We start from the raw sequence: 113213 nt of genomic DNA, 5'->3' as shown, positions 1-113213 counted from the left end.
ATGGGTGTCTCGATCGAACCGGGGCACACGCAGTTGGCGCGAATGCCCTCGGCCGCATGCACGACGGCCAGGCTGCGCGTCAACATCACCACCGCGCCCTTCGACGCTGAATAGGGGCCCAGCGCCGTGCTGCCCGCGAGGCCGGCGGTGGAACCGAAGGTCACGATGCAGCCCTTCTTTCGGCGCAAGCGTGGCAGTGCATGCTTGACGGCGAGGAAGGTGCCGCGGACATTCACGTCGAAGATCCGGTCCCATTCCTCCACGTCGCAGTCCTCGATGGAGCTGCCGTTGCCGATGATGCCGGCCGCCGTCATGAGCACGTCCAGTTCTTCCGGCACGTCGCTGCTGCCCCAGGCCTCGGCGGTCTGTGCGGGCGAGGACGTATCGCACACGACGATGCGCGCCGCCGGTCCGATGCGATCGGCGGTATCCCGGAGCCCGCGTTCGCTCACGTCGATGAGGACCACGCGATGCGCGCCCTCCTGTGCCAGCCGGATCGCTGCATCGCGGCCGAGGCCGGAGGCGGCGCCCGTCACGACGGCTGACATCCCTTCGAAGCGTTCTTTCATGATGAAGACCAGGAGTTGAGAGGGTAGTGGGTACAGGCGGTGCCGCTGTTCGGGCGTTCAGCTCAGACTGCCGGCGTGGTCCTGCCAGATGCTGTCCTCGAGTTGCAGCGTGGTCGCCGCCGGATAGCTGCGGAGCCAGTAGTCCGCGCAGGCCTGGCTGGTGGGGTTCCACACGTCCCCGACGGTCCGCACGTGCGCGAGGAATCGATCCAGCATGCGCAGGCGGTGCAGCCAGCCCGAGTTCTTCGGATGGATGGTCATCTCGAAATATCGTCCTCGCTCATGCTGTGCGGCGAATTCGTGGTGCCAGTTGCGTGCCAGGAAGTCCGGGTTCTCCAGCCCCGAGCCTCGGCTCGGGTACATCATGAAGAACTGGTCGTCGAAGTGGTAGTAGTAGGGCAGTGCCAGGATGTTCTTGCGGCGCTCGAAGTCGACGACCCAGTAGTGCGGGATGTCGTCGGCCGGGCTGTTGCCCATGTAGGTGTAGCCCTCGTCGATCAGCAGCTCCATCGTCGAATCGCTGATCGTGCCCACCGCGAAAGCGTCGCCCGGTCGCGGCAGCGCGAACCATCCGGCCGGACGCACACCGGTCACGTCGGCCAATATGTGCGTCGCCTGTTGCAGGCGTGCCTGTTCCTCGGGCCTTGCGAGGGTGCTCACGTCCTCGTGCGCGAGACCTTGCGCGGCGATCTCGTGGCCGGCCGACAGGATCTTGCGAATCTTCTCAGGGTAAGCCTGCGCGACCACGGCGGGGACCGCGAAGGTGGCTGCGAAGCTGTGTTGAGCGAGACAGGCGAGCAGCGACTCGAGCCCCTCGGCCAGCGTGAAGTACGCGTCGCTGCTGTCCAGGTCCGCAGGGCGGATGCCGGCCGGTCCAGTCGCCACGCTGAGGTTGACCACGATCTTCACGCAGCATCGCGCGCCGCCGGGCCAGCGGATCGATGCGTCCGGCAGGCTCTTCTCGTCGGAGATGGTGTAGCCCTCTTTCCACGGCATGGCTTCGTGTCTCCGGGTTCAGAATTTCAGGGACCTGGGCGGAAAGTTCGCCAGCACGTACTGCGCCAAGGCCGCGCAGGTCGGAAACCAGACCCCTTCCTTGCCCTTCATGCGCTCGATCAGCTGCCCCAGCAGGCGAGTTCGCAACGCCCGGCCGGATACGAACGGATGCAGGCAGATGTTCAGGTAGCCGTTGCCCAACTCGTATTGCTGTTCGAACGCGTCCCACCACATGTCCATGATCCGTTCCGGGTCCGTCAGTCGCTGTGCCTGGGGCTCGCTCGTGAACCAGCCGAAGTTGTAGAACTGCGCGTCGTCGATCGAGAAGTGGAAGGGCAGGATCAACAGGCAGTTCTCCAACCTGTCGTCGGCCGCGTAGTAGGGAAGGCGGCTTGTCGTCTCCGCGCTGTTGTAGAGATAGCCTTCGTCCTTCAGGAATCCTTGCTCGTAATAGCTCCGGGTCCCGATGGGGCGCACGCCGCCGATGCGGGTGAGCGCGTCGGCGGTCCTGCGGATGTGGTCACGCTGGAGTTCCTCTTCCTTCGGCGTCAGGTGCTCCCACATGTGATCCGCCAGCTCGTGCCCGCTCGCAGCCGCGGCGCGCAGCGCCTGCGGGTAGAGCTCGCAGATCCTGCCCGGCGTGAAGAAGGTCGCCTTGACCCCGTGCGTGTCGAAGAGCTCGATCAAGCGCCAGATGCCCACGCGGCCGCCAAATTCGCCCTTGGCCTTCTGCATGGGCGGCTCGTCCAGCGCGCGGCGGTAGAGCATCGCGTCGAAGTCGGCAGTGAAGTTCACCGCGATCCGGATCCCGTCGGGATAGCGGAAGTTCTCGATGATCTCGTGGCGTGCCTCGAAGGCGCGGGCAGCGTCGCTCCAATCTTCAGCGCCGGAGCGGGACGAAGGGCCCGGGCCTGGCGTCATGTCGCGCTCGCGCCTGGAGGACGGCGGGCTACTTGAAGTAGATGTCATCGTATGGCGACAGGGCGCCCCAGATCGAGGTCGGCGGGTTGGCCATCCGGTTGGTCACCACCGTGCGGTAGCCCTGGGTGGTGAGAAAGGCCACGGGCAGCTCGTCGGTCACGATCTTCTGGAACTCTGCGTAGTCGGCCTTCCGCTTGGCCACGTCCACCTCCTTGCCGGCCTTCTCCAGCAACTCGTCGACCTTCGGATTCTTGTAGGACTGCGTGTTGGACCAGACGATCGGCTTGATGTTGCTCGACAGGTAGGTCCGATGCACGCCGATCACGGGATCGCCCCAGTTGAAGGTGCCGTCGATCGAGACATCGAAGTCGTGGTCCGCCATCCGCTTGGCCCAGGTCGGGAAGTCCGGCTGCGGCCGGATCTCGACCGTGATGCCGATCTTCTTCAGTTGCGAGCGCAGGTACTCCGCGCCGTTCTTCGACCATTCGTCGGCACCAGGAAAGTAGTCCATGGTGAGCTTGAAGCGTTCGCCGCCCGGGCCCGCCTTGTAACCGGCGTCGTCGAGCATCTGCCCCGCCTTCTTCAGGTCCAGCGGGTAGCGCACCAGGTCCTTGGTCGCGAAGGGGCTGGAGGGATGCAGTGGCCCCTCGAGCGGCTCGGCGTAGCCGCCCTGCAGCGCCTTGGCGATGAACTTGCGGTCGATGGCCGTGGCAATCGCCTTGCGCACCGCGACGTCCGAAAACGGCTTGCGCGTCAGATTGAAGGCGAGCCAGGTGACGCCGCCGAATCCTTCGTAGCCCTTCGACAGGACGGCCACCTTGTTGTTGTCCGCGAGCCGGTTCAGGTTGGCCGGCTTGGAGGCGAAGGGCATCATCTGCGCGTCGCCGCGCTCGAGCCCCAGCGTGGCGGTGGTCGCATCGCTCGACATTGCCACGATCACCTTGTCGAGATAGGGCTTGCCCTCGAGAAAGAACTTGTCGAACTTCTCCAGCACGATCCGGTCGTTCGGCTTCCATTCGACCAGCTTGAACGGACCCGACCCGACCACGTCGGCGCTGTTGCGGGGGTGCGTCTTCAAGTCCCGCCCATCGCCGTAGATGTGCTTGGGCATGATCGGGCAGAGCGCAGGCGACATCGCCAGCAGGATTGCGGGATGCGGTGAGCGCAGCCGGACGATCGCGGTGTGCGGATCGGGCGTATCGACCTTCTCCACCGGCGCCAGCATGGTGTTGAAGGGGTGATTCGCCTTGATGGCCATGATCGAGAAGGCGACGTCGGCCGATGTGACCGGCTGGCCATCGTGGAACACCGCGTTCTTGCGCAGGTTCAGCGTGAGCGAGAGGCCGTCGGCCGACAGGGACCATTTTTCGGCCAGGTACGGCTGCGGGTTCCACTTGTCGTCGAAGCGCAGCGGGCTGGCGAATAGCTGGGTCGACGGAATGCCGGTGGCCCACCCCGACTGCACCGCCCCATTCAGGTGGCGCGGCGAATCGATGGTTGCAACCACCAGCGTCCCGCCCTTCTTGATGTCCTGGGCAGCGGCGGGAAGGACGCACGCGGCCGAGGCGATGGCCAGCGTGGACAGGACGAGCGACGCGCGGCGCGTCAGGGAACGGTTCAGCATGTACATCCTCATGTCGTGAAAGTGCTTTCTGCCTCCGGCCATCGGCCGTCAGCCCTCAGGCCGACAGCGCAGCCGGTGCCTCGTAGCTCAGGGATCGATCGAGCGTTGCATCTTCGTCCAGTGGGTAGATGGGGCGTCGCAAGTGGGTGAAAGGAAATTGGGTGTAGTCGGAACTGCAGACCCCGGGCCCCGCGACCATCAGGATGTGCTTCGCCCCCTGCTCGAAGCCGGCGCGGAAATGCTGGCGCGACTTGATCAGCACGTAATGCGCCGCCATCGGGTCGAGCCCCGCATGCGTGAACACGCCGGTGTCGAAGGGCTCCTGGGGCTTCTCGCACACCATGACCGACACGCCGCGCACGTCGATGACCGCGGTGCGTCCGAGGCTCAGCTGCATGCCCGTGAACATCGGGCCGGTGACGCGGTAGCGGCCGTCCGTGATGCAGCGGACGCGGCCGCTGAGCCTCAGGGGCTCGCCCTCGAGGTTCAAGGCCGGCGTGTCGGTCTTTCCACCCACATCCACGGTCACCTCCCGGCCCTCGCCGGCTTCAATGATCTTCGCCACGGCTTGCGGGTCCCAGAAGGGACCTGCGATGACCTGCTCCAGGCCTTGATGCAGCACCTCGCGCAGCACACGCATGTTGTCCGTCGGGCCCCCGGCACCGCAGTTGTCGCCGTGGTCGACCAGCAGCACCGGCCCCTCTTGCAACGTCCTTGCATGGGCGATGGTGTGTTCCAGCGGCTCGCTGGTATAGACGAACTCCTGGCGCCGGGACCAGGCCTGAGCGGCCAGTTCGTCCATCAGGCGTCGTGCCGCGTCCATGCGTCCGGCATCTGCCACGATCACGATGCCGAGGCCCACGTGCGGGATGTCCGCCAGCGGAAAGCCTCCGAAGACCGACGCATTCAGGACTTCACCTTCAAGCTCTGCGGCCATCGCGCGATCCATGATGTCCTTCATCGGCTGCCGGCTCGGCGCCTGGCAGAGCATGTGGGTGAGCATCGGCAGCGTGCGCCACAGGATGCGAGGCGCCGCTTCCCCGCGCAAGCTCGCCATCAGCGTGCGCGCCGCGCGAACGCCGGTCTCGTACATGTCCGTATGCGGATAGGTGCAGTAGCCCGCGATCACTGTCGCATGGCCCACCAGCTCGGCGCTGAGATTGGCGTGGAAGTCCAGGGCCACTGCGATCGGCACCCTCGGGGCTGCCATGCGAATCCTGCGCAGGAGTTCGCCTTCGGCGTCGGGAAACCCATCGGCCACCATGGCGCCGTGCAGGTCCAGCATCACGGCGTCGCAGCCTTGCTCCACCGCCGCCAGGATAGTCCGGGCCATCGACTCGAATGCCTGCGCGGTCACAGTCCCGCTGGGGACTGCGTTGGCCAGCAGCGGCATCACCACCTCGCCGCCCTGAGCGCGTGCGATATCGATGAACGCGGCGGCGGCACAGGCCGTTTCCCTGCAAGCCTGAATCGCTGCCTCCCCATAGGCCGGGCCGTCGGCGCCAGTGCCTCGGGAGAACGCGCTCAGCGGCGTCGGGATCGGCGAGAAGGTATTGGTTTCATGCCGCATGACGGCAACGACAAATCTCATGGGGCCTGACTTCAGCGAGGAATGAGCCGCAGTCTAGGATGAGTCCAACGCAACCAAAAGTGAGATATTCTGCAGGAGAGTTGAGTGTTTGGTTAACATTCGAAAGCCTCTCGCCCATCGACTCCCATGCCCTCCGATGTCTCGGTTCACGCGCTCATCGCGCGCCTCAAGCTGCGCCACCTGCGGGTGATGGTTGCGCTCAGCGAACTCGGCAGCCTCGCGCGCGTTGCGGAGCAGTTCCACATCAGCCCGGCCGCCATCTCGAAAACACTGGCCGAGGTCGAGGACATCGCCGGCGCCGAGCTTTTCGAACGCGGCCGTCGCGGCATGCATCCGACCGAGGTGGGACAGGAGGTCATCCGTTGCGCCACCTTCGTCAATGCCCAGCTGATGCAGATGGCGGAGTTCTTGCAGTCGACCCGCGAAGGCACGCGGGGCCGGCTGAGCATCGCGTTTCGCACGCTCTCGGTGCAGCCGCTGCTCGCGCAAGCCGTGTGCGAATTCCACGAGGCGAATCCGCTCGTCAGCGTCAACGTGACCGAAGGCGCGGTCGGTGACCTGATCGACCAGATCACCGAAGGCGAACTCGACCTTCTGTTCGCTTACGAAGATCCGCGCTTCGAACGGAGCGACTTGCTGAGCACGCCCGTCGTCGACGGGCAGCGGCTGGTCATCGTCGCGGGCGTCCATCACCCCTTGCTCCAGCGCCCGAATGTCAGCGCCGGGCAGTTGACGCAGCAGCAATGGCTCCTTCCTGCATGGGGTTCGCGGCTGCAGCATCACCTGGAGGCCTCCTTCCATGCCCACAACCTGACGCCGCCGACCCGCGGCATCCGCACCAGCGACGTACCCATGACGCTTTACGTGCTGCGCAATGCGAACTTCCTCGCGGTGCTGCCGGTCCGTATCGCGGCGCAACTGGTTTCGGCGGGCGTGGCGAAGACGCTGCGCTTCAACCTCGCCAGCCGCGTCGAGCCCGTGGTCGTCGTCCGCAACGCAGTGCTGAAGCCGCGCAGATCGGCCGCGGTCTTCCTCGACTTCATCATGCGTCGGGCGATCGATACCGGGGTGCTCACGGCAGATTCGCGCACCGAGACGAGCTCTGGCGAAAACGGCAGCGTCGACGGGCATGAACGCTGACGGGCGGTGGCTGCCGTACCGGGAAAACCCTGCCGATTGACCGCAGCCGCCGAACAATGCGGCCCGCCTTTGGTACCTACCGTCGGCGACCCTTGCTTCCTACAGTTCGTTCCATCGCAGCAGCGCTGCAACGACGACCCCAGGAGACAAGCCCATGACAGCCACCGCCTACCAGACCCGCTTCGGTTCGCTCAAGCAATACGACAGGGGTCACGTCGAGCCCATCGCCGATGACGTCAAGCACTACGCGATGTCCAATTGCTTCGACATCGCGAGCAAGAGCCAGCCCTACGAGAAGGTCGTGTTCGGTCAGAACCAGATCTACGTCCTCGAGACGTTGCGCGCCGAAGGCAGCTCGCCCTGGTACACCTGCGCGCACGACGAGTTCGCGCTCGTGATGGACGGCGAGGTCGAGGTGCACCTGGTCAAGCTCGACGCGGCCCAGGCCGTCGCCGATGAAGAGAAGAACGGCGCGGTGCTCGTCAAGGGTGAACCCCGGGGCCAGAAGATGGGGTGGATGAAGCTCACACGCGGCCATCAGGGCCTCCTGCCGAAGAACACCGCCTACCAGTTCCGCAGCGTCGGCGACCCCGGCGTGATCGTGCTGCAAACCTGCAAGGGCGATCTCTCCGTCGAGAAGTGGGCCGACATCTGCCAGACCCACTGAACCGAACTTCGAGGAGTCCCACCATGAACGCACCCGCAGAGCTCGCCAACGTCTTCGCGTCGCAACCGGACGCCACGCTCGGCTACAAGACATTCACGCTCGGCAGCTTCGGCTTCCGCCGCGACGAGTACTTCGCGCATATCACCTGGAAAACCCGCGACGGCCGCCCGATGAGCCACACCATGGACGCCGGCAACTACCTGCGCGCCCTGATGCGCGACGTGGCCTGGGGCTTCTTCTATGGATGGGTCAACTTCGACGACGTGGTCGGCACCGTCAACCACTACCAGTCGGTCGACCTCTACGCCGGCAGCTACAACGGCACCATGAAGGAAGCCGGTATCGACCTGCTGGAGAACTTCCCCACCGCCCAGATCCGCGCCACCTTCGAAGCCATGCTCGACGACTGGACCAACGAGAGCTTCGACCCCTTCTCCGCGCCGCAGGAAACCGGCTCCCCCTATGGCCGCAAGAACGGCAACAACACCGCCAAGATCACCCGTGCCCGCGAGCTCGCCAAGCGCTGCGTGGGCCTGAAGGACGACCTGCGGCTGCGCAGCGACGATACCGGCGCACCCGTGAACCGCGCATTTGCCGATGTGCCGCAGGGCCAGCCCGAGCTGCACCCCGAGCCGGGCTTCGAGAACGAAGTCCATGCCTTCAACCTCTTCGGCTTCCTGAGCCGTTCGCAGGTCACGTGGAACCCGAGCTTCACTTCGGTCGTCAAGCACAGCTTCATGTGCCCGACCACGGAGGAGCACATCCTGCCGATCATCCACGGCAACGATCGCGTCGAATGGTTCTTCCAGATGACCGACGAGATCCACTGGGACTGCGGCGACAAGAACACCGGCCGCCCCATGGCCCGCGTGATCATGAAGGCCGGCGACATGGCCGCCATGCCCGCCTACTGCCGCCACCAGGGCTTCAGCCCGAAGCGCTCGATGCTGCTGGTGTGGGAGAACGGCTCGCCGAGCCTGGTCTACGAGATCCAGAAGGGCGAGAGCCCGGAGATCCCCGTGAGCTTCTAAGGCGATAACGCGCCGCACTTGCGGCGCGTCCTTCTGAGCTTCGCTTCCTTCAGCTTCGCTTCCTTCTTGAGGAGACAACAAATGGCAGACCGAATCCGGTCCGATGCCGGGGCGAAATCGCGCCGGCGATTCATGCAGCAAGCCGGCGCGGGCTCGGCAGCCGTGGCGGCAGCGACCCTGGGGCTCGCATCGCAAGAGGCCGACGCGGCAACGGCTCCCGCATTCGACGCCACCTACGACATCGTCGTCGCCGGCAGTGGCGCCGGCGGGCTGGCCTCGGCGTTGTTCGCGCGCTGGCAGGGCAACAGCGCGGTGATCCTGGAGAAGGCCGGCAGCATCGGCGGCACCACCGCCAAGGCCGCCTTCTGGTACTGGGTGCCGAACAACGAGGCCATGAAGAAGGCGGGCATCGCCGACCCCAAGCCCGACTTCCTGAAGTACGTCGCGCGGCTGTCGAACCCGCAGGGCTACGACCCGGACCATCCGCGTTACGGCTTCACGCAGTGGGAGTACGACATGTGCTCCGCCTTCTACGACAGCGCCTCGCCCGCGGCAGAACTGCTTGCGGCCAAGGGCGCGCTGCCCTACCGCCACGTGGCCGACGTGCCCGACTACTTCGCCGAGCTGCCCGAGAACAAGGCGCCCAAGGGCCGCGTGCTGGTGCCCAGCGAGGCGATCCCCAGCATGGCCGACGGCGGCCTGGTGGCAGTGCGCACGATGTCGACCAAGGCGCGGCAGGACGGCATCCCGATCCGCACCGGCATGCGTGTCACGAAGATCCTGCAGGACAAGAGCGGCCGCGTGATCGGCGTCGAGGCCAGGGACGAGCTCGACGCGACCGTGCGCCTTCGTGCCCGCAAGGCGGTGATCTTTGCCACCGGCGGCTTCACCCACAACGTCGAGCTGCGCAGGAACTTTCTCAACGGCCCGATCTTCGGCGGCTGCGCGGCACCGAGCAACGAAGGCGACTTCGTCCCGATCGCCGGCGCCCTGGGCGCGCAGCTGCGCAACATGAACTACGCCTGGACCTGCCCCATCCCGCTGGAGAAGGCCGTTGCAAGGGACGGCTCCATCTCCGGCATGTTCTCGGTGGCCGGCGACTCCATGCTCTTCGTCAACAAGTACGGCCGGCGCAACGTCAACGAGAAGCTGCAGTACAACGAGCTGGCCCAGACCTTCTTCGAATGGGATGGCGCCAAGGCCGAGTACCCCAACCTCGTGCGCATCGCGGTCTGGGACGAGCGCTCACAGCAGAATTCGGCCAGCGCGGAGTACGGCCGGTTGATCGTGCCGCCCGGCACCGACGACCGCCACGTGATCAAGGGCGCAACGCTGGCCGAGCTGGCGCGCGGCATCGACGAGCGCTTCGTCAAGTACGCGAGCGTGGTCGGGGGCGCGCGGCTCGCGCCCGAGTTCCTGCCCAACCTGCAGGCCGCCATCGCGCGCTTCAACCAGTTCGCGAAGACCGGCAAGGACCTGGACTTCCACCGCGGCGAGCGCGTCGTGGAGCAGCTCTTCAACGGCGACGTGAAGGCGGAGCCCGGCCGCAGCAATCCGACGATGTGGCCGCTGGCCGATGCCGGCCCGTACTACGCGGCGCTCGTGGTGGCCGGCACGCTGGACACCAAGGGCGGTCCCAAGACCGACACGAACGGCCGTGTGCTCGACGCCCGCGAGCAGCCGATTCCCGGGCTCTACGGCGTGGGCAACTGCGTCGCCTCGGCATCGGGCCGCGCCTACTGGGCGGGCGGCGCAACCCTGGGTCCGATCATCGCCTTTGCCTATCGCGCGGCGAACGCGGCCCATGCCGAGGGCAGGGGGGCTGCATGAAGACCTCGCTGCTGCTGCCGCTCGCTGCGTTTCTCTTGCTCGCCGCGAGCCTTGCACAAGCACAGTCACCCGGCCAGCGCCTCGCGCAGTCGGCCTGCACGCAATGCCATAGCTTCGGCAAGGGCGAGCCGAACGGCGTCGGTCCCAATCTCTACGGCCTGCTCGGCAAGCCTGCCGCGGCGAGCCCCGGCTTCACCTATTCGAAGCAGTACCTCGATGCGATGAAGGGCAAGACCTGGGACCGGACGCTGCTCGACAAGTGGCTCGCCGACACCCAGGCCCTCGCGCCCGGCAGCACGATGGCCTATTTCCAGGACGACCCGAAGAAGCGCGCCGCGCTCATCGAGTACATGCAGTCACTCAAGTGAAAAAAGGAGATCCACCATGGCCCTCACCCGTCAAACCATGACCGACGAGCAACGCAAGTCGGTGGCGCTCGAATACCTCAAGGCCTACGACAACGGCGGCGTCACCTCCACCGGCGGTTCCATCCTCGACCTGTTCGCGAGCGATGCGCAGGTCTACTTTCCCAAATGGGGGCTGGCCAATGGCAAGGACGAGATCGGCAAGCTCTTCGGCGAGGTCGGCAGCCGCGGCAAGGCCATCCGCCACGACTACGCCGGCTTCAACTGGATCTTCACCGGCACCGACCTGTTCGCCTGCGAAGGCACGAGCTCCGGCGAGCACGCGGATGGTCCCTGGCGTGCCGGCGTTCCCGAGTGGGGCGCGGGCCGCTGGTGCGATGTGTTCGAGGTGCGCGACTTCCTCATCCAGCGCTGCTTCATCTATCTCGACCCCGACTATGCCGGCAAGGACACCACGCGCTATCCCTGGCTGGCCGGCAACCCTGCCAACAGCTGAAGTTGGCGATAGGGAGCGCTTCTCATCATGAATCTTGCAGACATCCAGCGAGCCGCCGGCCTCGAGACGCCGATCCGCCACCAGCTCTTCATCGACGGCCGCTTCGTCGATGCCGAGTCCGGCGAAACGCTCGCCACCCTCAACCCGCACGACAACTCGACGATTGCCCAGGTGGCGCTGGCCGGCAAGGCCGACGTCGACAAGGCCGTGGCCGCAGCAAAGCGCGCGTTCCCGGCATGGAGCCGCATGGCCGCGGCCGATCGCGGCCGCATCCTGTTGAAGCTTGCCGACCTGATCGAAGCCAACACCGAGGAGCTGGCCCGGCTCGAGTCGCTGGACACCGGCCATCCCGTGCGCGACTCGCGCCGCCTCGACGTGCCGCGCACCGCGGCGTGCTTCCGCTACTTCGGCGGCATGGCAGACAAGTTCCAGGGCGAGACCATTCCGGTGGAAGCGGGCTTCCTCAACTACACCTTGCGCGAGCCGGTCGGCATCGTCGGCCAGGTGGTGCCGTGGAATTTCCCGCTGATGTTCACCAGCTGGAAGATGGCGCCCGCCCTCGCGGCCGGCAACTGCGTCGTGATGAAGCCGGCCGAGATCACGCCGCTCTCGTCGCTGAAGATCGTCGAGCTGATGGCCGAGGCCGGCATGCCCGAAGGCGTGGTCAACATGCTGCCGGGCCTGGGCAGCGTTGCGGGTCAGTACATCGCCGAGCATCCGGAGATCGCCAAGATCGCCTTCACCGGCAGCACTGCCACCGGAAGGCGCATCGTCCAGGCCAGTGCCGGCAACCTCAAGAAGGTGCAGCTGGAGCTGGGTGGCAAGGGCCCCAACATCGTGTTCGACGACGCCCACCTGCAGGCCGCCATCAACGGCAGCGCGTGGGCCATCTTCCACAACCAGGGGCAGGCCTGCATCGCGGGCTCGCGCCTGATGCTGCACGAGAGGATTGCCGACGCCTTTCTCGACAAGTTCATTCCGCTGGCGCAGTCGATTCGCCTGGGCAACCCGCTGGACGACGCCACCGAGATGGGGCCGCTCACCAGTGCCCAGCATCGCGAGCGCGTGCTGAGCTACGTCGAAGTCGCGAAAGGCGAGGGCGGCGAGGTGCTCGCCGGCGGCAAGTCGCCGGGCGGCGACCTGGCCGGCGGCTGCTATGTCGAACCGACGGTGGTGCGTGCCAGGTCCTTCCAGGACCGCGTGGCGCAGGAAGAGGTCTTCGGCCCCTTCGTCACCGTGCTCACCTTCAAGGACGACGAGGAGGCGCTGCGCATCGCCAACGGCACCGACTACGGCCTCGGCAGCGGCCTGTGGACCACCGATCTCCAGCGGGCCCACAAGGTTGCACGCGACCTGCACGCAGGCATGGTGTGGATCAACAGCTACAAGCGCGTGAACCCGGGCTCGCCCTTCGGTGGCGTGGGCCAGAGCGGCTACGGTCGGGAGATGGGCTTCGACGCGATGCGCGAGTACACGCAGGTCAAGAGCGTGTGGGTCAATGTCGATGCGCAGATTCCGCCGCACTTCGTGCGATGAGCCCGTCGTGGACCGAAGAGAATTCGACGGCCGCGCGGTCCATCCGCCGGCCTGAGTTCGAACATCCACCAAGGAGAAAGGCGACGATGCGCGACTTCATCTACACCAGCCAGCCGCAACGCGTGGTCTTCGGCGCCGGCAGCCTCGCACACCTGGGCCGCGAGATCGAGGCATTGGGGGCGCGTCGTGCGCTGGTGCTGTCCACGCCCGAACAGCGCGGGCAGGCCGAGCGCGTGGCGGATCTCCTCGGCGCGCAGGCCGCGGGCATCTTCGACCGCGCCGTCATGCATGTGCCGATCGAAACCGCGCGCGAGGCCCGCGAGGTCGCGCGCCAGCTCGGCGCCGATTGTGCGGTGGCGATCGGCGGCGGCTCCACCACCGGCCTCGGCAAGGCCATTGCGCTCGACTCGGGCCTGCCGATCCTGGCGATTCCCACGACCTACGCGGGCAGCGAGATGACACCCATCTACGGCCTGACCGAGGCGGGCCTCAAGAAGACCGGCAAGGACCCGCGGGTGCTGCCGCGCACCGTCATCTATGACCCCGAACTCTCGCGCAGCCTGCCCGTGAGCCTGAGCGTCACCAGCGGCATCAACGCCATTGCGCACGCGGCCGAGGGCCTGTATGCGCAGGACAGCAACCCGGTGATGGACCTGATGGCCGAGGAGGGCATCGCGGCCATTGCGCGAGCGCTGCCGGCGATCCGGCGCAGCCCGGAGGACATCGAAGCGAGGTCCGATGCGCTGTACGGCGCCTGGCTGTGCGGCACCGTGCTGGGCAATGTCGGCATGGCGCTGCACCACAAGCTGTGCCACACGCTGGGCGGCAGCTTCAACCTGCCGCATGCGGAGGTGCATACGGTGGTCCTGCCGCATGCGATTGCCTTCAACGCCGAAGCGGCGCCGCGCGCGATGCAGCGCATCGCCCGCGCGCTCGGCACCGCGAACGCAGCCGATGGCCTGCAGGCACTCGCACGCGACAACGGCGCACCTGTCGCGCTGAAGGACATCGGCATGAAGGAAGCCGACCTGGACCGCGCCGCCGAGCTCGCGGTGAGCAATCCCTACTGGAACCCGCGCCCCTTCGGCCCGGCCGAGCGCGATGCGATCCGCGCGCTGCTGCAGCGTGCCTACGTGGGCGCGCCGCCCGGCTGAAGACATCCACCTGGTTTTGTGCAGGCAGACAACGAAGAAGGAGACAACCATGACCCTCAATCGCAGGCAGTTCACCCAGGCCGCTGCAGCGCTGGCCGCCGGCGGCGCCGCGCCGCTGGTGTTCGCCGCCGACACGCTCAAGATCGGCTACGTTTCGCCGCAGACCGGCCCGCTCGCGCCCTTCGGCGAGGCCGACAAGTGGGTCATCGACCAGATGAAAATGGCCTTCAAGGACGGCATCGCCATCGGCGGCAGGAAGTACGCGGTGCAGATCGTGCTCAAGGACAGCCAGTCCAACCCCAATCGTGCCGGCGAGGTCGCCAACGACCTGATCCTCAAGGACAAGGTGGCGCTGGTGCTGACCGCCGGCACGCCCGAGACGGCCAACCCGGTGAGCGATGCCTGCGAACTCAACGAGGTGCCCTGCGTGTCCAGCGTGGTGCCCTGGCAGCCCTGGTTCTTCGGGCGCAAGGGCGATCCGGCCAAGGGCTTCGCCTGGACCTACCACCTGTTCTGGGGGCTGGAGGACGTCATCGCCAACTTCACGAACGGCTGGAAGACGGTCAGTACCAACAAGAAGGTGGGCGGGCTCTTCCCCAATGATGGCGACGGCAACGCCTGGGGCGACAAGGAGCTCGGCTTCCCCAAGCCCTTGTCGCAGATGGGCTTCACGCTCACCGACCCGGGCCGCTTCCAGAACGGCACGCAGGACTTCAGCGCGCAGATCGCGGCCTTCAAGCGCGACAACGTCGAGATCGTGACCGGCGTGGTGATCCCGCCCGATGCCAAGACCTTCCTGACGCAGGCACGGCAACAGGGCTTCAGGCCGAAGGTCATCACGCTGGGCAAGGCGCTCCTCTTCCCGGGCGCGATCGAGGCGCTGGGCGAGCTCGGCAACGGCCTTTCGACCGAAGTGTGGTGGAGCCCTTCGCATCCGTTCACGTCCAGCCTGACGAAGCAGAGCGCCAAGTCGCTGGCCGAAGCCTACGAGGCCGGCGCGAAGAAGCAGTGGACGCAACCCATCGGCTTTGCGCATGCGCTGTTCGAGGTGGCGGCGAATGCGCTCTCGCGGGCCAGGTCGACCCAGGCCAGCGACGTGCGCGACGCAGTCGCGGCCACCTCGCTCGACACGGTGGTCGGGCCGGTGAAGTGGGGCGGCCAGGGCCCGTTCAAGAACGTCAGCAGGACGCCGCTGGTGCTGGGCCAGTGGAACAAGGGCCAGAAGTACAAGGTCGAGCTGAGCATCGTCAACAACGAGGCCGCGAAGAACATTCCTGCCGTCGGTACATTGCAGCTCCTGTCATGACGCTTCTCGCCCTGCATGGCGTGCGCAAGTCCTATGGCGCGCTCAAGGTCACAGACGACATCACGCTTGCAGTGGCCGAGGGCGAAACGCTGGGCATCCTCGGGCCGAACGGCGCGGGGAAGACCACGCTGTTCAACCTGATCTCGGGCGACGTTCGCGTCGATGCCGGGCGCGTGGAATACGAAGGGCGCGACGTGACCAGGCTCAAGCCGCACCAGCGCTGCCATGCCGGCATCGGCCGCAGCTACCAGGTGCCGCAGCCCTTCGGGAACATGAGCGTGTTCGAGAACCTGGTCACTGCCGCCTGCTTCGGCGGTGGGCAGCCCGAGCGCGAAGCGTGGGAGACCGCGCACGAGGTACTGGCGGAGACGGGGCTGATGGCGCATGCGAACAAGCCCGCCGGCGGGCTGACGCTGCTGGACCGCAAGCGCCTCGAACTGGCGCGGGCGCTTGCGACGCGGCCGAAGCTGCTGCTGCTGGACGAGATCGCCGGCGGGCTGACCGAGCCCGAGGCGAGGCAACTCGTGGAAGAGCTGAAGCGGATCAAGGCGCGCGGCGTGACGATGATCTGGATCGAGCACGTGGTGCATGCGCTGCTGTCGCTGGCCGATCGGCTGTTCGTCATCAACTTCGGGCAGAAGCTGGCGGAGGGGGAGCCGCGCGCAGTCATGAGCGATGCCGAGGTGCGGCGGGTCTACATGGGGATGGAAGCATGAGCGCGTTGCTCGAAGCCCGAGCCCTCCAGGCCTTCTACGGCGACGCCCAGGCCTTGTTCGGTGTCGATGTCTCGCTCGCCCAGGGCGAACTGGTCGCGATCATCGGCGCCAACGGCGCGGGCAAGTCCACGCTGCTCAAGTGCCTGACGGGCCTGGTGCGCGCCCCGCGCGAGGCGGTGCGCTTCAAGGGCGAGTCGATCGGCAGCCTGCCGCCCGGCGAGATCGTCAAGCGCGGGCTGGCGATGGTGCCTGAGGGGCGCCGCCTTTTCCCCAGCCTCAGCGTCGAGGAGAACCTGCTGATCGGCGGCCTCGCCGGCCGCAAGGGCCCTTGGAACCTGCAGCGCCTCTACGGCTTGTTTCCGATCCTGGCCGAGAGGCGCCACGACCCCGGCACCGCGCTGTCGGGCGGACAGCAGCAGATGGTCGCGCTCGGCCGCGCGCTGATGAGCAACCCCGAACTGCTGTTGTGCGACGAACTCTCGCTCGGCCTGGCGCCCATCGTGATACGCGAGATCTACGCCGCCATGCCCGCGATCACCGGCGAGGGCATGACGGTGGCGATCGTCGAACAGGACGTCACCATGGCCCAGCGCGTGTCGCAGCGCATCTACTGCCTGCAGGAGGGTCGCGTCTCGCTCACCGGCCGTTCCGACGCGCTGTCGCGCGAGCAGATCTCGCAGGCCTACTTCGGCGTCTAGGAGCGGACCATGATCGAAACCACCCTCCAGGGAATTCTCCTCGGCGGCTTGTACACGCTGTTCGCACTTGGTCAATCGCTGATGTTCGGCGTCATGCGCCTGACCAACACCGCGCAGGGCGACTTCATCATTCTTGGCGCGTTTGCTGTCGTTGCCGGCACCACGCTGGTGGGCGGCGCGCCCCTCATGGTCGCGTTGGGCGTGCTCCCGTTGGCCTTCGGCTTCGGCTACGCACTGCAGCGCTACGTGCTCAACGGCACGCTGGGCAAGGACCCGCTGCCGTCGCTGGTCGTGACCTTCGGGCTTTCGATCGTGATCCAGAACCTCCTGCTGGAACTGTTCTCTGCCGACCCGCGATCGATCGAGACCGGAGGCCTCAACGCGCAGGGCCTCGCGCTCGGCAGTTCGCTCTCGGTGGGCGTGCTGCCGCTGGTGATCCTCGCCGTGGCGGTCGCCGCCACCGCCGCGTTGCAGTGGCTCTTCGCGCGCACCGCGCTGGGCCGCTCCTTTCGCGCCGTGTCGGACGACCGCGAGATCGCCGAGCTGATGGGACTGGACGCCCGGAAGGTCTATGCCTTCGCGACGGCCATCGCCTTCGTGCTGATCGCCGTCGCCGGTGCGCTGCAGGGCATGCGCACCACCGTCTCGCCTTCGGACGGTCCGCTGCTGCTGCTCTTTGCCTTCGAGGCGGTGATCATCGGCGGCATGGGCTCGTTCTGGGGCACGCTGGCCGGCGCGATGATCCTGGGGATCACGCAGCAGATCGGCTTCAGGCTCGATCCGGGCTGGGGCATCTGGGTCGGGCACATCGTGTTCCTGATCGTGCTCGTCCTTCGGCCGCAGGGCCTGTTTCCCAAGACACGAGGCTGATGTCATGACCCGGAACCCGCCCCTCGCTGCAAGCTCCAGCACCACGCTGTCGGCATTCGATGTGGTGCGCAGCACCGCTGCGAGCCGCGCTGCGCTGGGTGCGGGTATCGTGCTCGTCCTGATCGCCGCCACCCTGCCTTTCTGGGGCGAATCCAGCTGGATGCGCGAGTTCGTCGAGATCGCGTGCTACCTCATCTTCGCGATCATGTGGAACCTGCTCGCAGGCTACGGCGGCATGGTCAGCATCGGACAGCAGGCCTTCTTCGGCTTCGGTGGCTACGTGATGCTCATGCTGGGCAACTTCGCGGGGGTGAATCCCTTCATCGCCATTCCCCTCGGCGCGCTGGCCGCGGCGCTGGTGGCGGTGCCGGTGTCGTTCGTCGCGTTCCGGCTCTCCGGCGGCTACTTCGCGATCGGCACCTGGGTCATTGCCGAGGTGTTCCGGCTCAGCTTCGCCAACGTCTCGGCCGTGGGCGGCGGATCGGGAACCACCCTCACCGCGCTGCGCGGCATCGGGAAGTCAGCGCGCGAGAGCGTCACCTACTGGATGGCGCTGGCCTGCGTGGTGGCGGCTGTCGCGCTGGTGTACCTGTTTCTTCGCAGCAAGCGCGGCCTGGCCTTGCTCGCGATTCGCGACAACGAGGTGGCCGCCGAATCGCAAGGCATTCCGGTGGCGCGGATGAAGCTCGCGGTCTACGTGGTCGCGGCCTTCGGCGCCGGTCTCGCCGGCGCGCTCTACTTCGTGGGCAACCTGCGCATCAGCCCCGACGCAGCCTTCAGCGTGAACTGGACCGCCTTCGCGATCTTCATGGTGGTGATCGGCGGCATCGGGCGCATCGAGGGGCCGCTGGTGGGTGCGTTGCTTTTCTGGGGGCTCAACAAGTTCCTGAGTGACTACGGGACGTGGTACCTGCTGGGCCTGGGGCTGCTGGCGATCGTGGTGACGATCTTCTTCAAGCAGGGGCTTTGGGGCTTCGCGCAACGGCGCTGGGGGTGGTCGCTGTTTCCGACGCAGCGGGTGCTGAGGGGCAACTGAGTAGCCACCTGCCGCCGCAACGCCCAGGTGCGCCCTCGCGGATCTGTGGCACGCATGCCACTGAGGATCGTGTTGTTTTGCACGCTTTGGCCGCATGCCTGCGTCCGGCAGGCAGGACGTGACTTTCGCCACTTCCGCGCGCCGCCTCTGAGGCGTTCAATGTCCTGACCGCCCTCACCGAGGCCCGTCATGATCACCACCCTGTTGAGCTCCTGCTTCCGCCTCTGGCGCCGCCCCGCAACGCGGCGGCAGCGCCTCGACGTCTTCGCCCATGCGCACGGCCAGACCATGCTGCTCGATTGCGAGCGGCACCAGCGAGGCTGGTCGGGCGTGGTGAAGATCCGCGAGGCCTCGCAGGAGCGCATCGTTCACGTCTGCGCCGAGCTGCGCAGCACGGCCGACGATGCACTGGGCGATGCGGAGCACGCCGCGCAGCGGCTCGCCCTGATGTTCGTGCAATGAGGCGCCGCCTGCAGCCCTGATGCGGGGCGCCTTTGCGCATCAGCCCAGCAGACCCAGCATCGCCGCCCGCACCGTGGCGGCTGTCTTGTTGGCCGACCTGAGCTTGGAGATCGCGTTCTTCACGTGATAGTTCACGGTGTCGATCGAGATCCGGAGGATGTCCGAGGTTTCCTGGGTGGTCTTTCCGTCGGCCGTCCATCTGAGAATCTCGATCTCGCGCTCCGTCAGCGGTTTCTCGGGCGACGGGTTCATTTGCGGGACGAGCACACGGGAGAACGCCACGTGGGAAGCATGGGCCAGCCATCGCATGCGCAGCTCCTTCGCGTGCAGTTCATTCGCGGTGAGTGGCGGCGTCGATCTCGACAGCGTGAGCATGCCGCCGACGCCGTGGCTGTCCAGGCTCGACTGGGCCCACCCATGGCACAGGCCGAATGAGCGCGCTTCCGCCCACATGGCAGGGACGTCGGCGAAGAGCGCATCGCTCCAGATGATCGGCGTGCGGCTGTGTCGCGCGTGCCGCACTACCGGGTCGAGGCCCAGGTAGCCCGCTTCCTCGTAGCGGCGGCGCCATGCCGGCGGATGGTTGTCGAGCATGACGACCTTCGGATTGGTGAGGGGCAGCGGCGCGCGCAGGCCATAGGCGCAATGCTCGAATCCCAACTGGTTCGCCTCGGCGAGCACCCGCGCGAATATCCGTTGTTCGTCGCGAGAGCAATCGAAGGCCTCCATGAGGTCATCAGCCCATGTCTGCAAAGCGGACCTCATGCATCTGCAGCTCAATGGAGGAAGCGCGGCGGCTGCCCGGCCGATAGTGAGCGTCCAGGGCGATGCGCCACGTCTTCGTGGCCTTTACGTCCAAGCGATTTCGCATGACAAGGAACGACCGCGGGCCGGAGCCAGCGGTCGTTCAGGTTCTCCCTGTTTTTGGTGGCGCGAAGATACCGAGGCGGGAGCGTCCGTGCAATTCAGCCGGAAGTTTTATCGGTATCGACGATGGGTTTGGGACTTGGTCTGCGGGTGATCGCGCATGAAGAATGCGCGACAAAAAGCGAGTTTTGCTTGCTGTCGGCTCGACTACAGTCCGCGACACCAAAAAAACGGGAGCCCCCATGAAGAACAAGATCGCTGCATTGCCAGCGCATGCATCGAGCTCGCACGCACCGATGCCATCCGATCGCCATGTGCCGACACGGATGTTGAGCCGCACAGTTCTTGCCGCTTGCCTGTGCGCCGCCGCGCTCGCAGGCCATCCTGCCAACGCGGGTTCCGTGAGCTACAGCTACGACGCCCTGGGCCGACTGGCCAGTGCCGTCTACAGCGACGGCGCCTCCACCACCACGATCACCTACAGCTACGACGCAGCAGGCAATCGCAGCTCGGTCGCGGCCACCTCGTCGTAGTCGGCCGGCTCCCGCTGCACGCCAAGCGCGTGCAGCCCGTTCTCGAATAAAAACCCCAGGGAGTTCCCATGTCCAAGCTCGCGCGCGCGTGCGCCGTTGCCGTGGTCGTTGCCACATCGCTTGCAGGCGGCATTGCGGCTGCACAGATCCAGGGAGGCGTTGCACGCAAGGCTGCACCGCCTGCAATCGCCCTCGGCGTTCCGGTTGCCAAGTCCGGTGTCAGCCTGCGCTCCTCCTCCACCAGCACATCAGGCTCGGGCAGTTCGTTGAGCTTCGCAAGCGGCCAGCCCGCCCTGCGCTACCAGGCTGTGGACCTTCCCACCGCCAAGGACCCCGTGCGGCGCGAGGCGGTCAAGGACGGTGCCAAGGAGGCCAATGTCTCTGGGCGAGGTGCAGCCGCTACCAGCAGCACCAGCAGCACCCCCGGCGAATTCGCACCCGCCCCCGGCGTCCTTCGCGCCAACATGCCCCCGGTCACCTTCTCCGATGCTCAAAGCGTCCTGAAGTCGAGAGTCCTTCCGGCCAACGTCAATCAAGGCGTCACTGCGGCATCCACGGCGACCAAGACCAGCAAGACTTCGAGATCCACCTCCGCCGCAAAGATCGCCGGCGACGCCGCTGCCTCCGGCCCCGCCTCCATCGCCGAGCTCGCCCGGTCGCTGCGCAACCATCCCGACCTCATCTACCAGTACGTGCGCAACAACGTCGAGTACTACCCCACCTTCGGCATCCAGAAGGGTGCTCTTGGTGCCGTCCTCGACAACCAGGCCACCGCGCACGACCAGGCCACTTTGATGGTCGAACTGCTGCGCGCCTCCGGCCTGGAGGCCAACTACGTGCGCGGCATCGCCAAGCTCAGCGCCGCCCAACTCGCCGAGTGGTGGGGTGTGAGCACCGCCAATGCCTGCGGTGTCCTCTCGCTCCTGGGCCAGGCCCAGATCCCCGTCTACGAGATCAACGCCACCACCGCCGGCAGCTGCCCCGGCACCGTGGCCGCATTGACCGATGTCTCCATCGAGCACGTCTGGGTCAAGACCAAGATCAACGGCAGCTGGTATGTCTTCGACCCCAGCTACAAGCCTCACACCTTCAAGAGCGGCATCGACCTCGCCAGCTCCGCCACCACCGGCTACGACGCCGCCACCTACCAGTCCTCCGCCCAGAGTGGCGCCACTATCACTGCCGACTACGTCCAGAACCTCAACAGGGCGAACATCCGCAACAACCTGAACAGCTACGCAACCAAGCTGGCGACTTACCTGCGCGCGAACAAGCCCGCTGGCACCCTGGACGATGTCCTCGGCGGCAAGACCATCACTCCCTTCTACGGTGCCCTGCGCCAGACCTCGCTGCCCTACCAGAACACCGCCTGGGGCAGTGAGGAACTCGCCGAACTCCCGGCCTACATGAAGCCCACGCTGCGCGTGCAGTACCAGGGCATCGACCAGACCTACACGTCCGATGCGATCTACGGGCGTCGCCTGACCCTCACCTACAACGGTGCCAACCAGCCCATCCTCAAGCTCGATGGCGTTGCCGCCGGTGCACCGGGCACGGCAGTCACTCCCGGTACCTCCACCTCGATCACCTTCACCGTCACCCACAACGCCTACGTCTCGACCTGGGCCAACCACAGCTTCACGCAGAGGATCAAGGGCGGCGGCACCAACACCTTCCTGATCGCCAACGGCTGGGGTCCGGCAGGCCGAGGCCCCGCCGAGAACTACCGCAGGACGCTGAGCGACCTCAAGGCTTCCGGCGCCGCCGACGCTTCCGAACCGCTGCTGGGCAGCACCCTGGGCGTCATCGGCGCCCAGTGGATCGCCCAGAACACCCACGCCGGCACCATCACCGAGCGCATCGCCGACACCACCCTCTTGCACCAGCACCAGGTGGGCATCGTGGGCTACACCGGCAGCGCCTACGTCGACCTGCCCAGCAACGTGCTGGCCGTGGCCAACCTCGCGGGCAACACCGACAAGGAGAGCGCCGCGTTTGCCAACTGGGCCATGCACCTGAGCATCCTGGAGTCCACGGCGGTGCAGCAGACCACTGGAGTTCCGGCCGTGTCAACGGTGAAGCTCATCGATCTCGCCTCGGCTGCTGGCCAGCGCATCTACAACGCCACCTCTGCCAACTACGCCAGTGCCGTGCAGCCCAACCTCGTGAACTGCGGGGCGCGTCTCGGCAACTTCAGCAGCTATCTCGCCTCCGGCCTGCGCCTGATCCTGCCGGCGCGCTGTGACATCGCCGAGAACAGCTGGAGCGGTGCGGGCTACTTCACCGTGGGCTCCGGCCTCTACCTGGGCTCCGTCATCAGCGATGGGCTGTCCGGTGGTTATGGAACCCAGCCTCAGGCCGCCGTCTTCGCCAACACCGTCGTCGGTGCCGCCATGCCTTCGCCTCCGATGGTCGAGAACTACTCGGGCTCTGCCTACGGCGACCCTATCGACATGGTGCAAGGCCACTTCCTCTACAACCACGAGGACATCAATGTCGGCGTGGGCGCCTTCCCGCAGAGCCTGTCCTTCAGGCGGCTGTACAGCTCCGGCATGCGCAACCAGAACGGCCCTCTCGGCAAGGGCTGGACCCACAACTTCAACGCCACTGCCGCCGTCAACTCCGATGGGTTCCAGGCGATGGGCGAAGACTCCGCATTGGATGCCGTGGGCACCATCGTCGAGCACAAGGCCTCCTTCGACCTCCTGATGGACCCGGCGCGCCCGCTGGCCAAGCTCGTGACGGCCACGCTCGGCCAGCGCTGGTTCGGCGACCAGCTCATCGACAACACCGTCGTTGTCACCCAAGGCCTCAACGGCGAGGTCTTCGTCAAGCTGCCCGACGGCAGCTACAACCCGCCCCCGGGCAAGCCCGTCAAGCTCAGCCGGAACGCGGATAACACCTATAGCTATGAGACGCTCAATCGCGCGGTCCTCAAATTCAACGCCGCGGGCAAGGCGGAAACCTCCACCGAGCCCAGCGGCGTCCAGGCCAAGTTCAGCTACTCCGGCAACGACCTCACCCAGGTGCAGAACAGCCTCGGCCGCACGCTGAGCTTCACCAACGCCAGCGGACGCATCACCCAGGTGAACGACGGAACGCGTTCCGTGAGCTATGGCTATGACGGCAATTCGAACCTCAAGACCTTCACCAACACGCTGAGCCAGGTCACCACCTTCTCCTATGGCCTCTCCGGCCAGATGACGAGCCTGTACTACCCGAGCTTCCCCACGGTGGCTGCCGCCACCAACGTCTACGACAGCCTGGGCCGCGTCAAGGCCCAGACCAATGCGCGCGGCAAGACCTACGATTACTACTTCGCCGGCTTCCGCACCGAGGAGATCGGCCCGGGCGGCACCGCGCGCACCAACTACATCGACGCCCAGGGCAACACCGTCCAGTCCAGCACGCCCGCGGGCAACTGGACCACCAACACCTACGATGGCCAGTCGCGCCTCATCCGAAAGCAGCTGCCTGAAGGCAATGCCACCGAGTACATCTACGACGACACCCCCTGCGCCGGCGCAGACAAGCGCTGCACGCACAACGTCAAGACCCTCACCAGCATCCCCAAGCCGGGCAGTGGCCTGGCCAACCGCGTGCAGAGCTTTACCTACGAGAGCGCCTTCAACAAGGTGGCCACCGCCACCGATGCCCGGGGCAAGGTCACCAGCTATAGCTACACCGCGCAGGGCCTGCCGCTGACCATCACCGCGCCCGCCGATGCTGCCGGTGCGCTGCCGCAGACCACCTACGCCTACACCGCCTTCACGCCCAGCGGCTTCCCCAGCGTCTACCTGCCGAGCTTGAAGACCATCAAAGCCACCTCCACCAGTACGGTGGTGACCGCCACCACCTACAACGCCGCCAACAAGTACGTGCCGCAGACGAGCACCGTCGACAGCGGCACCGGCAAGCTGAACCTGGCGACCAGCTTCACGTATGACGTGACCGGCAACCTCACCGGGGTCGATGGGCCGCGCACCGATGTGACCGACACCATCGCCACCTTCTACGACACCGAGCGCCGGCCCACGCAGCTCACCGATGCCATGGGCAAGCAGACCGGGATGTTCTATGACGCGGATGGTCGCCTGGTGCGCAGCGTCGAGCAGCATGGCACCGAATGGCGCGTGAACTGCAAGCGCTACAGCCCCACCGGCTAGGTCGTGCGCGAATGGGGCCCGGCGCAGATGTCCTCATTCGCCTACTGCCCGAATGACGTCGCTCCGCTCCCTATCACCGACACGGCCTACGACGACCTGGACCGGCCCTTCCAGACGACCCAGCAACTGGCTGCCAGCGATGGCGGAAACCGCGTCACCGAGACCGTCTACAACCTCGACGACAGCGTGCAGGCCGTCAACAAGGCCGTGGGCACCAGCCTCGCCCAGGCCTACGCCAGCTACACCTACACGCCCAACGGCAATGTCGACTCCGTCAAGGACGCGAAGAACAATCTCACCGTCCATACCTACGACGGCTTCGACCGGCTGGCGCGCACCTACTTCCCGCTGCCGAGCACACCCCTGTACGGCAACGCGAACGACTACGAGGAGAACGCGTACGACGCCAACGGCAACGTCACCTCGATGCGCAGGCGCAACGGCCAGACCATCACCCAGGCATGGGACAACCTCAACCGCCTGAGCACGCGCAGCTATCCCAACACCGCCGACAACGTCCAGTTCGGCTACGACCTGCGGGGGCTCAGGACCTCGGCCCAGTTCGCCAACGGCACGCACGCCATCAGCTACGCCTGGGACAACGCCGGGCGGCTCGCGAGCACCACGGCCGGCGGCAAGACCCTGAGCCACCAATACGACGCTGCTGGCAACCGCATCCGCACCACCTGGCCGGATGCGTTCTACACGACCACCAGCTACGACGCCGCGAACCGGCCGAGCGCCATCGCGGAGAACGGCAGCGTCAACCTGGCCAGCTACGCCTATGACGACCTGAGCCGGCGCACCACCGTGACGCTGGGCAACGGCACAACCGTGCAGCGTGCCTATGACAGGCAGGGGGCGCTGGCCACACTGAAGAACTTCCTGGCCTCACCTTCGCAGGAAGTGCAGTACACGTACACGCGCAACCAGATCCGCGAACTCGAGAGCGTCGCCTGGACCAACAACCTGTACCAGTGGAACGGGGCGAGCCCGGGCACCAAGAGCTACACCAGCAACGGGCTGAACCAGTACACCGCGGCGGGCGGTGCAGCGCACGGCTATGACGCCAACGGCAACCTCACGGGGGATGGCACCTGGAGCTACGGCTATGACCTGGACAACCGGCTGAAGACGGCGAGCAAGGTCGGCACGGCAGCGAGCTTCGCCTATGACGCCGAGGGAAGACTCAGGCAGACGGTGATCGGAGCCACCACGACGAACCTGCTGTACGACGCCGCGAACCTGATTGCCGAGTACGACGCGGCGGGGACCACGCTGCAACGGCGCTATGTGCATGGACCGGGCACCGACGAGCCGATCGTGTGGTACGAAGGATCAGGCACCACCGCCAAGAACTGGTTTTATGCGGACCACCTGGGCAGCATCGTGGCCACGGCCAATGCGACAGGCGCCTCCACGGGCATCTACAGCTATGGGCCCTATGGCGAGCCGAATACGACGACAGGGCCGAGGTTCCGATACACGGGCCAGCAGCTCATCGGTGAACTCGGGCTGTACTACTACAAGGCACGGCTCTACTCGCCGAACCTTGGCAAGTTCCTGCAGACCGATCCGATCGGGTACAAGGATGACGTCAACCTGTATGCCTATGTCTCAAACAACCCAGCCGATAGGAGTGATCCGACCGGATTGGCCGGAGTATTAAGGGGAGCCCTGGCAGGAGCACGCGCGACAGACATGCGAAATATTGCTGCAATAGTGTCCTTTGTGGGGCCGCGCATTGATGAGATGCAAGATGTCTGCGCCCCCTGTTCTACTAGGACATTCAATCAAATGGATTTTGTTGTCCCGCTGGTCAATACGCAGGCGCTTGGAAGTGGAATTTCTGCTACCTACCACGCTGATAACAACACGGCAAATATTCATCCGGATTTTTTTGCCAGCAATAGAATAGATCAAATCAATGTCGTTGCTCATGAATATTTGCATAGCCTTCCAGAGAACAGAGCATTGGTGTCAGCAGCAACTGCTGAGCAAGCGGCAATGTCGTACGAAACTCGACCATGGGAAGCGCCGGCTCTTCGTTTTGGCTCCGCATTTTCAGATAGATTTGCTCCAACGGTCCAAGAACGTTTCATCACTCTGCAAGGAGGACGAAGATGAGAGTGTTTGTTCAGGTTTTATCAACCATCGCGTTTATTGCTGTACTAACACCGTTGGTAAGGGCTGATTCGATAAAAAGTCAAAAAACTATCGTGGTCAGCGTCTCGACAAATCCACTATCCGATGAGGTCAAGGCAAAATTGACGGAGATGCTTCGATTCTCTGATGAGCAATGCTCGGCTGCCCGGCCTGCTAGATTGTATATTCAAGGAATTTCAGAAATGCCGAGAGGAACGCTAAATGAAAAAAATGCCTTAACGAGAGCTCAGCGTGTTCAGCGCTATTTTCTCGACAATGATGACCTATCGCATCTTCGCACATACATTGCAGTTGGCTCGGCCACTGTCGATTTTCTCAAAAAATTGGGTCTTTCTCACACTGTTGCTGCTACCGAAGGCGCAGTGGTTATTCAGGGCGTCTGCTAAAGTGAGCTCGCAATGGCTTGTTATTGGATTGAAAAAAGAAAATGCTGTCGGTGGAGTGGCTTCAATTTTTATTGATAAAGAAAGCGGAAAAGTAACTCGTGTCACTCGCAGCCGGTAGGGTCGTGATGTACAGGGGAGGAACGATTCGCCTGAAAGCGCTAATTCGAACAATGGCCGAAAAACGTTATTGTTGAGTAAGAGCGAGTTGCAAACCGAAGTGGCTCCAAACCCATGCAGATGTCGGAGCCTTGGCTTCGACCGTTCGAGCTCTCGGTTCAAAAGCAAGGCGCGAAAGGCTGTCAAATGAATATTTCCAAGGCTTTAATGAAAATGACCTCCGTCCTTGCTTTGATGGCAAGCTTTCTGGGTCACGCCAACGCAGGTGCGAGCTGTTCGAAATTCATTGACGGCGAAGATTATCTTTTTTTCTATGACGGTTGCGTGCTGGAAGTAGAAAAATTCGATGGCCTCGATTTTTATCTATATGGCGTAAAGCGCAAAGGCGACCCAAGTCGAACTTTGATTACGATGTATCTGGGTGGCGCACCGGATGTTCTCGATTTTTATAGCGATAAGGAAAAAATAGCTAAAAAAATTGTTGAAAAGTTAACAATAGAAATGCGCGAACGTCAAAGTGTCGACGGTGATTTCTATGAGGCACTAATTGCACTTCCGGTTAACTCGGAGGGAAGGGCTGGATATTTTCATATTCGCTCGGGAAGGTTGACGCCTGAGGATTTGGATTTGGTGAAAAAGATAGTATTTTCTATCCGAGCCAAGTAGTTCTCCGGAATTGAGCTCATTGCGGGGAATCAGGCAGCACAACCGATAACCGGCTTTATGAAAGGGAGCAAATGAGAGTTTCAACTAAATCAAGAACACTAAGCACCGGCTTCACCCTGCTCGAACTCCTCGTCGTCCTCGTCATCGTCGGCCTCCTCGCCGGCATCGTCGGCCCGCGCCTCTTCGGCAACGTCAGTAAATCCGAGATCACAACCGCCAAGGCCCAGATCGATGTCTTGGGCAAGGCGCTCGACCAATACCGGCTCGACGTGGGCCGCTATCCCTCCAGCCAGGAAGGTCTCGCCGCACTGATGCGCGCAGCCCCCCGCGACGCACGCTGGCAAGGACCCTACCTGCGCAAGGAGGTGCCGATGGACCCCTGGGGCATGCCGTACCAGTACAAGTTCCCCAGCACCCGGCAGGCCGACGATTTCGATCTTTATTCGTTCGGTCCCGACAAGTCGCCCGGCGGCAGCGGCGACAACGCCGACATCGCGCACTGACCGCACCCGCCCAATGACGATTTTCAAAGTCCGCGGCCTGAGCGCCGAGGGTGAGCTGCAGCTGCATCGCGTGAGCGCGAGCACCTCCGCCGAGGCCGAACGAATCGCGCGCCAGGCCGGGCTGCAGCACGTGACCGGCGTGGCGGGCGGCGGCTTCGTCGGGCGGCAGCCTCGATCGCTGTCGCGCAGCGGCTTCGATTTCTCGCTCTTCGCCCATGAGCTGGTGGCGCTGCTCGGCGCGGGCCTGTCGCTGATCGAAACGCTGGAAACCCTGGCTGAGCGGCAGCCGCAGGACGGCCAGGGTGGCGGCGTGCTCGGCGACCTGGTGCGCAGCATGCAGGAAGGGCAGGCCTTCTCCGCCGCACTGCGGCGCTTCCCCGCGCACTTCCCGGAGCTCTTCATCGCCTCGATCGCAGCCAGCGAGCACACCGGCGAGATGGTGCCGGCCCTGGAGCGCTATCTGCGCTATCACGCGCAGCTGGGCGCGGTTCGCCAGAAGATCGTCAGCGCCTCGCTGTACCCGGCCATGCTTTGCATCGTGGGCATCGGGGTTGCAACGTTCCTGCTGTGCTTCCTGGTGCCGCGCTTCAGCCGCGTGTACGAAGGCATGGAAGACAAGCTGCCGCTGGCGTCGCGCTGGCTCATGCATTGGGGCGCGTTCGCGAGCGCGAACGGACTGGGCCTGCTCGTCGCGGCGGTTGCGGGTCTTGCCGCGATCGCCACGCTGGCGAGCCGCCCCGCCGTGCGCACCCGGCTCGGGGCCGCGCTGCAGGGCAACCGCTGGATCGGCGCCAAGGTCCGCCTGATGCAGCTCTCGCGTTTCTATCGTTCGCTGGGCCTGTTGCTCGGCGGCGGCATTCCCCTGACCAAGGCCTTGCGCATGGCGCAGGGGCTGCTGCCCCTGACTTTGCAGGCCGCCGCGGGCTCGGCCGCACTCGAAGTGTCGCAAGGCCGCAGCCTCAGCGACAGCCTCCAGGCATGCGCGCTGACCACGCCGGTGGCCTTGCGCCTGTTGCGCGCCGGTGAGCGCAACGGGCAGACCGCCGAGATGCTGGAGAAGGCCGCCGCCTTCCACGACACCGAGATGAACCACTGGATCGACCGCTTCACGCGCCTCTTCGAGCCCATGCTGATGCTGGTCATCGGCCTGGCGATCGGCGGCATCGTGATCCTGCTGTACTTGCCGATCTTCGAACTGGCGGGAGCGCTGCAGTGAGCGAGGACGCGCGGCCCAGAGTGGATGTTGCGGCGCCACGGATGATGAGCTTCGCGGAACTCGCGCCGCTCGCCCCCGATTTCGCATCGCTGAGCTTCGGCGAATGCCTGGAGCGCGAATGCGTGCTGCTCGCGGACGATGACGGCACCCGCTACTTCGTGGCCGGCGAGCCGCTGGACGGATTTCTCTGCACCTGGGCCAGCCACCGGATTCCCGGCGCCTTCGTGATCGTGCGCACCCATCCGGCCGACCTGAAGGCGCTGCTGTCGCGGCTCGAAGCGCACCAGCAGGCGCTCCACCACCTGGTTCGGCTGGAGCAGGCCGGCGCGGCGGCGCTGCAGGCCGGCAGCGAAGAGATCTCCCCACGCTCCATCGCCCGGGACGAAAGCCAGGTGGTCCGCCTGGTCAACTCCACGCTCTACGACGCGCACAAGAGCGCCGCCAGCGACATCCATTTCGAGAACACGCCGCAGGGCCTGGTCATCAAGTACCGCATCGATGGCGTGCTGTCGCTCGCGCGGCAGCTGCCCGACCTCGCGCTGACGGAACAGGCGATCTCGCGCCTGAAGGTGATGGCGGAGCTGGACATCGGCGAGAAGCGCGTCCCGCAGGACGGGCGCTTCGCGGTCCATATCGGCGGGCGCGAGATCGACTTTCGCGTGTCTGTCATGCCGGGGCTCTTCGGCGAGGACGCGGTGCTCCGCATCCTCGACAGGCAGTCGCTGACGGCCGAGCTGGCGCAGCTCAGTCTCGACCTGCTCGGCATCGAGGCGGCCACGCAGCAGACGATCCGCCAGCTGGCGAGCCAGCCCTACGGGATGCTGCTCGTCACCGGCCCGACCGGCTCCGGCAAGACGACGACACTCTATGCAACGCTGAGCGAGATCAATCGCGGCGAGGACAAGATCATCACGATCGAAGACCCCGTGGAATACCAGCTTCCGGGAGTCCTGCAGATCCCCGTCAACGAGCGCAAGGGCCTCACCTTCGCCAGGGGACTGCGCTCGATCCTTCGCCACGACCCCGACCGAATCCTGGTCGGCGAGATCCGTGATCGCGAGACCGCAGAGATCGCGGTGCAGGCGGCACTGACGGGCCATCTCGTCTTCACGACGGTCCATGCCAACAACGTGTTCGACGTCATCAGCCGCTTCAGGCACATGGGCGTCGATGCCTACAGCTTCGTCACCGCGCTCAACGGGGTGGTGGCGCAGCGGCTGGTGCGCATGAACTGCCCCCGATGCACCGAAGATGTCGAGCCCGGCGACGACTTGCTGCGCGTCTCCGGCATCCAGCGCTCCGAACTTGCCGAAGGAGGGCGGCAGCGGCAGGGCCAGGGCTGTGCGCATTGCCGCGGCACCGGCTACCGCGGCCGTCGCGCATTGACCGAGGTGCTGGTGCTCGATGACGACTTGCGCGAACTCGTCGTCCAGCAGGCGCCGATCGCTCAACTGAAGGCCTCGGCGCGCAGCCGCGGCATGGTGTCGATGCGCCGCGCGGCGCTCGATGCAGTCCGGCGTGGACAGACCACGCTGCAGGAAATCAATCGTGTCACTTTTGTGGAATAGGCTGCGGGTCCGCGTGCATCTGGGCACTCGCGTTCTGGCCGCATGTGAAGTGCGGGCGCACGGCCGCAGCTTCGCAGTGGCACGCAAGGCGCTTTTCCCGTTCGCGCCCGGAGCGCGCGCGCCCGCACTGCTGGCGCTGCGCGAATGGATGGGGTCGGGTGATGCTGCGTCCATCGAATGGGTGCTCGGACCGTCGGACGTGCGCTACCTGCTGCTCCCCTGGTCGCCCGAGCTCGCCGACGAGTCGCTGCGAAACCGTGTGGCCTCCGCGCTGTTCGAGCAGCGCTTCCGGGAAAACGCGTCGACCCATGCAGCGCGTTTCGCGAAGGCCCGATTCGGCCAGCCCCAGCTCGCGGCCTTCGTTTGCGATGCGCTGGTGGCGGAGATCGCCATGCATGCCCGCGAGGCGCGGCTCCGGCTGGGCAGCATTGCCCCGGCGCTGGCGACGGTGTGGAGCCGCTTCGGCAGTGTGCTGACCCGGGAGCATGGCGTTGTGCACCTGGTCGACGGCGATCGGCAGATCGCGGTGCGGCACGAGCGCGGGCACCCGGTCGACATCGCGCTGCGCCCCTTCGACCAACAGCGCGACGCTCCCACGCTCGACGCGCCATGCGAGCCCGGGATGCACCGGCGCTTCTCCTCACGGGCTCCGGCGGGCGGTGCCGCATCCCCAGCGCACGTGCTGATGTTGAACCACGGCCAGGGGTTCGACGCCAACGCAGATGCCGCCTACGCGTTCGCGCTGTGCGGGTTGTTCTGATGCCAGGGGATCTCGAGTTCGCGCCTCATTCACGGTGGTCGCCAGTAGCGGCGCTGTTGCTCGTGCTGGGCATGCTCGGCGGCGTGCACGGCCTGTGGCAACGCCATGCCTTGCTGGCGAAGCGCACGGCGGTGGTGGCGCAAGCCGAGGCGCTGCAACCCCCGCCGACCCGCGAGCGATCGAGCACGGGCGAGGCCCTCCGGCCCGAGGCGTCGGACGAGGCGGATCGACTGATCGCAAGCCTGCATCGCCCCTGGGAGTCCATGCTCGATGCCCTGCAATCGACGGTCACCGACGACGTGCGGGTGACGCGGGTCCAGCCCGAATCGGATGCACTCCGGCTGCGCATTACCGGCGAGGCCGACAACAGCCAGGCCTTCGTTGCGTGGATGCAGCGCCTTCAGTCCGACGCATCGTGGCGCTCCGTCGAGCCGCTGTCCGAAGCGCGGCAGGCGGAAGGTGTCGCGCCCGGTGGCAAGCCCGTGCTGTTCCAGCTTGCCGTGGAGTGGCGGCAACCGTGAAGGCGCTGCTGCCTCGTTCACGCGCTGCCATCACGCGCGCGGTCTGGTCCACCCGCCTCGCATGGGCGTCGCTGCGCAGGCCGATGCTGCTGGCGCTGGCGGCCGTGTGCTTCTGGATTGGGCTCGCAGCGGCCGTCAACCGGCCGCTGCGGCAGGAGATTCGTGCACTGCAAGTCGCGTCCGCGTCCGTGCCGGCACCGCAACGGGTGCCTGATGCCGCGGCAGCGTCCGCGCCGCGAGAGGGGGCCGACCTCGCGCGGGCATTCCTTGCCTTCCTGCCGCAGGCCGACCTGTGGCCCCAGCAGCTGCAGACCTTGCATTCAATGGTCGGGCAGTCCGGCATCGAGCTGTCGCGCGTCGAATACGACAGCCATCGGTTCGAGCACTTGCCCGGAAGCCGCCTGTCGGTGCGGCTGACGATGCAAGCCGGTGCCGTTCCTTTTCGGAAGTTCCTGCACGACGTGCTCGTCGCCATGCCGAATCTCGCGGTCGAACGGATCTCCACGGAGAGATCGCCCGATCGGCCGGACCGGCTCAACATCCGGCTCGACGCCAGCCTGTACTACCGCAACGCTTCGCCCTCGGGAGACGCCCGATGAAACACGGCTCGCTGGGCAAGGGACTCCAGGCGGGATTGCTGTTCACGGCCATGCTGACGGCGCTGGCATTGCTCAAGCCCGAGGCGCTGGCGCCCTGGCCCTCGTCCGCCGAGGGCATGGCGCGCCCGCAGCCGGTCGCTGGAGCCCGCGCACGCGCAGCGGAGCCCTGGCTTCGCACCGCCGCCTTGCCGGAGCCCCCGGAGCCGCCGCAGCCGCCAACGCCCGCACCGCCCCCGCCTGCACCGCCCGCACCGCCACCAGTAATCGAGCCGCCGCCGAAACCGGTGGCCCCCGATCCGCCCTTTACCTACCTCGGCCGCATCGACCAGGACGGCCACACCCATGTCTTCCTCGGCCTCGGTGCAGACCCGCGCGTGGTCGCGGTCGGCGAAGCCGTCGACGCGCAATGGAAGGTCGAGAAGGCCGACCCGACCCAGCTCGTGCTGCGCTACCTGCCCTTGAACGAAATTCGCACCATCGCCTTGCCATGAACCTGATCAGGAAGACCCCGTGGGCAACCGGCCCGCGCGCCGCTGCATGCCTGTTGTCGATCGCGCTGCTTTCCGGCTGCGCCACATACTGGGACGCTCGGCGAGCCGACCGGCTGCTCGCGCAAGGGCAGACCGATGCCGGGCTGGCCATGCTCGAAGGCCTCGCCAAGGAGGACCCGGCGCAGTACCGGCTGCGGTACATGCAGGTCCGCGACGGCGCTCTGCGCGAAATGCTGGCGAGCGCCAGGCAGCTCGCGTCCCGCGGCAAGCCGGCGGAGGCCGAAGAGACCTACCGCGCCATGCTCCGGATCGATCCGCAGAACGAACTCGCGCTCTCCGGCATCGATGCGCTGGCGCGTGGATCGCGTGAAGCCGAGTACCTCGCGAAAGCCAATGCCGCATTGAAGAACGGCGACACCGACGCCGCACTCGACGCGCTGCAGGCCGTGCTCTCCGCCAACCCGGGGCAGCCCGAAGCACAGCGGCTCCAGCAGGGTATCGAGCTGCAGAGGAACCGGGGCCTGGCGGCCGACCCCGTGCTGTCCGACGCACTGCGAAAACCCGTGACGCTGGAGCTTCGCGACGTCGCCCTCCCGACGGTGCTGGAAATCCTCTCCCGCACGTCGAACGTCAACTTCATCCTCGACAAGGACCTCAAGAACGACATCCGGACCACCATCTTCGCGAAGAACACCTCGGTCGCGGATGCGCTCAACCTGGTGCTGCGGACCAACCAGCTCGCGCGCAAGGTGCTCAACGAATCGACCCTGCTGATCTATGCGGACACCGAGGAGAAGAGAAGGCACTACGAGGACCTGGTGATCCGGACCTTCCACCTGAAGAATGCCGACCCGCGCAAGATGCAGGAGCTGGTCAAGACGCTGATCGCGCCGAAGTCGATGGTCGTGGACGACCGGCTCAAGATGATGATCGTGCGCGACAACCTCGACGTCATCGCAGCCACGGAGCGGCTCGTGGCCGCCTACGATGTGGCCGACCCCGAGGTGCTGCTGGAGGTGGAGATTCTCGAGATCAACGCCAACGGGCTGCTCAACGCGGGCATCCAGTATCCGAACCGGCTGGCCGCCGGCGTGCGGGGGAGCGCCGGCGTGCCGGGCCAGCTGACCGTGGACGAACTCCGTGGCCTCGGCCGCAACAGCTTCCAGCTCTTTCTTCCCGACCCGCTGCTCGTGCTGAACCTGAAGCAGACCGGCGAGGACAGCAAGACGTTGGCGAACCCGCGCATCCGCGTGAGCAACCGGCAGAAGGCCAAGGTGCTGATCGGCGACAAGGTGCCCGTCATCACCACGACCATCAACCAGAACTCGAGTGCCTCCACGGAATCGATCAACTATCTGGACGTCGGGCTCAAGCTCGAAGTCACGCCCGAGATCCATGTGAACAGCGAGGTCACGATCGCCATCGAGCTCGAGGTGAGCAGCGTGGTCAAGGAGATCCGGTCGACCACCGGCCTGCTGGCCTACCAGATCGGCACGCGCAACGCGAACACGGTGCTGCGCCTGCGCGACGGCGAGACGCAGGTGCTGGCGGGCCTGATCAAGGACGAGCAGAGCCGAAGCTCCGCCGGCATTCCGGGCCTCGGTGAGGTGCCGGGCGTCGGCCGCGTGTTCTCCAACCAGACCGACACGAAGGGCCGATCGGAGATCGTGCTGCTCATCACGCCCAGGATCGTGCGCACCATGCCGATGCCCGCGGCCCATGTGCTCGAATTTCCCTCGGGCACCTTCGACAACGCCTCGGTCCGCCCGATGCGCCTCACGCCCGGCGGCCAGTACGGCGGCGCGCCCGCGGTTCTTTCGCCAGCGGAACCGAGTCCGTGAAGGCCGCGCGCGGATTCACCCTGATCGAGATGATGGTGACGGTGACGCTGGTCGGCATCCTGGCGTCCGTGGTCGTTCCGTTGACCGAGATGGCCGTGCGGCGCGGAAAGGAGCAGGAGCTGCGCATCGCGTTGCGCGAGATCCGCACCGCCATCGATGCGTACAAGCGCGCGGGCGACGAGGGCCGCATTCATCGTTCCCCGACCACCACCGGCTATCCGCCGACACTGGCGGCGCTGGTCGATGGCGCCGAGGACCTCAAGGACCCAGGCCGCCGCAGGATCTTCTTCCTGCGTCGCGTGCCGCGCGATCCCATGAATGCCGACCCGGCGCTGGCGGCGGAGGCCACGTGGGGCAAGCGCGCGTATGCCAGCGACGCGGAGCACCCGAGGGAAGGCGACGACGTCTACGACGTCTACTCGCCCAGCACCAAGACAGGCCTGAACGGCCGTTCATACAAGGAATGGTGAGATGCGAGGCAAGGGATTCACGCTGATCGAACTGCTGGTCGTCATGGCCATCCTTTCGGCGCTGCTCACGATCGTGGCGCCGCGCTACATGCGACAGGCCGATCGCGCCAAGGAGGCCGCACTGCGAGAGAACCTGGAGGCGGTGCGTATCGCGCTCGACCAGTTCTACGGCGACCGCGGCAGCTATCCCGAGCGGCTGGCCGACCTCGTCGCGCTGCGCTACCTGCGCGCCGTCCCTCTCGACCCGGTGACGGAGCGGCGCGACTCGTGGGTCCTGCAACTGCGCGATGAAGAAGGAGGGCGCAAGGTGATTCACGACATCCACAGCGGCGCCGCCGGAAACGCCACGGACGGCACGCCGTTCAAGTCCTGGTAACCGGGCGATGGCCGGCCCCCGCCATCAGCGCGGTATCGGGTACCTGTCATTGCTGTTCGCGTTGTTTCTCGTGTCCCTGGGCATCGGCAAGGCGCTGGACGTGCATGCGACGCGCGTGCAGAGAGAGCAGGAGGCCGAACTGGCCTACGTGGGCGCGCAGTACCGCGAAGCGATCAAGAGCTACTACATGAGCGCGCCCGACGGGCAGCGCAAGTACCCGCGCCGGCTCGTCGATCTGTTGAAGGACCCGCGCCACCTGGTGGTGCGGCGCTACCTGCGCAGGCTGGATCCCGATCCGATCACATCGCAGCCGTTCACGCTGTTGATCGCGCCGCAGGGCGGCATCTGGGGCGTGGCCAGCCGGTCGACAAAAGCGCCCTTGCGGCTGCGCAGCCCCGATGGCGTGATCGTGAACGGGGCCGCGCCGCGGAGCTATGGCGACTGGCATTTCGTCTACGACGGAAGCGACTGACTTGCTCCCTCTCCCGCTTGCGGGAGAGGGTGGGGGTGAGGGCACCGGCGCTTCGAATTCACGCCGCGCCGAAGCAATCCTTCATCAGGGTTTTCATTTCTCGCTCTTTCTCGCTGTCTCGCTTCATCGGCCTCGAATCTCATTAAGGTTCGCGGCCAAGGAAGAAAGCGCATGCGAGTCGTCCCAAACGTGACGCTCGCAATGTGTTCCCTGCTGTCGCGATCTCTTCTGCGACGCAGATCGGCAATCAGAGAGGAAATCATGAACGATTCGAATGTTGCTCGGACGAGGCGCAAGCCTGTCTCCCGTCGTGTTTGCATGGGCGTGCTCGCACTGGTGGGCATTGCGGCCCATGCCGGTTCCGTGAGCTACAGCTACGACGCCCTGGGCCGCTTGGCCAGTGCCGTCTACAGCGACGGCACTTCCACCACCACCATCACCTACAGCTACGACCCCGCGGGCAATCGCACCTCGGTGGCGACCACCTCGCCGTAGCCTCGGCGCGCTGTTGCAGCCTGGCCTGGGAAGGCAGGGCTGCTCGTTTCCTTTTCATCAAAAAAACTCGGGGAGTTCCCATGTCCAAGCTCGCGCGCGCGTGCGCCGTTGCCGTGGCCGTTGCCACATCGCTTGCAGGCGGCATTGCTGCTGCACAGATCCAGGGAGGCGCCGCACGCAAGGCTGCACCGCCTGCCATCGCCCTCGGCGTTCCGGGTACCAAGTCTGGTGTCAGCCTGCGTTCCTCCTCCAGCAGCACATCGGGCGTGGGCAGCTCGTTGAGCTTTGCCAGCGGCCAGCCCGCGCTGCTCTACCAACCTGTGGACCTTCCCACCGCCAAGGACCCCGTGCGGCGCGAGGCGGTCAAGGACGGTGCCAAGGAGGCCAATGTCTCCGCGCGAGGTGCAGGCGCTACCGGCACCAGCACCGCCAGCACCGGCGACGCCGCAGGCGAGTTCGCCCCCGCCCCCGGCGTCCTTCGCGCCAACATGCCCCCGGTCACCTTCGCCGATGCCCAGCGCATCCTGAAGTCGAGAGTCCTTCCGGCCAACGTCAATCAAGGCGTCACTGCGGCATCCACGGCGACCAAGACCAGCAAGACTTCGAGATCCACCTCCGCCGCAAAGATCTCCGGCGACGCCGCTGCCTCCGGTCCGGCCTCCATCGCCGAGCTCGCCCGGTCCCTGCGCAATCACCCCGACCTCATCTACCAGTACGTGCGCAACAACGTCGAGTACTACCCCACCTTCGGCATCCAGAAGGGTGCCCTCGGCGCCGTGCTCGACAACCAGGCCACCGCCCACGACCAGGCGGCCTTGATGGTCGAGCTGCTGCGCGCCTCCGGCATGGAGGCCAACTACGTGCGCGGCATCGCCAAGCTCAGCGCCGCTCAGTTGACTGAGTGGTGGGGCGTGAGCACCGCCAATGCCTGCGGTGTCCTCTCGCTCCTGGGCCAGGCCCAGATCCCGGTCTACGAGATCAACGCCACCACCGCGGGCAGTTGCCCCGGCACCGTCGCCGCATTGACGGATGTCTCCATCGAGCACGTCTGGGTCAAGACCAAGATCAACGGCAGCTGGTACGTCTTCGACCCGAGCTACAAGCCCCACACCTTCAAGAGCGGCATCGACCTCGCCAGCTACGCCGGCTACAACGCCGCCAACTACCTGGCCTCCGCCCAGAGCGGCGCCACCGTCGCGGCCGACTACGTCCAGAACATCAACCGCAACAACATCCGCTTCAACCTCGAGAAGTACGCTGGCATCCTCGCGGTCTCCCTGCGCACCTCCAAACAAACCGCCACCCTGGACGACGTCCTCGGCGGCAAGACCATCGTCCCCTTCTACGGCGCCTTGCGCCAGACATCACTGCCTTACCAGAACACCGCCTGGGGCAGCGAGGAGCTGGCCGAGCTCCCGGGCTACATGAAGCCCACCCTGCGCGTGCAGTACCAAGGCATCGACCAGACCTACACCTCCGATGCGATCTACGGCAAGCGCCTGACCCTCACCTACAACGGGGCGAATCAACCCATCCTCAAGCTCGATGGCGTCGCCGTCGGTGCGCCCGGCACGGCCGTCACTCCCGGTGCCTCGACCGCCGTCACCTTCACCGTCACCCACAACGCCTACGTCTCCACCTGGGCGAACCACAGCTTCACCCAGAGGATCTTGGGTGGCGGCACCAACACCTTCCTCATTGCGAACGGATGGGGTCCCGCAGGCCGTGGCCCGGCCGAGAACTACCGGCGCGTGTTGAGCGACCTCAAGGCCTCCGGTGCCGCCGACGCTTCCGAACCTCTGCTGGGCAGCACCCTGGGCGTCATCGGCGCCCAGTGGATCGCCCAGAACACCCACGCCGGCACCATCACCGAGCGCATCGCCGACACCACCTTGCTGCACCAGCACCAGGTGGGCATCGTGGGCTACACCGGCAGCGCCTACGTCGACCTGCCCAGCAACGTGCTGGCCGTGGCCAACCTCGCAGGCAACACCGACAAGGAGAGCGCGGCGTTCGCCAACTGGGCCATGCACCTGAGCATCCTCGAGTCCACGGCGGTGCAGCAGACCACCGGGGTTCCGGCCGTATCAACGGTCAAGCTCATGGACCTCGCCTCGGCGGCCGGCCAGCGCATCTACAACGCCACGTCGGCCAACTACGCGAGCGCCGTGCAGCCCAACCTGGTGAACTGCGGGGCGCATCTCGGCAACTTCAGCAGCTATTTGGCCTCCGGGCTGCGCCTGATCCTGCCCGCGCGCTGCGACATCGCCGAGAACAGCTGGAGCGGCGCGGGCTACTTCACCGTGGGCTCGGGCCTTTACCTGGGCTCCGTCATCAGCAATGGCCTGTCGGGCGGCTACGCGACGTACGAGCAGTCGGCAGGGGCGGCCAGCGCGACCGTGGTCCAAGCAACCAGAGAACAAAGCGATCTGACCCAAGCCGGCCCGCAACTCCTCGGCGACCCGATCGACATGGTCCAGGGCCACTTCCTTTACAACCACGAGGACCTCAATGTCGGCGTCGGCAGCTTCCCGCAGAGCCTGGGCTTCCAGCGCCTGTACAGCTCCGGCATGCGCAACCAGAACGGCCCTCTGGGCAAGGGCTGGACCCACAACTTCAACGCCACTGCCGCCGTCAACTCCGATGGCTTCCAAGCCATGGGCGAGGACTCCGCCCTGGATGCCGTGGGCACCATCGTCGAGCACAAGGCCTCCTTCGACCTGCTGATGGACCCGGCACGCCCGCTTGCCAAGCTCGTGGCCGCCACGCTCGGCCAACGCTGGTTCGGCGACCAACTGATCAACAACACCGTGGTGGTGACCCAGGGTCTCAACGCCGAGGTGTTCGTCAAGCTGCCCGACGGAACCGGCATGTACAACCCGCCACCCGGCAAATCCGGCAAGCTGACGAAGAGCACCGATGGCACCTATGCGTATGAGTTCCTTAACCGCGCCGCCCTGAAGTTCAACGCCGCCGGCAAGGCCGAAACCTACACCGAGCCCAGCGGCGTCCAGGCCAAGTTCACCTACTCGGGCAACGACCTCGCGCAGGTCCAGAACAGCCTGGGCCGCACGTTGACCTTTACTAACGCCAACGGGCGCATCGCGCAGGTCAGCGACGGGACGCGCTCCGTGAGCTTCGGCTACGACGCCAACTCGAACCTCGCCACCTTCACCAACACACTGGGTCAAGGCACGACCTTCTCGTACACCCTACCGGGACAGATCCGCAGCATCTACAACCCCAGCCTCCCGGCCACCGCCGCGCTCACCAACACCTACGACAGCCTCGGGCGCGTGAAGAACCAGGTGAATGCGCGGGGCAAGAGCTACGACTACTACTTCGCCGGATCTCGAACCGAGGAAGTGGGTCCGGGCGCAGTCGCCCGCACCAGCTATCTCGACGGGCAGGGCAATGTCATTCAGTCCAGCACCCCCGTGGGTAACTGGACCATCAATACCTACGACGGCCAGTCGCGCCTCATCCGCAGGCAGCTGCCCGAGGGCAACGCCACCGAGTACGCCTACGACGACGCTACCTGCACCAACCCGACGTTCCGCTGCACGCACAACGTCCAGAGCATCACCAGCATTGCCAAGCCCGGCAGCGGCCTGGCCAGCCGGGTGCAGCGCTTCTACTACGAAAACGCCTTCAACAAGGTGGCTACCGCCATTGACGCGCGGGGCAAAACCACCACCTACACCTACACCGCGCAAGGCCTGCCGCTGGCCATCACCGCCCCGGCCGATGCGGCCGGAGTGGCACCTCAGACCACCTACGCCTACACCGCCTTCACGCCGAGCGGCTTCCCGAGCTTCTACCTGCCGAGCTCGCAGACCGTCAAGACCAGCGCCAGCAACAGCGTGTTGACCGCCACCACCTACAACGCTGCGAACAAGTACGTGCCGCAGACCAGCACGGTTGATGCGGGCACCGGCAAGCTGAATCTGACGACCAGCTTTACGTATGACCTGACCGGAAACCCTACCGGGGTCGATGGGCCGCGCACCGATGTGGCGGACACGATCGCCACGGCTTACGACACCGAGCGCCGGCCCACGCAGGTCACCGATGCGATGGGCAAGCAGACCCGCGTTGCCTATGACGCGGACGGCCGCGCGGTCAAGAGCGCGGCGCAGCAGGGGACTCAATGGCTCGTGAGCTGCAGCCGCTACAGCGAGACCGGCAAGGTCACCCGGGCCTGGGGTCCGGCGCTCACTGCCGCGGCCACCACCTGCCCCGGCGAGGCGGCTCCGACGCCCATCACCGACATCGCCTATGACGACGTGGATCGACCCTTCCGGACGACGCAGTACCTTCCCGCAGCCGACGGGGGCAACCGCGTCACCGAGACCATCTACAACCTCGACGACACCGTGCAGGCGGTCAACAAGGCCGTGGGCACGGCACTGGCCCAGGCTTATGCGACCTACACCTACACGCCCAACGGCAATGTCGATTCGGTCAAGGACGCCAAGAACAACCTGACCGTCCACACCTACGACGGCTTCGACCGGCTGGCGCGCACCTACTTCCCGCTGCCGAGCACACCCCTGTACGGCAACGCGAACGACTACGAGGAGAACGCGTACGACGCCAACGGCAACGTCACCTCGATGCGCAGGCGCAACGGCCAGACCATCACCCAGGCATGGGACAACCTCAACCGCCTGAGCACGCGCAGTTATCCGAACACCGCCGACAACGTCCAGTTCGGCTACGACCTGCGAGGGCTGCGCACCTCGGCCCAGTTCGCCAATGGCAGCCACTTCATCAGCTACGCCTGGGACAACGCCGGGCGGCTCGCGAGCACCACCGCCGGTGGCAAGACCCTCAGCCACCAGTACGACGCCGCGGGCAACCGCATCCGCACCACGTGGCCCGATGCGTTCTACACGACCACCAGCTACGACGCGGCCAACCGGCCGAGCGTCATCCAGGAGAACGGCAGCGTCAGCCTCGCCAGCTACGCCTACGACGACCTGGGACGGCGCACCACCGTGACGCTCGGCAATGGGACCACCATCCAGCGCAGCTACGACAACCAGGGGGCACTCGCCACGCTGAAGAACTTCCTCGCTTCGCCGTCTCAGGAAGTGCAATACAGCTACACGCGCAACCAAGTCAGAGAGCTCAAGAGCGTCGCCTGGACCAACAACCTGTACCAGTGGAGCGGGGGCACGCCGGGCACGAAGAGCTACACCAGCAACGGGCTGAACCAGTACACCGCGGCGGGCGGTGCAACGCAGAGCTACGACGCCAACGGCAACCTCACGGGCGATGGCATCTGGAGCTACGGCTATGACCTGGACAACCGGCTGAAGACGGCGAGCAAGACGGGCACTGCAGCCAGCCTCGCCTACGACGCAGAGGGAAGACTCAGGCAGACGGCGATCGGAGCCACCACGACGAACCTGCTGTACGACGCCGCGAACCTGATTGCCGAGTACGACGCGGCGGGCACGACGCTGCAACGACGTTATGTGCATGGCCCCGGCACCGACGAGCCGATCGTCTGGTACGAAGGGTCAGGCACCACCGCCAAGAACTGGTTCTACGCGGACCACCTGGGCAGCATCGTGGCCACGGCCAATGCGACAGGCGCCTCCACGGGCATCTACAGCTATGGGCCCTACGGCGAGCCGAACACCACGACGGGGCCGAGGTTCAGGTACACGGGTCAGCAGCTCATCGGCGACCTCGGGCTTTACTACTACAAGGCGCGCTTCTACTCGCCGAGCCTGGGCAGGTTCCTGCAGACCGATCCCATTGGCTACAAGGACGATGTCAATCTGTATGCCTACGTGGGCAACAACTCGGCGAACAGGACTGACCCTTCCGGATTGATCGCAAGTCAGGCAGCGGCGCTGGCTGCAGGGGTGGGAGGAGCCAGCAGCGGATCGGGCCCGGCGGACTACGTCATCGGCAGTGGCTCCGATCCCAACATGATCAGGACCAATGCTGCTGTGGTTGGGGTGCCTGTGATCGGCGGGCTTCTGGTCTGCCAAGCAATGCCTGCATGCCGCGACGGCCTTGCACAAGGAGCGGCTGCGCTCGGGAATTGGATGTTCAATGACGGGGCAAATAGCGCAGATAGGCCAACGGCACCAGGCGATGTCCTCGCGCCGGACGGGCAACCGGCTGGAGAGAGGGCTCGCGGTGCTGGGCCCGGCGTTAGGACGGTTACGCCTGGCCAACTCGACGGAATCATCAATGGGCTAAAAGGCCTCGGCGCCAAGCTCGGTTCGAACGGCAACTATCCTGGAGATTGGTACGATCTGCCGAACAATCAGGGCGGATTTGGCATTCGTGATAGTCGCGGGAGCGGACGAACTGTCGATGTGAATGTTCCCGGTGTCCCAGACGTAACGAAGATCCACCAGAGGCCATGACCAATTTGCTTACCAACACCGGAATCACCGATATCGAGTGGATCCGTTCCACAGTTGACGAGGCTCGATCCGATCCCGTTGGCATGTGGCGCATAGTCAGGGCTGGCCGCGAGCATTTTGCGCTGGTCAATGGCGAGTTGGAGGATTTTGTACACCGCTTCGTCACTGAGATGATCAAGGCAGGCGCGGCACCAGTTGTCGGGGACAAGACCGCCGCGTTTGGTTGGAGTCCGGTGCTCAAATACGGCGATGATCCCGCGAGTGCAGCGGATGCTCTGGTGCGCGAATGGTTGGATTCCAACGCTGACCCGGGTGTCGATGGAGTCTGGTTTGCGTTCCCTGCCGTGTGGAAGTGACTTGAGGCCGATTGTCTTTGGCCGGTCGCAGTCAAGCAAAGCGACGATCTGCAAAGCCTGGGAGACCTCGACGAGTCGCGCGTCCTTGTACTCGCCCACTGACGGATTTGATCAAAGTACGCAAAGTACGACCTACGTGGAAATTTGGCGGATGGCTCCGCAAATCAGGAGCACTTTGATGATCTTCGGGCGCCGCAAGAACTCGCTAAGGTGCTGGCTCAACTAGTCGACTTATTGCCACTTGCTCGCTCGAAGTGGCGAGAGGGCTTGCCCGCAATGGATGAGGAATTGCGTCGACGGCTCTCGTGCAGTTTTCGAAGGTAGATTACTGACGACATCACAAAGCAAAGGCTTCCGTCCAGACTTCCTTAGGGCGTTCAGCTGAAAAACGCGCCATATCAGAATATTCGCAACAAGGCGACGCAGATCAACGGCCGCGACTTCTCGTGGCATGCGCTTGACCAGATGCAAGACTGGGGCGTGATGCCTTCGTTTGGACGCCATTGGAATCCATGCGCGCTCAAAAAGGAAACCACGTGAGTGCTGGGGATGTCGAAGGTTACCTGTCCGACATGGAAGCGTACTTGGAGAGCGTTCTGGAAGGGTGCTGACCAGAGCGGAGTGATGCCCGTTTTCTTGCCGCACCATTGCTGCGAAGGGCCATATTCGCGAGAGGATGATCGAGACTATGGAGATCACTCGCTAGACCAAGCAAGGACGCGGCGTCACTCAAACTCCTGTGGAAGACACGGTACAAGTAGACGGGTAACCTCCAACTCCAGCGCGCGGAAGCGTTGGGACGTCAGCGCAGCATCGCCGACATCGCCGAGCAGCAGTTGAGCATGCGCACCGCCGCTTCGACAGAGGGCGCGTTGAAACGGAGCTCGGTCGGCGCGCTGCGCTCGAACGCCGGCCACTGGCAGAAAAGGTCGGCCATGGCGGGCGTCTGGGTATGCAGCGTGACGGCCAAGGGCTTGGCGAGCAGCAGCGGCCGTGCTTGCGCGCGTGCTGCCAGCGCCGCCGCCACGCCCTCGCGGATCGCCGCGCAGGACCGGGCCGGCGAGAGCGATACGCCGCTGGTCTGCCCGGTGGCGCGCTTGGTCTGCACGAAGGTCGCGTGCGGGAAGAGCGCCTGGTTCTCGGCGATGAAGACGTCGTCGCCGCTGGCCATCAGCACCGGCACGCCGTACTCGCCGGCCAGTGCGCCGTAGAGCCCGGCCTCGCCCAAGGCCTGGCCGCCGATTTCGACACCCGCGAAGGCGAAGCTGTTGATGGTGTGCGCCAGGATGCCCGCGCCGCCGGCGCGCGAGTGGTAGCCGATCATGCAGACACCGTCCATGCCGAGCTCGACCCCCGCCACCATGCTCAGATAGCGTGGCTTGCCCTGGATCACCTGCGCGCGCGCATCCAGCAGGTCCGGCGGCATGTTGCGGAAGTCGCCGTGCGAGTCGTTCACCCACACCTCGTCGGCGCCGCCTTCGAAGGCGCCCACGATGGCGGCGTTCGCCTCCTCGGTCATCAGCCGGCGCGCACGCTCGTACTCGGGATTGCCGGCGCGCACCTGCTGGGAATGGAAGACGCCGGCCACGCCTTCGATGTCGACGGAGATCAGTATTTTCATGAGAGCGAGTGGTGCGGGTGGTGCGGGTCGTTGGGTAGCGCGAATGTGTCGGAAGGCCAGTCGCGCAGCAGCTCGGTCAGGGCCGGGCGCACATGGCCGTCGCGCCCGGTGATGGACTCGGCCTGCCAAAGCGCATGCAGGATGGCCTGCTCCACGCTGTCGGCCGCGGCCTGGAACAGGCCGTCGAGCAGGGCATCGTGCAGCAGTGCGACCGCAGGCATCGGGTGCTCGCGCCGCTGCGGCAGCGTGTAGGCGGTCGAGAAGGCCAGCGCGATGTCGCCGCTGCCGTGGCCGAAGACGGAACCGGTGCGCGCCAGGCCCGCTCCGGCGCGCAGCGCCAAGCGCCGAAGCTGGCGCGCGTCGAGCGGCGCGTCGGTGGCGATCAGCATGATGATCGAGCCCTTCTCGGGCTCGGCCACCGGCATTGCGCCAGCGAGCTGCGTGGCCAGCTGCGCGCCGACTGATCGGCCGGCGATCACCAGGTTGGGCAGCAGCCCGTAGTTGGCCAGCACCAGCGCGCCCAGGGTGTGCAGCCCGGCACCGGCTGCCGGCACCCGGCGCGATGCTGTCCCGATGCCACCCTTGAGCGCGAAGCAGGACATGCCCCGGCCCGCGCCGACCGAGCCCTGCGGGACCTCTTCGCCAGCCGCGGCCCGGGCCTGCAGGTAGTCGTGCCCGCGCACGGCCATGCGCTGCATGTCGTTGAGGAAGCCGTCGTTGCACTCGAACACCAGCGGATTGACGCTGGACAGGCTGCGCCCGCATTCCGGGTTCATGGCGATGCAGTCACGGATCTGCGCCTCGGCCACGGCCGGCACCGAGAAGGTGTTGGTCAGCGCGATCGGCGTCTCGAGCACGCCCAGCTCCTCCACCTGGACCAGCCCGATGCTCTTGCCGAAGCCGTTGAGCACCGCGACCCCGGCGGGCACGCGCTGCAGATAGGGGTCGCCCGCATGCGGGCACACCACCGTCACGCCGGTCTGCACGTCGCCCTCGTCGAGCGTGCAATGGCCCACCGTGACGCCGGCCACGTCGGTGATGGCGTCTCGGCGGCCCGATGGCAGGGCGCCGATGCGTGGAACGGCCGGCGCCATGGCTACAGGCGGTCGATCTTCGGGTCGAGTGCGTCGCGCAGGCCGTCGCCCAGCAGGTTGAAGGCCAGCACCGTGAAGAAGATCGCCAGCGACGGAAACAGCGCCACGTGCGGCGCATTCACCATGTCCGCGCGCGCCTCGTTCAGCATCGCGCCCCATTCCGGCATCGGCGGCTGCGCGCCCATGCCGAGGAAGCTGAGGCTCGCCGCCGTGATGATCGACGTGCCCAGCCGCATCGTGAAGTACACGACGATGGAGGAGATGGTGCCCGGCAGGATGTGGCGCAGCAGGATGGTGCGGTCGCTCGCGCCGATGCTGCGCGTGGCCTCGATGTAGGTGAGGTTCTTCAGCGCCAGCGTGTTGCCCCGCACCAGCCGCGCGAAGGCCGGCACGCTGAACACCGAGACAGCCACCACCACGTTGGTCATGCTGCTGCCGAGGATGGCGACCACGCCCAGCGCCAGCAGGATGCCGGGAAAGGCGAAGAGCACGTCGGAGATGCGCATCACGATGCGGTCCCACCAGCCGCCGTAGTAGCCGGCCAGCAGCCCCAGCAGGGTGCCGGCGATGGCGCCCAGCACCACGGACAGGAAGCCGGTGGCCAGCGAGATGCGCGCGCCCATCAGGATGCGGCTGAAGATGTCGCGGCCCAGCGGATCGACGCCGAACCAGTGGGCCGCCGAAGGGCCCGTATTCAGCTTGTCGTAGTCGAAGAAGTTCTCGGCGTCGTACGGCACGATCCACGGCGCGAGGATGGCAACGGCCACCAGCAGCAGCACGAAGATGCCGGCGCCCATCGCCACATGCTGCATGCGGAACTTGCGCCAGAACTCTGTCCATGGCGTGCGCACGCGAGAAGACGCGGCGATTGCGGCGATCGGTTGCTCGGCCACGGCGGGAACGGGTTCAGCAGGAGGTGTGCTCATCGCCTGTCACTTGTGTCACTGTCACTTGAAGCGGATGGTGGGATTGATGAAGCCGTACAGCACATCCACCACCAGGTTGATCAGGATGAACTCGAGCGAGAACAGCAGCACCAGCGTCTGGATGACCGGGTAGTCGCGCATGTCCACCGCATCCACCAGCAGGCGCCCGAGGCCCGGCCAGTTGAACACCGCCTCGACCACGATCGAGCCGCCCAGCAGAAAGCCGAACTGCAGCCCCATCATCGTGACCACCGGGATCAGCGCGTTGCGCAGGCAGTGCTTGAGCACCACCCACTTTTCCGACACGCCCTTGGCGCGCGCGGTGCGCACGAAATCTTCCTGGATCACCTCGACGAAGGAAGCACGGGTGAAGCGCGCCATCACCGCCGCCACCGCCGCGCCCAGCGTGATCGAGGGCAGGATGTAGTGGCGCCACGAATCGGCGCCGACCGTGGGCAGCCAGCCGAGCTGCACCGAGAAGACCTGCATCAGCAGCATGCCCAGCGCAAAGGCCGGGAAGGAAATGCCCGAGACCGCCAGCGTCATGCCGATCCGGTCGGGCCACTGGTTGCGGTACACCGCGGAGGTGATGCCGATCGTCATCCCGAAGACCACTGCCCAGGCCATGCTGGTGAGGGTGAGCAGCAGCGTGGGCATGAAGCGCTCGGCGATCTCGGTGGACACCGGCCGCTTCGAACGCAGCGATCGCCCGAAGTCGCCCTGCAGCAGGTTGGTGAAGAAGTTGAGGAACTGCTGCGGCATCGGCTTGTCGAGGCCGAGGTCCGCGCGCACCAGCGCCACCGTCTCGGGGCTGGCGTCCGGCCCGGCCGCCAGCCGCGCCGGGTCGCCGGGCAGCATGTGGACGAACAGGAACACCAGCACCGCCACGATCAGCAGCGTGGGCAGCAAACCCAGCAGGCGCTTCAGAACATACTGGGTCATGGACGTGCCGCTTGCAGGATCACTTCAGCTCGACTTCGTCGAAGTTGAAGCTGCCGTCCGGGATCACGTAGAAGCCGTTCAGGTTGCGCGCCCGCACCGACAGGAGTTGCTCGGTGACGAGGAAGGCCCAGGGCGCGTCGTCCCAGATGCGCTTTTGCGCATCTGCGTAGATCTTGGCCTTGGCTGCGGCATCGGTCGTGACCAGCGCCTTCTTGATGTCGGCGTCGACCTCGTCGTTCTTGTAGTACGCGGTGTTGAAGAGGCGCGGCGGGAACGACTCCGAGGCCAGCAGCGGGCGCAGCCCCCAGTCGGCCTCGCCGGTGGAGGAGGACCAGCCCACGTAGTACATGCGCACCGGCGCGGTGGCCGGGTCCTGCGCGCTTTCGACGCGCTCGACGCGCTGGCCGGCCTCGAGCGCCTGCACCTGCACCTTGACGCCGACCTGCGCCAACTGCTGCTGCACGAACTGGATCACCTTCTGCGCCGTCGTGTAGTTGTAGGCCGACCACAGCGTGCTCTCGAAGCCGTTCGGGTAGCCCGCCTCCTTCAGCAGCTCGCGCGCCTTGGCTGGGTTGTACGGCCACGGGCCGAGCTTCGCCGCACCCTCGAGCCCCTTGGGCAGCACGCCCTCGGCCGGGACGGCGTAGCCGGAGAAGGCGACCTTGGCCAGCGCTTCCTTGTTGATCGCGTAGTTGATGGCCTGGCGCACCTTCGGGTTGTCGAAGGGCTTCTGCTGCACGTTCATCGAGATGTAGCGCTGGATGATCGACGGTGCGCTGTTCACCTCGAGGCTGGGCTTGCTCTTCAGCGTTTCCGCGGCCTCGTACGGCATCGGGAAGGCAAAGTGCGCCTCGTTGGTCTGCATCATCGCGGCGCGCGTGTTGTTGTCGACCACCGGCCGGAAGGTGATGGTGTCGACCTTCGGGTAGCCCTTTTTCCAGTAGCCGTCGAACTTGGCAACCTTCAAATAGTCGGTGGACTTCCACTCGACGAACTTGAACGGGCCAGTGCCCACCGGGTTCTGCGCGATGCCCTTGCTGCCGAACTTGGCGAGCGCTGCCGGCGAGATGATCACCGCCGACGGATGCGCCAGGTTGTTGATGAAGGGCGAGAAGGGCTCGCTGAGCGTGAAGCGCACCGTGCTCGCATCGACCACCTCGGTCTTCGCGATGTTCTTGTAGAGGTTGTAGCGCTTGAGCTTGTTCTCGGGGTTGGTCACGCGGTCGAAGTTCGCCTTCACGGCTTCGGCGTTGAAGGGCGTGCCGTCATGGAACTGGATGCCGGTGCGCAGCTTGACCGTGTAGACCAGCCCGTCCTTGCTCACCGTGTGGCCGGTGGCGAGCACCGGCACCATCTTCATGTCCTTGTCGAAGCCGTAGAGGCCCTGGTAGAAAGACTTGGCGACGGCCTGCGACAGCGTGTCGTTGGCATCGTAGGGGTCCGTGGTCGTGAAGTTGGACTGCACGGCCACGACCACGTCCTTGGCCGCCTGCGCCGACATGGCAAGACCGGCCAGCGCGAGGGCGGCTGCGATTCGGGTAAGACGCTTGTTCATGCGAAGACTCCTTTGAAAAATTAAAAACCGCCGGCAATCGGATGCCGCGCCACGAAATGTCCGGGGCCGACTTCGACCAGCGGCGCCACCGAGGGCTGGTAGCCCACCGGGTGCACCGGGCTCGGCACCTCGCCCTGCAGCAGCGGGCGCTTCTGCGTGCGCCGCGCCGGGTCGGCCACTGGCACCGCGGCCATCAGCCGCTTCGTGTAGGCGTGCTGCGGGTTCTCGAAGATGGCGCGGCGTGGGCCGATCTCGACGATCTGGCCCAGGTACATCACCGCCACGCGGTGGCTGATGCGCTCCACCACCGCCATGTCGTGCGAAATGAAGAGAAAGGCCACGCCCAGCTCGCGCTGCAGGTCGAGCATGAGGTTGACGATCTGCGCCTGGATCGACACGTCCAGCGCCGACACCGATTCGTCGGCCACCACGACCTTCGGGTCGAGCGCGAGCGCGCGCGCGATCGCGATGCGCTGGCGCTGGCCGCCGGAGAACTCGTGCGGATAGCGCTCGGCGTAATCGGCCGGCAGGCCCACCTTTTCGAGCAGCCAGCGCACCCGCGCCTGCGCCTTGGCACCGCTGGCCACGCGGTGCACCAGCAGCGGCTCCATGATCGAGAAGCCCACCGTGAGCCGCGGGTCCAGCGACGCGAAGGGGTCCTGGAAGATGAACTGGATGTCGCGCCGCAGCGCCTGCAGCTCGCCCTGCGGCAGCGCCAGCACGTTGCGGCCCTTGAACTCGATCTCGCCGCCCTGGCTGTCGACCAGGCGCAGCAGCGAGCGGCCGGTGGTCGACTTGCCGCAGCCCGACTCGCCCACCAGCCCCAGCGTCTCGCCTGCATGCAGGTCGAAGCTGATGCCTTCCACCGCGTGCACCCGCCGCGTGACGCGGCCGAAGAGCCCACTCTTGAGGTCGAAGCGCGTCACCAGCTTCTTCACGCGAAGGATCGGCGGCAGGTCGCGGCGCACCGTGTCCTGCGGGCTGCGGTCGCTCACGCTGACGCTTCCGCCCGCCGCGTCGACCTGCAGCAGCTCGAAGCGCGCCGGCAGATCGGTGCCGCGCATCGCGCCCAGCTGCGGCACGGCGGAGAGCAGGGCGCGCGTGTACGGGTGCCGCGGCGCCGCGAACACCTGCTCCGAAGGGCCGGCCTCGGCCTTGTCGCCGCGGTACATCACGAGCACCCGGTCGGCCACCTCGGCCACCACGCCCATGTCGTGCGTGATGAAGACCACGCCCATGTGCATCTCGGCCTGCAGCTCGCGGATGAGCTGCAGGATCTGCGCCTGGATGGTGACGTCGAGCGCGGTGGTGGGCTCGTCGGCGATCAGCAGCGAGGGCCGGCACGATAGCGCCATCGCGATCATCACCCGCTGGCGCATGCCGCCGGAGAGCTGGTGCGGGTAGCGCTGCAGCACGCTGCGCGCCTCGGGGATGCGCACCAGCTCCAGCATGCGCAGCGCCTCGGCGCGCGATGCGGCGCGGTCCTTGCCCTGGTGGATGGCGATGGCTTCCGCGATCTGGTCGCCGGCCGTGAACACCGGGTTCAGCGATGTCATCGGCTCCTGGAAGATCATCGCGATGTCGGCCCCGCGGATGCCGCGCATGGTCCCGTCGCTGGCCTTCGCCAGGTCGAGCACGCGGCCGTCGCGCCGCCGGAAGGCCATGCGGCCATCGAGAATGCGCCCCCCGCCGTATTCGACCAGCCGCATCAGCGCGAGCGAGGTGACCGACTTGCCCGAGCCCGACTCGCCGACGATGGCCAGCGTCTCGCTGCGGTCCACGTGAAAGCTCAGCTTGCGCACCGCGTCGACCGTGCGCTCCGAGGTCGAGAAGCGCACCGTGAGGCCATCGACCTCGAGCACGCGTTGCTCGGGCATCTGCATCGCAGTGCCGGCCGCGGAAGAGGGCAGGGTGACGGCGCTCATCGGACAAGCCCCGTACCTGGGCGCCGCAGCAATGCGGACTTGCTCCCTCTCCCTCCGGGAGAGGGCTGGGGTGAGGGCACCGGACGTCTCATCGATGAATCGCCGTCTGCGGCGCCTCGGTGCCGCGCGCATGCCCGCGGTACATGCCTTCGGTATTGAAGGGCATGCAGACATTGCCGCTGCGATCGACCGCGATCAGCCCGCCGCTGCCGCCAATCGACGGCAGCGACTGCATCACGACCGCCTGCGCCGCCTGTGCCAGCGACTGGCCCGCATAGCGCATGCGCGCACACACGTCGTAGGCCGCCGCCGCCCGGATGAACATCTCGCCACTGCCGGTGCAGGACACCGCGGCGCGCTTGTCGTCGGCATACGTGCCGGCGCCGATCAGCGGCGAATCGCCGACGCGGCCGACGCGCTTGTTCGTCATGCCGCCGGTCGAGGTGGCCGCCGCCAGGTGGCCCTGCAGGTCGAGCGCCACGGCGCCGACGGTGCCGAACTTGCGGCCCTCGTCCAGCGGCGCGTTGGAATTCGCGGTGCCGTCGTGGTCGAGCACGATGCGGCCGGCCGCCTGCGCACGCTCCAGCTGAGCGCGCCGCATCTCGGTGGAAAAGTAGGACGGCTCGACCATCTCCAGCCCCCGCTCGCGTGCGAAGGCTTCGGCGCCGGCACCGGCCAGCAGCACATGGGCGCCGTCTTCCAGCACGGCGCGGGCGGCGCGCACCGGGCGGCGGATGTGGCTCACGCAGGCGATCGCGCCGGCGCGCAGGTCGGCGCCATTCATCACCGCCGCGTCGAGCTCGTGCGTGCCCGCGTGCGTGAAGACCGCGCCGTGCCCGGCATTGAAGAAGGGGCAGTCTTCCAGCATCTCGACCGCGAGGCAGACCGCGTCGAGCGCGGAGGCGCCGCCGAGCAGCAGCGCCTGGGCGGCGTGCACGATGGCGCGCAGCGCCTCGTGGTAGGGCTGGGCCGCACCGGCGTCCAGCGCCGCGGCGCTGATGGTGCCGGCGCCGCCGTGGATGGCAATGACGGGTGTCGTTCTCATCGGGTCTTCTTCTTTCCGGCCGGCGCGCGCGGCGCCGGCCTCTGCTTCATTTTCGGCGTGTTCGCGGCTCGCAGGCCTTGCGCGCCGTGCAGCCAGGGCATCACGGCATGGACCACCTTGCTGGCAGCCTGGTACGCCTGCGGGGCGCGCAGGGCCACCGCACTCGTCAGGGCCTCGATCAGCGCCAGCACGCTGGTCTCGCAATTGGGACGATACCGGGTTTCGGTCTGCGCGTAGAGGGCCACGTCGGCCAGCGGCGCGATCGGCGAGCTGGGCCGGTCGGTCAGCGCCAGCACGCCGACGCCCTGGCTGCGCGCGAGGCCGGTCAGGGCCACGGTGTCGGTCAGGTAGCGGGGGAAGGTCAAGGCCACGAGCAGGTCCTGCGGCCCGCCGCGCGACAACGCGCGCGCGCCGTGCGTGACGCCGCTGACCGAGGACAGCAGGCGCACGTCGGCGCAGTAGGCATCCAGGCCGTGGTGCAGCAGCCCCGCGAGCCAGGCGCTGGCGCCGAAGCCGGCGATGAAGACGGTGCGGGCGCCGAGCACGCGCGCCACTGCGGCTTCGCAGGAGGCGGGGTCCAGGGCCTGGCGCGTCGCGCCGATGTTGCTCTGGCTTTCTTCCAGCGCCGTGGCGAATACCTCTGTGATGGTCGAGGGGCGGGCGAGGTTGCCGCGCAAGCGCTCGACGGGGGCGACCAAGGGCTCGAAGCCGCGAACGAGTTCGGCGCGGAAGCTTGCGTAGCCGTCGAAGCCGAGGGCGCGGGCGAAGCGATTGGCGGTGGCGACCGAGACGCCGACCGCGGTTGCCAGCTCATCAATGGGCAAGGTGGCGACCTGCAGCGGGCGCTCGAGCACGTAGTCGGCCACCTGGCGGTGCGACGGGGTCAGCTGCGGCAAGGCCTGGGCGATGCGCTGGGCGACGGTGGTGGCTGCGGAGGGGGCCGGCATGCGGTGAGGTTGGGGGGGACTCGCCCGTTCAGGGTGCGGGGGATGTAAAGAAAATTACATTGTGGTGCAAGGGAAGAAAATTTTCGATCATTGGCTTGGGTTTAGCAACGTGTGGGCCATGTCGGGCGGAGGTGCCCACTGGCGCGTAGCGAGACCGGTTTACTCGCTGGCTCCGTGTAGACGCAACGGGCGGTCGGCATCAAGTGTGAGGGGGCTGATCGACAGCGCTGACTTCGAGCCTCGCGAGCTGGTACCCGAACTCGGCATAGAGCGATAACAAGGTGCGCGTGTTGGTCACCATTGCGTTGAATTCGGCGCCGACTGGGACGCGGCTGGGGAGAGGCTGTCTTTCCAAGTCGCGCAGTCTGCGATGAAGTTCCTCCACGCAGCAGAGGAAGGCCGCGGCGTCGAGGCGCAGGTCCAAGCCATTGGAGCAGAGGGTGTGCCGCGGGACAGGTTCGGGGTCGGAGAAGATGTTGTCCTTCTCGACGGGAGCTCGCTTGACGCGAGTGGAGACGTTGCGGGGAGTATCGCGAGCACGAGCAGACTTGACCATGATGGTCTCCAGGGACATCGCGGAGCTGCTCGGGACGCCAATCCCGGTCACCCCATTGATGGGAGTGACCGGCGGAGTATAGCTAGGGGGTAATGGGCTGAGGCTTTAGCGGGCGAGATGCATGCATGTCTGCTGTGGAGTCTCCTTTGGTGGAACGTCTGCGATGCAGCGGGAGCCGTCGTTCGACGTCGTTAAGCTGAAGGGCTGCTTTCGACTGCGGTCCGGTCGTTCACCGTGGGCAGCTCGGCGGCGCCTCTCATCGATCCATCAGCACCAGACGAGGGTCGGTAGCCGGCTCCGCTGCGTCATCCGATGCGCAGGGCACAATGGGAATGCAGACCTACTCTTCGCCAGAGTCGAGACCTTGGCTGACGATGGCGTTGCATACCCATGATTGCCTAGGCCGATACATGTCAAGGTCATCGACATCTTCGGCACGATTCGATGACGCTGGTGCCGGTGAACGTCGGGGTGAAGGCGCTGCCTTGAACGGAGTACCAAATGAATCGGAGAGAAGTCAGCTTGACTACTAGATCGGCGGACACACGCAGTAGCGCGGAGAAACTGGCACATGTACATTGAACGCGTTCAGATCGAAGAAGGCTTCCTGGATGGCCTTGACGTTGCGTTCTCGCCTGGTTTGAACGTTGTTATCGGCGCCCGCGGGACCGGCAAGACATCGCTAATTGAACTCGTCAAGTTCTGTCTGGATGTCAAAGGCCACACGCCGGAAACCAGCCGGCGCAGTTTTGACCATGCGCTTTCGGTTCTTGGCAATGGCCAAGTCACCCTTACTATTTCTGACGGCAACCGAAAGGTGGTGGTTAGTCGCACTGCGTCTGACCCAAAACCGCGCGCGTCGGAGCCGTACGTCGCCCCGCTCGTGTTCTCACAGACGGAGATCGAGAGTGTCGGGCTCCAAGCCAGCGGACGCCTCGGCCTCCTCAGTGGATTTTCCGGGGTGGCAACCGACAGCGCGGCAGAGAGCGACGCTGCGGCCGAGGCACGCTCATTGACGGCACAGTCGGCAACGCTGAGGCGCGAAATCGAGGAGCTGCAGCGTCGCGTTGCCGAGATTCCGGCCATCGATGCAGAGCTGGTGAAGTTAGCCCCTTCAGAGCAGCAGCTTTCGGCGCTGTCGGCGGAGGCCGCCAAGCGTAAGCATGAACTCGATGCGCTTGCGGCTGACATGTCAACGAAGTCTGTTGGTCAGGCAGTTCTCGAGCGGTTCAAGCAAGGCCTCGTTCGCTGGCGGTCGGCGATCGCAGCAGCGGCCGGGGATGTGCCGCGAACAGAGCAGTGGCCTGGGAGTGCCGACGCCGATCCGCTGGCAGCTGTTCAAGCCCGTATCGCAAAAGCGCAAGTCCACCTAAAGATTGCCTTGGAAGAGTTGGGCCAAGCCGAGGCCGATGTTGGCACTGTGTCGGACTTGAGAAACACAGCACGCCTCGCATCCGAAGATCGCGCACGTCAGCTGCGGAAGGAACTTGAAGCGCTTCAGGCTGGGGCCGGCAACATTGCACGCCAGGGCCAACAGCTTCGCGAACGAAAGGCGCAGCTCGAGGCGCTGAGGACTTTGCTCGCGCAGAGAACGACCGACCTCGCGACTCTAGTTGGAAAGCGAGGGACGGTACTGGACCGGCTGGAAGAGCTCCGCGACGCCCGCTTCAAGGCCAGGGCGTTAGTCGCCAACAACTTGAACAAGGTTCTCGCCCCCCGGATTCGCATCGCGGTCAGCCAGGCGGGTCAGTTCGACTCCTTCAGCTCCGCCATCGCCGACGCACTGAAGGGGAGTGGCTTGCGCTATGGCGACCTTGCACCGGCCTTGGCGAAGAAGATCAGCCCACGCGAGTTGCTGGAAGCAGCGGAGTTGGACGACGTTGCTTTCATAGCAGACGCGACCGGAATCACACTGGATCGTACGGCCAGGCTTCTTGCACATCTACGCGAAGCCGATCTTGGTGCCCTTGGCACCGCAAGTGTTGAGGATCTTGTTGACTTCCAATTGCTTGACGGAGCCGACTACAAAGACATCAGCGAGCTGTCCACGGGTCAGCGCTGTACGGTCGTATTGCCTATCGTCTTGCGACACACGGATCGGATGCTGATCGTGGACCAGCCTGAAGATCACATCGACAACGCATTCATCGCTGACACCTTGATCCTGTCGGTGCTAGCACGCGACCCGGCGGGCCAGATCATCTTCACTTCTCACAACGCCAACATTCCAGTGCTGGGGGGTGCGAATCACGTAGTGCAGCTCGGGTCAGATGGGAAGCGAGGATTCCCGCTCGCCTCTGCCAGCTTGGAAACACCGGCGGTTGTGCAAGCCATTACCTCCGTCATGGAAGGAGGCCTGCAGGCGTTTGAGAAGAGGCGGTCCTTCTATGGACGGCACAAGAGCACGTGAACAGGGACGAAGCACTACAACAGCTGGCATCGGGATCGACGCACCTGCGTCGAAGGGCGGCCCGCGTTTTGGTGCGCGATGCCCAGGTGGATGACCTACCCGCGCTGCGCTCAGCTCGTGCGAACGAGGCTGACTCTTACGCACGGAGCAGCCTTGACCGCGCTGTGGCACGGTTGACCAACGCGGTTCCTACAGCGGAAGTCCCGGTGTCGGACGAAACGGAGGAATCGCTGCGCAGCCGGCGTCAGATTCAGGCTCGCGCCGCAGAGTGGATAGCAGGCCTGCTCCTTCACGAGCTTGCGTCGCCCATTGGCCTGCTTGCCTATGCGGCGTCCCGCGAGGTTCCGGACTACGAGCGCTCGCGGACGAAAAACCACATCGTCACGCTCCAGATGGTGTTTGCCGCAATCGAGCAGTTGCGGAAGGCGTCGGCAACGCCGAAGCCTGCCGAGTTTGATCTGGCAGCGCTCATCAATGAGATTGTCAACACAGAGTTTTCCGAGGCCGCCGACAACATTGCGCTGCACGGTCCGCAACCGCTGCTGCTGGTCAGTGACGCTGCGCTGTTGCGATTTGCCATTTGCAACGGACTCCGCAACGCCATCGAAGCGGTGTCGGTGGGGACCAGCAAGCACTCGTCCCCGCCGGTCGTGGTCACCTGGGGTGAAACCGATGTGGACTACTGGGTGGCGGTACTGGATCGAGGGCCTGGGCTCTCGGCACCCTTAGAAGCGGTCCTCGGCGTCGGCAAGACGACGAAGAAGGGTCATAGCGGATTCGGGCTTCCCATCGCGCTTTCGGCTATCGAAGCACTTGGGGGCATGGTGACGCTGGAGGCAGCGTCCGACGGCGGGACCAAGTACGAGCTAAGGTGGGAGCGATGACCGCCTACGTTTTGGTTGTCGAGGACGACCCAGACTTCATCGGAGCGATCCAAGAGGTACTGAGAGGCCTGTCACCGGGTGCCACTGTCCAAGTTGCGCAGAGCAGAGACGCGGCTCTGGCATTGTTGGCCGCCTCGTTCTTCGACATCATCATTCTCGATCTGAAGATTCCGGCCACAGACGGGGCTCTAGATGTCGACTCTCAGCACGGCTTTGCCGTCTTCAGAAGGGCGCAAACCATAGCAAGCGGTACGCCTGTTGTAGTGCTGACCGGATCACCGGCGGAAGACTTCATTCCGGAGCTGCTTGGCAGTGCCCGGCAGGTGGATGTCTGGGGAGAGAACCGCAACGTACGGACGGTGGATTTCCTGCCCAAGTACAAGTTCGACAGCTTCCCCGGGATCATACAAGCGAGCCTGCAGTCGATAGATACTCTCGCTGACGTGGAGCTTGACCGTAGCGGTGTAGACCTGAGCACACAAGATGACCGCCTAATCCGAATCTTTGCGAGACGCTATGGTGGCGCGCGCGTCGTCACATCTTTGCTTGGAGGATTGTCAGGAGCGAAGGTACTCCGGCTGCGCGTGACGAACGCGCAGGGCGCACCGGTGCATGATGCGGTTGCAAAGATTGGTTCAATAGAGGATGTTGTCGATGAGGGCAGACGCTTTGACAACGACGTGGCGCGCCTCGAACCTAGAGCCACGCCGCGCAAGCTGATTACGCTGGAGGCCGGGGCGAAGACTTCGGCCGGGGTTTTTTATGGCCTGGCGGCAGGCTTTGACGAGACGGCGTTCCAGGCGGCCACTGGAGTTCCTGACCATGCGAGAGCGGCAGTACGTAGCGTCGAAAGAGGCACCCGACAGTGGGGCCAAGGGGTCAATCAATCCCGACGCACCGTGCAGGAGATCCGGAGCCGTCTGCTGAAGGACGAACGCCTTGAAGTCGTGCTGCGGCAATACGATCTGGAATGGGTAGGAGAGTTTGAGAAAGCACCGATCCAAACCAGATGGTGTTGCACCCATGGCGACATGCATGGGGAGAACGTTCTCGTGTCAGCAGATGGGTCCGCTGTCATCATCGACTACGGTGACGTAGGCGAAGCGACGGCAAGCCTTGATCCCATCACTCTTGAACTAAGCCTTCTGTTCCATCCAAAGGGTCCGCTTCGAGGCGGCGCATGGCCGACTCATGCGCAGGCCGCCGCGTGGGGCAATCTTGACCGGTACGTGCAGGGATGTCCCGCCGAGACCTTTGTCCGGGAGTGCCGGGCTTGGGCGGGTCGCGCAGCTGCTGGAAACAGAGAAATAGCCGTGACCGCGTATGCCTATCTGATGCGGCAGCTCAAGTATGAGGATACAGACAAGGCACTTGCCCTAGCGCTGCTCGCCGGAGCGAAGGCGCTCTTCGATGCCACCTGATCATATGCCGTGAACTACTTTTTCGTTGCGCGTGCTCTCAAGGGCTGGTATAGCTTGCGCAGCAGTCGGCGAGCGGGACGAACCTGAGTGACTGCACCCAGTCTGAAGCGGCCCTTCACGGACCGCTGGTCTGCAGCGGTCTCTCTGGTCGTACCATCGGTTCTATGACCCGTCGCATCGACTCCTACAGCGTGAGGCTGTTTGTTTCGGCGGCGCGTGCGGGATCGATCGTGCGCGCAGCGCAACTCGAGCACATCGCGCCTTCGGCCTTGAGTCGCCGACTGGCCGATCTGGAACACGCCTTTGATACGCCCCTGCTCGTGCGCTCGCCTCGCGGCGTCACTCTGACCGATGCCGGCCGGCTGGTGCTGGCAAAGGGCGAGCGCATCGACGATGAGCTGCAAGCGCTGGTGCGCGAGGTGCAGCTCGAGGGGGCCGAGGTCCGCGGCCTCGTGAGGCTGTACGCGAACATGTCCGCCGTTGTTGGCTTCCTGCCCGAGCGGTTGCAACGTTTCATGGCCACTTATCCCGGAGTCACCGTGTCGCTGCACGAGCAGGACACCCGGGACGTGCTGCGTGCGTGCCTCGACGATCGAGCGGATGTGGGCGTGGGCGTCGAGACGTCCTTGCCGTCGGGCATCGACGCCTGGCGCTTTGCAGTCGACCCGTTGCATGTCGTCGTCCCGACTGGGCATGCGCTGGCGAGTGAGGGAAAAATTCCGTTCGGAGTGGCCTTGACGTACCCGCTGGTTGGCGTGCATGCCGGCGGTGCGCTCGACCGCTCTCTGGTCGAGCGGGCCGCGGCGCTGGAGAAGCGCTTTGCGCCCACCGTCTCGGTCAGCAGCTTCGATGCGGTCTGCCGGATGGTCGAAGCGGGACTTGGCATTGCCATTATTCCGCAGAGTGCAGCTGCGGCCTATGCGGGCTCCCCGCGCTTTGTGAGGCGGCCACTGGACGAGCCTTGGGCCGAACGCGTGCTGAATGTCTATGCGCTTCGCAAGACACCGCAGCCGCGGGCGGTGAAAGCCTTGATCGAGTACCTGCAAGGGTAATCACCGATCACGCGTGTGGCGTGACCCCCTGTGCCGAGGGAGCACTGTTCAGGTAAGGCGTGGCGCGTAAAGATCGGGCATGCCAGCTTCGACGCCAGCCACCATTGCCGATGGGTCGCTGCGGTTTGCACCGCGCTTTCTCTTCCTCAGCCGCTCGGGCGATGCCGTCGCGCAGTGTTTGCGCGGCGACACCCTGTCCATCGCGCAAGCCGCACCGCTGCGCGACGACGTCTCCACCGACGAGATCACGCCGATCGCGATCCTCACGCACTACGACGACAAGCTCGGCCGCTATCCTTACACCGGCTTCAAGGCTGGCGAGGGCTTTCCGATCGGCCTCGACGCGGTTCGCAACTCAGGCATCGAGGTCGTCGTCGCCGGCAAGCGCTATGGCAAGGGCTCGTCTCGCGAGCACAGCCCGGCCGCGGAAAAGCTGGCGGGCGTGCGGCTGGTCATCGCCGAAAGCTTCGAGCGCATCTACCGGCAGAACGCCGACAACACCGGACTCTTTACCTCCACCGACTTCAGCCTGATCGATCGCATTGCAGCCGGTGAGGCGATCCCGCTCGACGATCTGGTGGCTGGCCGCGACGCGCTGGCCGCCGCCATCCTCACCAGTGGCGGATTGCTTGCCTTCGGCCAGCGCTTCATGCAGCACATCACCCAGGCTGCTGTCCTGGACGACGCCCGGCCGCGAACGCTGTTCGAGAAGATCGTGGGACGCCATGCGCTCGAAACTGAACTCACCACTGCACACGCCCGCTCGGGCGATGGCGCCTTCGTGCGCGCCGATCTGCGCTTCATCCACGAGTACTACACCGGTATGGCGGCGCACCTGCTGCATGCCACCTTCGGGCGACCGCTGGTGCTGCACGAACCCGATTCCATCGTAGTGTTTGAGGACCACACCTCCTATGTCGAAGAGAGCCCGGCGCATGTGCGCGGTGGGCTGGTGCCCAACGTCCACCGCATGATCGAGGCGCAGCGCGACTTTGCCGCTGCCTACGACCTGCGTTCGCATCGCACGCTGACGGAGGCCGAAGCGGCGCTGGACGATGGCAGCAACGTGGCCGGCATCTCGCATGCGATGGTGGCCGAGCACTACGCGTTGCCCGGGCAACTCGTGGTCGGCACGGATTCGCACACGCCGCACAGTGGCGCCCTGGGTTGCGTGGCTTTTGGTGTGGGCACCACCGACATGGCCAACGCATTTGTCACCGGCGCGGTGCGGCTGACCGTGCCGCAGTCAATTCGGATCATGCTGAACGGCAAGGTGCCGGCGGGGGTTACCGCCAAGGACATCGTGCTGCATCTGCTGGCGCAGCAATTCATTCGTGCAGGCGGTGGCGTCGGCAAGGTCTTCGAGTTCGCCGGCGAGGCGGCCGCATATCTGTCGACCGACGAGCGCGCAACGCTCACCAACATGACGGCCGAGCTGGGCGGCTTCACTGGCATCGTCGCACCCGACGAGGAGACCGTGCGCTTCCTGCGCGAGCGCCGTGGCGTTGATTTCACCCTTGAGCCCTGGATGCGCAGCGATGCTGGTGCGACGTACGCGGAGACGATCGAGATCGATTGCGCGCAGGTGCCTCCCATGGTGGCTGCGCCGGGCGATCCGGGGCATGGCGTTGCGCTTGCGGATGTGAAGGAAGCCGTGGCAATCGACATTGCATACGGTGGTTCCTGTACGGCCGGAAAGCGCGAAGATTTCGATCACTACCATGCCGTCCTTCAGTGGGCCGCAGACCGCGGTCTGCGCGTGGCAACGGGGGTCGCGCTCTACTTGCAATTCGGCACGACCGCTGTGCGCGACCACTGCATCGCGGCCGGCTACATGGACGCCTTCGAGCGCGTCGGTGCCCGCATGCTCGAGCCGTCCTGCGGTGCCTGCGGCAACTGCGGGCCGGGCGGCTCGATCGCGCCGTCGCAGGTCACCGTGAGCGCGATCAATCGCAATTTCCCTGGCCGTGGCGGGCCGGGGAAGGTCTGGCTGGCAAGCCCGCCGACGGTCGCGGCCAGCGCGATCGCTGGCCATCTGATTTCGTTCGAGGCGCTGCAGCGCCTGCATGCATAGATCAATACATTTCGGAGACAACATGAAAACAATTTCCTTGGAACGCACTGTCGCCAGGGTGAGTGGCATCGCGTGCCTGGTCGTGGCCGGTGTCGCGATCGCGCAGACAACGCCTTCCGACAAGCCACTGCGCATGCTGGTGCCACTGGCCGCGGGGTCGACGGTCGATGCGGTAGCGCGCGCGCTCGCGCCCGGCTTCGGCCGTGTCACCGGACATCCGGTCGTGGTCGAGAACCTGGTCGGGGCCGGCGGCATTCCGGGCACCGCGCAGATCGTGAAGGCGCCCAAGGACGGCCTGACCCTGGGCATGGTGTCGTCCAATCACGTGATCAATCCGGGCATCTACAAGACGGTGCCGTACGACACCCTCAAGGACATCACGCCCATTGCTGTGCTGGCCACCGTGCCGCTGGTGCTGGTGGTGAACGCGGCGCTTCCGGTCAAGACCGTCAAGGAACTGCTCGACTACGCCAAATCGCACCCCGGCTCCCTCAATTACGGTTCGGCTGGCAACGGCAGCACACTGCACCTGGCCGGCGAGTTGCTGGTCAGCGAGACGGCCATCGACATGAAGCACGTGCCGTATCGCGGTACGGGTCCTCTCATCACCGATTTGATCGGTGGGCAGGTACAACTGGCCTTCGTCTCGGTGTCGCAGGTCACTCCGCAGGTCAAGGCCGGCGCATTGCGCGCGCTGGCGGTGTCCACCACGAGCCGGTCGGCTGCGTTGCCCGAGGTGCCTACGCTCGCCGAGGCGGGTGTGCCTAAATACAGCTTCGACGCCTGGATCGCACTGGTCGGGCCGTCCGGGTTGCCGAAGGCCATCGTCGATGCGGACGCAGCGGCCATGCGCACCGCGCTCGCATCACCCGAGGCGCAGAACGCGATCACGGGCCAGGGACTCATGCAGCTGGACATCGGTCCCGACGCAGCCCCTGCGTTTTTTCAGAGCGAGCTGGTCAAGCACCAGAAGCTGGTGAAGCAGTCCGGCGCCAAGCTGGACTGAGCGCACCGGAACACGATGAGCATGACCGTCTTCAAGACTGCGGACCTCTGTGATCTGCACCGCGATGAGGTGCAGGTTTGCCATGCACCATTGGTCGGCTTTGGCGGCAGATCCCGGTTGACCGGGCGAATCGCCACGGTCGAGACTTTCGAGGACGCGGCCCTCGTGAGACGTGTGCTCGAAGAACCTGCCGACGGCCGCGTGCTCATCGTTGACGGCGGCGGCTCCCGCCGGGCCGCTTTGCTCGGGGACAAGATGACACTGCTCGCCATCACCAATGGCTGGCAAGGCGTGGTGATCCACGGCGCGGTACGCGACGTGGAAACGCTTTGTCGAATGGACATCGCAGTGTTCGCGCTGAACGCGGTCCCCGCTCGCAGCGGCAGCATAGGACGCGGCACCATCGGGAACCAGCTCAATTTCGGCGATGCCAGCTTTGTGCGCGACCACTATTGCTATTGCGATCGCGATGGGTTGGTACTTTCTCGACGCAGCTTATTGCCGTAGCGTTTGACCGGTCGCGGTTACCACGCCACGGTGAAAAGACTGACCAACGCGAAGCGACAGCTCTGCAGCGGCTGCGGACATCTAAGACAAGATGCTGAGCTTCCGCTGTCAAGTTTGGCGCAGTCTGCGTTACGTTAGGCCCTGGTCTATCTGACCGGCCTGCTCGAGATCGCAATAGCCATGGCACTCTTCTTCCGCCGCTCGTGCGCGGCAGGGGCATGGGCAGCCGCGATAGTCCTGGTGGCCTTCTTTCCGGCGAACGTCTACGCGGCGCTCCAGCACGTCCCCATGGGCGGTCACGCCTGGGGGCCCATCTATCTACTTGTGAGGGCACCCTTGCAGATCTTCATCCTGTGGTGGATCTGGGCCATGGTCCTGCAGGCTTCTGGCCGCAACCGCCAGCAGGTCAAGCAACCAGGGCTAGCGCAGTGACACACGGCGACGCAGAAGGCCTGCAAGACTCCCAAAGAATCGAGGTCCGCGATCAGGCGCCCCCCTTGTCGTGCCAGCCGCCGCCCAAGGCGCGGTAGAGCCCGACCTGCGCCGTCAGGCTGTCGGCACGCAACTGCAGCACGGTCTGCTCGGCGCCGAACAGGTTGCGCCGCGCGTCGAGTTCGTCCAGGTGCGACGCGTAGCCTTCGCGGTAGCGGTTCGACGCCACGCGTACCGCTTCCTGCAAGGCTCGGCGTTGCGCCTCGGCCTCGGTCGTTTGACGGCCTAGCTCCTGGATGGCGGCCAATTGATCCTCGACCTCCGAGAAGCCGGTCAGGACGGCCTTCTCGTAGTTCGCCAGCGCCTGTTCGCGCCGCGCGTCGGCGGCCCGGACCTGCGCCCGCAGCCGGCCGCCTTCGAAGATCGGCGCCAGCACGCTGCCGCCGAGGCTCCAGAGCCTGGATGGGTCGCCGACGAGCGCGGTGGAGCTGACGCTGCCGAGCGAGGCCGAGAGTCGCAGCGACGGCAGCAACTGCGCACGCGATGCCGCCAGCTGTGCATCGCTGGCGACGAGCTGGGCTTCGGCGCTTGCGAGGTCCGGCCGACGCCGGAGCAGGTCGGACGGCAGGCCCGCATCCGGCAGAGGCGGCATGCTCAGCTGCGTGAGCGTGGCGCCTCGCGCGATGGCCCCCGGCGCAGCGCCGGTCAGCACGCCCAGCGCATGTTCCTGCCGGCGGATCGCCAGCAAGAGTTGCGGGATCGCTTGCGCGGTGGCGCGGTATTCGGCTTCGCTGGTCTGCGTCTCGAGTGCAGAGCTGTAGCCGCGCTGCTGGCGCGAACGTGCCAGCTCCAGCGCCGATTCCCGCGCGGCGAGCGTGCGCCGCGCCACCTCCAGCCGCGCATCGAGCCCGAGCAGGTTGATGTAGCTGGATGCGGTGGTCGCGGCCACGCTGAGAGCGGCGCTGTCGCGGGCGGCCTGGCTGGCGACGAACTGCGCATCGGCAGCTCGGCCGAGCTCGGCGATGCGGCCCCAAAGGTCGACTTCGTAGGCGGCCTGGAACTGCGGCTGCAGGACGTTGGCCAGGTAGGGATTGCCGGTCGCCGCGCTGATGCTCTGCCCGCGTGAAGCACCTACCCCGAAGTCCAGCGTGGGCAAGGCCGCCGAACGCTGTGCCTCCGCGAGCGCGCGCGCTTCGGCCACCCGGGCCGCGGCCGCGCGAAGGTCGTCGTTGTGGTCGAGCGCGCGCTGCACGAGGCTGTCGAGCACCGGGTCGCCGAGCAGCTTCCACCACGCGGCGTCGATGCCGGGAGCGGGCGGCGCGTCCGCAGCGCGACCCGCGGAGCCTTGCCATGCTTCCGGGATTGCGGCGGGCAGCGCAGGCTTCCCCGCGGGCACCGTGCTGCACGCCTGGAGCGCCAGGCCGAGCGCTATCGCGATCGGAAAAGCGCCTGCGCAACGACGCTTTGCTGCGCTCATCGCAGCCCCACTTCCGTTCCGTCGCCGCGCGGCGCCACGGCGTGGCCGGAGCGCGTGTCGACGCTGACGACGACCGACATGCCGGGCCGCAGTCGGCTGGCGGGCGCTTGGTCGGGGTCGACCGCAATGCGCACCGACAGGCGCTGCGGGATCTTGGTGAAGTTGCCGGTCGCGTTGTCCTGCTTGATGACGCTGAACTCGGAGCCGGTCGCGGGCGATATCCGTTCGACGCGCCCGTTGAGCCGCGCGCCACCGAGCGCGTCGACGTTGAGGTGCGCGACCTGTCCCGGCGCCATGCGCGCAGTCTGCGCCTCCTTGAAATTGGCCACCACCCAGACCTGCTGCGGCACCACCGCCACCAACTGAGTACCGGGCGTCACGTACTGGCCGAGCTTGACGCCGACCTCGCCGACGTGGCCATCGCGCGGTGCCCGGATCTGCGTGTTCTCGAGGTCGATCTCGGCCAGCCTGACGGCCGCGCGAGACGATTCGACGGCCGCCTCGACGGCGCGCCGGTTGACGACCACGCTCTGCAGGTCTTGCGTGGCGACCGATTGCCCGGCGCGGGCCTGGCGCACCGACGCCTCGGCGAGCTTGACCGCTGCCTCGGCCTGGTGCAAGGCTGCTTCGGTCTGGTCGCGTTCGCGCTGCGACAGCGAACCGTCCTGCGCGAGCGGCGTGGCGCGCCGAAAGTCGGCTTGCGCGCGCGTCAGTTGGGCCCGCGCATTGACCAACTGGGCGTCGGCACCGGCGACCTGCGCCTGCGAATTGCCGATCGCGGCCTGCCGCGCGAGCCGCGCCTGCATCGTGTTGGCGAGGTTCGCCTCTTGCGCCGCCAGCGCGCTCTGCGCCTGGTCGAGCCTCTGGCGGTAGATGCGATCGTCGAGCCTCACCAGCACCTGCCCCGCGGTGACGGCCATGTAGTCCTGCACTGCGACCTCGGCGACGTAGCCGTCGACCTTGGGTGCCACGATGGTGACCATGCCTCGCACATAGGCGTTTTCGGTGCTCTCGGTGCCGGTGTGGAAGGGCGGCAGTCGCCACGCGTACAAGACCATCGCCAGGCAGACGAGGGTGGCCGCGAGCACGATCCACGTGCCGCGGGAGCGAAGAAGTTTCGGGGCTGTGGGCATGATGGGAACCGGAATGGCGGCTGCGGAAGTCAGTTCGTGGCCGCGGGCAGTGTCGGCGCCGCAATGGCAGGCGCGGCGCGCCGTGCGCGATGCCAGCGATGGGTCTTGACGCCCGCGAAGACGAAGAAGCCCAGCGTCGAGATCAACGCAACCGCGTGAAAGAGGTCGTTGTAGGCCAGCACGGTGGCCTGTTGCGTGATCTGCTGGCTCAGCAGCACCACGGCCTGCGCGCCGCGCGCGCTTGCGTCGTTGAGGTTCGACGCATAGGCGCCGCCGAGCTGCGCGAGCCGCTGCGCGACCAGCGGATCGGAGCCCTGCATGCGCTCGACCAGCTGCGCGTAGTAGAGCCGTTGATGATCGACCAGCAAGGTCGAGAGCCACGCCTGCCCGATCAGGCCGGCGAGCGCCTGTCCGCCGCTGAAGACGGCGAGGAAGCTGATCAGGTTCTTCATGCCGCCGGCGATCACGTGCATGAAGCCCTGCAGCAGCGCGGAGCTCAGGAACATCGCGCTCGCTGCGGCCAGCAGGGTCTGCGAAACGTAGAAGTCGTGCGGTCGGGTGAGGGTGGTCGAGTCGCTGTCCATCAGCGCGCCGATGATGATCAGCACCAGCGCGATGTCGCCCAGGATGCCGAAGCGCTTGGAAGGCACCACCAGCAAGGTCAGGCCGAAGCCGGCGATCGTGCCGGCCGTGATCCACATGAAGAGCGGATGCATCTGGTCATTGGTGAAGCCGAGCGTATTCATCATGCCGACCGCGCCGACGGTCTGCTCCGACAGCACGATTCGGAAGAGCACGACCGCACCGAGGAAGCGGAGCATGAACGGCGTCACGAGCCAGCGCAGGTCGATCAGCGGCTTCTCCCGCTGCAGCTCGATGATCGCGTAGACCCCGAAGCAGGCCACCGAAGCGGCGAGGCAGATGCCCAACCAGGGCGCATCGGTCCACCAGGCGAGGCGCCCTTGCGCCAGCACCACGCAGAGCAGCGCGTTGGCAGCCGCGTAGAGCATGAAGACGATGCCGTCGCCCTTCGCGAACATCTGTTGCGTCGGCATCGGCCTGAGCCGGACGACGTTGATGGCGGCGAAGCACAGGATGGCGAGGCCGGCATCGATCATGTGCAGCCCGTGCCATTGGCCGATCTGCAGCAGGTCTTCGGAAATGATGCGCGAGAGTGGTGCCCCCAGCTGCAGGCCCGCGAAGCCGAGCACGATCCCGTAGGTCGCCTTCTCGGCCGGGAAGGCCTGCACCATGTAGAGGAAGGCGAGGCTGCTGAGCGGTGCCGCGGCCACGCCCATCGCGGCGCGCACGAGGATGGCCGAGCCGAGGTGCTGCGCGAACAGGTGCGCCAGCGCCAGGAGCAGGTAGATCGGGATCACGAAGTCGGCAAAGCGGCGCAGCCCGTACTGGTAGCGGATCTTGGTCAGCACGATCGAAGCCGTGATGTTGGTCGCGAAGTAGACGGTCGTGAGCCAGCTCACTTCGGATGCCGTCGCGCCGAGCGAGCCCTGGATGCCCGTCAGGTTGGCGTTGACCAGGTTGACGCCGAGGCCCTGCGTCAGTCCGACCAGCAGCGAAACGGCGCCGAAGGCGATCCCGGTCTTCAGGTCGTGCGGCGCTGCCGGCGGTTCGGCCGGCGTCGGCGCGACATTCGCGGCCGCGTCCTCGGCGTCGGCCTCTGCCTCGGCCTGTGCGTCCGCCTTGCTTGTGCCTGCCTCGGATCGATAGCGGAATCAGTCATCCGTTGCTCGCTTTCGCCGAGTCCCTGCCGCCACGCGCGAGCGGCATCACCAGCCCGTCAATGAAGCGCGCGATCGACTGGCGCGTGACCTTCTGGTGCCGCGTGTTGTACTGGTAGAGCACCATCGCGGGCAGCAGGTCGAGCAGCAGGTCCATGTCGGCGGGCGGGTGGATTTCACCGCGTGCCACGGCGCGCTCGATCAGCGCGTGCGCCTTGGCGCGGCGCGCCGTGAGGCGCTCGGGGGCGACCTTCTCGACCCAGGCCAGGTGCTGTCGCACATTGCCGAGCATCTCCTGGATGGCGGCTTGCATGACGTGGTTGCCGATGCCGTAGTAGTGGGCATAAAGGCCCACCAGATCGTCGCGCAGCGAGCCGGTGTCGACGTCGACGTCGATGGGCGAACACAAGGTCAGCGCATCGGCGAGCAGTTCGTCTTTCGATTTCCAGCGCCGGTAGAGCGAGGCCTTGCCTGCGCCCGCGCGCTGGGCCACCGCGTCCATGGTGACGGCGGCAAGGCCGCCTTCACCAAGCAGTTCCATCGCCGCGCGCAACACATTGGCATCGAGCGCCGCGTCGCGCGGCCGGCCGATGGCGGAGGGCGGGAGCGGTGAGGAAGCCATCTGAACGCCTGAGTTTCGAAACGATAGTGTATCGTAAAGGCGCCTTGAGCCGCAGTGCGTTTTCTTCGGCCTCGTGCCCGCCGCGGCTCGAGGCGCGTGCGCGCAAATACACCATGCTAAAGAGGCGTTTGCTCAGCCGTTTGTAGGTGGGCCGCCCGTGAAAGCCAGTGCGCTCCGACGTACAGCAACACGGTTGCACCCGCGACGCCGCTGCGCCTACACCGGCCGCCGCCCGACTGCGCCACCTCGCCTCCTGAGCGAGGACTGCCTCCACGGCGCAGCAAGCGAACTTGCTCACGACCCGAGGACAAGCCCATGCCCAAGTTCCTGTTCCGGTGGCTCGCGATCGCCCTTCTTGCGGGCGCGGCGCACGCGCAGGTCGCGCCCTATCCCCCCGCCTTCAACACGCAGGACTCGCCGTGAACGATGAGGTCCTTCCAGCAATCTCGTAGTGCATCGTCACGGCAGAATCATCCAGCGCACCCAGTCCCCGTGATGCGGTGGCGAGGAAGGCAAGGTAAGCAGCATGCGCAAGCGCCGCGGGATAGCGCGACTCGCGCGTTGCGTCGAGGACCAGCGACATGTCCTTCACGAAGATGTCCATCGCCGACGTGACGTTGTCGAACTGGCCGGCGATCATCCTCGGTCCTCGATCCGCCAGCATCCACGAGCCTGCCGCACCGCTGCACAAGATCTCCAGGGTCTGTTCGAGCGGCAGGCCCTGGCGCTTGGCGAGCGCCAGCGCTTCTCCTGCCGCCGCCAGGTGCACGCCGCACAGCAGTTGGTTCAACACCTTCATCTGCGCGCCGCTGCCTGCCACGCCAAGGTAATGGACGCGTGCGCCGAACGTCTCGAGCACCGGGCGTGCCAGCTCGAAAGCCTCGGGGGCACCCGATCCCATGATGGTCAAGGTTCCACGCTCGGCTCCCACGGCGCCGCCAGTGACGGGCGCGTCGACAAGCCAGATCGCGTGCTGCTCGAGCCGCCTCTCGAGCGCCCGAACATACGCGGGATCCATGGTGCTGCAAGCAATGAACACGGTGCCGGCAGGGAGCTTTCCGACGAGCGCATCGTCGCCGAAAAGCACGGCCTCGGTCTGCTGCGAGTTGACGACGAAGCACACGACGATGCCAACCTGCGCCGCCATGTCCGCAAGCGAGCTTGCCGGCGTTCCGCCTTGCGCTCGCAACCAGTCGAGCGCCTCGGAACGAAGATCGCAGCCCACCACGTCGAAGCCCTTGGCCAGCAGGTTGCGGGCGGCGCCCCGGCCCATCGCACCAAGCCCGATGAAGCCCACCTTTGGTTTGGTGTTCATCTCGACACCCGGCTCAAACCCAGCCCTTGATCTGCTCGCCCATCGCCTTCGTGGAAATGCCATAGCGGTCGTGCAGCGTCGGCAGTGCCCCCGCGTCCAGGAATGCATCCGGCAAGCCGATCTGGCGGAACGTCGCCGTGGCGCCCGAGCGCATCAGCAGGCACGCCACCGCCTCGCCCAGCCCGCCGATCACCGAATGGTTCTCAGCCACCACGACGAGCCTCCCCATGCGCCGGACCTCCGCAAGGATCGTCGCGTCGTCGAGCGGCTTGATCGTCGGCACGTGCAGCACTGCGACATCGATGCCATCAGCCTGCAATTGCTGGGCGACCTCCAGCGAGCGCATCGTCATGAAGCCGCTCGAGATCACCAGCACGCCCTTGCCGTCGCGGATCAGCTTGGCCTTGCCGAGTTCGAACTTGTAGTCGTACTCGTCCAGCACCAGCGGCACGTTGCCGCGCGGCAGTCGCATATAGACGGGGCCCTGGTGATCCGCCATTTGAGGCACCGCCTGCTCGATGTCGAGCGCGTCGCAAGGATCGATGATCGTCAGTCCGGGAATGCCGCGCATCAACGCCAGGTCCTCGGTCGCCTGGTGGCTCGGGCCATAGCCAGTGGTGAGCCCGGGCAGGGCGCAGCACATCTTGACGTTGAGGCATTCTTCTGCAATCACCTGATGCACGAAGTCGAAGGCCCGGCGGGTACCGAAGACGGCGTACGTCGTCGCGAAGGGAATGAACCCTTCCTTGGCCATGCCGCCCGCGGCGGCCATCAGCAACTGCTCGGCCATGCCCATCTGGAAGAACCGGTCCGGGTACTCGTTCGCGAACAGGTGCAGATCGGTGTACTTGGCCAGGTCGGCCGTCATCCCGACGACTTCCGGGCGATTGCGGCCCAACTCGACCATGGCTTTGCCGAACGGCGCCGCCTTGACCCGCTGGCCCTCGCCGGCGATGGAAGCAATCATTGCCGAGGTCTTGAGACGCGGCTTCTTCTCGATAGTGGCACTCATCATCAGGCTCCTTCGGTTTGTGTGCTGTCGGTGTGGGCGATGGCCTGCTGCCATTCCGGTGGGTCGACACGGATGAAATGGTTCTTGTCGCGGCTCTCGAGGAAGGGCACACCCTTGCCCATCAAGGTGTCGAACAGGATGACGCGCGGCTTTTCCTCCTGAAGCGCACGGGCTGCATCGAACGCAGCGACGACGGCTTGCAGGTCATTGCCATCGACGCGCTGCACGTGCCAGCCGAACGCGGCCCATTTGTCGGCGAGCGGCTCGAAGCCCATGATCTTTCCGGACGGGCCGTCGGCCTGCTGGTTGTTGATGTCGACCAGGCAGATCAGGTTGGACAGTCGATGGTGGGCGGCGCCCATCGCCGCCTCCCAGGTCGAGCCTTCGTCCAGTTCACCGTCTGACATCGAGTTGTAGACGAAGGCCGGGTTCTTCTTCAAACGCAGCCCGAGTGCCATGCCCACGGCAATCGGAAGACCTTGCCCGAGCGAGCCACCCGACATCTCCATGCCCGGCGTATAGGTGACCATCCCCGACATCGGCAGGCGGCTGTCGTCGCTGCCGTAGGTTTCAAGCTCTTCCTCGGGGATGATCCCCGCCTCGATCAGCGCGGCATAGGCGGCGATTGCGTAGTGGCCGTGCGACAGCAGGAACCGGTCGCGGCCCTCCCACTCCGGGTTCTCGGGCTTGTAGGTCATGGCGTGCTTGTAGGCCACGGCCAGCACGTCGGCCCAGCCAAGCGCCTGGCCGATGTAGCCCTGTCCTTGAACTTCGCCCATCTGCAGTGCATAGCGGCGAATGCGGTAGGCGCTTTGTTGAAGCGTCGAGAGGTCAGACATGGAAGTTTCCTTGAGTGAGTGAGTTGGGGAGTGAAAGCGCGAGTGATCGTGATGCGGGATGCCATGTCAGAGGAACCCGGTCGAGATCCAGGGAATCGCGGCGACGATCACCGTTCCGATGAACAGGGCAACCATGTAGCCCACGATCGGTTTCATGCCTTCATTCGGATGGATTCGACTGATTGCGCAGGCGGCGTAGTAGCCGACGCCGAACGGCGGGGCGAACAGGCCGATGCCCATCGCGAGGGTCACGACCATCGCGTAGTGCACTTCATGGATGCCCACCTGGCGCGCAATGGGAAACAGCAGCGGTCCGAGCAGCACGATGGCAGGGATGCCTTCGAGTACCGAGCCGAGGATGATGAAGGCCACCACCGACACGGCCATGAAGGTGATCGCGCCACCGGGCAGTGCCTTCATCGCGTCGGCCAATGCGGTCGAGAAGCCGGACTGCGTCAGTGCCCAGGCCATGCCAGTGGCGGCACCGATGATGAACAGGATGGACCCTGAGAGCGATGCCGTGCTGACCAGCATCGGATAGATGCGCTTCCAGTCGAACTGGCGATAGACAAGCAGCCCGGTGAGCACGGCGTAGACGATGCCAATGGTGGACACCTCGGTCGCCGTGGCAACGCCTTCGACCACCGCAGCGCGGATGACGACCGGCAGCGCCAGAGCGGGAATTGCAATCATGAGCGACTTGGCGATCTCGCGACCCGAGGCCTTTCTGACGCCCTTGAGGTCCTCGCCCCGATAGCGCCACCAGACGAGTGCGGCAAGAGTCGAGCCCACCACCACGCCTGGCAACAAGCCGCCGGTGAACAGGGCTGCAATCGACACGCCCGTCGCGGAGCCGATCGTGATCAACACCAGTGAGGGCGGGATCGTCTCGGTCTGCGCGCCAGTCGCGGAGAGCAAGGCCACGAGATCACCGGGTTTCGCGCCGCGCTTGCGCATCTCCGGGAACAGGGCCGGGGCCACGGCCGCCATGTCGGCCGCCTTGGACCCGGAGATGCCCGAGACGAGGTACATCGCGCCAATCAGCACGTACGAGAGTCCACCGCGGACGTGCCCCAGCAGATTCGCCAGGAAGTTGACCATGGCACGCGCGATGCCGGTCATCTCGATGAGAAGACCCAGCAGCACGAAGAGCGGCACGGCGAGCAGGATCAGATGACTCATGCCTTCGTCCATCCGGCCGACGACGACCACCGTTGGCGTCGAGGTCGACAGCGCGATGTAGCCGAAGGTCGCCAGTCCGAATGCGAACGCGATCGGCAAGCCGAGCAGCACCAGGGCACCCACGCCGAGCACGAAGAACAGCAGCAGATTCCAGTTGCCGAGCCCCTTCAGAAGCGGTCCCAACAAAGTCATCGCTGCGATGACGATGGCGACGAGGCCCAGCGCCAGCAATGCGTCCTTCAGTCGGCCGACACGGAAGATCTGGATGATGCCGACGAGCAACATCAGTCCGAGTCCGATCGGCAGCGCCGCGGCCCGCCAGGAGTTCGGGATGCCCATTGCGGGCGTGGTGACAAAGGCCTCGTCGGCCGCAAATTCATAGGCGGGGTGGACGACGAATGCGAGGAAGGCGATGGCCGAAGCAATCGCGATCAGGTCAAGGAAGGCCCGCTTTCGTGGGTCGAGCTTGCCGACGATCGCAGTCATGCGCATGTGCTCGCCGCGCTGGAGCGCAACGATCGAGCCCAGCATTGCCAACCACAGGAACAGGATCGACGCCAGCTCATCGGACCATACGAGCGGTTCATGGAGGAGGTATCGACTCGTCACGCCCATCAGCAGGACGACGACCTCCGCCAGCACCAGCAGCGCGGCTGGGACTTCAACCAGCGCGCCCAGCGCCTTGCTCAAGGTTTCAAGCCAGGCGATCGGCTCACGCCGACCTGCGTCAACCGCGAGTCCAGGATCATCATGAGGAATGTTCATAGCTTTCTTTCAGGCGAAAGGGGGCCGCCTGCGCGGCAACGCGCGGCATACCGGGCAACTATTGAATTGAGATGAGTCGCTGCGCCCCGGTGAACACCGGAGCGGCAGCTGCAGTCAACCGAGCTTGCCGGAGACTTTTTCCAGGAGGTCCCAGGGCGCTGCGCCGTACTTCGACTTCCATTCGCCGTAGAAGCCGGTGCTCGCCAGCTTCTTGCGGAAGTCGTCTTGCTGCACATCGACGAAGCTGATTCCCTTGGCCATCAGATCTGTCTTCAGGCTGGTGTTGAGCTTGGCAACATCGGACCGCTGGTCGGTGGCGGACTTGTCGATCTCCCGCTTGATGACCTGCTGCACGTCGGCGGGCAGCTTGTCGAAGGCTCGCTTGTTTCCAAGCACCCAGTAGCCATCCCAGACGTGACCTGTCATGCTGCAGCTCTTCTGGACTTCGTACAGCCGCGCCGTTGCGATGATGGCGAGCGGGTTCTCCTGGCCCTCGACCACCTTCGTCTGCAATGCGGTGTAGACCTCGTTGAAGTTGATCGGCGACGGTGCAGCCTCCAACGCCTTGAACAAGGAAGTCAGCGGTGGCGCTGCAGGGACGCGAACCTTGAACCCCTTCAGGTCCGCCGCGGTTTTGATCTCCTTCCCGGAAGAGGTGACGTGACGGAAGCCGTTGTCCCAGATCTTCGACAAGGTGAAGATGGGCGTCTTCGCGATCTCGGCACGGATGTAGTTGCCCAAGTCCCCGTCCATTGCCTTCCAGACATCGTCGTAGTTCTTGAAAGCGAAGCCAACGCTCGTGATGCCCGAGACAGGCACGAAGGTCGACAGGATCAGCGATGACAAGTTGAAGAACTCGACCGAGCCATTGCGCACCTGCGCCAGCAGATCGGTGTCGCTGCCCAACTGATTGGCGGGAAACAGCTTGATGTTGACCCTACCCGACGTGGCTTCGCGGATGCGGTCGAGCGCTTCCTTGGCGCGCAGGTTGACCGGATGCGTCGGATCCTGTCCGGTGGCGTACTTGAGCTCGAACTCGGCTGCATCTGCCGGGCGCGAGATGATCGAGAACAGCGGCAGTGCTGCACTCGCAGCGAGCAGTTGCCGGCGGTTGAGTTTGGTGGGGGTGAGCTTTTGCTCGTTCATGTTTGTCTCCTGGTTGTCGAGTGAAATGAATCGCTGGCTCAATGGATCAACATGCCGCCGTTGACGTCGAGCGTGATGCCCGTGCAGTACAGCGAGAGGTCGCTTGCAAGAAAGACGCAGGCGCCCGCAATGTCTTCGGCGCGGCCCAGGCGGGCGAGCGGAATCGTCTCGGCGATTTCTGCCTTCTTCTCTTCGGTGAGCTTGCCTTTGATGATGTCAGTGCCGATGAGGCCGGGCGTGATGCTGTTGATGCGGATGCCTTCGGCGCCGAACTCGCGCGCCATGGCGCGCGCCAGGCCAAGCACACCGGCTTTCGCTGCCGAGTAGTGCGGGCCACCCAGGATGCCGCCACCGCGCTGGGCGGAAACCGACGAAATGCAGACGATCGATCCGCTGCCTTGTTCCTGCATTGCGGGCAGTACGGCCTGCGACATGTACAAGGTGCCTCGAAGGCTGACGTCGAGCACGCGGTCGTAGTCCGCACCGCTGATCGCGAGCGTCTTGATCGGCTGCGTAATGCCCGCGTTGTTGACCAGCGCATCGATGCGACCGAATGCTTTCAGCACCGCCGCTGCGGCTGCATCACATGAGGCCTTGTCGGTGACGTCGGCAGCGATTCCAAGATGGTCGGGGCCAAGCCGCGCGGCGGCCGCTGCGGGCTCTGCGCGCTCCAGGTCGAGCACGGCGACCCGTGCACCGTGGTCTGCCATGAGGCGCGCCGTGGCGAACCCGAGACCGTTGAGGCCGGCACCGCCGGTGATCACGATTACCTTGTCCTTGAGTAGCATCGATTTGTCTCCAGAGTGATGTGAATCCGATGCAGTCCCAGCAAGCGCCTTGGTGCTGGTGACCGCTTGCAGCACGAAGAGGTCTTGCTGCAATGGGCCCAATGGTCGCGAGATGCGTTCATGACGACAAGCGATGTGTTTTCACCCTAAGATGACACTTCATCATCAAACGACCGGGTTGACCCTATGTCCACGCTGCCCGCAGTGACGAACTTGCAAGCCTTCGAAGCAGTGGCGCGTCGACGAAGCTTTGCCCTTGCAGCGTCCGAACTTCATCTCACCGCCTCGGCGATCAGCCATCAGGTGTCACGCCTTGAAGCGCATCTCGGCGTGAGGTTGTTCGAGCGCAGCGCGCACGGTGTGCGGCTCAGCGCCGCGGGCGACCTGTACTTGTCGAAGGTCGGCGGCGCGTTGCTGGCCATAGCATCGGCGAGCGATGACTTGCGTCAGGGCGTGAGCAACAGCCTGTACGTGCACTCGGCGCCGAGCATTGCGAGCCTTTGGTTGATGTCTCGGCTGCGCGGCTTCTCGCAGGCCTACCCGGACATCTCGCTCAACCTGTCAGCGGCGCACACGCCCAGCGACTTCGCGCTCGGCCAGTCCGACATCGACATCCGCTACGGGATACCGAACTGGCCTGACTTGGTGGTCGAGCCGCTCTTCGAGGAGCGCATCGTGCCGCTCGCCAGTCCTGCGTTCATCCGGCAGCATGGCTTGAAGCGCGTCGGGCAGCTCTCCGCCGTGAAGTTGATTCAGAGCAATGTCAGCGTGGTCCAGTGGTCGGACTGGTTCGAACAGTACAGTGACAAGCGGGCACCGGACTGGTTCGCCATACGGTTCGACCGGGCACAGATGTCGCTGGACGCTGCCACCCAGGGGCTCGGAGTTGCGCTCGAGAGCTCGACGATTGCTGCAAGACACATCGCCGAGCGCAAACTGAAGCCCGTTTTCGGCCTTGACCAAGCCGTCAAGGTCAAGGCGCACTTTGCCGTGTATCCACCGCGGCATGCGAAGCGACCATCAGTAAAGGCCTTTCTGGAGTGGATCCACGCAGAAGCGTCACGAGGTTGAACACGCTCAGGGTGCGAATCCGAAGGCCACCGTGAAGCTGGTGCGGGAATTCCTGAACGGCGTGAACTGAGCGGCCTAGAACGCGCTTTTCGTACACCCGCCGTCGACACGGAGCGCTGCCCCCGTCGTCCCGGATGAAAGCGGGCTGGCAATGTAGGCAACCATGGAGGCAATCTCCGCTGGCGTTTCGAACCTCTTGATGAGGGATGTCGGCCGCACCTTCTCGAAGAACTCCCTCTCGTAGGCATCGAATGACTTGCCATCGGCCTTGGCGAGCGCCTCGACGAATTCGCCCACGCCTCGCGACTTGGTCGGACCCGGCAGGATACTGTTGACGGTAATTCCAGTGCCGGCGACGGCCTCGGCCAACCCGCGGGAGACGGCCAGCTGCGCGGTCTTCGTCATGCCGTAGTGAATCATCTCCGAAGGAATCTGGACGGCGCTCTCGCTGGAGATGAAGATGATGCGTCCCCAGTTGGCACGCCTCATCGCGGGCAACACCAAGCGCGCCAGGCGAACGCCGCTCAGGACATTCACATCGAAAAAGCGCGTCCAGTCCTCGTCCGGAATCTCTTCGAACGGCTTGGGTTCGAAGATGCCGAGGTTGTTGACGAGAATCTCGATGTCCGGGTACTTCGCCATCAAGGCATGCGCGGCAGAGGCCATGCTGAGGTCTCCGGCGAAGCCCATGACCTCGCCGCCCTCCGCCGCCTCGATCTGAGCGACAGCGGCGTCCACCGATTTCTGCGAGCGCCCGTTGACGATAACGCGTGCACCCTCCGCTGCCAGGGCATGCGCGATGGCGAAACCGATGCCCGCCGTGCTTCCGCTGACCAGCGCCAGCTTGCCTGTGAGTTGGAGATTCATTGCGCGTGTCCTTCAAGGAAAAAGCGACGGGGTCGTCATCGGCTGGCCAGCCCGCCCAGTCAACTAGGCTCTCGAGACGATAACCCCTTCCAGCGGCTCGAGGATGAGTGCACCCGCGACGATGCCGCTGCGATGGGCGTGCGTCGACGCCAGCACCACCCCACCCGCAGGCACAAGGTCGATGGAGATCGGCTTCTCGGAGGTGCCGAAGTTCAGCAGCACGACCAGGCGCCGCGTGCCGGCGCTCCTGGCATAGGCCATCACATCGGCCCCCGCGTCGAGCGGCTCGTGGCTGCCCTCGTGCAGCGCGGGCTCGCGCCGCCTGAGCGCGATCAAACGGCGGTAGAGCGCCAGCATCGAAGCAGGATCGCCGGCCTGCGATTCGACGTTGCGATGCTCCCAGTCCCCGCCCAGCCGCAGCCAGGGCGTGCCGGTCGTGAAGCCTGCGTTCGGGGCGGTGCCGCTCCACTGCATCGGCGTGCGCTGCGGATCGCGGCCCAGGCCCTTGCCAGGGTCGTTCTTCTCGAAAGGGTCCTGCACTTCCTCCGGCGGAATGGGCACGTCCGTCAGTCCGATCTCGTCGCCGTAGTAGAGCGTCGGCGTGCCGCGCAAGCTCAGCAGCAGCATCGCGGCGAGCCTGGCCCTTTCCTGTCCGACGCGGCTGGCGATGCGCGGCTTGTCGTGGTTGCCGAGCACCCAGTTGGGCGCTGCGCCCTGAGGCAGCGCCGCCTCGTAGTTGCGCACGATGTGGTCGATCTCGGCAGCCTGCCACTTGGCGGCCAGGAGCTGGAAGTTGAAGGGGAGCTGCACGCCTTGCAGAAGGCCATCCTCCGTGCGCCCGTAGTAGGCCATCAGCCGGGCGAGCGGCAGGTAGAGCTCGCCGATCAGCACCCGCGTCGACTGCGGGTCGCTGAACTCGTCGACCACGCGCCGCATCTCGATGATGATGTCCTGCATCTCGGGGCGGTCCGTCGTGTACACCGGCAAGAGCCGATGGGCCGGATCGCCGCCAGCCACGAAATCAGGGTTCGGCGGGTTGTCGCGGAACTGATCGTCCTTGACGAGGTGGTACAGCACGTCGATGCGAAAGCCGTCGACGCCGCGGCGCAGCCAGAAGCGCAGCACGTCGTACATCGCCTCGCGCACTTCCGGGTTGCGCCAGTTCAGGTCGGGCTGCTCCTTCAGGAACGAGTGGCAGTAGTACTGCCCCGTGTGCGCGTCGAAGGTCCACGCCGGTCCGCCGAAATTGCTGAGCCAGTTGTTCGGCGGCCCGCCGTCGGGGGCGGGGTCCCGCCACAGGTACCAGTCGCGCTTCGGGTTGCTGCGCGAGGCGCGGCTTTCCATGAACCAGGGATGCTGGTCGGAGGTGTGGTTGGGCACGAAGTCAAGAACGAGCTTCAGGCCGCGCGCCCGGGCTTCGGCTGCGAGCGCGTCGAAGTCGGCCAAGGTGCCAAAGCGAAGATCGATGTCGCAATAGTCGGAAATGTCGTACCCGAAATCGGCCATCGGGGAGGGATAGATGGGCGAAATCCAGACCGCATCGACGCCGAGTTCGATCAAGTGATCGAGCCGGTTCCGAATGCCGCGCAGGTCGCCAATGCCATCCCCATCGCTGTCCTGGAAAGACCGGGGATAGATCTGATAGACGATTCCGTTCTTCCACCAGGCGTCGGCTGACATAGCGCTCCTTTCTTGTTTCGGGTCTGCCAATATCCGGGAGCCAACGCCGAATGATCAACGACCTCTGGTACAAAAATACAGTCGTGTACTGCTTGTCCGTGGGGACTTTCATGGACTCCGATGGCGATGGCTGCGGCGACTTCGAAGGCCTGACACGGCGCCTCGAGTACCTGCACGGTCTCGGCGTCACCACCCTGTGGCTGATGCCCTTCCAGACCTCCCCGGGCCGTGACGATGGGTACGACGTCGCGGACTACTACAACGTCGATCCCCGCTTCGGCACGCTGGGCGACTTCGTCGAATTCACCCATGCTGCTGCGCAGCGCGGCATGCGCGTGCTGATCGACCTGGTGGTCAATCACACCTCCGACCAGCACCCCTGGTTCCAGGCGGCGCGCAAGAGCCGGAGGTCAAAGTACCACGACTGGTACGTCTGGTCAGACAGGAAACCCGAACGCGCTGCCGACGGCGTGGTCTTTCATGGCGTGCAGAAGTCGACGTGGACTTTCGACAAGGTGGCCAGGCGCTGGTACTTCCACCGCTTCTACGACTTCCAGCCCGACCTCAACACCAGCCATCCGCAGGTGCAAGCGGAGATCCTGAAGATCATGGGCTTCTGGACGCAGCTCGGCGTCTCGGGTTTTCGCATGGATGCCGTGCCGTTCGTGATCGGCGAGAAGGGCGCGCACGTCGCCAAGCCGAAGGAGCGCTTCGACATGCTGCGCAAGTTTCGCGAACTGCTGCAATGGCGCCAGGGCGACGCGATCATCCTCGCCGAAGCGAACGTGCTGCCGAAGACCAACATGGCGTACTTCGGGGACGAGGGCGAGCGGCTGCAGATGATGTTCAACTTCCCGGTCAACCAGAACCTGTTCTATGCGCTGGCGACCGGCGACACCCGCCCGCTCGCCAAGGCGCTCGAGGCCACCCGGCCGCGGCCTGCAACCTGCCAATGGGGCATTTTCCTGCGTAACCACGACGAGCTCGATCTCGGGCGCCTGCTGCCTGCGCGGCGGCAGCGCGTCTTCGACGCCTTCGGCCCCGAGAAGGACATGCAGCTCTACCAACGCGGCATACGCCGGCGTCTCGCGCCCATGCTCGGGAGCAACCGGCGCCGCCTCGAACTCGCCTACAGCCTGATGCTGACATTGCCCGGCACGCCGGTGATCCGCTACGGCGACGAGATCGGCATGGGCGACGACTTGAGCCTGCCGGAACGCAACTGCGCGCGAACGCCGATGCAGTGGTCTACCGAGCCCAACGGCGGATTCACCAGCGCCAGCAAGCCGGCAGTGCCGGTGATCACGGGCGGGGCCTACGGTTTCGAGCACGTGAATGTCGCGGCGCAGCGGCGCGACCCCGATTCGCTGCTCAACTGGATGGAGCGCGCCTTTCGCATGCGCAAGGAAGTGCCAGAGATCGGATGGGGCGACTTCGTGGTGCTGCCCCACCGCGAGCGTGCCGTGCTGGTGATGCGCTACGAGTGGCGCGGCAACACGGTCGTGTTCGTGCACAACTTCAGGGCCGATCCGCTCGAGATCAAGCTCGACGCGAAGACGCTCGGCGCGGACGGCGAGGTGCTGGTCAACATGCTATCGGAGGAGCACAGCAACGCCGACGCGAAAGGCCGCCACTGCATGCTGCTCGAGCCCTATGGCTACCGCTGGTTCCGCGTCGGCAGGCTCGACTACCTGCTCAAGCGGGAGGAGATGTGAGCTCAGGCGCGGATGGCGTCGAGAGCTTGCCAGTCGAAGTCGATGCCGTGGCCCGGCCGGTCGGGCGCGATCGCCATGCCTTCGTCGATCTTCAAGGGCTCGGCAACGTACTTGTCCACGCCGAAGCCGTGGGCCTCCAGGAAGATGCGATTGGGGCAGGTGGCCAGCAGATGAACGGTGACGTCGTGCGCGCCATGCGAGGTCACCGGCATGTTGAAGGCTTCGGCCAGCCGCGCGATCTTCATGAAGGGTGTGACGCCGCCGCAGTTGGTGACGTCGGGCTCGGGGTGCGTCACGGCACCGGCTGCGATGTATTGCTTGAACTCCCAGAGGCTGCGCAGGTTCTCGCCGGCCGCGACCGGCAGGCCGCCCTCCCGGATGATGCGCACGTGCCCCGCTGGGTCATCGGGAATCGTCGGCTCCTCGAGCCAGACGAGATCGAGGGGCTGCAAGGCGCGCGCCGCGCGGATCGCCTCGTCGACGCCCCACTTCATGTTGGCATCCACCATCAAGGGAAAGCCGTCGCCCAGGTGTTCGCGCATGGCGCGGACGCGCTCGACGTCTTCGGCCAGGCGCGCACGGCCCACCTTCATCTTGATGGCCCGGAAGCCCTTCGCCAGATTGGCATCGGTCTGGCGCAGCAGGTCGTCTAGCGACAGTTGCAGGTCGATGCCGCCTGCATAGCAGGGCACGCGCGGATCGTGTCCGCCGAGCAGGTTCCAGAGCGGCAGGCCGACCCGCCTGGCCTTGAGGTCCCACAGCGCCATGTCGAAGGCCGAGAGCGCCAGCACCGTCGGGCCGCCGCGGCCGCCGTAGTGCAACGCCCACCAGGCTTTCTGCCAGAGCCGCTCGATGTGGTCGGCTTCTTCGCCGGCCATGATGTCGGGAAACTCGTGCCGGAGGATCGCTTCGATCGCGCCGCCATTGCGCCCGACGGTAAAGGTGTAGCCCACGCCTTCGGCGCCATCCGCGTCGCGCACGCGCACGGTGTTCAGCTCGAAGGCGCGGATTTCTCCGTGTGTGGAGTCGGTCAGCACCACCGGCTGCGGAACGCGGTAGAAGCCGCTTTCGATGGAGGCAATGCGGGCCATGATTGATCCGATGTGAGTCAGGAAAGGAAGGATAGCGCGGCAGGCCAGTCACCGGGCCCGGTAAACTCCGCCCGCCCGGGCATCGGCCGGGGTCGCCGCAGGCAACGCGGCGTGTCTCTAAATCCAAGGAATCTGAATGAATCGCATCGAACTGGTCGAGAAGATCGCCACCGGCCACAACCTGAGCAAGGCCGAAGCCGCGCGCGTCCTCGAAACAGTCACCAGCTCCATCGTCAACGCCGTGAAGAAGGACGACTCTGTCCAGATCGTCGGCTTTGGCACTTTCAAGCAGGTTGCCCGCGCAGCGCGCTCCGGCTTCAACCCCCAGGCAGGCACGAAGATCAAGATCGCGGCGACCAAGGTGCCGAAGTTCGTCGCCGGCGCCGCCTTCAAGGCCGCCATCGACCCGAAGGCCGCCAAGCGCAAGGCCGAGAAGGCTGCGGCGAAGCCCGTCGCGAAGCCCGCGGTGAAGAAGGCTGCACCGAAGAAGGCGGTCGCCAAGAAGAAGTAAGCCTCAAGGCCATCGACCCGATCCACCAGAAGATGGCGGCGATGCTGCAGGTGGATCGGCAGAACCCACGGCAGGCGCGAAATGAAAGGCTCAGGCTTCGGCGTCCGGGTGGGCCATCCACCATTGCGCCGGACGGGTGCCCTCGCGATGCAAGCGATGCAGCGGCTCCTCGCATCGTTTCCAGAACAAGGCAAGGATTTCATCCACGACGCCGGCGAGGCTGATCGCGCCTTCGGCGGCTTCCCTGGGTTGCACGGTTGCCAGCAGGACTTCCTTCAGCCGCTCCTGGCGTGCGGCCGTTGGAGGATGGCTGTGGCTGCGCCAGGTCTCTGCCTTGCCGGTGCCGAGCAGGCTGACAGTGTGCTCGACGATCTCGATGCAGCCGAAGAACAGATGAGCGCCCCAGTAGCTGAGTGCGACGTCCATGCCGCGGTCGCGGGTCATGGCGCGGATCATCAGATGCATGCCCACGAGATCCGCTTCGAATTCCTGCTGCCAGTTTGTCTGCACGGTCTCTGCATCGATGCTCTCGGCGATCGCATTTCGCGCCAGATTTCCGTCCAGGTGGCCGAGGGCGACGTGCCCGATTTCGTGGCCAAGAATGAACAACTCCATGGACTCGCGCAGTATCGATGAGAGGCCGTGGGTGTTCGGCGGCGAAGCATAGGGACGGGCGTGATGCGGGTGACCCTGAACGACGTAGCTGCACAGAGCGTCGAAGAACCGCAATATGGGCGTTTCGTCCTCCAGGAGCTTGCTGCGCAGGTCGGCCAGGTCTGTCGAGAAGGACAGCCGCTCGCCGTCGCCCTCCCGTTGAGGCATCGAGGAGGCCACGGCCTTGCACATCAGGTTTGCGAAGCCGAACAAGCCCTCTTCGAGCAGAATGATGCGAGTCTTGGTGCTGTGCAGGCCGATCGCTACGCCGTTCACCCGCCCCGTGGCAAGCGTGCCGAGCAGCGGTTTCGGTGCGATTCGGAGGTTCATCTCGGCTGCCGAGCGGGAAAGTGCCTCGAACTGGCTCAGCATCAAGCCATACCATTCCGGATTTTCGTAAGGGGTCGGGCACCTCTTGACCGCGATCTCGCGCTCGTCCCTCTGCTTGGCGAGCATCTGATGAAACCCGGCTTCGTCACCATCGGCATGGATCGACAAATACACCTGGCGCAAGTGCTCGACCACCGCTGGAACATCCAGGGGGTTTTCAGACCTGCTCTTGATGCCGTAGTGCCGGTGGGTGGCTTCCTGCAGGAAGGCAAGATGCGATGCGGCGCTTTCCCAGCCGGGATCGACCGCGTCGCTCATTTCAGTTCACCCTGCGCTTGAGGGTCACTTCGATGCCGGTCTTTCCGGACAGCGACGCTTTTGCCAACGAGACGATGGACACCTCGCCCCCGGCGTCGAAGGCGATGCAGAACTTGACGTCGGCCAGGGCATAGTCCCGACTGGTCAGGTCGAGACCGTCGAGTGCGTCAGCGACCGACGATAGCACCGCTTTCAACGACTGCTGGAAGGCCGAAGCGCTGAGTTCCAGGACCTTCTGCGGCACGGTGCCGATGCCTGGCGGCAGTCCGAAAGCTCCTTTGGCGCTCGCCACGTCGTCGCCATCGACGAGCAGCCGGATCGAACCCGTTACATCTTGAGTGGCCTTCATCCCGTCCTCCTGGCGTCGCAATGGCGACGACGGGACTTTAATGCTGCAAGGTCATTTCAGCAATTGCTCAGCGCATGGAGTTCGCCGTGGCTAAGGCGTCCACGCACTCAGAGCAGCATCGAGATCTCCTGCGCCGCGCCCATCAGCGCCGGCAACATCGTCTCCTGCATCACCTTCGCACTCGTGCGGTTCGCCTGCCCGCTGATGTTGAGCGCGGCCACCATGCGTCCCCCGCGGTCGACGATGGGCGCGGCAATCGAGATCAGGCCTTCCTCCAATTCCTGGTTCACCAGGCACCAGCGCTGGCGCCGGGCCTGCTGCACTTTCGCGATCAGCGTGTCGATGTCGGTCAGGGTGTGGCGCGTGAGCGGGGCGATGCTCGAAGCCTGGAGACGCGTGCGCAGCGCCTCGTCGTCCAGGTCGGCCAGCAGCAGCCGGCCCATGGAGGTGCACCACGCCGGCAGGCGCGACCCGATGCCCAGGCTGATGCGCATGATCTTGTGCGTGGGCACGCGCAGCACGTAGACGATGTCCGTGTCGTCGAGCACGGCCGCCGAGCACGACTCCTGCACCTGCTGCACCAGCGCTTCCATCACGGGCTCGGCGCGGTTCCAGATCGGCATGGAAGACAGGTAGGCGAAGCCCAGGTCGAGGATGCGCGGCGTCAGCGCGAACAGCTTGCCGTCGGATTGCACGTAGCCCAGGGTCTGCAGCGTGAGCAGGATGCGCCGGGCGCCGGCACGGGTGAGGCCGGTGGCGGCCGCGACCTCGCTGAGCGTCTGGCGCGGCGCACGCTCGCTGAAGGAGCGGATGACCTGCAGCCCGCGCGCAAAGGACTGCACGTAGCTGTCGCCGGGCGTGGGTGCGTTGGCCTTCTTCAGGGTTGCCATGTGGGTTGCCGTGGTTGCCATGCGGAGCGATCTTCTCTAGAATTCATTATACGAACACATGTTCGATATGCGAACAACTGGGAACATTGTGCTCTACGCCTGAAGCCGAGGCCTTCGGCTTTTCCCCTACTCCCGGAGACAGATTCAATGATCAACAAGATCGCCCGCTCGATCGCCGATGCCATGGCCGGCGTGGCCGACGGCGCCACGGTCCTCATCGGCGGCTTCGGCACTGCCGGCATCCCCAACGAGCTCATCGACGGCCTGATCGAGCAGGGTGCCAAGGAGCTCACGGTCGTCAACAACAACGCCGGCAACGGCGACACCGGCCTGGCCGCGCTGCTCAAGGCCGGGCGGGTGCGCAAGATCATCTGCAGCTTCCCGCGCCAGGCCGACAGCCATGTGTTCGACGAGCTCTACCGCTCCGGCAAGCTGGAGCTGGAACTGGTGCCGCAGGGCAACCTGGCCGAGCGCATCCGTGCGGCCGGCGCGGGCGTCGGTGCCTTCTTCTGCCCCACGGGCTATGGCACCGAGCTGGCCGGCGAGCGCGAGACGCGCATGATCGACGGCAAGCAGTACGTGCTGGAGTACCCGATCCGCGGCGACGTGGCGCTGATCAAGGCCGAGCAAGGCGATCGCTGGGGCAACCTCACCTACCGCAAGGCGGCGCGCAACTTCGGTCCGGTGATGGCCATGGCCTCGAAGCGCACCATTGCCACCGTGCACGAGATCGTGGAGCTCGGCGAGATGGATCCCGAGGCCATCGTCACCCCGGGCATCTTCGTCAGCAGCATCGTCAAGATCGACCGCGTCGCCACCCAGGCCGGCGGCTTCAAGAAGGCAGCATGAGCATGAGCAATTACCAACGCCGCACCAAGGACCAGCTCGCCGCGCGGGTCGCGCAGGACATCTTCGACGGCGCCGTGGTCAACCTCGGCATCGGCCAGCCTACGCTGGTGGCCAACCACCTGCCGGCCGGGCGGGAGGTCATCCTCCACAGCGAGAACGGCATCCTGGGCATGGGCCCGGCGCCACTGCCGGGCGACGAGGACTACGACCTCATCAACGCCGGCAAGCAGCCCGTCACGCTGCTTCCGGGGGGCGCGTACTTCCACCATGCCGACAGCTTCGCGATGATGCGCGGCGGCCATCTGGACATCTGCGTGCTGGGCGCGTTCCAGGTCTCTGCCACCGGCGACCTGGCCAACTGGAGCACCGGTGAGGCAGGGGCGATCCCCGCGGTCGGGGGGGCCATGGACCTGGCCATCGGCGCGAAGCAGACCTGGGTCATGATGGACTTGCTGACCAAGAAGGGCGAGAGCAAGATCGTTGCGCAGTGCAGCTATCCGCTGACCGGCATCGGCTGCGTGAAGCGTGTCTATTCCGATCTCGCCACGCTCGAATGCACGCCTGCGGGGCTGAAGCTCATCGACAAGGTCGAGGGGCTGGAGCATGCCGAGCTGGAGAAGCTGGTGGGCCTGCCGATCGCCGCCTGACAACCCTTTCAACCAGAGACACACCATGACGAACCAAGCTTTCATCTGCGACGCCGTTCGCACCCCCTTCGGCCGTTACGGCGGCTCCCTCTCCACCGTGCGCACCGACGACCTGGGCGCCGTGCCGCTCAAGGCACTGATGGAGCGCAACAAGGAAGTCGACTGGCAGGCCGTGAGCGACGTGCTGTACGGCTGCGCGAACCAGGCCGGCGAGGACAACCGCAACGTGGCGCGCATGTCGGCGCTGCTGGCAGGCCTGCCGCTGGAACTGGGCGGCGCCACCATCAACCGGCTGTGCGGCTCGGGGCTCGACGCCGTGGGCAGCGCGGCGCGCGCCATCAAGGCCGGCGAGGCCGGGCTGATGATCGCGGGCGGTGTCGAGAGCATGAGCCGCGCGCCCTTCGTCATGCCCAAGGCGGAGAGTGCCTTCAGCCGCAGCAACGCGATCTACGACACCACCATCGGCTGGCGCTTCGTCAACAAGCTGATGAAGGCGCAGTACGGTGTCGACTCGATGCCGGAGACGGCGGAGAACGTGGCGACCGACTACAAGATCGAGCGCGAGGCCCAGGACCGCATGGCGCTGGCCTCGCAGCAGCGCGCGGTCGCGTCGCAGAAGTCGGGCTTCTTCGATGCCGAGATCGTGCCGGTCCTCGTGCCGCAGAAGAAGGGCGACCCGATCGTCGTGAACAAGGACGAGCATCCGCGCGACACCAGCCTGGAAGCGCTTGCCAAGCTCAAGGGCGTGGTGCGCCCCGATGGCACGGTGACCGCGGGCAATGCCAGCGGCGTGAACGATGGCGCCTGCGCGCTGCTGCTGGCCGACGAGGCGAGCGCGTCCAAGTACGGCCTGACGCCGCGCGCCCGCGTGGTGGGCATGGCCACCGCCGGCGTGCCGCCGCGCGTGATGGGCATCGGCCCGGCGCCGGCCACCGAGAAGGTGCTGAAGCTCACCGGCCTGAAGCTCGACCAGATCGACGTGATCGAACTCAACGAGGCCTTCGCCGCGCAAGGCCTGGCGGTGCTGCGCCTGCTCGGCCTGAAGGACGACGACGCACGCGTCAACATCAACGGCGGCGCGATCGCGCTGGGCCACCCGCTGGGCGCGAGCGGCGCGCGGCTGGCGACCACCGCGGTCAACCAGCTGCACAAGGGCGGCGGGCGCTATGCGCTGTGCACGATGTGCATCGGGGTGGGCCAGGGGATTGCGGTCATCCTCGAGCGGGTCTGAACGGGCTTGCCCGGCGCGGCCCGGCTCACAAGGCAACTTCTCGCGCGGCCGAACGGGACGTGCGGGGGGGCTTCTACGACGCGGCCTGCCACACCAGCGTGGCGGCCGCGAGGTCTTCGAGCGCGCTGCCCACGGCCTTGAAGACCGTGCGCTCGGCGCTGTTCGTGCGCCCTTGGTGCCTGCCCTTGCACAGGTCCGCCAGCGTGGCCTGCACCGCATCGCGGGACAGGGTGCCGGCGCCGATCGCATCGAGCAGGTCGCCGGCCTTCAACAAGGCCTCATCGGTATCGACGAAGACTCGCGCGCTCGCAAAGCAGGCCGGGTCGGCTTCTCGCATCTGCGGCGTGAAGCTGCCGATCAGGTCCAGGTGCGAGCCCGGCGCGAGCCATTCTCCCTTCACCAAGGGCGATGTCGCGAGGGTGGCGCAGCTCACGATGTCCGCGGTGCGCACCGCCGCTTGCAGGTCGGCCACCGGGTGCGCGTTCCAGCCTTCGGCTCGCCATTGGGCGGCCAGGGCCTGCGCACCTGCCGGACGGTGGTTCCATACCTGGATCTCGTCGATCGCGCGCACGGCTGCGTGCGCGGCCGGCAGCAGGCGCGCCACGCGGCCGGTGCCCAGCACCAGCAGCCTCCGGGCGTCCTGTCGCGCGAGAAAGGATGCACCCAGCGCCGAAGCCGCTGCCGTCCGGTGCGCGGTGATCTCGTTGCCGTCCATCATCGCCAGCGGCACGCCGGTGTGTGCGTCATAGAGCACGTAGGTGGCGTGCAGCCCGGGGAGCCCGCGAGCGCCGTTGCCCGGAAAGATGTTGATGGTCTTGATGCCGAGGTAGCCCGCCTCGCTCCAGGCGGGCATGATCAGCACGGTGCCGCGATCGGCGCCGGCCTCGACGGCATGGACGTGGCGCGGCGGGACCGTGGCCTCGCCGGAAAAGGCTTTGCGCAGTGCCGAAATCAAGCGGGTGAAATCCAGTGCGCAGCGGGTGGTGTCGGCGTCGAAGTGCTTCATGGAAGAACCGGCCGCGCCATACGACCGCGGCCCTCAAGGGGAGAAAAGACATGCAACCGAAGAATTATGAAGAGCGGAGGGTCAGGCACATCGTGGCCATCTCCGCGTGCTGCCCACGCACATGGTGGCGGGCATCGAGGAGCAGGCCGAGCCTCGCCCGGGGAAGCCCGTTGCTGAGGTTCAACACGAAGAAAAAATAGGTGAGCGTCGCGGTGTGGACCGCTTCGTGTACCTTGGTATGCATTTTGACGGGCGGCAAGCTGAGATGGCCAGGATTCCTGGCAGCGTGAGGGGGTCTGAGAAGGCCTGATATGGGCCTGATCGGCCATGTAATGCAAAGCTCTACGATTGCCGCGCAGTCGCCACGTGTGCAAAATTTCAGGCATGTCCGAATCGACGACCACGCCCGCCAAGCTCGAGGATTCCGAGCTGCAGAGCCTGGCTGCCGAGTGGCGCATCCGCGCCATGCAGGGAGACCAGCTGGCGCACCGCATGGCGCAGGCCCTCGAGGCCGAGCAGCGCCGCCGCATTCGCGACTCCGGCCTGCAGCCGCTGCCTCCGGCGCGTTCCTCCGCCGCGGCGCCCTGGTGGAAATTCTGGTGATGCAGCTGCACGGCTTTTCGTGACCGCCGATGGATTTCGCGATTCCGCTCTCCCTGGCCAGCCTGTTCCTGGCCACCCTTCTTTCCAACGTGCTCGCTCGCTGGCGCGAGAAGGCGCTGGCGTTCGACCCGGTCACCCATGAGGCGCGCGAACTGCTGCTGCGTGAACGTGCCGCCCCCGTGCCCCTGTGTCCCACGCTCGGCCCCGAGCACTGGGCCCGCCTGGAGGCGGTGCAGCCCTCATGGCGGCGCCACGGGTTCGAGGCCGCGCGCACGCGCTACGTCGAGGCGCGCAACGCTTTTTCCCGCAGCGAGATCGACGGCGAGCTCTACTACCCGAACCCTGCCGTGGTGGCCGGCGCCGCGCATCAGGTGCTGGTACTGACTGAGCGCTTCTGACGCTGGCGGGGGGCCGCCCAGCGCGGCGCGCCCTTCAGTGATAGATCTTCTGCAACAGCCGTATCAGCGATTCGCGCTCGCGCGTCGAGAGCTTGGCACTGGCTTCCGTTTCCAGCTCGACGACGGTGCGCTCGGCTTCGCGCACCAGCGACTCACCGGCGGGGGTCAGGTACAGGCCGATGGCGCGGCCGTCATAGGGGTGGGGACGGCGTTCGATGAGACCGCGGCTGTCCATGGCGGAGATCAGACTCACCAGGTTGGGCGGCAGGATGTCCAGGGTGGCGCAGAGCTGCCGCGAGGTAGCGCCGGGGTTGTGCGCCAGCAGCGAGAGCACCGAGAAGTCCACCTGCTTCAGCCCGAACACCGCCATGCGTTCCGCGAAGAGCGTGCTCACCGCCAGCCAGGCGCGCCGCGCGTTGTAGCCCACCAGGGCTTCGAGGACGCGCGTGTCGAGCCGGTCGGGGCGCGACGGCTGGGCGGAGACGGCGGGGACGGCAGCTTTCTTGCGCTGGACAGGCATGGGCCGAGGGTAACTGCCTTTGCGCAGCACGGCGTAGGGACGTGCCCGCTATGCGGCGGCGTTGGGCGACATGATGGCCTCGCAGGCACGCTTGACCATGCCAAGCCGCGTTTCGAACTCCGGCAGCACGAACCGGCGGAAAGCGGCCGCGGGCGCCGTCCATCGGGGCGTCTCCGGTGCGGCGTGCGCGATGCGTGCCCACGCCCAGGCCAGCAGGGACAGCGCCACCACCCGCAGGTAGTCGTCTGCCACCTCGTAGGGCAGGGCCGGGTCGCGCTGGGCCGCCAGTGCGATCGTGGTGCCGAGGTAGCGCAGCTGGGCGAAGCGGCGTTGCACCTCGGCGTCGAACTCGCGCGCGGCATCGAGCTCGTCGCGCAGCTCGATCAGCAGGCTCGCCATGCCGGCGCCGCCGTCGGGCAGGAGTTTGCGCACGACGAGGTCGATGGCCTGGATCTCGTTGGTGCCTTCGTAGATCATGGTCACGCGGGCGTCGCGCAGCACCTGCTCGATGCCCGATTCGCGCACATAGCCGTGGCCGCCGAAGACCTGCAGGCAGGCGCTCGCGCCCTCGAAGGCCTGCTGCGTGCACGCCGCCTTCAGCACCGGCGTGATCAGCGCGCACCAGCGCTCGGCGCGCTCGCGGCGGGCGGGATCGGCGTCGTGGCGCGCGATGTCCAGCTGCAGTGCGCTGCGGTAGGCCAGCAGGCGCGCGCCGTCGGCCCAGGCGCGCTGCGTGTCGAGGATGCGGCGGACGGCCGGGTGCTCGACGATCAGGTCGGCGGCCTCGGCGCCGCGGCTGGCCGGCGCCGTGCCGGGCACGCGCATCTGGCGCCGTTCGCGGGCATAGGCGTCGGCCTTCTGCCAGGCCGCGTCGAGCAGGCCGATGCCCTGCAGCGCCACGTGCAGGCGTGCCGCATTCATCATCACGAACATCGCGGCCAGGCCGCGGTTCGGCTCGCCGAGCAGCCAGCCGGTGGCCTCGTCGAAGCGCATTGCACAAGTGGGGCTGCCGTGCAGACCCATCTTCTCCTCGATGCGCTCGCAGTGCACCGCGTTGCGCGTGCAATCGAGCAGCACCTTGGGCACCAGCGCCAGCGACAGGCCCTTGGGCCCGGCCGGCGCATCGGGGAGCCGGCACAGCACCAGGTGCACGATGTTCGGCGTCAGGTCGTGGTCGCCGCCGGAGATGAAGATCTTGCTGCCGCTCACCCGCAGGCTGCCGTCCGGCTGCGGCAGGGCCCGCGTGCGCACCTGGCCGAGGTCGCTGCCGGCATGGGCTTCGGTCAGGCACATGGTGGCCAGCCATTCGCCGCTGGCGATCTTCGGCAGGTAGGCCTGCTGCAGTGCGGCGCTGCCATGGTGCCGGATGCATTCATAGGCGCCATGCAGCAGGCCGGGTGCCATCGTGAGGCCGTGGTTGGCTGCGCTCAGCCATTCGAAGAGGATGGCCTCGAGCACGGCAGGCAGGCCTTGTCCGCCGTCCTCGGGTGCCGCGGACAGCGCGAGCCAGCCGCCGTCGACCAGGCCCTGGTAGGCCTCGCCGAACCCGGGCGGCGTGAGCACCTCGCCGTCGATCAGCCGGCAACCCGATTCGTCGCCGATCCGGTTCAGTGGCGCGACCACCTCCTCCACGAACTTGCCGGCCTCGCCGAGCACCTGCGCCTGGAGTGCGTCGTCGAACTCGGCGAAAGGTCCGAGCGCGCGCAGGCGCGGCGCGGCGCCGAGCACGGCATCGAGCAGGAAGCGCTGATCGTCGGGACGGGGCTGGTAGTTCATCGGCAGGCGAAGCTGGAATCGATCATGACTCCGCCGTGAAGCCGATCTGCTTGACGAGTGGACCCCAGCGTTCGTACTCCGCCTTCTGGTCCGCCGCCATTTCCTGTGGCGTGCTGCCGTTCGCCACCAGGCCGACGAGGGCCAGGGCGTCGATCACCGACTTGTCCTTCAGGGCCGCGGTGATCGCGGCGTTGGCGGCAGCGATGGCGGCCGGCGGCGTCCTGGCGGGGGCGTAGAAGCCGAACCACTCTTCGGAGGTCACGTCGGGGTAGCCCAGTTCGGTGAAGGTGGGCACATCGGGAAGGTAGGGCGAACGCTTGCGGCCGGAAGTGGCCAGCACGCGCACGCGCCCGGCCTTCATGTACTGCAGGTAGTCGCCGCTCGGGTTCATGGCGGCGGCGATCTGGCCGCCCACCAGGTCGGTGATGCTGGGCACGGTGCCGCGGTAGGGCACGTGCTTCAGTTCGACTCCCGAGCGCAGGCCCAGCAGCGCGCCCAGGAGGTGGGGCATCGAGCCGGCGCCGGGCGAGCCGTAGCTGGCCTGCGCCGGGTTGGCCTTGGCCCAGGCGAGGAAGTCTTTCAGCGTCTTCACTTCGGCGGGCACGGCCGACCCCACCGCGAGCCCGTGGAACATGATGGCGCCGATCGACACCTGCGTGACGTCCTCGGGCCTGTAGGCGAGCTTGGGATAGATGTAGGGATAGACCGAGAGGGCGGAGACGGGGGCCAGCGTGAGGACCGAGCCGTCGGTCGGCGCGTTCTTCAGCGCCTCCACGGCGATGCGGCCGCCCGCCCCGGGCTTGTTCTCCACGAAGCCGGGGTTCTTGCTGTAGGGCGTGCCGCCCAGCTTTTCGGCCACGCGGCGCGCCACGCTGTCGCCGGCACTCCCGGCCGGGAACCCATACATGATCTTGACCTGGTCGAGTGCCTGGGCCAGGGCCGAGAGGGGCGCCAGGCCGCCCAGGAGGGCAGCGCTGCCGAGGGTGTGCAGGAAATGGCGACGGTGTTGCATGGCGATGTCTCCTTGATGAATTCGGAAGCTCGTGGGTCCGGTCGTCAGCGCGGTGCCATCCGCAACGCCCCGTCGAGCCGGATCACCTCGCCGTTGAGGTGCCCGTTGGTGACGATGTGGCAGGCCAGCTCGGCGAACTCCGAAGGCTTGCCCAGGCGCGGCGGGAACGGGATCGACGCAGCCAGCGACTGCTGCACCGGCTCCGGCAGCTCCTTCAGCAGCGGCGTCGCGAAGAGGCCCGGTGCGATGGTGCAGACGCGGATGCCGTGCTGCGCGAGATCGCGCGCCATCGGCAGCGTCATGCCGACCAGCCCACTTTTGGAGGCGCTGTAGGCCTGCTGGCCCACCTGGCCGTCGAAGGCCGCGACTGAGGCGGTGAACAGCATCACGCCGCGCTCGCCGCCTTCCAGCGGGTCGAGCCTGGCGCACTGCGCCGCATAGAGGCGGCTGATGTTGTACGCGCCGACGAGATTGACGTTGACGACGCGCACGAAGTCTTCCAGCGGCGCCGGGTTGCCGTCCTTGCCGACGATTCGCCTGGCGCTGCCGACGCCGGCCACGTTCATCAGGATGCGGGCCGGTCCGTGCGCGGCGGCGGCCTTGTCGAGCGCGGCGTTCACGCTGTCGCTGTCGGTGATGTCGCAAGGGCATGCGACACCGCCGATCTCGGCAGCCACTTTTTCCGCGAGGGCGGCGTTGCGGTCCAGCACGGCGACCTTGGCCCCCAGCCGCGCGAGTTCGCGCGCGGTCGCTTCGCCGAGACCCGATGCCCCGCCGGTGACCAGCGCGGCCTGTCCTTCGATCTTCATGCCTTGTCTCCTCGGGGTTTGAGCGTGAAGGGCAGGGTGTCGGCGTGGAGCGCCTCGACAGTCCCGGCCCGGTGCTTGAGCACGGCGCGCTGGTTGATGGAGCCCTTGTCGGTGACCTCGCCCTTGTCGATCGAGGGCGGCTCGTGCTCCATGTGCAGCCGCGCAATGCGATTGGCGCTGCCGGTGGCGCTGCGGGCGAGTTCGTCGAACACGCGCTGGAAATGCGCTTGAACGGGCGCACTTTCGACGACCTCGCGCATGCCGGCATCGGCGGGCAGGCCCGCGAGTTGCCGGACCTTCTGCGTCGGGAAGATCAGCGCGCCGACTTCCTTGAGGTTGAGGCCGGTCAGCACCGCGTCCTGCACGTACGGCGCGCCGGCCGCGATGATCCTGGCGCGCAGCGGGCCCACGCTCACGAAGGTGCCGGTGGCGAGCTTGAAGTCTTCTGCGATGCGGCCGTCGAAACGCAGGCCGCGGTGGATGTCGGATTCGTCGATCCAGCCGACCGCGTCGCCGGTACAGAAGAAGCCCTCCTCGTCGAAGGCCTCGGCCGTGGCGTCGGGCGCGCGCCAGTAGCCCGGTGTGATGTTGGGGCCGCGGTAGCGCACCTCGGTCTTCCCATCGGTGTCGACCAGCTTGATCTCGATGCCGGGCGCGGGCAGGCCCAGGTCGCCCGATTTGACCGCGGGGCCGGTGACGTACAGCGCGAACGGCCCCGATTCGGTCATGCCCAGCCCGGTGCCCATCACGATGCGCTCGCCGACCTCGGCCTCTTGCGTGCGGTGCAGACTGTCCCATACCGGCTGGGCAAGGGCCGCGCCTGAATAGAAGAACATCTTCACGCGCGACAACAGGTTGCGGCGCAGCACCGCGTCGCTTTCCATGGCATGCGCGATGGCTTCGAAGCCGGTCGGCACGTTGAAGTAAATCGTGGGGGCGACCTCGCGCAGGTTGCGCAGCGTCTCGGCCATGCCGCCGGGCGTGGGCTTGCCGTCGTCGATGTAGAGCGTGCCGCCGTTGTCCAGCACGATGCCGACGTTGTGGTTGCCGCCGAAGGTGTGGTTCCAGGGCAGCCAGTCGACCAGCACAGGCGGCTCCTCGCCGAGCGCCGGGATCGACTGGCGCAGCTGCTGCTGGTTGGCGCACCACATGCGGTGCGTGTTGATCACCGCCTTGGGCAGCTTGGTCGAGCCGGAGGTGAAAAGGAACTTGGTGATGGTGTCCGGGCCGGTGGCCTGCAAGGCCGCGTCGATGGCGGGCGTGGGCGGGGTGGCGGCGAGCGCCTCGAACGTGGTGGCGGAACGGCCCTCGATCTCGCCTTCGCCGAACACCAGTTCCACATCCGCCGCAACCGTCGCCTTGATGGCGCGCTCGAAGCGCTGCGCATCGGCGGCGAACACCAGGCCGGGTGTCAGGGTGTCCAGCACATGTCGCAGCTTCTCGAAGTCCTGGCTCACCAGCGAATAGGGCGGCGAGACCGGGCAGTACGGCACGCCGGCATGGAGGCAGCCCAGGGCCATGAGGGCGTGCTCGATGCCGTTCTCGCTGAGGATGGCGACGGGGCGCTCGGGGCTCAGGCCGCGCGCGAGCAGGGCCTGGCCGATGGCGCGGGCCTTCTGGTGCGCCTCGGCGTAGTTCACGCGGATCCAGTCGCCGGTGCCGCCGCCCGGCAGGCGCTCGCGGCGGGCAATGAAAGTGCGATCGGGCGCGGCCTCTGCCCAGTGGCGAAGGCGATCGGTCATGCGCTCGGCATAAGGCGCAAGTTCGGTCTCGGCGCGCAGGTAGCGAATGCCGGGCGCGCCTTCGCGCAGCATGGCGCGCGTCACGCCGAAGGCGAGCGGCCGGTAGCGGACGGTGGTGTTCACTGGAATACCTTCGCCTGCGGCTGCGGTGCTATTCGCCTTCGGAGCGGCCGTGCGGCTCATTCCTTGGTCACCTTGCCGGCGCGGCCTTCGAGGAAGTCGCGCACGCGCTGCTTGGCCTCGGGCGCGCTCTGGACGATGCCGGCGATCAGCGCCTCGGTGAAGAAGCCATGGTCCGCCGGCTGCTCGCTGATGCGCGGCAGCGCGTGCATCAGTGCGTAGTTGGTGAGCGGCGCGTTGGTCGCGATCTTCTTCGCGAGCTCCAGCGCCTTCTCGAAGGAGCCGCCTTCCGCCACCAGGTACTGCGCGAAGCCGGCACGCTCGCCCGACTCGGCATCGTAGACGCGGCCCGTCATCATCATGTCCATCATGCGTGCGGTGCCGATCAGCTTGGGGATGCGCACCGAGCCGCCGCCGCCGACGAAGATGCCGCGCGAGCCCTCGGGCAGGGCATAGAAGGTGGTGGTGTCGGCCACGCGGATGTGGCAGGCGCTCGCCAGCTCCAGGCCGCCGCCGACCACTGCGCCATGCAGCGCCGCGACCACCGGCACCGGACCGCCTTGCACGAGGTCGAGGGCGGCATGCCAGAGGCGCGAATGCTGCATGCCCTGGCCGGCATCGCGTTCCTTCAGCTCCGACAGGTCGAGGCCGGCGCAGAAATGCGGGCCATTGCCGTCGATCACCGCCGCGCGAACCGTGGAAGGCAGGTTCTGGAAGGTGTCGCGCAGGGCGAGGATGAGGGAATCGGACAGCGCATTGCGCTTGGCAGCGCGCGTCAGGCGGATGATGGCGATCTCGTCGCGCAGCTCGAGCTGAAGGTCGGTGGTGGTGGTCATGGTTGCGCTCCCTTTCATGATCGATTATGGTTATCGAAAATAACTAATTCAAGCCGAGTTACAAGGCTCGGCACCCGGACTTACCCTTAGTGGCTGCACAGCCTGGAGACAAGCACATGGACCATCGCAACCTGATCGCCATCGACACCCACACGCACGCCGAGGTGAGCTGCTGGAACCCGTTCGACAACTATGGCAACGAGTACGACCGTGCGGCCGACAAGTATTTCCGGTCGAGCCGGCGCCCGACGATCCAGGAGAGCATCGACTACTACCGCGAGCGGAAGATCGGCCTGGTGATGTTCATGGTCGACGCCGAGTCGAACCTCGGCCGGCGCCGCATCCCGAACGAGGAGATCGCCGAGGCGGCGCAGAAGAACAGCGACATCATGATTGCCTTCGCCAGCATCGATCCGCACAAGGGGAAGATGGGCGCGCGCGAGGCCAGGCGCCTGATCGAGGAACACGGCGTGAAGGGCTTCAAGTTCCATCCGACGGTGCAGGGCTACCACCCTTACGACCGGATGGCCTGGCCGATCTACGAGGTGATCGCCGAGCATGCGCTGCCGGCCGTGTTCCACACCGGCCACAGCGGCATCGGCTCGGGCATGCGCTGCGGCGGCGGCCTCAGGCTGGAATACAGCAACCCGATGCACCTGGACGACGTGGCCATCGACTTCCCGGACATGCAGATCGTGATGGCGCACCCCAGCTTCCCCTGGCAGGACGAGGCGCTCAGCGTCGCGACGCACAAGCCCAACGTCTGGATCGATCTCTCGGGCTGGAGTCCGAAATACTTTCCGAAGCAGCTGGTGCAGTACGCCAACACGCTGCTGAAAGACCGCATCCTGTTCGGCAGCGACTACCCGCTGATCACGCCCGACCGCTGGATGAAGGACTTCGAGGAGGCCGGCTTCAAGCCGGAGGTGATGCCAGGCATCCTGAAGGGCAATGCGGTGCGCTTGTTGAAGCTGGACGCTTGAGTCGGGAACGAATTCAGAGCTGACCGCTTCGACCGAGGTCTTTTCAAGAAACGGATTCGTGCTCTTCCGTCGCCAGGTTCCAGTCCTGACCCGAACGCTGCTTGTGTTCCTCGCGCTCGCGCGCGATTTGCTCCTGGAACTGTTGGCGACCTTCCTTCGAGGCCGCGATCAGCTTGGCGCGGTCCTTGTAGTGCGGGTAGAGCTCGTGCATGAGCTGGATGTTGCGGCGGCGGAAGCGCATGGCTGCCTCGCGGGCCTCGTAGGCTGGCCAGCCCAGCCCCTCCAGCACCGAGCGGGCGCTGCGCAGTGAGGATTCGAAGAGCTCGCGCTCGATGAATTCCACTTTGCGGTCCATCAACTGATAGAGATGGCCCACGTTGCGTGCGCGCGCGATGATGCGCGCGTTGGGGAAATGCTCGCGCGCCATGTCGACGATGGCGAGCGATTGCTCCACGCCGTCCACCGCCACCACCAGCACCTTGGCCGTGCCGGCGCCGGCGGTGCGCAGCAGATCCAGCCGCGTGGCGTCGCCGTAGAAGACGCGGAAGCCGAACTCGCGCAGGCTTTCGATGGTGTCGGGGTCGTGGTCGAGCACGGTGAGTTTCAAGCCCTGCGCGCTGAGCATGCGCCCCAGGATCTGGCCGTAGCGGCCGAAGCCGCAGATCAGCACCTTGGCGTCCTGCTGCTCGGAGATCTCTTGCATCGTGACGGGCGCTCCATTGCTGTAGCGCGGCAGCACCCACTTGTCCAGCGCCACCAGCAGCAGCGGCGACAGCAGCATCGACAACGCCACGGCACCGATCAGGAACGATGCGACACCTGGCGGCAGCACCTGCGGCCCGGCCGCCTGGAACACGACGAAGGCGAATTCGCCGCCCTGCGCCAGCAGCAGCGTGAACACCGGCCGCTGCTGATAGGGCAGCTTCATCAGCTTCGCCAGCGTGAAGATCGCGATCGCCTTCAGCACCATGAAGCCGACCACGACCAATGCCATCAGCCCCGGCCGGGCCAGCAGCACGCCGAAGTCGATGCTCATGCCGACCGCGATGAAGAAGAGGCCCAGCAGCAGGCCCTTGAAGGGCTCGATGTCGGTTTCCAGCTCGCGCCGGTACTCGCTCTCGGCCAGCAGCACGCCGGCGAGGAAGGCGCCCAGCGCCATCGACAGGCCGACGAACTGCATCAGAGCGGCGATGGCCACGACCAGCAGCAGCGAGGCGGCGGTGAAGATCTCGGGCGTGTCGCTGCGAGCGATCCAGCGCAGCAGCGGGCGCAGCACCAGCCGGCCGCCCAGCACGATGCCGCCGACAACCGCGAAGATCTTCAGCCCCTCGAGCGCGCGTTCGGCGCCGGTGAGGGCCGGCGCGGTCTCCGAGCCCACCGCAAGCAGGGGCAGCAGCGCGAGGATCGGGATCGCCGCCACGTCCTGGAACAGCAGGATCGAGAAGCCGGCCTGCCCGCTCGGCGTCGGCAGCAGGTTGCGTTCGCCCAGCACCTGCAGCGCGATGGCGGTCGAGGACAGCGCCAGGCCCATCGCGGCGACCAGGGCCACGCGCCAGCTCGCGCCGCCCGCCCAGCCGGCCAGGAAGAGCACGGCCGCGCAGGCGGCGACCTGCGCGGCGCCCCAGCCGAAGATCGGCCGGCGCAGGCTCCACAGGCGCTTCGGCTCCAGCTCGAGCCCGACCAGGAACAGCATCAGCACCACGCCGAACTCGGCGAAATGCAGGATGTCCGCCACGTTGGTCACCAGGCCGAGGCCCCAGGGACCGATGACGATGCCTGCAGCGAGGTAGCCGATGATGGAGCCGAGGCCCAGCGCCTTGGACAACGGCACCACCAGCACGGCGGCGCCCAGGTAGATGAGCGAATTGACGAGCCAGGCCGGTGCGTGTTCCATCAGGCCTCCTCGTGTTCCAGCGGCCGGTCTGTGGCCGGGACTTCGCAGGCGGCGCATTCGGGGATGTCCTCCATCTCCGGCCAGTCTGGATAGCTCGAGAGGCGCTGACTGAACACATCGATGTGCGCCGCCAGCGTCTCGGGGCTGGCGCTGCGCGCGCCGTGGAAGAGCAGTGGCGGCAGGAAGCGCATGCCGCAGAGGGCGGCGGTCTGCTCGTAGGGCGGCAGGAAGGCGTCGAAGAAGTAGCGGTTGTAGCTCTGCGGGTGGTAGCTGCGCTCGGGGCCGCCGGTGGTGGCCGCCAGCCAGCAGTCCTTGCCCTGCAGCGCCATGCCGCCGCCGCCATAGGCCCAGCCGTAGCTCAGCACCTCGTCGAGCCACAGCTTCTGCAGGGGCGGCATCGAATACCACTGGATGGGGTGCAGCAGCACCAGCAGCTTGGCGCGCGCCAGGCGGGCCTGCTCGGCCTGGACGTCGATGGCGAAGTCGGGGTAGGTGGAATACAGGTCGTTGACTTCGACGCCCGGCACGCTGCGGGCGGCCTGCAGCAATTGCCGGTTGACGCGCGAATCGCGCCAATGGGGATGGGCGGCGAGCAGGTAGATGCCGCCCGCTGAACGCCGTGGGCCTGATGTTGTCGTGGTCATGGTCCGCGAACATAGCGCAACTCGGACGGCGGTCAGGTCCCGCTACCATGGCGCCTGTCTTTTCAGCCTCGAAGGAGCCTGTCATGCCGGTGGTCCTGGTCGCCAATCCCAAGGGTGGGGTCGGCAAAACCACGCTCGCAACCAACATTGCCGGCTATTTCGCGAGCCGCGGCCATGCGGTGATGCTGGGCGACATCGACCGGCAGCAGTCCTCCCGGCTATGGCTGGGCCTGCGCACGCCGGCGGCGCGCGAGATCAGGAGCTGGGAGGCTTCGGAGGACGGCACGATGGTGCGGCCTCCTCGCGGCACCACCCATGCGGTGATCGACACGCCGGCAGGCCTGCACGGCGCCCGGCTCAAGGAGGTGGTGCCGATGGCCGACAAGGTGCTGGTGCCGCTGCAGCCCAGCATCTTCGACATCTATGCCACGCGGGAATTCCTGGACAAGCTGCTGGCGCACCGGCACCTGGGCAAGACGCAGGTGGGGGTGGTCGGCATGCGTGTCGACGGCCGCACCCTGGCGGCCGAGCGCCTGCGCGAGTTCGTCGCCGGGCTGGGCGTGCCGGTGCTGGGCGAGCTGCGCGACACGCAGAACTACGTGCAGGCGGCAGCGCGCGGTCTCACGCTCTTCGACATCGCGCCGGGACGGGTGCAGCGCGACCTGGAGCAGTGGGAGCCTATCCGGCAATGGCTGGAGACTTAGCTCGCCCCCAGGTTGGTTCACTTCGTGTAGCCGCCCACCCCCTGCCCGAACTGTCACGGCGGCTACAGTGGCGAAAGCCCTGGCCATATAGAGTGAAAACATGAAGAAGACATTCCAGACCCTTCAGGATCTCGCCGCCTGCGTCGGCCAGGAAGTCGCGGTGAGCGACTGGATCACGGTCACGCAGGAGCAGGTCAACCAGTTCGCGGAGGCGACCGGCGACCATCAATGGATCCACGTCGATGTCGAACGCGCGAAGGCGGGGCCCTTCGGCGGGCCTATCGCGCACGGATTCCTGACGCTGTCGCTGCTGCCGCGTTTCTACGAGTCGGCTTTCGATGTGGTCGAGTCGCGCATGGGCGTCAACTACGGGCTCAACCGCGTGCGCTTCATGACGCCGGTGCCGGTCGGCAGCCGGTTGCGCGGGCGCATGAAGCTCCTGAGCTGTGAGCCGATCGCAGGTGAGGGCGTCCAGATGGTGTGGGAGACCACCATCGAGCTCGAAGGCGCGCCCAAGCCGGCTTGCGTGGCCGAATCGGTGGTTCGCCGCTTCCGCTGAAGGCCGCGCGGCAAGCGGGCTGCTCAGGCGAAGCCGTTCTGGCGCCAGGCCTCGAACACCGTCACTGCCACCGCGTTCGACAGGTTCAGGCTGCGCTGGCCTTCGCGCATCGGCAGGCGCAGGCGCTGCGGCGGTGGGAAGCGTTCACGCAGTTCCGGCCCGAGGCCGCGCGTTTCCGAGCCGAAGACCAGCCAGTCGCCGGGGCAGAAGGCGGTTTCGTGGACCGTTCGCGTGCCCCGTGTCGTGAGCGCGAACAGGCGCTCGGGCGCAGGGCGCTCGGCCGCCAGCAGCGCCTCCCAGCCAGCATGGCGGCGAACCTCGGCGTACTCGTGGTAGTCCAGTCCGGCGCGCCGCAGCAGCCGGTCATCCATCGAGAAACCCAGCGGCTCGACCAGGTGCAGGGTGCAGCCGGTGTTGGCGGCCAGCCGGATCACGTTGCCGGTGTTGGGCGGTATTTCGGGTTCGACCAGAACGATGTGGAACATGGGCGGATTCTCGATTCTCTTCAAGACGGCGGATCGGTCCTTGCCAGTACGATCGCGGTCACGTGCGCGGCCCCGCCTGTGCGCAGCACCTGCGCCGCCGAGAACAGCGATGCGCCGCTGGTCATCACATCGTCCACCAGCACGACGCGCCGTCCGCGCACGGCCTCTGCGCGCAGCGGCTCGAGCGCGAAGGCGCCGCGAAGATTGCGCAACCGCTCGGCGCGTGCGAGGCCGCTCTGGGGCGGCGTTTCCCGGGTACGCAGCAGCAAGGCAGGATCGGTCTTCCGCGGGGCAAGGCGGCGCGCCAGCTCGTGCGCCTGGTTGAAGCCGCGCTCGCGCAGCCGGCTTTTCGCCAGTGGCATCGGTAGCACCAGGTCGGCCTGCTCCAGTGCCGGTTCGACCCAGGGCGCACTTCGCAGCAGGGTGGCGAGCGGTGCGGCCCAGCCTGCGCGGCCCTGGAACTTGAATTGCGCGATGCAGTCGGGCCAGGGCCAGGCATAGGCGCAGGCTGCCAGGCAGGCGTCCAGTGGGGGCGGATGGGCGAGGCACTCGCCGCAACGGACCACTCCCTGGGGCACTGGCAGTGCGCAGCTGACGCAGCGGGAGGCGGGCGGGGCAAAGCGCGTCACGCACGCGTCGCACACCGGACGCGAGGGCCAGGCGCGGCACACCGCGCACTGGCTCGGCACGTGCTCGAGCAGGGAGAAGAGCAGGGAAGCGCCTTCGCGCCACGGGTTGGACATGGCTCAATATACTGAGCGCCCGATGGACACCCCTTCCCCACAGCGCCCGCCGACCATCGATGCCATGGCCGCCGCACGCTGGGGGCGCCTCGCGCCGGCCGGCGGTTCGCCGTGGCTGCACGAGGAGATCGGCCGCCGCATGGAAGACAGGCTCCAGTGGATCAAGACGCAGCCGCGCCACTGGGCCGACTGGTCTCCGCTGCGCGGGGGACTCGAGGCGCATGCGCTGCTCGCGCACCGCTACCGTGACGCCGCCGCCTTCGTGATCGAGCCGGAGCCGGCGCTGCTCGCGCCCACCCGTGCGGCGCTTGCCGCGCCCTGGTGGAGCGCGCGGCGCTGGCAGGGCAGCCAGCCGAGCTTCGACGCGCCGCCGGAGGGGGGCGTGGACCTGCTCTGGGCCAACATGGCGCTGCACATGGCGGCCGATCCGCAAGCGCTCATCGCCCGCTGGCATCGCCTTGTGGCGACCGATGGCTTCCTGATGTTCTCCTGCTTCGGCCCCGATACCATGCGCGAGTTGCGTGTGCTGCACGAACGCCAGGGCTGGCCACCTGCAAGCCACGAATTCACCGACATGCACGACTGGGGCGACATGCTGGTCCACGCCGGATTCGCGGAGCCGGTGATGGACATGGAGCGCATCGTCCTCACCTGGCCCAGCGCCGAGGCGGCGTTGGCCGAACTGCGCACGCTGGGACGCAATCTCCATCGAGCGCGCTTTCCCGGACTGCGGGGCCGGACCTGGCATCGTGCGCTGCGCCGTGCGCTGCCCGACGTGGCCTTGTCCGCGGAGGGCGCGGGGCGGATCGCCCTGACCTTCGAGATCATCTATGGCCATGCCTTCAAGCCCGCGCCAAGGGTGGCACTGGCGGCCGAAAGCGCTGTGTCGCTGCGCGAAATGCGTTCGATGCTCCAGCGAGGCCGTCCGGGCGCATGAGTCGCACGGCCGCCCAGAAGGCGAAGGTACTCCGGACAGCCGGGCTCATCGAGGGGCCCTTCGCGTCACCCGCTACAATCCGCCGTTGCGTGAACTCCGGGTATGGTCCCGTGATCGAGGCCTGTCGAACATGGGTTTGACCGGCGATCGACGCACTGATTTGCTGAACTCGTTCGCCCGTGTCGAATTCCGTGTTTCGTTTTGCCACCGTCTCAGGCCAGAACATCCACTGGTTCCTGAAGCGCAACTGCTCAATAACGCCGAGCCAGCTCGGCTGGCTCTACGCGTCCTTGTGCGCGATCTCGCTGGGCATCGGAACCATCTTCTGGGTGCATGGCGCGCCGTTGGTGCTCCCCTTCGCCTGGCTCGAGCTGGGCGCGGTCGGCTTCGCTTTTCTGCTGTATGCGCGCCACGCCGCCGACGGCGAGCGCATTGCGCTGCAGGGCGGCCGGCTGGTGGTCGAGCTCGAGAATGGCGGGCACTACGAGCGCACTGAATTCCTGCCGCACCAGGTGCGGGTCGAACCTCAGCTCGGCGACCGCTCGCTGATCGAGGTCTCTGGGCAAGGTCGTTCGGTCAAGGTGGGGCGCTATGTGCGTCCGGAGCTGCGCGCGGCGCTGGCGCGCGAAATTCGCATGGCATTGCGTGGCGCCTGATAGGGTACGCAATGACACCGTGGCGACCGGTGGGTGACTTGAAAATTGAAGAAGTGAACACGATGAAGAGCAATTGGTGCAACAAGAACTGGCCAGCGAATCTGCTGCTGGCGGCCGGCGCAATGTGGGGCGGCGCGGCGCATGCAGTGAACGATCTTGCCGGCGGTCCGTCGGTGCGCCAGCTGAACTTGCCGGTGGGCGTCACCAAGATCTCGGAAGAGCAGCACTTCCTGCACACCGTGATGCTGGTGCTGTGCACGGTGATCTTCATCGCCGTCTTCGCGGTCATGTTCTATTCGATCTGGAAGCATCGCAAGTCGGTAGGCCACAAGGCGGCCAACTTCCATGAGTCTGTCGTCGTCGAGGTCATCTGGACCATCGTGCCCTTCATCATCGTGATCCTGATGGCGCTGCCGGCCACCAAGGTGCTGGTGGCCCAGAAGGACACCACCAATGCCGATCTCACGATCAAGACCACGGGCTATCAGTGGAAGTGGGGCTACGACTACATCAAGGGCGAAGGCGAGGGCCTCGCCTTCATCTCTACGCTGGACAGCTCGCACCGCGCTTTGTCGGACGCTGGCGCCAAGGGCGACGTGCCCGACGACTACCTGTTGAAGGTCGACAACCCGATGGTGGTGCCGGTCGACACCAAGGTTCGCGTCATCACCACCGCCAATGACGTGATCCATGCCTTCGCCGTGCCGCAACTGGGCGTCAAGCAGGATGCCATCCCCGGCTTCGTGCGCGACACGTGGTTCCGCGCCGAGAAGGTGGGCGACTACTACGGCCAGTGCCAGGAGCTCTGCGGCAAGGAGCACGCCTACATGCCGATCCACGTGAAGGTGGTGTCCAAGGGCGACTACACCGCGTGGGTCGATGCCAAGCGCAAGGAGGCCGCCGCCAAGCAGGACGACCCCGGGAAGGTCTGGACCCTGCCCGAGATCCTGGCACGCGGCGAGAAGGTCTATGCGGCCAACTGCGCGGCCTGCCACCAGGCGAACGGCAAGGGCGCGGGCCCGATCAAGCCGCTGGACGGCTCCGCGGTCGTGCTCGACGCCGATCACAACAAGCAGATCCACGTGGTTCTGAACGGACAGAACAACGGCGCCATGCCGTCCTGGAAGCAGCTGAGCGACACCGACATCGCCGCCGTGGTGAGCTTCACCAAGAACAGCTGGTCGAACAAGACGGGTCAGCTGGTGCAGCCGGCCGAGGTGCTGGCGCAGCGCGGCAAGTAAGCCGGCGCTGCCTCACGACACCACGACGAAGAGTTTGCAAGGAATATCAAAATGAGCGCAGTCATCGACCCCCACGGCCACGCACACGGCCACGGCGACCATGCCCACGACGAACATCACGCCGCCCCCACCGGCTGGCGCCGCTGGGTGTTCGCCACCAACCACAAGGACATCGGGACGTTGTACCTGCTGTTCTCCTTCACCATGCTGATGGTGGGCGGCGTGCTTGCGCTGCTGATCCGCGCCGAGCTGTTCCAGCCCGGCCTGCAGGTCGTGAACCCGGAGCTGTTCAACCAGTTCACCACCATGCATGGCCTGATCATGGTGTTCGGCGCGATCATGCCGGCCTTCGTGGGCTTTGCGAACTGGATGGTTCCGCTGCAGATCGGCGCCTCCGACATGGCCTTTGCGCGGATGAACAATTTCAGCTTCTGGCTGCTGATCCCGGCGGCCCTGATGCTGGTGGGCTCGTTCTTCATGCCCGGCGGTGCGCCCGCTGCGGGCTGGACGCTCTACGCACCGCTCACGCTGCAGATGGGTCCCTCGATGGACGCCGGCATTTTCGCGATGCACATCATGGGCGCCTCGTCCATCATGGGCTCGATCAACATCATCGTGACCATCCTCAACATGCGCGCGCCCGGCATGACGCTGATGAAGATGCCGATGTTCTGCTGGACCTGGCTCATCACCGCCTACCTGCTGATTGCCGTCATGCCCGTGCTCGCCGGCGCCATCACCATGACGCTGACGGATCGTCACTTCGGCACCAGCTTCTTCAGCCCCGCCGGTGGCGGCGACCCGGTGATGTACCAGCACATCTTCTGGTTCTTCGGCCACCCCGAGGTCTACATCATGATCCTGCCGGCCTTCGGCATCATCAGCCAGGTCGTGCCGGCCTTCTCGCGCAAGCGCCTGTTCGGGTACGCATCGATGGTGTATGCGACCTCCTCGATCGCGATCCTGTCCTTCATCGTGTGGGCGCACCACATGTTCACCACCGGCATGCCGGTGACGGGGCAGCTTTTCTTCATGTACGCGACCATGCTGATCGCGGTGCCGACCGCGGTGAAGATCTTCAACTGGATCGCCACCATGTGGCAGGGCTCGATGACCTTCGAAACCCCGATGCTCTTCGCGGTGGGGTTCATTTTCGTGTTCACCATGGGCGGCTTCACCGGCCTGATCCTGGCGATCGCGCCGATCGACACCCAACTGCAGGACACTTACTACGTCGTCGCGCACTTCCACTACGTGCTGGTGGCGGGCTCGCTCTTTGGCATGTTCTCCGGCTTCTATTACTGGGTGCCCAAGTGGACCGGCGTGATGTACGACGAGACGCGCGGCAAGATCCACTTCTGGTGGTCGCTGATCTCCTTCAACATCACCTTCTTCCCGATGCACTTCCTGGGCCTCGCCGGCATGCCACGCCGCTATGCCGACTACCCGATGCAGTTCGCCGACTTCAATGCGGTGGCCTCGGTCGGCGCATTCGCCTTCGGCCTGGCGCAGGTCTATTTCTTCCTCTTCGTCGTGCTGCCCACGATGATGGGCAAGGGCGAGAAGGCCCCGCAGAAGCCCTGGGAAGCGGCCGAGGGCCTGGAGTGGGAAGTGCCATCGCCGGCGCCGTTCCACACCTTCGAGAATCCGCCCAAGCTTGACGCCACCGCCAGCAAGGTGATCGGCTGAGAGGATGCATTCGATGACGACGCCTGAACAGAAGAGGAACAACCGGCGCATGGGGCTCACGCTGGCCTCCATCGCGGTGCTGTTCTTCATCGGCTTCATCGTCCGCATGGTCTGGATCGGCCACTGAGTCGCACATGAGCATCGGTCAACGTATCCGCCGCGAGAACGTCCGCATGGTCGGCAAGCTGGCTGTGGTCGCGGCCGGCATGTTCGCGTTCGGCTATGCACTGGTGCCGCTGTATCGCGCCATCTGCGAGATGACCGGCATCAACATCCTTGCGCTCTCCGAGCTCGAGGTGCCGGGCGGTGCCAGCGGCGGCAAGAACGTGCGCCTTCCCGACAACACGCAGGTCGACACCAGCCGCACCATCACTGTCGAGTTCGATGCCAATGTGCGTGGCCTCTGGGACTTCAAGCCGGCTCAGCGGTCGATGGAAGTCCATCCCGGCCAGCTCAACACGGTGATGTACGAATTCCAGAACGTGCAGAACCGGCGCATGGCTGCCCAGGCCATTCCCAGCTACGCGCCGCAGCAGGCCGCTCCCTACTTCAACAAGCTCGAGTGCTTCTGCTTCAATCAGTACACGCTCGATGCGGGGGAGAAGAAGCAGTGGCCGGTTGCCTTCGTGATCGACCCGAAGATCTCGAAGGACGTGAAGACGATCACGCTGTCGTACACCTTCTTCGAGGTCGGTGGCAAGACGCCGCCGGCGCCCGTGGCGGCCAACAGTGCCGCGCCGGCCGCGGAACCGCGTTCATGATCATGGCCGAGATACCGCCGCCCAAGAAAGGCTCCCTGTGGCGCACCGTCAAGGCAGTGGCCTGGGGTTTCTTCGGGGTGCGCAAGAACAGCGACTACCAGGAAGACATCGCCAAGCTCACGCCGCTGCACATCGTGGCCGTCGGGTTGGTGGCGGCGGTGCTCTTCGTCGTCGGGCTCATCCTGCTGGTGAAGTTTGTCGTTGCGCCCTGACCGGGACGAGTGCCCCAAAGATTTGAATCGAGAGAGAAGAGACCAGGACCTGATATGAGTTCAAGCACCCCCGGCACCACGCCTTACTACTTCGTGCCTTCGCCATCGCCGTATCCGGTCATGGCGGCAATCGGCCTGCTCTTCGTGATCTTCGGCGCCGCCCAATGGATCAACGGCCATCAATGGGGCGCCTGGTCGCTGTTGGCAGGCATGGTGTTGTGGCTGGCTACGCTCTTCGTCTGGTTCCGCCGCGCCATCGGCGAGAGCGAGGGCGGCCAGTACGGCCACAAGGTGGACCTCTCTTTCCGCTGGAGCATGAGCTGGTTCATCTTCTCAGAGGTGATGTTCTTCGGCGCTTTCTTCACTGCGCTGTGGTGGGCCCGCACACACGCGCTGCCCACGCTTGGCAGCCTCGACAACGCGCTGCTCTGGCCCGACTTCAAGGCGGTGTGGCCGACCCTCGCTCCGGGCGCGACCGGTTCACCGGCCGACACCGTCGAACCCTTCCAGACCGTGGGGCCCTTCTGGCTGCCGACGATCAACACCGCGCTGCTGCTGAGCTCGGGCGTCACGCTGACCATCGCCCACCACGCGCTGCGGGCAAGCCATCGTGCCCAGGCGATCCGCTTCATGTGGATGACGGTGCTGCTCGGTGCCATCTTCCTTGGCGTGCAGGGCTACGAGTACCACCACCTCTACACCGAGCTGAACCTCAAGCTCAGCTCCGGCGCCTACGGCTCCACTTTCTTCATGCTGACCGGCTTCCACGGCCTGCACGTGTTCATCGGCATGCTGATGCTGCTGTTCATCACCTTGCGCCTGCGCGCGGGCCATTTCACGGCGGAACGCCACTTCGGCTTCGAGGGTGCGGCCTGGTACTGGCACTTCGTCGACGTGGTGTGGCTTGGCCTGTACTTCCTGGTCTACTGGCTTTGAGCTTGCAGGACGGCACAAAAGGAAAGCGCCGTAAGGCGCTTTTTTCATGGGGCTTGTGGAACGAGCACGATCTACTTGCCGACGGGCAGCCCTCCCGGCTGGATATAGCCCAGCTTCCAGGCCAGCAGCAGGCACAGGAACAAAACCACCGACAGCCCGATCCGAACGGTGAGCGCACGAACCATTCCGCCGCTTTTGGCGCGGCCCTCGCGCCCATCCCTCAGCATGAAGAACAGAGCGACACCGAGGCTCGCCAGGATGCCGATGAAGGCGAGGGCGACAAGGTATTTCATGAACCCCATTATCGGCCGCACCGGCCTTCTCGCGACGTGAACGATGGAATGCCGCCCGCCGCAGGGCGGTCGCGCGCACGGCGTTTTTGGCTGGTCTCCCTGGCGGCCTTGATCATGCTCGCGGCCACTGTGTCGCTGGGGCGGTGGCAGCTGTCGCGCGCCGCGCAGAAGGAGGCGCTGCAGGCCGAAATCGACGCGCGGAAGACCCTGCCGCCGCTCGAGCAAGAGGAGTTTCTCGCGCTCGATCCTGCGACCTCCGCCATGCACCGGCCGGTGCGCCTGCGCGGCCTGTGGCTCGCGCCACACACGATCTACCTGGACAACCGCCAGATGCATGGCCTGCCCGGCTTTTATGTGCTGACACCGTTTGCCATCGAGGACAGCAAGCAGACCGTGCTGGTGCAGCGCGGCTGGGTGCAGCGCAACTTCAGCGACCGAACGCAACTCGCCCCCATCGAGACGCCGAGCGGTCTGGTCGAGCTGGTGGCCCGGGTCGCGCCCCCGCCCGCCCATCTCTTCGAACTGGGCAAGGACGCCCCGCCGCCCGCCGCGGCGCCGGGGTCTTCGCCCATCCGGCAGAATCTCGATCTCGAAGCGTTCCGCGAGCAGACCGGGCTGCCGCTGCGGACCGAAGTCTCTCTGCTGCAGACCGGCCCGGCCTCAGAGGGCTTGCAGCGCGACTGGCCGGTCCCCGCGCTGGGCATCGAAAAGCACTACGGCTATGCGTTCCAGTGGTTCGGGCTTGCCGCCCTCGTCGTCATCCTCTATGTCTGGTTTCAATTCATCGCCCCCTACCGCAGCGCGCGCCGCCTCCGCAATGGCCGATGAGCCGCTCGGGTTGACGGTGCATTCCATGCCCTCGCCGCGTCAGGCGCTCGATGGCGCCGAGGGCCGGCGCACCGTCTTCGGCCGCTGGAAGATGATCCTGGTCATGGTGTGCTGCGCGGCACCGGTGATCGCTTCCTACTTCACCTACTACGTGATCCGGCCGGAAGGGCGGCGTGTTTATGGCGAGCTGATCGACCCGCAGCGCACCATGCCGGAGCTGACCGCCACGGGCCGGGAGGGCGAGCCCGTGCGCCTCTCCACGTTGAAGGGCCAGTGGTTGCTGGTCACGGTGGCCGATGCCGGCTGCGACGCCTTGTGCGAGCAGCAGCTCTATCTGCAGCGCCAGCTGCGCGAAAGCCTCGGCCGCGAGAAGGACCGGCTCGATCGCGTCTGGCTGGTGAGCGATGCGGCGCCGATACCGACCCGCCTGGAGAACGGCCTGCGTGGCGCGACCGTGCTGCGGGTGCCGGCGGCGCAGCTGGCGCAGTGGCTGGCCCCCGCAAGCGGCCACGCACTGGCGGAGCACTTTTTTGTCGTCGATCCCATGGGCAACTGGATGATGCGCTTCCCCGCCCGCATGGATACCGCCGGCGCGGGCCGCGCCAAGCGCGACCTCGAGCGGCTCTTGCGCGCCTCGGCCTCGTGGGACGAGGCGGGCCGTTAGGGCGCCGACCTGCACAGCATGGACACGAACTCGCTCTACGACCTCAAGCCCATCGCCTGGCTCCTGGCGGTCGGCGTGTTGCTCGCGCTCGGGCCACTGATCTGGGTCTGGCGCCGCGGCGCCGGTCATGGCGCTGCCCGGCGCTTGCATGTGCTGACGGTGCTCACGTTGTTCCTGACCTTTGACCTCACTCTGTTCGGCGCCTTCACCCGCCTGACCGATTCGGGCCTGGGCTGCCCCGACTGGCCTGGCTGCTACGGCAACGCCAGCCCCGTCGGCGCGCGCCACGACATCGCCATGGCGGAGGCGGCACAGCCGACCGGCCCGGTGACGCACGGCAAGGCCTGGGTGGAGATGGTTCACCGCTACCTGGCCACAGGCGTCGGCTTCCTGATCCTCGTGCTGGCCGTGGGCACCGGGGTGGCGCGGCGGAACCAACGGCACTTGGAACACGCACGCGAACGTCCGCTCAGCGCCTGGTGGCCAGGCGCCACGCTGGTGTGGGTCTGCCTGCAGGGGGCTTTCGGCGCGTTGACGGTGACCTGGAGGTTGTATCCGGCCATCGTCACGCTTCACCTGCTTGGCGCCGTCGTTCTGCTGGCGCTGCTGTGCATTCAGGCCGTGCGGTACCGGCAGGCAGCGGCCGAGCGGCACCCCACCCCGGTGCCGTCGGCGCTGCGCACATTGCTGATCGTGGTGGGCACATTGCTGCTGCTGCAGATCGCGCTCGGCGGCTGGGTCAGCACCAACTACGCGGTCCTGGCCTGCACCGAGTTCCCGACCTGCCAAGGCAGCTGGTGGCCGCCGATGAACGTCGCCCAGGGCTTTCACATCTGGCGCTCGCTGGGGGCGGGCGCCGACGGTGCGCCCATCGACTTCGCGGCGCTGACGGCCATCCATTACATGCACCGCCTGATGGCGTACCTGGTTTTTGTCGCGATCGGCCTGCTCGCGTGGCAGCTGCGCCGGGTCGCGCCGCTGCGCCCGCAAGCCCGATGGTTGGCCTGCCTGGCGCTGCTGCAGCTTGCCACCGGCCTTGGCAATGTGCTTCTCGGCTGGCCACTGGTCGCCGCCGTTCTGCATACGGGTGGCGCAGCGGCGCTGGCAGTGGTGCTGACCTGGGCCTTGTGCGAAAGCCGACGCGCCCAACCTGAAGCGGCTGCCGTTACGAAGGCGCGTAGCACCGCGGTGCGCGGGGTGGAGGTCATCCAATGAGTACGCCAGCCTCTGTCCACAGCCACAGCACCGCCAGCGTGCTGCGCCAGTTCTATGCGCTGACCAAGCCTCGCGTGGTGCAACTGATCGTGTTCTGCGCCCTGATCGGCATGGTGCTGGCGGTGCCAGGCGTTCCGAACCTTGCCGAACTGCAGCGTATCGTGGTGGCGTGCATGGGCATCTGGCTGGTTGCGGGCGCTGCGGCAGCCTTCAATTGCCTGGTCGAGAAGGGCATCGATGCCAAGATGAAGCGCACCGCCTGGCGGCCCACGGCCCGCGGCGAGCTGAGCGACCGCCAGGCGCTGCTGTTCTCGGGGGCGCTGTGCGCGGCCGGCTCGGCGCTGCTGTGGTTCGCGGTGA

The 113213-nt window shown here is 66.0% G+C and carries 108 protein-coding genes (2 of these 108 cut by a window edge); 65 read left to right on the top strand and 43 right to left on the bottom strand.

What is annotated here, in order from left to right; translation table 11 throughout:
* The 5 genes in view from G3W89_RS24030 to G3W89_RS24010 are tightly spaced (at most 57 nt apart) and all read right to left on the bottom strand, a layout consistent with a single transcriptional unit that may run on beyond the window.
* Window positions 1-569, bottom strand: partial view of an SDR family NAD(P)-dependent oxidoreductase gene (locus G3W89_RS24030; RefSeq protein WP_162576515.1) — the 5' portion only. 196 nt of this gene lie to the left of the window's left edge; only the first 569 of its 765 coding nucleotides appear in the window; it begins with the start codon at window positions 567-569; the stop codon falls past the left edge of the window.
* A 57-nt stretch (window positions 570-626) separates the two neighbouring features.
* The gene (locus tag G3W89_RS24025) at window positions 627-1565 is read right to left on the bottom strand and encodes a polysaccharide deacetylase family protein (protein WP_162576514.1); all 939 of its coding nucleotides are present in this window, start codon (window positions 1563-1565) and stop codon (window positions 627-629) included.
* An 18-nt stretch (window positions 1566-1583) separates the two neighbouring features.
* Window positions 1584-2486, bottom strand: a complete 903-nt coding sequence (locus tag G3W89_RS24020; protein WP_162576513.1) for a polysaccharide deacetylase family protein — start codon at window positions 2484-2486, stop codon at window positions 1584-1586.
* Window positions 2487-2514: 28 nt separating this feature from the next.
* On the bottom strand, window positions 2515-4116 hold the full coding sequence (locus tag G3W89_RS24015) for an ABC transporter substrate-binding protein (RefSeq protein WP_162576512.1): 1602 nt from the start codon (window positions 4114-4116) through the stop codon (window positions 2515-2517).
* Window positions 4117-4165: 49 nt separating this feature from the next.
* The gene (locus G3W89_RS24010) at window positions 4166-5701 is read right to left on the bottom strand and encodes a M81 family metallopeptidase (RefSeq protein ID WP_162576511.1); all 1536 of its coding nucleotides are present in this window, start codon (window positions 5699-5701) and stop codon (window positions 4166-4168) included.
* Window positions 5702-5827: 126 nt separating this feature from the next.
* Between G3W89_RS24010 and G3W89_RS24005 the strand changes: the two genes are divergently transcribed.
* The 14 genes from G3W89_RS24005 (at window position 5828) to G3W89_RS23940 (ending at window position 19008) form a co-directional block, all read left to right on the top strand.
* On the top strand, window positions 5828-6841 hold the full coding sequence (locus tag G3W89_RS24005) for a LysR family transcriptional regulator (protein WP_162576510.1): 1014 nt from the start codon (window positions 5828-5830) through the stop codon (window positions 6839-6841).
* 154 nt (window positions 6842-6995) lie between these two features.
* Complete coding sequence (locus tag G3W89_RS24000) at window positions 6996-7508, top strand: hydroxyquinol 1,2-dioxygenase (RefSeq protein WP_162576509.1); 513 nt, start codon at window positions 6996-6998, stop codon at window positions 7506-7508.
* Window positions 7509-7531: 23 nt separating this feature from the next.
* Window positions 7532-8539 (top strand): hydroxyquinol 1,2-dioxygenase, encoded by a 1008-nt coding sequence (locus G3W89_RS23995; protein WP_162576508.1) that lies wholly within the window; start codon window positions 7532-7534, stop codon window positions 8537-8539.
* An 81-nt stretch (window positions 8540-8620) separates the two neighbouring features.
* Window positions 8621-10369: an FAD-dependent oxidoreductase gene (locus tag G3W89_RS23990; protein WP_162576507.1), complete on the top strand. Its 1749-nt coding sequence runs from the start codon at window positions 8621-8623 to the stop codon at window positions 10367-10369.
* On the top strand, window positions 10366-10737 hold the full coding sequence (locus tag G3W89_RS23985) for a c-type cytochrome (protein WP_162576506.1): 372 nt from the start codon (window positions 10366-10368) through the stop codon (window positions 10735-10737). The genes G3W89_RS23990 and G3W89_RS23985 overlap by 4 nt, the downstream gene beginning before the upstream one ends.
* A 16-nt stretch (window positions 10738-10753) precedes the next feature.
* Complete coding sequence (locus G3W89_RS23980) at window positions 10754-11230, top strand: nuclear transport factor 2 family protein (protein ID WP_162576505.1); 477 nt, start codon at window positions 10754-10756, stop codon at window positions 11228-11230.
* A gap of 72 nt (window positions 11231-11302) precedes the next feature.
* Entirely contained in the window at window positions 11303-12766 is a 1464-nt protein-coding gene (locus G3W89_RS23975; protein ID WP_162577625.1) for an aldehyde dehydrogenase family protein, read from the top strand.
* Window positions 12767-12852: 86 nt separating this feature from the next.
* Entirely contained in the window at window positions 12853-13920 is a 1068-nt protein-coding gene (locus G3W89_RS23970) for a maleylacetate reductase (RefSeq protein ID WP_162576504.1), read from the top strand.
* 49 nt (window positions 13921-13969) lie between these two features.
* On the top strand, window positions 13970-15226 hold the full coding sequence (locus tag G3W89_RS23965) for an ABC transporter substrate-binding protein (RefSeq protein WP_162576503.1): 1257 nt from the start codon (window positions 13970-13972) through the stop codon (window positions 15224-15226).
* On the top strand, window positions 15223-15942 hold the full coding sequence (locus G3W89_RS23960) for an ABC transporter ATP-binding protein (RefSeq protein ID WP_162576502.1): 720 nt from the start codon (window positions 15223-15225) through the stop codon (window positions 15940-15942). The genes G3W89_RS23965 and G3W89_RS23960 overlap by 4 nt, the downstream gene beginning before the upstream one ends.
* Entirely contained in the window at window positions 15939-16640 is a 702-nt protein-coding gene (locus G3W89_RS23955) for an ABC transporter ATP-binding protein (protein WP_162576501.1), read from the top strand. The genes G3W89_RS23960 and G3W89_RS23955 overlap by 4 nt, the downstream gene beginning before the upstream one ends.
* A gap of 9 nt (window positions 16641-16649) precedes the next feature.
* Window positions 16650-17510 carry a branched-chain amino acid ABC transporter permease gene (locus G3W89_RS23950; protein ID WP_162576500.1) on the top strand — a complete coding sequence of 287 codons (861 nt, stop codon included), beginning with the start codon at window positions 16650-16652 and terminating at the stop codon, window positions 17508-17510.
* Window positions 17511-17514: 4 nt separating this feature from the next.
* A complete protein-coding gene (locus G3W89_RS23945; RefSeq protein WP_232076708.1) occupies window positions 17515-18546 on the top strand; it encodes a branched-chain amino acid ABC transporter permease in 1032 nt (343 codons plus the stop codon).
* 189 nt (window positions 18547-18735) lie between these two features.
* Entirely contained in the window at window positions 18736-19008 is a 273-nt protein-coding gene (locus G3W89_RS23940) for a hypothetical protein (RefSeq protein WP_162576499.1), read from the top strand.
* 39 nt (window positions 19009-19047) lie between these two features.
* Here G3W89_RS23940 and G3W89_RS23935 read toward each other — a convergent pair whose 3' ends face one another.
* Window positions 19048-19761 (bottom strand): autoinducer binding domain-containing protein, encoded by a 714-nt coding sequence (locus G3W89_RS23935; protein ID WP_197893578.1) that lies wholly within the window; start codon window positions 19759-19761, stop codon window positions 19048-19050.
* Window positions 19762-20117: 356 nt separating this feature from the next.
* On the opposite strand from G3W89_RS23935, the gene G3W89_RS23930 reads away from it, so the two are divergent.
* The 20 genes from G3W89_RS23930 to G3W89_RS23835 all read left to right on the top strand — a co-directional run bounded on the left by G3W89_RS23930 (window position 20118) and on the right by G3W89_RS23835 (window position 43969).
* Window positions 20118-20408, top strand: coding sequence for an RHS repeat domain-containing protein (locus G3W89_RS23930; protein WP_162572185.1), 291 nt, complete (start codon window positions 20118-20120; stop codon window positions 20406-20408).
* A gap of 68 nt (window positions 20409-20476) precedes the next feature.
* Window positions 20477-24574 carry a DUF6531 domain-containing protein gene (locus tag G3W89_RS23925; protein WP_162576497.1) on the top strand — a complete coding sequence of 1366 codons (4098 nt, stop codon included), beginning with the start codon at window positions 20477-20479 and terminating at the stop codon, window positions 24572-24574.
* Window positions 24575-24601: 27 nt separating this feature from the next.
* The gene (locus tag G3W89_RS23920) at window positions 24602-26701 is read left to right on the top strand and encodes an RHS repeat-associated core domain-containing protein (RefSeq protein ID WP_162576496.1); all 2100 of its coding nucleotides are present in this window, start codon (window positions 24602-24604) and stop codon (window positions 26699-26701) included.
* On the top strand, window positions 26698-27126 hold the full coding sequence (locus tag G3W89_RS23915) for a hypothetical protein (RefSeq protein WP_162576495.1): 429 nt from the start codon (window positions 26698-26700) through the stop codon (window positions 27124-27126). The genes G3W89_RS23920 and G3W89_RS23915 overlap by 4 nt, the downstream gene beginning before the upstream one ends.
* 1 nt (window position 27127) lies before the next feature.
* A complete protein-coding gene (locus G3W89_RS33730) occupies window positions 27128-27244 on the top strand; it encodes an NTF2 fold immunity protein (RefSeq protein ID WP_162576494.1) in 117 nt (38 codons plus the stop codon).
* A gap of 185 nt (window positions 27245-27429) precedes the next feature.
* Entirely contained in the window at window positions 27430-27909 is a 480-nt protein-coding gene (locus G3W89_RS23905) for a hypothetical protein (protein WP_162576493.1), read from the top strand.
* Window positions 27910-27980: 71 nt separating this feature from the next.
* Window positions 27981-28412, top strand: coding sequence for a type II secretion system major pseudopilin GspG (gene gspG / locus G3W89_RS23900; RefSeq protein ID WP_162576492.1), 432 nt, complete (start codon window positions 27981-27983; stop codon window positions 28410-28412).
* Between the two features lie 13 nt (window positions 28413-28425).
* The gene (locus G3W89_RS23895) at window positions 28426-29628 is read left to right on the top strand and encodes a type II secretion system F family protein (protein ID WP_162576491.1); all 1203 of its coding nucleotides are present in this window, start codon (window positions 28426-28428) and stop codon (window positions 29626-29628) included.
* 41 nt (window positions 29629-29669) lie between these two features.
* The gene (locus tag G3W89_RS23890) at window positions 29670-31196 is read left to right on the top strand and encodes a GspE/PulE family protein (protein WP_162576490.1); all 1527 of its coding nucleotides are present in this window, start codon (window positions 29670-29672) and stop codon (window positions 31194-31196) included.
* Complete coding sequence (locus G3W89_RS23885) at window positions 31177-31956, top strand: hypothetical protein (protein ID WP_162576489.1); 780 nt, start codon at window positions 31177-31179, stop codon at window positions 31954-31956. The genes G3W89_RS23890 and G3W89_RS23885 overlap by 20 nt, the downstream gene beginning before the upstream one ends.
* Entirely contained in the window at window positions 31956-32477 is a 522-nt protein-coding gene (locus G3W89_RS23880; protein WP_162576488.1) for a PilN domain-containing protein, read from the top strand. The genes G3W89_RS23885 and G3W89_RS23880 overlap by 1 nt, the downstream gene beginning before the upstream one ends.
* The gene (locus tag G3W89_RS23875; RefSeq protein ID WP_162576487.1) at window positions 32474-33076 is read left to right on the top strand and encodes a hypothetical protein; all 603 of its coding nucleotides are present in this window, start codon (window positions 32474-32476) and stop codon (window positions 33074-33076) included. Before G3W89_RS23880 ends, G3W89_RS23875 begins: the two co-directional genes overlap by 4 nt.
* Window positions 33073-33567, top strand: coding sequence for a hypothetical protein (locus G3W89_RS33105; RefSeq protein ID WP_197893577.1), 495 nt, complete (start codon window positions 33073-33075; stop codon window positions 33565-33567). The genes G3W89_RS23875 and G3W89_RS33105 overlap by 4 nt, the downstream gene beginning before the upstream one ends.
* A complete protein-coding gene (locus G3W89_RS23865) occupies window positions 33564-35408 on the top strand; it encodes a tetratricopeptide repeat protein (protein WP_162576486.1) in 1845 nt (614 codons plus the stop codon). The genes G3W89_RS33105 and G3W89_RS23865 overlap by 4 nt, the downstream gene beginning before the upstream one ends.
* Complete coding sequence (locus G3W89_RS23860; protein WP_269474985.1) at window positions 35405-35878, top strand: type II secretion system protein; 474 nt, start codon at window positions 35405-35407, stop codon at window positions 35876-35878. Before G3W89_RS23865 ends, G3W89_RS23860 begins: the two co-directional genes overlap by 4 nt.
* Window position 35879: 1 nt before the next feature.
* Window positions 35880-36254: a type II secretion system protein gene (locus G3W89_RS23855; protein ID WP_162576485.1), complete on the top strand. Its 375-nt coding sequence runs from the start codon at window positions 35880-35882 to the stop codon at window positions 36252-36254.
* Window positions 36255-36261: 7 nt separating this feature from the next.
* On the top strand, window positions 36262-36726 hold the full coding sequence (locus G3W89_RS23850) for a hypothetical protein (RefSeq protein WP_162576484.1): 465 nt from the start codon (window positions 36262-36264) through the stop codon (window positions 36724-36726).
* 261 nt (window positions 36727-36987) lie between these two features.
* Window positions 36988-37221, top strand: coding sequence for a hypothetical protein (locus G3W89_RS23845; RefSeq protein WP_197893576.1), 234 nt, complete (start codon window positions 36988-36990; stop codon window positions 37219-37221).
* A gap of 80 nt (window positions 37222-37301) precedes the next feature.
* Window positions 37302-43613 carry an RHS repeat-associated core domain-containing protein gene (locus G3W89_RS23840; RefSeq protein ID WP_162576483.1) on the top strand — a complete coding sequence of 2104 codons (6312 nt, stop codon included), beginning with the start codon at window positions 37302-37304 and terminating at the stop codon, window positions 43611-43613.
* Entirely contained in the window at window positions 43610-43969 is a 360-nt protein-coding gene (locus G3W89_RS23835) for a hypothetical protein (RefSeq protein WP_162576482.1), read from the top strand. The genes G3W89_RS23840 and G3W89_RS23835 overlap by 4 nt, the downstream gene beginning before the upstream one ends.
* An 802-nt stretch (window positions 43970-44771) precedes the next feature.
* Here G3W89_RS23835 and G3W89_RS23830 read toward each other — a convergent pair.
* The 9 genes from G3W89_RS23830 to G3W89_RS23790 all read right to left on the bottom strand — a co-directional run bounded on the left by G3W89_RS23830 (window position 44772) and on the right by G3W89_RS23790 (window position 54598).
* A complete protein-coding gene (locus G3W89_RS23830; protein ID WP_162576481.1) occupies window positions 44772-45590 on the bottom strand; it encodes a M55 family metallopeptidase in 819 nt (272 codons plus the stop codon).
* Window positions 45587-46684: a DmpA family aminopeptidase gene (locus tag G3W89_RS23825; RefSeq protein ID WP_162576480.1), complete on the bottom strand. Its 1098-nt coding sequence runs from the start codon at window positions 46682-46684 to the stop codon at window positions 45587-45589. The genes G3W89_RS23830 and G3W89_RS23825 overlap by 4 nt, the downstream gene beginning before the upstream one ends.
* A 2-nt stretch (window positions 46685-46686) precedes the next feature.
* Window positions 46687-47610, bottom strand: a complete 924-nt coding sequence (gene gsiD / locus G3W89_RS23820) for a glutathione ABC transporter permease GsiD (RefSeq protein WP_162576479.1) — start codon at window positions 47608-47610, stop codon at window positions 46687-46689.
* A 21-nt stretch (window positions 47611-47631) separates the two neighbouring features.
* Entirely contained in the window at window positions 47632-48552 is a 921-nt protein-coding gene (gene gsiC, locus G3W89_RS23815) for a glutathione ABC transporter permease GsiC (RefSeq protein WP_162576478.1), read from the bottom strand.
* A 19-nt stretch (window positions 48553-48571) separates the two neighbouring features.
* Complete coding sequence (gsiB, locus tag G3W89_RS23810) at window positions 48572-50107, bottom strand: glutathione ABC transporter substrate-binding protein GsiB (protein ID WP_162576477.1); 1536 nt, start codon at window positions 50105-50107, stop codon at window positions 48572-48574.
* 20 nt (window positions 50108-50127) lie between these two features.
* A complete protein-coding gene (locus tag G3W89_RS23805; protein ID WP_162576476.1) occupies window positions 50128-52032 on the bottom strand; it encodes a dipeptide ABC transporter ATP-binding protein in 1905 nt (634 codons plus the stop codon).
* 88 nt (window positions 52033-52120) lie between these two features.
* Window positions 52121-53077: an isoaspartyl peptidase/L-asparaginase family protein gene (locus G3W89_RS23800; protein ID WP_162576475.1), complete on the bottom strand. Its 957-nt coding sequence runs from the start codon at window positions 53075-53077 to the stop codon at window positions 52121-52123.
* Window positions 53074-54024, bottom strand: a complete 951-nt coding sequence (locus G3W89_RS23795; protein WP_162576474.1) for a MurR/RpiR family transcriptional regulator — start codon at window positions 54022-54024, stop codon at window positions 53074-53076. The genes G3W89_RS23800 and G3W89_RS23795 overlap by 4 nt, the downstream gene beginning before the upstream one ends.
* Before the next feature lie 199 nt (window positions 54025-54223).
* Window positions 54224-54598 carry a hypothetical protein gene (locus tag G3W89_RS23790; RefSeq protein WP_162576473.1) on the bottom strand — a complete coding sequence of 125 codons (375 nt, stop codon included), beginning with the start codon at window positions 54596-54598 and terminating at the stop codon, window positions 54224-54226.
* A 553-nt stretch (window positions 54599-55151) separates the two neighbouring features.
* Here G3W89_RS23790 and G3W89_RS23785 point away from each other — a divergent pair.
* From G3W89_RS23785 to G3W89_RS23750, 8 genes are all read left to right on the top strand, one after another.
* On the top strand, window positions 55152-56990 hold the full coding sequence (locus tag G3W89_RS23785) for an AAA family ATPase (protein ID WP_162576472.1): 1839 nt from the start codon (window positions 55152-55154) through the stop codon (window positions 56988-56990).
* Entirely contained in the window at window positions 56987-57874 is an 888-nt protein-coding gene (locus tag G3W89_RS23780) for a sensor histidine kinase (RefSeq protein WP_162576471.1), read from the top strand. The genes G3W89_RS23785 and G3W89_RS23780 overlap by 4 nt, the downstream gene beginning before the upstream one ends.
* Window positions 57871-59295, top strand: a complete 1425-nt coding sequence (locus G3W89_RS23775; protein ID WP_162576470.1) for a response regulator — start codon at window positions 57871-57873, stop codon at window positions 59293-59295. Before G3W89_RS23780 ends, G3W89_RS23775 begins: the two co-directional genes overlap by 4 nt.
* 164 nt (window positions 59296-59459) lie before the next feature.
* Complete coding sequence (locus tag G3W89_RS23770; RefSeq protein WP_162576469.1) at window positions 59460-60347, top strand: LysR substrate-binding domain-containing protein; 888 nt, start codon at window positions 59460-59462, stop codon at window positions 60345-60347.
* Between the two features lie 79 nt (window positions 60348-60426).
* Window positions 60427-62421, top strand: coding sequence for an aconitase family protein (locus G3W89_RS23765; protein ID WP_162576468.1), 1995 nt, complete (start codon window positions 60427-60429; stop codon window positions 62419-62421).
* Window positions 62422-62443: 22 nt separating this feature from the next.
* The gene (locus G3W89_RS23760; protein ID WP_162576467.1) at window positions 62444-63427 is read left to right on the top strand and encodes a Bug family tripartite tricarboxylate transporter substrate binding protein; all 984 of its coding nucleotides are present in this window, start codon (window positions 62444-62446) and stop codon (window positions 63425-63427) included.
* Between the two features lie 15 nt (window positions 63428-63442).
* Window positions 63443-63934: a ribonuclease E activity regulator RraA gene (rraA, locus tag G3W89_RS23755; protein ID WP_162576466.1), complete on the top strand. Its 492-nt coding sequence runs from the start codon at window positions 63443-63445 to the stop codon at window positions 63932-63934.
* A 180-nt stretch (window positions 63935-64114) separates the two neighbouring features.
* On the top strand, window positions 64115-64366 hold the full coding sequence (locus G3W89_RS23750) for a hypothetical protein (RefSeq protein ID WP_162576465.1): 252 nt from the start codon (window positions 64115-64117) through the stop codon (window positions 64364-64366).
* 52 nt (window positions 64367-64418) lie between these two features.
* On the opposite strand, the gene G3W89_RS23745 is transcribed toward G3W89_RS23750, so the two are convergent.
* The 10 genes from G3W89_RS23745 to G3W89_RS23705 form a co-directional block, all read right to left on the bottom strand.
* Window positions 64419-65843: an efflux transporter outer membrane subunit gene (locus G3W89_RS23745; RefSeq protein WP_162576464.1), complete on the bottom strand. Its 1425-nt coding sequence runs from the start codon at window positions 65841-65843 to the stop codon at window positions 64419-64421.
* On the bottom strand, window positions 65840-66976 hold the full coding sequence (locus G3W89_RS23740) for an HlyD family secretion protein (protein WP_174258281.1): 1137 nt from the start codon (window positions 66974-66976) through the stop codon (window positions 65840-65842). Before G3W89_RS23740 ends, G3W89_RS23745 begins: the two co-directional genes overlap by 4 nt.
* Before the next feature lie 29 nt (window positions 66977-67005).
* Window positions 67006-68457: a transporter gene (locus G3W89_RS33005; RefSeq protein ID WP_174258280.1), complete on the bottom strand. Its 1452-nt coding sequence runs from the start codon at window positions 68455-68457 to the stop codon at window positions 67006-67008.
* A gap of 256 nt (window positions 68458-68713) precedes the next feature.
* Entirely contained in the window at window positions 68714-69337 is a 624-nt protein-coding gene (locus tag G3W89_RS23735) for a TetR/AcrR family transcriptional regulator (protein WP_162576463.1), read from the bottom strand.
* Window positions 69338-69737: 400 nt separating this feature from the next.
* Complete coding sequence (locus G3W89_RS23730) at window positions 69738-70652, bottom strand: NAD(P)-dependent oxidoreductase (protein ID WP_232076706.1); 915 nt, start codon at window positions 70650-70652, stop codon at window positions 69738-69740.
* 13 nt (window positions 70653-70665) lie between these two features.
* On the bottom strand, window positions 70666-71664 hold the full coding sequence (locus tag G3W89_RS23725) for a transketolase family protein (RefSeq protein ID WP_162577621.1): 999 nt from the start codon (window positions 71662-71664) through the stop codon (window positions 70666-70668).
* 2 nt (window positions 71665-71666) lie between these two features.
* Window positions 71667-72503, bottom strand: coding sequence for a transketolase (locus G3W89_RS23720; RefSeq protein ID WP_162576461.1), 837 nt, complete (start codon window positions 72501-72503; stop codon window positions 71667-71669).
* A 66-nt stretch (window positions 72504-72569) separates the two neighbouring features.
* A complete protein-coding gene (locus tag G3W89_RS23715) occupies window positions 72570-74450 on the bottom strand; it encodes a TRAP transporter large permease (protein ID WP_162576460.1) in 1881 nt (626 codons plus the stop codon).
* Between the two features lie 114 nt (window positions 74451-74564).
* Window positions 74565-75596, bottom strand: a complete 1032-nt coding sequence (locus G3W89_RS23710; RefSeq protein WP_162576459.1) for a TRAP transporter substrate-binding protein — start codon at window positions 75594-75596, stop codon at window positions 74565-74567.
* 38 nt (window positions 75597-75634) lie between these two features.
* Window positions 75635-76384, bottom strand: a complete 750-nt coding sequence (locus tag G3W89_RS23705; protein WP_162576458.1) for an SDR family NAD(P)-dependent oxidoreductase — start codon at window positions 76382-76384, stop codon at window positions 75635-75637.
* 186 nt (window positions 76385-76570) lie between these two features.
* Here G3W89_RS23705 and G3W89_RS23700 point away from each other — a divergent pair, with 186 nt between their 5' ends.
* The gene (locus G3W89_RS23700; protein ID WP_162576457.1) at window positions 76571-77455 is read left to right on the top strand and encodes a LysR substrate-binding domain-containing protein; all 885 of its coding nucleotides are present in this window, start codon (window positions 76571-76573) and stop codon (window positions 77453-77455) included.
* 75 nt (window positions 77456-77530) lie between these two features.
* Here G3W89_RS23700 and G3W89_RS23695 read toward each other — a convergent pair whose 3' ends face one another.
* Window positions 77531-78322: an SDR family NAD(P)-dependent oxidoreductase gene (locus G3W89_RS23695; protein ID WP_162576456.1), complete on the bottom strand. Its 792-nt coding sequence runs from the start codon at window positions 78320-78322 to the stop codon at window positions 77531-77533.
* 63 nt (window positions 78323-78385) lie between these two features.
* Window positions 78386-80002 carry an alpha-amylase family glycosyl hydrolase gene (locus G3W89_RS23690; RefSeq protein ID WP_162576455.1) on the bottom strand — a complete coding sequence of 539 codons (1617 nt, stop codon included), beginning with the start codon at window positions 80000-80002 and terminating at the stop codon, window positions 78386-78388.
* 50 nt (window positions 80003-80052) lie between these two features.
* Between G3W89_RS23690 and G3W89_RS23685 the strand changes: the two genes are divergently transcribed.
* Window positions 80053-81717, top strand: a complete 1665-nt coding sequence (locus G3W89_RS23685) for an alpha-amylase family protein (protein ID WP_162576454.1) — start codon at window positions 80053-80055, stop codon at window positions 81715-81717.
* Between the two features lie 2 nt (window positions 81718-81719).
* Here G3W89_RS23685 and G3W89_RS23680 read toward each other — a convergent pair whose 3' ends face one another.
* On the bottom strand, window positions 81720-82808 hold the full coding sequence (locus G3W89_RS23680; RefSeq protein WP_162576453.1) for a mandelate racemase/muconate lactonizing enzyme family protein: 1089 nt from the start codon (window positions 82806-82808) through the stop codon (window positions 81720-81722).
* Between the two features lie 136 nt (window positions 82809-82944).
* Between G3W89_RS23680 and G3W89_RS23675 the strand changes: the two genes are divergently transcribed.
* Window positions 82945-83319: an HU family DNA-binding protein gene (locus tag G3W89_RS23675; RefSeq protein WP_162576452.1), complete on the top strand. Its 375-nt coding sequence runs from the start codon at window positions 82945-82947 to the stop codon at window positions 83317-83319.
* A gap of 90 nt (window positions 83320-83409) precedes the next feature.
* Here G3W89_RS23675 and G3W89_RS23670 read toward each other — a convergent pair whose 3' ends face one another.
* The 3 genes from G3W89_RS23670 to G3W89_RS23660 form a co-directional block, all read right to left on the bottom strand.
* Complete coding sequence (locus tag G3W89_RS23670; protein ID WP_162576451.1) at window positions 83410-84621, bottom strand: hypothetical protein; 1212 nt, start codon at window positions 84619-84621, stop codon at window positions 83410-83412.
* 1 nt (window position 84622) lies between these two features.
* Window positions 84623-84970: a Pepco domain-containing protein gene (locus G3W89_RS23665; RefSeq protein ID WP_162576450.1), complete on the bottom strand. Its 348-nt coding sequence runs from the start codon at window positions 84968-84970 to the stop codon at window positions 84623-84625.
* Window positions 84971-85077: 107 nt separating this feature from the next.
* Entirely contained in the window at window positions 85078-85881 is an 804-nt protein-coding gene (locus tag G3W89_RS23660; protein WP_232076703.1) for an IclR family transcriptional regulator domain-containing protein, read from the bottom strand.
* Window positions 85882-86007: 126 nt separating this feature from the next.
* Between G3W89_RS23660 and G3W89_RS23655 the strand changes: the two genes are divergently transcribed.
* Genes G3W89_RS23655 through pcaF form a run of 3 tightly spaced genes read left to right on the top strand, consistent with a single transcriptional unit; the run spans window position 86008 to window position 88587 of the window.
* On the top strand, window positions 86008-86709 hold the full coding sequence (locus G3W89_RS23655; protein WP_162576449.1) for a 3-oxoacid CoA-transferase subunit A: 702 nt from the start codon (window positions 86008-86010) through the stop codon (window positions 86707-86709).
* 2 nt (window positions 86710-86711) lie between these two features.
* Window positions 86712-87356 (top strand): 3-oxoacid CoA-transferase subunit B, encoded by a 645-nt coding sequence (locus G3W89_RS23650; RefSeq protein ID WP_174258338.1) that lies wholly within the window; start codon window positions 86712-86714, stop codon window positions 87354-87356.
* Window positions 87357-87381: 25 nt separating this feature from the next.
* A complete protein-coding gene (gene pcaF, locus G3W89_RS23645; RefSeq protein WP_162576447.1) occupies window positions 87382-88587 on the top strand; it encodes a 3-oxoadipyl-CoA thiolase in 1206 nt (401 codons plus the stop codon).
* Window positions 88588-88660: 73 nt separating this feature from the next.
* Here pcaF and G3W89_RS23640 read toward each other — a convergent pair whose 3' ends face one another.
* Window positions 88661-89593, bottom strand: a complete 933-nt coding sequence (locus G3W89_RS23640; protein WP_162576446.1) for an ornithine cyclodeaminase family protein — start codon at window positions 89591-89593, stop codon at window positions 88661-88663.
* A gap of 384 nt (window positions 89594-89977) precedes the next feature.
* On the opposite strand from G3W89_RS23640, the gene G3W89_RS23635 reads away from it, so the two are divergent.
* Entirely contained in the window at window positions 89978-90196 is a 219-nt protein-coding gene (locus tag G3W89_RS23635; RefSeq protein WP_162576445.1) for a hypothetical protein, read from the top strand.
* A 29-nt stretch (window positions 90197-90225) separates the two neighbouring features.
* Window positions 90226-90594: a hypothetical protein gene (locus G3W89_RS23630; RefSeq protein ID WP_162576444.1), complete on the top strand. Its 369-nt coding sequence runs from the start codon at window positions 90226-90228 to the stop codon at window positions 90592-90594.
* Window positions 90595-90628: 34 nt separating this feature from the next.
* On the opposite strand, the gene G3W89_RS23625 is transcribed toward G3W89_RS23630, so the two are convergent.
* The 6 genes from G3W89_RS23625 to G3W89_RS23600 all read right to left on the bottom strand — a co-directional run bounded on the left by G3W89_RS23625 (window position 90629) and on the right by G3W89_RS23600 (window position 97409).
* Complete coding sequence (locus G3W89_RS23625; protein ID WP_162576443.1) at window positions 90629-91114, bottom strand: MarR family winged helix-turn-helix transcriptional regulator; 486 nt, start codon at window positions 91112-91114, stop codon at window positions 90629-90631.
* Between the two features lie 48 nt (window positions 91115-91162).
* Window positions 91163-92890, bottom strand: coding sequence for an acyl-CoA dehydrogenase family protein (locus G3W89_RS23620; protein ID WP_162576442.1), 1728 nt, complete (start codon window positions 92888-92890; stop codon window positions 91163-91165).
* Window positions 92891-92912: 22 nt separating this feature from the next.
* Window positions 92913-93902, bottom strand: a complete 990-nt coding sequence (locus G3W89_RS23615) for a tripartite tricarboxylate transporter substrate-binding protein (protein WP_162576441.1) — start codon at window positions 93900-93902, stop codon at window positions 92913-92915.
* Window positions 93903-93946: 44 nt separating this feature from the next.
* Window positions 93947-94711 carry an SDR family NAD(P)-dependent oxidoreductase gene (locus tag G3W89_RS23610; protein ID WP_162576440.1) on the bottom strand — a complete coding sequence of 255 codons (765 nt, stop codon included), beginning with the start codon at window positions 94709-94711 and terminating at the stop codon, window positions 93947-93949.
* Window positions 94708-96525, bottom strand: coding sequence for a feruloyl-CoA synthase (locus tag G3W89_RS23605; protein WP_232076853.1), 1818 nt, complete (start codon window positions 96523-96525; stop codon window positions 94708-94710). The genes G3W89_RS23610 and G3W89_RS23605 overlap by 4 nt, the downstream gene beginning before the upstream one ends.
* A 107-nt stretch (window positions 96526-96632) precedes the next feature.
* Window positions 96633-97409 carry a crotonase/enoyl-CoA hydratase family protein gene (locus tag G3W89_RS23600; protein ID WP_162576438.1) on the bottom strand — a complete coding sequence of 259 codons (777 nt, stop codon included), beginning with the start codon at window positions 97407-97409 and terminating at the stop codon, window positions 96633-96635.
* A gap of 116 nt (window positions 97410-97525) precedes the next feature.
* On the opposite strand from G3W89_RS23600, the gene G3W89_RS23595 reads away from it, so the two are divergent.
* On the top strand, window positions 97526-98392 hold the full coding sequence (locus G3W89_RS23595) for an amidohydrolase family protein (protein ID WP_162576437.1): 867 nt from the start codon (window positions 97526-97528) through the stop codon (window positions 98390-98392).
* Window positions 98393-98435: 43 nt separating this feature from the next.
* Here G3W89_RS23595 and kefC read toward each other — a convergent pair whose 3' ends face one another.
* A complete protein-coding gene (gene kefC, locus G3W89_RS23590) occupies window positions 98436-100286 on the bottom strand; it encodes a glutathione-regulated potassium-efflux system protein KefC (protein WP_162576436.1) in 1851 nt (616 codons plus the stop codon).
* A complete protein-coding gene (gene kefF, locus G3W89_RS23585; RefSeq protein ID WP_162576435.1) occupies window positions 100286-100930 on the bottom strand; it encodes a glutathione-regulated potassium-efflux system oxidoreductase KefF in 645 nt (214 codons plus the stop codon). Before kefF ends, kefC begins: the two co-directional genes overlap by 1 nt.
* Window positions 100931-101013: 83 nt before the next feature.
* Between kefF and G3W89_RS23580 the strand changes: the two genes are divergently transcribed.
* Both G3W89_RS23580 and G3W89_RS23575 read left to right on the top strand, forming a co-directional pair.
* Window positions 101014-101634, top strand: coding sequence for a ParA family protein (locus G3W89_RS23580; RefSeq protein ID WP_162576434.1), 621 nt, complete (start codon window positions 101014-101016; stop codon window positions 101632-101634).
* 100 nt (window positions 101635-101734) lie between these two features.
* Entirely contained in the window at window positions 101735-102193 is a 459-nt protein-coding gene (locus G3W89_RS23575) for a MaoC family dehydratase (RefSeq protein WP_162576433.1), read from the top strand.
* A gap of 23 nt (window positions 102194-102216) precedes the next feature.
* Here G3W89_RS23575 and G3W89_RS23570 read toward each other — a convergent pair whose 3' ends face one another.
* Window positions 102217-102678 (bottom strand): tRNA (cytidine(34)-2'-O)-methyltransferase, encoded by a 462-nt coding sequence (locus tag G3W89_RS23570; protein WP_162576432.1) that lies wholly within the window; start codon window positions 102676-102678, stop codon window positions 102217-102219.
* A 20-nt stretch (window positions 102679-102698) separates the two neighbouring features.
* Window positions 102699-103421, bottom strand: a complete 723-nt coding sequence (locus G3W89_RS23565; RefSeq protein ID WP_162576431.1) for a ComF family protein — start codon at window positions 103419-103421, stop codon at window positions 102699-102701.
* A gap of 22 nt (window positions 103422-103443) precedes the next feature.
* On the opposite strand from G3W89_RS23565, the gene G3W89_RS23560 reads away from it, so the two are divergent.
* From G3W89_RS23560 to G3W89_RS23530, 8 genes are all read left to right on the top strand, one after another.
* Window positions 103444-104358, top strand: coding sequence for a class I SAM-dependent methyltransferase (locus G3W89_RS23560; RefSeq protein ID WP_162576430.1), 915 nt, complete (start codon window positions 103444-103446; stop codon window positions 104356-104358).
* Between the two features lie 179 nt (window positions 104359-104537).
* Window positions 104538-105014 (top strand): DUF2244 domain-containing protein, encoded by a 477-nt coding sequence (locus G3W89_RS23555; protein WP_162576429.1) that lies wholly within the window; start codon window positions 104538-104540, stop codon window positions 105012-105014.
* Window positions 105015-105076: 62 nt separating this feature from the next.
* Window positions 105077-106255, top strand: a complete 1179-nt coding sequence (coxB, locus tag G3W89_RS23550) for a cytochrome c oxidase subunit II (protein ID WP_162576428.1) — start codon at window positions 105077-105079, stop codon at window positions 106253-106255.
* 51 nt (window positions 106256-106306) lie between these two features.
* Window positions 106307-107944 carry a cytochrome c oxidase subunit I gene (gene ctaD, locus G3W89_RS23545; RefSeq protein ID WP_162576427.1) on the top strand — a complete coding sequence of 546 codons (1638 nt, stop codon included), beginning with the start codon at window positions 106307-106309 and terminating at the stop codon, window positions 107942-107944.
* Window positions 107945-107957: 13 nt separating this feature from the next.
* Window positions 107958-108071, top strand: a complete 114-nt coding sequence (locus tag G3W89_RS33390) for a cytochrome oxidase small assembly protein (protein WP_232076702.1) — start codon at window positions 107958-107960, stop codon at window positions 108069-108071.
* Window positions 108072-108078: 7 nt separating this feature from the next.
* Window positions 108079-108705 carry a cytochrome c oxidase assembly protein gene (locus G3W89_RS23540; RefSeq protein ID WP_162576426.1) on the top strand — a complete coding sequence of 209 codons (627 nt, stop codon included), beginning with the start codon at window positions 108079-108081 and terminating at the stop codon, window positions 108703-108705.
* A complete protein-coding gene (locus tag G3W89_RS23535) occupies window positions 108702-108917 on the top strand; it encodes a DUF2970 domain-containing protein (RefSeq protein WP_162576425.1) in 216 nt (71 codons plus the stop codon). Before G3W89_RS23540 ends, G3W89_RS23535 begins: the two co-directional genes overlap by 4 nt.
* A 54-nt stretch (window positions 108918-108971) precedes the next feature.
* Window positions 108972-109853: a cytochrome c oxidase subunit 3 gene (locus G3W89_RS23530; protein WP_162576424.1), complete on the top strand. Its 882-nt coding sequence runs from the start codon at window positions 108972-108974 to the stop codon at window positions 109851-109853.
* Window positions 109854-109924: 71 nt separating this feature from the next.
* On the opposite strand, the gene G3W89_RS23525 is transcribed toward G3W89_RS23530, so the two are convergent.
* The gene (locus G3W89_RS23525; RefSeq protein ID WP_162576423.1) at window positions 109925-110155 is read right to left on the bottom strand and encodes a twin transmembrane helix small protein; all 231 of its coding nucleotides are present in this window, start codon (window positions 110153-110155) and stop codon (window positions 109925-109927) included.
* Window positions 110156-110260: 105 nt separating this feature from the next.
* Between G3W89_RS23525 and G3W89_RS23520 the strand changes: the two genes are divergently transcribed.
* The 4 genes in view from G3W89_RS23520 to cyoE are tightly spaced (at most 18 nt apart) and all read left to right on the top strand, a layout consistent with a single transcriptional unit that may run on beyond the window.
* Window positions 110261-110974, top strand: a complete 714-nt coding sequence (locus G3W89_RS23520) for an SURF1 family protein (RefSeq protein ID WP_232076701.1) — start codon at window positions 110261-110263, stop codon at window positions 110972-110974.
* The gene (locus G3W89_RS23515; protein WP_174258279.1) at window positions 110913-111638 is read left to right on the top strand and encodes an SCO family protein; all 726 of its coding nucleotides are present in this window, start codon (window positions 110913-110915) and stop codon (window positions 111636-111638) included. Before G3W89_RS23520 ends, G3W89_RS23515 begins: the two co-directional genes overlap by 62 nt.
* 18 nt (window positions 111639-111656) lie before the next feature.
* On the top strand, window positions 111657-112853 hold the full coding sequence (locus tag G3W89_RS23510) for a COX15/CtaA family protein (protein WP_162576420.1): 1197 nt from the start codon (window positions 111657-111659) through the stop codon (window positions 112851-112853).
* On the top strand, window positions 112850-113213 hold the start of the coding sequence (cyoE, locus tag G3W89_RS23505) for a heme o synthase (RefSeq protein WP_162576419.1). Its footprint extends 542 nt past the window's final position; 364 of the gene's 906 nt are visible here — the first part of the coding sequence; it begins with the start codon at window positions 112850-112852; its stop codon lies off the right edge, out of view. The genes G3W89_RS23510 and cyoE overlap by 4 nt, the downstream gene beginning before the upstream one ends.

Origin of the sequence: Variovorax sp. PBL-H6, from assembly GCF_901827155.1 — a bacterium.
In the GTDB taxonomy this organism is placed as follows: Bacteria; Pseudomonadota; Gammaproteobacteria; order Burkholderiales; family Burkholderiaceae_C; genus Variovorax.
Note: the sequence above shows the minus strand (reverse complement) of the source record. Positions and strands in the feature narration are given on the sequence as shown.

Coding starts and splice junctions, on each gene's coding strand:
- G3W89_RS23695 (WP_162576456.1), bottom strand. CDS start 78,322: ATGAATCTCCAACTCACAGGCAAGCTGGCGCTGGTCAGCGGAAGCACG.
- G3W89_RS23720 (WP_162576461.1), bottom strand. CDS start 72,503: ATGTCTGACCTCTCGACGCTTCAACAAAGCGCCTACCGCATTCGCCGC.
- G3W89_RS23970 (WP_162576504.1), top strand. CDS start 12,853: ATGCGCGACTTCATCTACACCAGCCAGCCGCAACGCGTGGTCTTCGGC.
- G3W89_RS23845 (WP_197893576.1), top strand. CDS start 36,988: ATGAACGATTCGAATGTTGCTCGGACGAGGCGCAAGCCTGTCTCCCGT.
- gsiC (WP_162576478.1), bottom strand. CDS start 48,552: ATGACCCAGTATGTTCTGAAGCGCCTGCTGGGTTTGCTGCCCACGCTG.
- G3W89_RS23710 (WP_162576459.1), bottom strand. CDS start 75,596: ATGAACGAGCAAAAGCTCACCCCCACCAAACTCAACCGCCGGCAACTG.
- G3W89_RS23640 (WP_162576446.1), bottom strand. CDS start 89,593: ATGAAGCACTTCGACGCCGACACCACCCGCTGCGCACTGGATTTCACC.
- G3W89_RS23950 (WP_162576500.1), top strand. CDS start 16,650: ATGATCGAAACCACCCTCCAGGGAATTCTCCTCGGCGGCTTGTACACG.
- G3W89_RS23990 (WP_162576507.1), top strand. CDS start 8,621: ATGGCAGACCGAATCCGGTCCGATGCCGGGGCGAAATCGCGCCGGCGA.
- G3W89_RS23775 (WP_162576470.1), top strand. CDS start 57,871: ATGACCGCCTACGTTTTGGTTGTCGAGGACGACCCAGACTTCATCGGA.
- G3W89_RS23765 (WP_162576468.1), top strand. CDS start 60,427: ATGCCAGCTTCGACGCCAGCCACCATTGCCGATGGGTCGCTGCGGTTT.
- G3W89_RS23730 (WP_232076706.1), bottom strand. CDS start 70,652: ATGAACACCAAACCAAAGGTGGGCTTCATCGGGCTTGGTGCGATGGGC.
- G3W89_RS23510 (WP_162576420.1), top strand. CDS start 111,657: ATGGACACGAACTCGCTCTACGACCTCAAGCCCATCGCCTGGCTCCTG.
- G3W89_RS23625 (WP_162576443.1), bottom strand. CDS start 91,114: ATGCCTGTCCAGCGCAAGAAAGCTGCCGTCCCCGCCGTCTCCGCCCAG.
- G3W89_RS23865 (WP_162576486.1), top strand. CDS start 33,564: ATGAACCTGATCAGGAAGACCCCGTGGGCAACCGGCCCGCGCGCCGCT.
- G3W89_RS23605 (WP_232076853.1), bottom strand. CDS start 96,525: ATGCTGCGCGAAGGCGCGCCCGGCATTCGCTACCTGCGCGCCGAGACC.
- gspG (WP_162576492.1), top strand. CDS start 27,981: ATGAGAGTTTCAACTAAATCAAGAACACTAAGCACCGGCTTCACCCTG.
- G3W89_RS24020 (WP_162576513.1), bottom strand. CDS start 2,486: ATGACGCCAGGCCCGGGCCCTTCGTCCCGCTCCGGCGCTGAAGATTGG.
- G3W89_RS23835 (WP_162576482.1), top strand. CDS start 43,610: ATGACCAATTTGCTTACCAACACCGGAATCACCGATATCGAGTGGATC.
- G3W89_RS23665 (WP_162576450.1), bottom strand. CDS start 84,970: ATGAAGGCCACTCAAGATGTAACGGGTTCGATCCGGCTGCTCGTCGAT.
- G3W89_RS23745 (WP_162576464.1), bottom strand. CDS start 65,843: ATGAGCGCAGCAAAGCGTCGTTGCGCAGGCGCTTTTCCGATCGCGATA.
- G3W89_RS23830 (WP_162576481.1), bottom strand. CDS start 45,590: ATGAAAATACTGATCTCCGTCGACATCGAAGGCGTGGCCGGCGTCTTC.
- G3W89_RS33390 (WP_232076702.1), top strand. CDS start 107,958: ATGACGACGCCTGAACAGAAGAGGAACAACCGGCGCATGGGGCTCACG.
- G3W89_RS23655 (WP_162576449.1), top strand. CDS start 86,008: ATGATCAACAAGATCGCCCGCTCGATCGCCGATGCCATGGCCGGCGTG.
- G3W89_RS23995 (WP_162576508.1), top strand. CDS start 7,532: ATGAACGCACCCGCAGAGCTCGCCAACGTCTTCGCGTCGCAACCGGAC.
- G3W89_RS23715 (WP_162576460.1), bottom strand. CDS start 74,450: ATGAACATTCCTCATGATGATCCTGGACTCGCGGTTGACGCAGGTCGG.
- G3W89_RS23855 (WP_162576485.1), top strand. CDS start 35,880: ATGCGAGGCAAGGGATTCACGCTGATCGAACTGCTGGTCGTCATGGCC.
- G3W89_RS23805 (WP_162576476.1), bottom strand. CDS start 52,032: ATGAGCGCCGTCACCCTGCCCTCTTCCGCGGCCGGCACTGCGATGCAG.
- G3W89_RS23670 (WP_162576451.1), bottom strand. CDS start 84,621: ATGAGCGACGCGGTCGATCCCGGCTGGGAAAGCGCCGCATCGCATCTT.
- gsiD (WP_162576479.1), bottom strand. CDS start 47,610: ATGAGCACACCTCCTGCTGAACCCGTTCCCGCCGTGGCCGAGCAACCG.
- G3W89_RS23660 (WP_232076703.1), bottom strand. CDS start 85,881: ATGGCAACCACGGCAACCCACATGGCAACCCTGAAGAAGGCCAACGCA.
- G3W89_RS23565 (WP_162576431.1), bottom strand. CDS start 103,421: ATGTCCAACCCGTGGCGCGAAGGCGCTTCCCTGCTCTTCTCCCTGCTC.
- G3W89_RS23915 (WP_162576495.1), top strand. CDS start 26,698: ATGAGAGTGTTTGTTCAGGTTTTATCAACCATCGCGTTTATTGCTGTA.
- G3W89_RS23725 (WP_162577621.1), bottom strand. CDS start 71,664: ATGAGTGCCACTATCGAGAAGAAGCCGCGTCTCAAGACCTCGGCAATG.
- G3W89_RS23905 (WP_162576493.1), top strand. CDS start 27,430: ATGAATATTTCCAAGGCTTTAATGAAAATGACCTCCGTCCTTGCTTTG.
- G3W89_RS24000 (WP_162576509.1), top strand. CDS start 6,996: ATGACAGCCACCGCCTACCAGACCCGCTTCGGTTCGCTCAAGCAATAC.
- G3W89_RS23580 (WP_162576434.1), top strand. CDS start 101,014: ATGCCGGTGGTCCTGGTCGCCAATCCCAAGGGTGGGGTCGGCAAAACC.
- G3W89_RS23890 (WP_162576490.1), top strand. CDS start 29,670: ATGATGAGCTTCGCGGAACTCGCGCCGCTCGCCCCCGATTTCGCATCG.
- G3W89_RS23795 (WP_162576474.1), bottom strand. CDS start 54,024: ATGCCGGCCCCCTCCGCAGCCACCACCGTCGCCCAGCGCATCGCCCAG.
- pcaF (WP_162576447.1), top strand. CDS start 87,382: ATGACGAACCAAGCTTTCATCTGCGACGCCGTTCGCACCCCCTTCGGC.
- ctaD (WP_162576427.1), top strand. CDS start 106,307: ATGAGCGCAGTCATCGACCCCCACGGCCACGCACACGGCCACGGCGAC.
- G3W89_RS23540 (WP_162576426.1), top strand. CDS start 108,079: ATGAGCATCGGTCAACGTATCCGCCGCGAGAACGTCCGCATGGTCGGC.
- G3W89_RS23940 (WP_162576499.1), top strand. CDS start 18,736: ATGATCACCACCCTGTTGAGCTCCTGCTTCCGCCTCTGGCGCCGCCCC.
- G3W89_RS23650 (WP_174258338.1), top strand. CDS start 86,712: ATGAGCAATTACCAACGCCGCACCAAGGACCAGCTCGCCGCGCGGGTC.
- G3W89_RS23635 (WP_162576445.1), top strand. CDS start 89,978: ATGTCCGAATCGACGACCACGCCCGCCAAGCTCGAGGATTCCGAGCTG.
- G3W89_RS23610 (WP_162576440.1), bottom strand. CDS start 94,711: ATGAAGATCGAAGGACAGGCCGCGCTGGTCACCGGCGGGGCATCGGGT.
- G3W89_RS23675 (WP_162576452.1), top strand. CDS start 82,945: ATGAATCGCATCGAACTGGTCGAGAAGATCGCCACCGGCCACAACCTG.
- coxB (WP_162576428.1), top strand. CDS start 105,077: ATGAAGAGCAATTGGTGCAACAAGAACTGGCCAGCGAATCTGCTGCTG.
- G3W89_RS23750 (WP_162576465.1), top strand. CDS start 64,115: ATGGCACTCTTCTTCCGCCGCTCGTGCGCGGCAGGGGCATGGGCAGCC.
- G3W89_RS23700 (WP_162576457.1), top strand. CDS start 76,571: ATGTCCACGCTGCCCGCAGTGACGAACTTGCAAGCCTTCGAAGCAGTG.
- G3W89_RS23800 (WP_162576475.1), bottom strand. CDS start 53,077: ATGAGAACGACACCCGTCATTGCCATCCACGGCGGCGCCGGCACCATC.
- G3W89_RS23740 (WP_174258281.1), bottom strand. CDS start 66,976: ATGCCCACAGCCCCGAAACTTCTTCGCTCCCGCGGCACGTGGATCGTG.
- G3W89_RS23600 (WP_162576438.1), bottom strand. CDS start 97,409: ATGACCACCACCACCGACCTTCAGCTCGAGCTGCGCGACGAGATCGCC.
- G3W89_RS23535 (WP_162576425.1), top strand. CDS start 108,702: ATGATCATGGCCGAGATACCGCCGCCCAAGAAAGGCTCCCTGTGGCGC.
- G3W89_RS23525 (WP_162576423.1), bottom strand. CDS start 110,155: ATGGGGTTCATGAAATACCTTGTCGCCCTCGCCTTCATCGGCATCCTG.
- G3W89_RS23920 (WP_162576496.1), top strand. CDS start 24,602: ATGTCCTCATTCGCCTACTGCCCGAATGACGTCGCTCCGCTCCCTATC.
- G3W89_RS33105 (WP_197893577.1), top strand. CDS start 33,073: ATGAAACACGGCTCGCTGGGCAAGGGACTCCAGGCGGGATTGCTGTTC.
- G3W89_RS23595 (WP_162576437.1), top strand. CDS start 97,526: ATGGACCATCGCAACCTGATCGCCATCGACACCCACACGCACGCCGAG.
- G3W89_RS23735 (WP_162576463.1), bottom strand. CDS start 69,337: ATGGCTTCCTCACCGCTCCCGCCCTCCGCCATCGGCCGGCCGCGCGAC.
- G3W89_RS23770 (WP_162576469.1), top strand. CDS start 59,460: ATGACCCGTCGCATCGACTCCTACAGCGTGAGGCTGTTTGTTTCGGCG.
- G3W89_RS23825 (WP_162576480.1), bottom strand. CDS start 46,684: ATGGCGCCGGCCGTTCCACGCATCGGCGCCCTGCCATCGGGCCGCCGA.
- G3W89_RS23930 (WP_162572185.1), top strand. CDS start 20,118: ATGAAGAACAAGATCGCTGCATTGCCAGCGCATGCATCGAGCTCGCAC.
- gsiB (WP_162576477.1), bottom strand. CDS start 50,107: ATGAACAAGCGTCTTACCCGAATCGCAGCCGCCCTCGCGCTGGCCGGT.
- rraA (WP_162576466.1), top strand. CDS start 63,443: ATGAGCATGACCGTCTTCAAGACTGCGGACCTCTGTGATCTGCACCGC.
- G3W89_RS23790 (WP_162576473.1), bottom strand. CDS start 54,598: ATGTCCCTGGAGACCATCATGGTCAAGTCTGCTCGTGCTCGCGATACT.
- G3W89_RS23955 (WP_162576501.1), top strand. CDS start 15,939: ATGAGCGCGTTGCTCGAAGCCCGAGCCCTCCAGGCCTTCTACGGCGAC.
- G3W89_RS23785 (WP_162576472.1), top strand. CDS start 55,152: ATGTACATTGAACGCGTTCAGATCGAAGAAGGCTTCCTGGATGGCCTT.
- kefF (WP_162576435.1), bottom strand. CDS start 100,930: ATGACCACGACAACATCAGGCCCACGGCGTTCAGCGGGCGGCATCTAC.
- G3W89_RS24005 (WP_162576510.1), top strand. CDS start 5,828: ATGCCCTCCGATGTCTCGGTTCACGCGCTCATCGCGCGCCTCAAGCTG.
- G3W89_RS23515 (WP_174258279.1), top strand. CDS start 110,913: ATGTCTGGTTTCAATTCATCGCCCCCTACCGCAGCGCGCGCCGCCTCC.
- kefC (WP_162576436.1), bottom strand. CDS start 100,286: ATGGAACACGCACCGGCCTGGCTCGTCAATTCGCTCATCTACCTGGGC.
- G3W89_RS23895 (WP_162576491.1), top strand. CDS start 28,426: ATGACGATTTTCAAAGTCCGCGGCCTGAGCGCCGAGGGTGAGCTGCAG.
- G3W89_RS23530 (WP_162576424.1), top strand. CDS start 108,972: ATGAGTTCAAGCACCCCCGGCACCACGCCTTACTACTTCGTGCCTTCG.
- G3W89_RS23850 (WP_162576484.1), top strand. CDS start 36,262: ATGGCCGGCCCCCGCCATCAGCGCGGTATCGGGTACCTGTCATTGCTG.
- G3W89_RS23960 (WP_162576502.1), top strand. CDS start 15,223: ATGACGCTTCTCGCCCTGCATGGCGTGCGCAAGTCCTATGGCGCGCTC.
- G3W89_RS23880 (WP_162576488.1), top strand. CDS start 31,956: ATGCCAGGGGATCTCGAGTTCGCGCCTCATTCACGGTGGTCGCCAGTA.
- G3W89_RS23620 (WP_162576442.1), bottom strand. CDS start 92,890: ATGAACTACCAGCCCCGTCCCGACGATCAGCGCTTCCTGCTCGATGCC.
- G3W89_RS23690 (WP_162576455.1), bottom strand. CDS start 80,002: ATGTCAGCCGACGCCTGGTGGAAGAACGGAATCGTCTATCAGATCTAT.
- G3W89_RS23520 (WP_232076701.1), top strand. CDS start 110,261: ATGCTCGCGGCCACTGTGTCGCTGGGGCGGTGGCAGCTGTCGCGCGCC.
- G3W89_RS23575 (WP_162576433.1), top strand. CDS start 101,735: ATGAAGAAGACATTCCAGACCCTTCAGGATCTCGCCGCCTGCGTCGGC.
- G3W89_RS23705 (WP_162576458.1), bottom strand. CDS start 76,384: ATGCTACTCAAGGACAAGGTAATCGTGATCACCGGCGGTGCCGGCCTC.
- G3W89_RS23980 (WP_162576505.1), top strand. CDS start 10,754: ATGGCCCTCACCCGTCAAACCATGACCGACGAGCAACGCAAGTCGGTG.
- G3W89_RS23615 (WP_162576441.1), bottom strand. CDS start 93,902: ATGCAACACCGTCGCCATTTCCTGCACACCCTCGGCAGCGCTGCCCTC.
- G3W89_RS23945 (WP_232076708.1), top strand. CDS start 17,515: ATGACCCGGAACCCGCCCCTCGCTGCAAGCTCCAGCACCACGCTGTCG.
- G3W89_RS23840 (WP_162576483.1), top strand. CDS start 37,302: ATGTCCAAGCTCGCGCGCGCGTGCGCCGTTGCCGTGGCCGTTGCCACA.
- G3W89_RS23760 (WP_162576467.1), top strand. CDS start 62,444: ATGAAAACAATTTCCTTGGAACGCACTGTCGCCAGGGTGAGTGGCATC.
- G3W89_RS23680 (WP_162576453.1), bottom strand. CDS start 82,808: ATGGCCCGCATTGCCTCCATCGAAAGCGGCTTCTACCGCGTTCCGCAG.
- G3W89_RS23570 (WP_162576432.1), bottom strand. CDS start 102,678: ATGTTCCACATCGTTCTGGTCGAACCCGAAATACCGCCCAACACCGGC.
- G3W89_RS23985 (WP_162576506.1), top strand. CDS start 10,366: ATGAAGACCTCGCTGCTGCTGCCGCTCGCTGCGTTTCTCTTGCTCGCC.
- G3W89_RS24010 (WP_162576511.1), bottom strand. CDS start 5,701: ATGAGATTTGTCGTTGCCGTCATGCGGCATGAAACCAATACCTTCTCG.
- G3W89_RS24025 (WP_162576514.1), bottom strand. CDS start 1,565: ATGCCGTGGAAAGAGGGCTACACCATCTCCGACGAGAAGAGCCTGCCG.
- G3W89_RS23685 (WP_162576454.1), top strand. CDS start 80,053: ATGATCAACGACCTCTGGTACAAAAATACAGTCGTGTACTGCTTGTCC.
- G3W89_RS23560 (WP_162576430.1), top strand. CDS start 103,444: ATGGACACCCCTTCCCCACAGCGCCCGCCGACCATCGATGCCATGGCC.
- G3W89_RS23965 (WP_162576503.1), top strand. CDS start 13,970: ATGACCCTCAATCGCAGGCAGTTCACCCAGGCCGCTGCAGCGCTGGCC.
- G3W89_RS24015 (WP_162576512.1), bottom strand. CDS start 4,116: ATGTACATGCTGAACCGTTCCCTGACGCGCCGCGCGTCGCTCGTCCTG.
- G3W89_RS23630 (WP_162576444.1), top strand. CDS start 90,226: ATGGATTTCGCGATTCCGCTCTCCCTGGCCAGCCTGTTCCTGGCCACC.
- G3W89_RS23925 (WP_162576497.1), top strand. CDS start 20,477: ATGTCCAAGCTCGCGCGCGCGTGCGCCGTTGCCGTGGTCGTTGCCACA.